General features: G+C 59.5%; 81 protein-coding genes and 1 tRNA gene (2 of these 82 cut by a window edge). 36 read left to right on the top strand and 46 right to left on the bottom strand.

The window, feature by feature from the left end; translation table 11 throughout:
• The 4 genes from DES53_RS21080 to DES53_RS21065 form a co-directional block, all read left to right on the top strand.
• Positions 1 to 474, top strand: the 3' portion of a protein-coding gene (locus DES53_RS21080; RefSeq protein WP_170157275.1) for an HAD family hydrolase. The gene continues 117 nt to the left of window position 1, outside the view; only the last 474 of its 591 coding nucleotides appear in the window; its start codon lies beyond the left edge, outside the window; it ends in the stop codon at positions 472 to 474.
• 27 nt (positions 475 to 501) lie between these two features.
• Complete coding sequence (locus DES53_RS21075) at positions 502 to 810, top strand: hypothetical protein (protein ID WP_113960294.1); 309 nt, start codon at positions 502 to 504, stop codon at positions 808 to 810.
• Between the two features lie 83 nt (positions 811 to 893).
• A complete protein-coding gene (locus tag DES53_RS21070) occupies positions 894 to 2393 on the top strand; it encodes a CbiX/SirB N-terminal domain-containing protein (protein ID WP_113960293.1) in 1500 nt (499 codons plus the stop codon).
• A 290-nt stretch (positions 2394 to 2683) separates the two neighbouring features.
• Positions 2684 to 4009, top strand: a complete 1326-nt coding sequence (locus tag DES53_RS21065) for a DUF1552 domain-containing protein (RefSeq protein WP_113960292.1) — start codon at positions 2684 to 2686, stop codon at positions 4007 to 4009.
• A 936-nt stretch (positions 4010 to 4945) separates the two neighbouring features.
• On the opposite strand, the gene DES53_RS21055 is transcribed toward DES53_RS21065, so the two are convergent.
• Entirely contained in the window at positions 4946 to 5353 is a 408-nt protein-coding gene (locus tag DES53_RS21055) for a hypothetical protein (RefSeq protein WP_113960290.1), read from the bottom strand.
• Between the two features lie 218 nt (positions 5354 to 5571).
• Positions 5572 to 5931, bottom strand: a complete 360-nt coding sequence (locus DES53_RS32555) for a hypothetical protein (RefSeq protein WP_147263528.1) — start codon at positions 5929 to 5931, stop codon at positions 5572 to 5574.
• Between the two features lie 315 nt (positions 5932 to 6246).
• Between DES53_RS32555 and DES53_RS33125 the strand changes: the two genes are divergently transcribed.
• On the top strand, positions 6247 to 8592 hold the full coding sequence (locus tag DES53_RS33125) for an autotransporter outer membrane beta-barrel domain-containing protein (protein ID WP_170157274.1): 2346 nt from the start codon (positions 6247 to 6249) through the stop codon (positions 8590 to 8592).
• Between the two features lie 398 nt (positions 8593 to 8990).
• On the opposite strand, the gene DES53_RS21040 is transcribed toward DES53_RS33125, so the two are convergent.
• Positions 8991 to 9557, bottom strand: coding sequence for a cytochrome P460 family protein (locus DES53_RS21040; protein ID WP_113960288.1), 567 nt, complete (start codon positions 9555 to 9557; stop codon positions 8991 to 8993).
• Between the two features lie 514 nt (positions 9558 to 10071).
• Here DES53_RS21040 and smc point away from each other — a divergent pair.
• A complete protein-coding gene (smc, locus tag DES53_RS21035; protein WP_113960287.1) occupies positions 10072 to 14181 on the top strand; it encodes a chromosome segregation protein SMC in 4110 nt (1369 codons plus the stop codon).
• 159 nt (positions 14182 to 14340) lie between these two features.
• Here the strand turns inward: smc and DES53_RS21030 are convergent, their stop codons facing one another.
• A complete protein-coding gene (locus DES53_RS21030; protein ID WP_211325632.1) occupies positions 14341 to 14760 on the bottom strand; it encodes a CoA-binding protein in 420 nt (139 codons plus the stop codon).
• A 97-nt stretch (positions 14761 to 14857) separates the two neighbouring features.
• Here DES53_RS21030 and DES53_RS21025 point away from each other — a divergent pair, with 97 nt between their 5' ends.
• The gene (locus DES53_RS21025; protein ID WP_113960286.1) at positions 14858 to 15076 is read left to right on the top strand and encodes a hypothetical protein; all 219 of its coding nucleotides are present in this window, start codon (positions 14858 to 14860) and stop codon (positions 15074 to 15076) included.
• Positions 15077 to 15142: 66 nt separating this feature from the next.
• Positions 15143 to 16411: an alpha/beta hydrolase gene (locus tag DES53_RS21020; RefSeq protein WP_113960285.1), complete on the top strand. Its 1269-nt coding sequence runs from the start codon at positions 15143 to 15145 to the stop codon at positions 16409 to 16411.
• A gap of 250 nt (positions 16412 to 16661) precedes the next feature.
• Here the strand turns inward: DES53_RS21020 and DES53_RS21015 are convergent, their stop codons facing one another.
• A complete protein-coding gene (locus DES53_RS21015) occupies positions 16662 to 17672 on the bottom strand; it encodes a phytanoyl-CoA dioxygenase family protein (protein WP_170157273.1) in 1011 nt (336 codons plus the stop codon).
• Between the two features lie 156 nt (positions 17673 to 17828).
• Between DES53_RS21015 and DES53_RS21010 the strand changes: the two genes are divergently transcribed.
• Together DES53_RS21010 and DES53_RS21005 are read left to right on the top strand one after the other, a co-directional pair.
• Entirely contained in the window at positions 17829 to 18260 is a 432-nt protein-coding gene (locus DES53_RS21010) for a BlaI/MecI/CopY family transcriptional regulator (RefSeq protein ID WP_113960283.1), read from the top strand.
• Positions 18257 to 21709: a M56 family metallopeptidase gene (locus tag DES53_RS21005; RefSeq protein ID WP_113960282.1), complete on the top strand. Its 3453-nt coding sequence runs from the start codon at positions 18257 to 18259 to the stop codon at positions 21707 to 21709. The genes DES53_RS21010 and DES53_RS21005 overlap by 4 nt, the downstream gene beginning before the upstream one ends.
• Positions 21710 to 21730: 21 nt before the next feature.
• On the opposite strand, the gene dprA is transcribed toward DES53_RS21005, so the two are convergent.
• The 4 genes from dprA to DES53_RS33570 form a co-directional block, all read right to left on the bottom strand.
• Positions 21731 to 22831: a DNA-processing protein DprA gene (gene dprA, locus DES53_RS21000; RefSeq protein ID WP_113960281.1), complete on the bottom strand. Its 1101-nt coding sequence runs from the start codon at positions 22829 to 22831 to the stop codon at positions 21731 to 21733.
• Between the two features lie 20 nt (positions 22832 to 22851).
• On the bottom strand, positions 22852 to 23937 hold the full coding sequence (gene aroB, locus DES53_RS20995) for a 3-dehydroquinate synthase (RefSeq protein ID WP_113960280.1): 1086 nt from the start codon (positions 23935 to 23937) through the stop codon (positions 22852 to 22854).
• 160 nt (positions 23938 to 24097) lie between these two features.
• Positions 24098 to 25027 carry a tRNA (adenosine(37)-N6)-dimethylallyltransferase MiaA gene (miaA, locus tag DES53_RS20990; RefSeq protein ID WP_211325631.1) on the bottom strand — a complete coding sequence of 310 codons (930 nt, stop codon included), beginning with the start codon at positions 25025 to 25027 and terminating at the stop codon, positions 24098 to 24100.
• A 554-nt stretch (positions 25028 to 25581) separates the two neighbouring features.
• Positions 25582 to 26394: an RNA recognition motif domain-containing protein gene (locus DES53_RS33570; protein WP_113960278.1), complete on the bottom strand. Its 813-nt coding sequence runs from the start codon at positions 26392 to 26394 to the stop codon at positions 25582 to 25584.
• 628 nt (positions 26395 to 27022) lie between these two features.
• Between DES53_RS33570 and DES53_RS20980 the strand changes: the two genes are divergently transcribed.
• Both DES53_RS20980 and DES53_RS20975 read left to right on the top strand, forming a co-directional pair.
• Positions 27023 to 27709 (top strand): hypothetical protein, encoded by a 687-nt coding sequence (locus DES53_RS20980; RefSeq protein WP_147263527.1) that lies wholly within the window; start codon positions 27023 to 27025, stop codon positions 27707 to 27709.
• A 202-nt stretch (positions 27710 to 27911) separates the two neighbouring features.
• Positions 27912 to 28394, top strand: coding sequence for a hypothetical protein (locus DES53_RS20975; protein WP_147263526.1), 483 nt, complete (start codon positions 27912 to 27914; stop codon positions 28392 to 28394).
• Between the two features lie 94 nt (positions 28395 to 28488).
• On the opposite strand, the gene DES53_RS20970 is transcribed toward DES53_RS20975, so the two are convergent.
• Positions 28489 to 28905, bottom strand: a complete 417-nt coding sequence (locus tag DES53_RS20970; RefSeq protein ID WP_113960275.1) for a hypothetical protein — start codon at positions 28903 to 28905, stop codon at positions 28489 to 28491.
• Positions 28906 to 29033: 128 nt separating this feature from the next.
• Here DES53_RS20970 and DES53_RS20965 point away from each other — a divergent pair, with 128 nt between their 5' ends.
• Complete coding sequence (locus DES53_RS20965) at positions 29034 to 29429, top strand: hypothetical protein (protein ID WP_147263525.1); 396 nt, start codon at positions 29034 to 29036, stop codon at positions 29427 to 29429.
• Positions 29430 to 29542: 113 nt separating this feature from the next.
• On the opposite strand, the gene ftsH is transcribed toward DES53_RS20965, so the two are convergent.
• Positions 29543 to 31663 (bottom strand): ATP-dependent zinc metalloprotease FtsH, encoded by a 2121-nt coding sequence (ftsH, locus tag DES53_RS20960; RefSeq protein WP_113960273.1) that lies wholly within the window; start codon positions 31661 to 31663, stop codon positions 29543 to 29545.
• A 224-nt stretch (positions 31664 to 31887) separates the two neighbouring features.
• On the opposite strand from ftsH, the gene DES53_RS20955 reads away from it, so the two are divergent.
• Positions 31888 to 35619: an ABC transporter permease gene (locus DES53_RS20955; RefSeq protein ID WP_147263524.1), complete on the top strand. Its 3732-nt coding sequence runs from the start codon at positions 31888 to 31890 to the stop codon at positions 35617 to 35619.
• A gap of 286 nt (positions 35620 to 35905) precedes the next feature.
• Here DES53_RS20955 and tnpA read toward each other — a convergent pair whose 3' ends face one another.
• From tnpA to DES53_RS20940, 3 genes are all read right to left on the bottom strand, one after another.
• The gene (gene tnpA / locus DES53_RS20950) at positions 35906 to 36358 is read right to left on the bottom strand and encodes an IS200/IS605 family transposase (RefSeq protein WP_113960271.1); all 453 of its coding nucleotides are present in this window, start codon (positions 36356 to 36358) and stop codon (positions 35906 to 35908) included.
• 661 nt (positions 36359 to 37019) lie between these two features.
• Positions 37020 to 40001 carry a DUF1592 domain-containing protein gene (locus tag DES53_RS20945; protein ID WP_113960270.1) on the bottom strand — a complete coding sequence of 994 codons (2982 nt, stop codon included), beginning with the start codon at positions 39999 to 40001 and terminating at the stop codon, positions 37020 to 37022.
• Positions 40002 to 40070: 69 nt separating this feature from the next.
• The gene (locus tag DES53_RS20940; RefSeq protein WP_113960269.1) at positions 40071 to 40469 is read right to left on the bottom strand and encodes a YkvA family protein; all 399 of its coding nucleotides are present in this window, start codon (positions 40467 to 40469) and stop codon (positions 40071 to 40073) included.
• A gap of 110 nt (positions 40470 to 40579) precedes the next feature.
• On the opposite strand from DES53_RS20940, the gene DES53_RS20935 reads away from it, so the two are divergent.
• Positions 40580 to 42064, top strand: a complete 1485-nt coding sequence (locus DES53_RS20935) for an enolase-like domain-containing protein (RefSeq protein ID WP_113960268.1) — start codon at positions 40580 to 40582, stop codon at positions 42062 to 42064.
• 10 nt (positions 42065 to 42074) lie between these two features.
• Here DES53_RS20935 and DES53_RS20930 read toward each other — a convergent pair whose 3' ends face one another.
• On the bottom strand, positions 42075 to 42278 hold the full coding sequence (locus DES53_RS20930; RefSeq protein WP_170157270.1) for a DUF2283 domain-containing protein: 204 nt from the start codon (positions 42276 to 42278) through the stop codon (positions 42075 to 42077).
• Between the two features lie 106 nt (positions 42279 to 42384).
• On the opposite strand from DES53_RS20930, the gene DES53_RS20925 reads away from it, so the two are divergent.
• Positions 42385 to 44667, top strand: a complete 2283-nt coding sequence (locus DES53_RS20925; RefSeq protein WP_170157269.1) for a trypsin-like peptidase domain-containing protein — start codon at positions 42385 to 42387, stop codon at positions 44665 to 44667.
• On the opposite strand, the gene DES53_RS20920 is transcribed toward DES53_RS20925, so the two are convergent.
• Both DES53_RS20920 and recR read right to left on the bottom strand, forming a co-directional pair.
• Positions 44664 to 45299: a TIGR00645 family protein gene (locus DES53_RS20920; RefSeq protein WP_113960265.1), complete on the bottom strand. Its 636-nt coding sequence runs from the start codon at positions 45297 to 45299 to the stop codon at positions 44664 to 44666. The genes DES53_RS20925 and DES53_RS20920 overlap by 4 nt on opposite strands.
• A 258-nt stretch (positions 45300 to 45557) precedes the next feature.
• Positions 45558 to 46163, bottom strand: coding sequence for a recombination mediator RecR (recR, locus tag DES53_RS20915; RefSeq protein WP_113960264.1), 606 nt, complete (start codon positions 46161 to 46163; stop codon positions 45558 to 45560).
• Between the two features lie 158 nt (positions 46164 to 46321).
• On the opposite strand from recR, the gene DES53_RS20910 reads away from it, so the two are divergent.
• On the top strand, positions 46322 to 47431 hold the full coding sequence (locus tag DES53_RS20910) for a tetratricopeptide repeat protein (protein WP_113960263.1): 1110 nt from the start codon (positions 46322 to 46324) through the stop codon (positions 47429 to 47431).
• Positions 47432 to 47648: 217 nt separating this feature from the next.
• Here the strand turns inward: DES53_RS20910 and DES53_RS20905 are convergent, their stop codons facing one another.
• Complete coding sequence (locus DES53_RS20905; RefSeq protein ID WP_113960262.1) at positions 47649 to 48986, bottom strand: adenylate/guanylate cyclase domain-containing protein; 1338 nt, start codon at positions 48984 to 48986, stop codon at positions 47649 to 47651.
• Positions 48987 to 48989: 3 nt separating this feature from the next.
• Positions 48990 to 50621 (bottom strand): AAA family ATPase, encoded by a 1632-nt coding sequence (locus DES53_RS20900; protein WP_113960261.1) that lies wholly within the window; start codon positions 50619 to 50621, stop codon positions 48990 to 48992.
• A gap of 144 nt (positions 50622 to 50765) precedes the next feature.
• Between DES53_RS20900 and DES53_RS20895 the strand changes: the two genes are divergently transcribed.
• On the top strand, positions 50766 to 51146 hold the full coding sequence (locus DES53_RS20895; protein ID WP_113960260.1) for a hypothetical protein: 381 nt from the start codon (positions 50766 to 50768) through the stop codon (positions 51144 to 51146).
• Between the two features lie 276 nt (positions 51147 to 51422).
• Here DES53_RS20895 and DES53_RS20890 read toward each other — a convergent pair whose 3' ends face one another.
• Together DES53_RS20890 and DES53_RS20885 are read right to left on the bottom strand one after the other, a co-directional pair.
• The gene (locus DES53_RS20890) at positions 51423 to 52028 is read right to left on the bottom strand and encodes an SH3 domain-containing protein (protein WP_170157268.1); all 606 of its coding nucleotides are present in this window, start codon (positions 52026 to 52028) and stop codon (positions 51423 to 51425) included.
• A 166-nt stretch (positions 52029 to 52194) separates the two neighbouring features.
• Entirely contained in the window at positions 52195 to 52659 is a 465-nt protein-coding gene (locus DES53_RS20885; RefSeq protein WP_113960258.1) for a DUF3592 domain-containing protein, read from the bottom strand.
• Positions 52660 to 52827: 168 nt separating this feature from the next.
• Between DES53_RS20885 and DES53_RS20880 the strand changes: the two genes are divergently transcribed.
• Positions 52828 to 53622 carry a thymidylate synthase gene (locus tag DES53_RS20880; protein ID WP_113960257.1) on the top strand — a complete coding sequence of 265 codons (795 nt, stop codon included), beginning with the start codon at positions 52828 to 52830 and terminating at the stop codon, positions 53620 to 53622.
• Positions 53623 to 53674: 52 nt separating this feature from the next.
• Here DES53_RS20880 and DES53_RS20875 read toward each other — a convergent pair whose 3' ends face one another.
• Positions 53675 to 54211 (bottom strand): hypothetical protein, encoded by a 537-nt coding sequence (locus DES53_RS20875; protein ID WP_113960256.1) that lies wholly within the window; start codon positions 54209 to 54211, stop codon positions 53675 to 53677.
• A 343-nt stretch (positions 54212 to 54554) separates the two neighbouring features.
• Between DES53_RS20875 and DES53_RS20870 the strand changes: the two genes are divergently transcribed.
• The 4 genes from DES53_RS20870 to DES53_RS20855 all read left to right on the top strand — a co-directional run bounded on the left by DES53_RS20870 (position 54555) and on the right by DES53_RS20855 (position 61088).
• On the top strand, positions 54555 to 57827 hold the full coding sequence (locus DES53_RS20870; RefSeq protein ID WP_170157267.1) for an inverse autotransporter beta domain-containing protein: 3273 nt from the start codon (positions 54555 to 54557) through the stop codon (positions 57825 to 57827).
• 836 nt (positions 57828 to 58663) lie between these two features.
• Positions 58664 to 59356: a hypothetical protein gene (locus DES53_RS20865; RefSeq protein ID WP_113960254.1), complete on the top strand. Its 693-nt coding sequence runs from the start codon at positions 58664 to 58666 to the stop codon at positions 59354 to 59356.
• A gap of 227 nt (positions 59357 to 59583) precedes the next feature.
• Positions 59584 to 60651, top strand: a complete 1068-nt coding sequence (locus DES53_RS20860) for a class I SAM-dependent methyltransferase (protein WP_113960253.1) — start codon at positions 59584 to 59586, stop codon at positions 60649 to 60651.
• Between the two features lie 50 nt (positions 60652 to 60701).
• A complete protein-coding gene (locus tag DES53_RS20855; protein WP_113960252.1) occupies positions 60702 to 61088 on the top strand; it encodes a hypothetical protein in 387 nt (128 codons plus the stop codon).
• A gap of 19 nt (positions 61089 to 61107) precedes the next feature.
• On the opposite strand, the gene DES53_RS20850 is transcribed toward DES53_RS20855, so the two are convergent.
• A complete protein-coding gene (locus DES53_RS20850; protein ID WP_147263522.1) occupies positions 61108 to 61698 on the bottom strand; it encodes a hypothetical protein in 591 nt (196 codons plus the stop codon).
• 293 nt (positions 61699 to 61991) lie between these two features.
• Between DES53_RS20850 and DES53_RS20845 the strand changes: the two genes are divergently transcribed.
• Positions 61992 to 62291 carry a hypothetical protein gene (locus DES53_RS20845; protein ID WP_113960250.1) on the top strand — a complete coding sequence of 100 codons (300 nt, stop codon included), beginning with the start codon at positions 61992 to 61994 and terminating at the stop codon, positions 62289 to 62291.
• A gap of 109 nt (positions 62292 to 62400) precedes the next feature.
• On the opposite strand, the gene DES53_RS20840 is transcribed toward DES53_RS20845, so the two are convergent.
• From DES53_RS20840 to DES53_RS20825, 4 genes are all read right to left on the bottom strand, one after another.
• The gene (locus DES53_RS20840; RefSeq protein ID WP_113960249.1) at positions 62401 to 62808 is read right to left on the bottom strand and encodes a helix-turn-helix transcriptional regulator; all 408 of its coding nucleotides are present in this window, start codon (positions 62806 to 62808) and stop codon (positions 62401 to 62403) included.
• Between the two features lie 124 nt (positions 62809 to 62932).
• The gene (locus DES53_RS20835; RefSeq protein WP_113960248.1) at positions 62933 to 63355 is read right to left on the bottom strand and encodes a response regulator transcription factor; all 423 of its coding nucleotides are present in this window, start codon (positions 63353 to 63355) and stop codon (positions 62933 to 62935) included.
• 119 nt (positions 63356 to 63474) lie between these two features.
• Positions 63475 to 64095, bottom strand: a complete 621-nt coding sequence (locus tag DES53_RS20830; RefSeq protein ID WP_113960461.1) for a response regulator transcription factor — start codon at positions 64093 to 64095, stop codon at positions 63475 to 63477.
• A gap of 2 nt (positions 64096 to 64097) precedes the next feature.
• Positions 64098 to 66218: an ATP-binding protein gene (locus tag DES53_RS20825; protein WP_170157266.1), complete on the bottom strand. Its 2121-nt coding sequence runs from the start codon at positions 66216 to 66218 to the stop codon at positions 64098 to 64100.
• Positions 66219 to 66844: 626 nt separating this feature from the next.
• On the opposite strand from DES53_RS20825, the gene DES53_RS20820 reads away from it, so the two are divergent.
• Together DES53_RS20820 and DES53_RS20815 are read left to right on the top strand one after the other, a co-directional pair.
• Complete coding sequence (locus DES53_RS20820) at positions 66845 to 73312, top strand: tetratricopeptide repeat protein (protein ID WP_113960246.1); 6468 nt, start codon at positions 66845 to 66847, stop codon at positions 73310 to 73312.
• 93 nt (positions 73313 to 73405) lie between these two features.
• The gene (locus tag DES53_RS20815; RefSeq protein WP_113960245.1) at positions 73406 to 73981 is read left to right on the top strand and encodes a hypothetical protein; all 576 of its coding nucleotides are present in this window, start codon (positions 73406 to 73408) and stop codon (positions 73979 to 73981) included.
• Positions 73982 to 74076: 95 nt separating this feature from the next.
• Here DES53_RS20815 and DES53_RS20810 read toward each other — a convergent pair whose 3' ends face one another.
• The 3 genes from DES53_RS20810 to DES53_RS20800 all read right to left on the bottom strand — a co-directional run bounded on the left by DES53_RS20810 (position 74077) and on the right by DES53_RS20800 (position 81170).
• Positions 74077 to 74493, bottom strand: coding sequence for a hypothetical protein (locus tag DES53_RS20810; protein ID WP_113960244.1), 417 nt, complete (start codon positions 74491 to 74493; stop codon positions 74077 to 74079).
• Positions 74490 to 80312, bottom strand: a complete 5823-nt coding sequence (locus DES53_RS20805) for an RHS repeat domain-containing protein (RefSeq protein ID WP_170157265.1) — start codon at positions 80310 to 80312, stop codon at positions 74490 to 74492. Before DES53_RS20805 ends, DES53_RS20810 begins: the two co-directional genes overlap by 4 nt.
• Positions 80313 to 80438: 126 nt before the next feature.
• Positions 80439 to 81170 (bottom strand): hypothetical protein, encoded by a 732-nt coding sequence (locus DES53_RS20800; protein ID WP_147263519.1) that lies wholly within the window; start codon positions 81168 to 81170, stop codon positions 80439 to 80441.
• Between the two features lie 39 nt (positions 81171 to 81209).
• Between DES53_RS20800 and DES53_RS33115 the strand changes: the two genes are divergently transcribed.
• Positions 81210 to 81371, top strand: a complete 162-nt coding sequence (locus tag DES53_RS33115) for a hypothetical protein (protein WP_170157264.1) — start codon at positions 81210 to 81212, stop codon at positions 81369 to 81371.
• A gap of 119 nt (positions 81372 to 81490) precedes the next feature.
• Here DES53_RS33115 and DES53_RS20795 read toward each other — a convergent pair whose 3' ends face one another.
• The 7 genes from DES53_RS20795 to DES53_RS20765 all read right to left on the bottom strand — a co-directional run bounded on the left by DES53_RS20795 (position 81491) and on the right by DES53_RS20765 (position 99044).
• Positions 81491 to 95545 (bottom strand): RCC1 domain-containing protein, encoded by a 14055-nt coding sequence (locus tag DES53_RS20795; protein WP_170157263.1) that lies wholly within the window; start codon positions 95543 to 95545, stop codon positions 81491 to 81493.
• A gap of 596 nt (positions 95546 to 96141) precedes the next feature.
• The gene (locus DES53_RS20790) at positions 96142 to 96519 is read right to left on the bottom strand and encodes a gamma-glutamylcyclotransferase family protein (RefSeq protein WP_170157262.1); all 378 of its coding nucleotides are present in this window, start codon (positions 96517 to 96519) and stop codon (positions 96142 to 96144) included.
• A 40-nt stretch (positions 96520 to 96559) separates the two neighbouring features.
• The gene (locus tag DES53_RS20785; RefSeq protein WP_113960239.1) at positions 96560 to 97294 is read right to left on the bottom strand and encodes a lipoate--protein ligase family protein; all 735 of its coding nucleotides are present in this window, start codon (positions 97292 to 97294) and stop codon (positions 96560 to 96562) included.
• A 64-nt stretch (positions 97295 to 97358) separates the two neighbouring features.
• Positions 97359 to 97598, bottom strand: coding sequence for a hypothetical protein (locus tag DES53_RS20780; protein WP_113960238.1), 240 nt, complete (start codon positions 97596 to 97598; stop codon positions 97359 to 97361).
• Between the two features lie 13 nt (positions 97599 to 97611).
• Positions 97612 to 97890: a hypothetical protein gene (locus DES53_RS20775; protein ID WP_113960237.1), complete on the bottom strand. Its 279-nt coding sequence runs from the start codon at positions 97888 to 97890 to the stop codon at positions 97612 to 97614.
• Positions 97891 to 98014: 124 nt separating this feature from the next.
• Positions 98015 to 98287, bottom strand: a complete 273-nt coding sequence (locus DES53_RS20770; RefSeq protein WP_113960236.1) for a hypothetical protein — start codon at positions 98285 to 98287, stop codon at positions 98015 to 98017.
• Between the two features lie 37 nt (positions 98288 to 98324).
• Positions 98325 to 99044, bottom strand: coding sequence for a platelet-activating factor acetylhydrolase IB subunit (locus tag DES53_RS20765; RefSeq protein ID WP_245958222.1), 720 nt, complete (start codon positions 99042 to 99044; stop codon positions 98325 to 98327).
• 179 nt (positions 99045 to 99223) lie between these two features.
• Between DES53_RS20765 and DES53_RS20760 the strand changes: the two genes are divergently transcribed.
• A complete protein-coding gene (locus DES53_RS20760; protein WP_113960235.1) occupies positions 99224 to 100417 on the top strand; it encodes an acyltransferase family protein in 1194 nt (397 codons plus the stop codon).
• Between the two features lie 138 nt (positions 100418 to 100555).
• Positions 100556 to 100798, top strand: coding sequence for a hypothetical protein (locus DES53_RS20755; protein ID WP_113960234.1), 243 nt, complete (start codon positions 100556 to 100558; stop codon positions 100796 to 100798).
• A 369-nt stretch (positions 100799 to 101167) separates the two neighbouring features.
• Here the strand turns inward: DES53_RS20755 and DES53_RS20750 are convergent, their stop codons facing one another.
• Positions 101168 to 101836, bottom strand: coding sequence for an urease accessory UreF family protein (locus tag DES53_RS20750; RefSeq protein ID WP_170157261.1), 669 nt, complete (start codon positions 101834 to 101836; stop codon positions 101168 to 101170).
• Between the two features lie 62 nt (positions 101837 to 101898).
• Between DES53_RS20750 and DES53_RS20745 the strand changes: the two genes are divergently transcribed.
• Both DES53_RS20745 and DES53_RS20740 read left to right on the top strand, forming a co-directional pair.
• Complete coding sequence (locus tag DES53_RS20745; protein WP_113960232.1) at positions 101899 to 102255, top strand: YkgJ family cysteine cluster protein; 357 nt, start codon at positions 101899 to 101901, stop codon at positions 102253 to 102255.
• Positions 102252 to 102683, top strand: a complete 432-nt coding sequence (locus DES53_RS20740; RefSeq protein ID WP_113960231.1) for a hypothetical protein — start codon at positions 102252 to 102254, stop codon at positions 102681 to 102683. Before DES53_RS20745 ends, DES53_RS20740 begins: the two co-directional genes overlap by 4 nt.
• Positions 102684 to 102859: 176 nt before the next feature.
• On the opposite strand, the gene DES53_RS20735 is transcribed toward DES53_RS20740, so the two are convergent.
• The 4 genes from DES53_RS20735 to DES53_RS20720 form a co-directional block, all read right to left on the bottom strand.
• Complete coding sequence (locus DES53_RS20735; RefSeq protein ID WP_147263518.1) at positions 102860 to 103642, bottom strand: hypothetical protein; 783 nt, start codon at positions 103640 to 103642, stop codon at positions 102860 to 102862.
• Positions 103643 to 103698: 56 nt separating this feature from the next.
• The gene (locus DES53_RS20730; protein WP_113960229.1) at positions 103699 to 104145 is read right to left on the bottom strand and encodes a YidB family protein; all 447 of its coding nucleotides are present in this window, start codon (positions 104143 to 104145) and stop codon (positions 103699 to 103701) included.
• A 97-nt stretch (positions 104146 to 104242) separates the two neighbouring features.
• Positions 104243 to 106789: an ABC transporter permease gene (locus DES53_RS20725; protein ID WP_113960228.1), complete on the bottom strand. Its 2547-nt coding sequence runs from the start codon at positions 106787 to 106789 to the stop codon at positions 104243 to 104245.
• Positions 106779 to 107504, bottom strand: a complete 726-nt coding sequence (locus DES53_RS20720) for an ABC transporter ATP-binding protein (protein ID WP_113960459.1) — start codon at positions 107502 to 107504, stop codon at positions 106779 to 106781. Before DES53_RS20720 ends, DES53_RS20725 begins: the two co-directional genes overlap by 11 nt.
• A 14-nt stretch (positions 107505 to 107518) precedes the next feature.
• On the opposite strand from DES53_RS20720, the gene DES53_RS20715 reads away from it, so the two are divergent.
• From DES53_RS20715 to DES53_RS20700, 4 genes are all read left to right on the top strand, one after another.
• On the top strand, positions 107519 to 108142 hold the full coding sequence (locus DES53_RS20715) for an arylesterase (protein WP_245958221.1): 624 nt from the start codon (positions 107519 to 107521) through the stop codon (positions 108140 to 108142).
• Positions 108143 to 108336: 194 nt separating this feature from the next.
• Entirely contained in the window at positions 108337 to 108975 is a 639-nt protein-coding gene (locus tag DES53_RS20710; RefSeq protein ID WP_113960226.1) for a hypothetical protein, read from the top strand.
• 41 nt (positions 108976 to 109016) lie between these two features.
• Positions 109017 to 111560: a DUF1549 and DUF1553 domain-containing protein gene (locus DES53_RS20705; RefSeq protein ID WP_113960225.1), complete on the top strand. Its 2544-nt coding sequence runs from the start codon at positions 109017 to 109019 to the stop codon at positions 111558 to 111560.
• Between the two features lie 32 nt (positions 111561 to 111592).
• Positions 111593 to 112891, top strand: a complete 1299-nt coding sequence (locus DES53_RS20700; protein ID WP_113960224.1) for a DUF1501 domain-containing protein — start codon at positions 111593 to 111595, stop codon at positions 112889 to 112891.
• 31 nt (positions 112892 to 112922) lie between these two features.
• On the opposite strand, the gene DES53_RS20695 is transcribed toward DES53_RS20700, so the two are convergent.
• The 3 genes from DES53_RS20695 to DES53_RS20685 all read right to left on the bottom strand — a co-directional run bounded on the left by DES53_RS20695 (position 112923) and on the right by DES53_RS20685 (position 114265).
• Positions 112923 to 112998, bottom strand: a tRNA-Ala gene (locus DES53_RS20695).
• A 135-nt stretch (positions 112999 to 113133) separates the two neighbouring features.
• Complete coding sequence (locus DES53_RS20690; RefSeq protein ID WP_113960223.1) at positions 113134 to 113409, bottom strand: hypothetical protein; 276 nt, start codon at positions 113407 to 113409, stop codon at positions 113134 to 113136.
• A 346-nt stretch (positions 113410 to 113755) separates the two neighbouring features.
• Positions 113756 to 114265, bottom strand: coding sequence for a hypothetical protein (locus DES53_RS20685; protein ID WP_113960222.1), 510 nt, complete (start codon positions 114263 to 114265; stop codon positions 113756 to 113758).
• 306 nt (positions 114266 to 114571) lie between these two features.
• Between DES53_RS20685 and DES53_RS20680 the strand changes: the two genes are divergently transcribed.
• Positions 114572 to 114838 carry a hypothetical protein gene (locus tag DES53_RS20680; protein ID WP_113960221.1) on the top strand — a complete coding sequence of 89 codons (267 nt, stop codon included), beginning with the start codon at positions 114572 to 114574 and terminating at the stop codon, positions 114836 to 114838.
• 274 nt (positions 114839 to 115112) lie between these two features.
• Here the strand turns inward: DES53_RS20680 and DES53_RS20675 are convergent, their stop codons facing one another.
• Positions 115113 to 115343: the 3' end of a polysaccharide deacetylase family protein gene (locus DES53_RS20675; RefSeq protein ID WP_113960220.1), read on the bottom strand. Its footprint extends 1644 nt past the window's final position; 231 of the gene's 1875 nt are visible here — the last part of the coding sequence; its start codon lies beyond the right edge, outside the window; its stop codon occupies positions 115113 to 115115.

The following is a 115343-nucleotide window of genomic DNA, read 5'->3' as shown; positions in this document are numbered from 1 at the left end:
GCGACCTACGCCTTCACGGAGGATGAGTTCTACCACTTCGCCGGCGTGCCGGAATACGACACCGTCGTGGTGCTCAATGGCCTGCACAAAACGAACGTGGACCCACGCGCTGTGGTGGAGACGAAGGCGGAACTCTTCCGCAAACGCATCCGCGAAATCCAGCGTGTGAATCCCGTCGCGGACTTCGCCATTTCCGTGCACGGGAAGTTCCCCATCTCCGTGGCCTCTGGCAGCGAAGCGCCCATCGTGCGCGAGTGCCTGACTCACACCGGCCTCATCGATCTCTTCCCCATCATCATCACTCCTGAGAATGTGAAGCGTGGCAAGCCCGCCCCCGACATGTTCCTCCTCGCCGCCGAACAAATGGGCGTGAAGCCCGAAGACTGCCTCGTCTTCGAAGACGGCCGCAGCGGCATGGAAGCCGCGAAAGCCGCAGGCATGGAAGCGGTGTTCATCCCGAGGACGATGCGGTAGACTCACGGGATCTTGCCTTGCCTGCTCATGAGCATTCCCGAAGAGTATCGTCCCTTCGCATGCCGCGAGTATTTCGAGGATGGCTGGTCCGCGCAGGGCCATTTTGACGAAGACTCCCAGACGCTTGTCATCGTTCCCCTGGATAGGTCTTACGTCGCTAGCGAGATCTCGTTCTTTGCCATTGGCCGCTCAGGCTTGGGTGGAATCGACTTTGGGTTTCGAATCGGTCACCAAGGATTGTGGGCCTACCATCCGATCGATCAAGAATTCCAGTTCATGGCACCCACCGTGGCTGCGTTGGTGGAAGGCTGGTGCTCCGGAAAACTGTCTATCTAACAGCGTGCAACGTTTGAGCACTCACACGAAGGCGGCATATTACCCATCCTCCGTACGTATTGTTTTCTGTCACTCCCGCACTCATGTCCCAAACCGCCCTCATCCTCGTCGGTCACGGTTCCACGCTGAACCCTGACTCCAGCACGCCGACCCATCAGCATGCGGATGAGATTCGTCGTCGAGGCGTGTTCGATGAAGTGGTGTGCTGCTTCTGGAAGGAAGAGCCCTCCATGCGCGAGGTCTTCTACATGGTGAAGAGCAGGGAAATCTTCGTGGTGCCCAACTTCATCAGCGAAGGCTACTTCTGCCAGGAAGTGATTCCGCGGGAACTGCGCATCGATGGCCCCATCACGAAGCGCGGCGATACGAACGTCTACTACTGCGATCCCGTGGGCGTGCATCCCAGCATGACGAAGCTGCTGCTGAAGCGTGCCAATGAAGTGGCGCCCGGCGTGCCGCGTGATCAGACCGCGCTCATCATCGTGGGCCACGGCACCAGCCTGAACGAAAACTCCACCAAGGCCATCAAGGACCAGGTGACCCTCATCCGCGAAGGTGGATACGGATTCGCCGAAGTGCTCGACGCCTACATGGAAGAAGCACCCTTCGTCGCGAAGTGGCACGAGATGAGCACGGCACCAAACGTGGTCGTCGTTCCCTTCTTCATCGCGGACGGCCTCCATAGCTATCAGGACATCCCCGTGCTCCTCGGCATCACCACCGAACCCACCGCCGCCGCGAGTCAAAACGAAGTCTTCTGGCACAATCCCCACGATCTCCACGGTCGGAAGCTCTACTACAGCAGCGCCATCGGCACCGAAGCCCTCATGGCAGACGTCATTCTGGATCAAGTGCACGACTTCCAGACACGGCACTCCCTCGCCCCAAAGACGTCCGCCTCGTCCACTCAACCTACACCGTCCACAGACGCCCTCGAACATCTCCTCTCGCGAAAAGACGGCTTCCGCATCGGCCAAGTGCAAGTCCACCACACCAACGATTGCTCCTGGCATTGCCATCATGTGGACGACACCGAAAATCGCGGCGGCCTTCAAGCCTTCAAAGCCCCAGAAGACGCACGCTCCATCGCGACCTACGATGACGCCGGAAACTTCCGCGCGGTGAAGACCGCACCAAACCTGCGCCATGGCTGGGTGCTCGAACTTTCCAACACCTCCGAGTTGCTCCTCGCCCTGGACTTCCTCTATCCCGCGGCGGTGGGACTTTGGGAGCACTGGCTCGCAGGCACCTTGCAGCCCGTACCGCTGCGCGAAACGCTGAACCGCCAGACCGGCATGTACCGTTTCGCCAAGAACATCACCGACGAGCTAGCGCAGCAGATGGTCGCCGAAGTCTGCGATCCCGCTACGAACTGCCTGCGCGCCATCACGTGGTCACTCACTGCTGACCAACCCCTGACCTCACTACCACCGGAAAAGCTGCCACCTGCCAAGGACGCCTACAAGCAAACCGGCGTACTGCCCTTGCTTTGCGTGGAAGCTTGTACTCAGGCCGTGAGCGCCGCGCGTGAACTCGCTCGCGCCAATCACGCAGCGAAGACGGATGCCGCAACGGCGCCTTGATTGAAGAGAGCACACAGGCTGAAGAAAATCACAAATGGGTCCGCCGGGTGCTCTGGGCGTCCGCTCAGTTCAGTCTCAGTCTCCGAAGTTCCCTCTGCGTCTCTGTGTCTCTGTGTTGAATCCCACGCAGGTGACCACACCCATTCTTCACGGAACCAACCCCTGCAAAAAGTCACCGCTCGCCAGAGAGATTCTTCGCTCTCAGCCCGTAGCTATCTTGGCCCGCTTTCCGCTGCCAAGCGCCTCAGCCTCATCTTCTCTTCATTGTCCCTCCCCCAGACAATCCAGACATGACCCTCCCCCGTTCCCGCCGCCAATTCCTTCGTGACCTCGGCATCTCCGCCGCCTCGCTGCCCTTCCTTTCCGGATTGCCCAGCCTGACCGGCGCCCCGCTGCCGCAGAAACGTCAGCGGCTGGTGATCATGTTCTCGCCGAACGGCACCCTGCCTAAGGATTTCTGGCCCGATCAGGAGGGCAAGGACTTCGCCTTCAAGTCCATCCTCCAGCCCCTGGAGCCCTTCAAGAGCCGCACACTCATGCTCAATGGCATCGCCAACCTCGTGCGCGGCGATGGCGATAACCACATGCGCGGCATGAGCTGCCTCCTCACCGGCAGCGAGCTCCTTCCCGGAAACATCCGCGGCGGCGGCGGCTCCCCCGCAGGCTGGGCCGGCGGCATCTCCATCGACCAGGAGATCAAAAATTTCCTCCAGAGCAAGGCCGAGACCCGCACCCGTTTCGGCTCCATGGAGTTCGGCGTCGCCGTGCCGGATCGCGCCGACCCTTGGACGCGCATGAGCTATGCCGGCGCGAACCAGCCCATCGCTCCCATCGATGATCCGTACCAGATGTTTGGCAAGATGTACGGCAAGATGAAGGACAAGGAGAGCCTCGTGAGCATCCTCGATGACGTGCAGGCCGACTTCAAAAAAGTCTCCGCCAAACTTTCCGCGCGCGACAAAGCGATGCTGGACCAGCACCTCACGCTGGTGCGCAACCTCGAGAAGGATCTGCAGAAGCCCGAGGAAGACTCCAAGCTCGCACATCCCATGCCCGAACTCGATCCCGGCATTGAGCTCGTGAATGACAACACTCCCGAGCTGAGTCGCATGCAGATCGATCTGCTGGTGAATGCCATGGCCAATGACATGACCCGCGTGGCCACCCTGCAGTACATGCGCTCCGTGGGCCAGGCCCAGATGCGCTGGCTCGGCGTGGAGGAAGGCCATCACTCCCTCTCCCACGAGCCTGACGACAAGAAGGACGCCTACGAGAAGCTGCAAAAGATCAACACGTGGTTCGCCGGTGAATTCGCCTACCTTGCGAAGCGCCTCTCCGAAACCCCCGAGCCCACGGGCGAAGGCAGCATGCTGGACAACACCCTGCTCGTCTGGACCAACGAACTCGGCAAAGGCAACTCCCACACCCTGGACAACATCCCCATCGTCATGATCGGCGGCGGCTTCGGCTTCCAGATGGGACGCAGCCTGAAGTACGACAACAAGGTAGGCCACAACCGCCTTTGGATGACCATCGCCCACGCCATGGGCCACACCGGTCTGCAGTCCTTCGGCAAAGCCGAGCTGTGCGCAGGTGGGGTGCTGAATCTGGCGTAGCCATCCCGCTCCCTCGCGACGAACTCATCCCATGACGTCGCCATAGGCCCGAGGAGTGGGAACGCCTCGTTTCCATTCGCGCGTGGATAACACCACTCAGCGCAACACCTCCACGAAGGGAAAGTGCCCTTCGCAGGGAGCGGCACTAGCCTAGTGCCGGTGGTGTGAATCATGGGTGCGGAGCCCCTTCTTCCAGCCCCAACGCACCCATTCATCGCGGATTGGATTGGCGATAAACCCGGCTCGTCTCACGATCAAAGACAAGCTTGTACCCACCGCCATTCTCCCAGTACTTGGCCGCAAATAGACCATCGCGAACCGTTGCCACATGCTTTCGTTCTTCTTCCCAAGAATCTCTACCTGAACCCAGGTGCGTTCGCCACGCCTCCCTCCAACTGAAACGTTCTATGGATAGAGCGCCGCTAATCTCTCGCAACTCGTAGCGCGAAGCCCACTTCCGAAAGTCCTCCTCACTCATGGTGCATTCCCACGCAGTCCATGAATAGGTCTCATAGTAGGAAATATCAGAGGCCGATTGAGGCAGCCAGTCTACAGCACTCAGATTCGTCCCGGTCTCGGGGCGATTGTTGGACAACCATGCCGTTCCGATCCAAGCAACGAAAATCGTGAGAGGGTTGAAGACCACGACTGCTGCGACAATGATTTTTTTAAGCCATCGCTTCATAAATCAAGCTCGTTGGTCAGAAGAATGCCCAAGCTTAGCTATTCAGGCCGCGGAACGCAACGATTGCCACCACAGTGCGATGACCAAATTCACAACAGCACATGGTCAGGCCGCGTATTCATCCTCCAATCGTAGATTCGCAAACCCGCTGGCGGTGGACGGCTTGATAGTCGTCCACTCGCACGGAGACAGACCTTCGCCGGAAAGTAGCTAACCTCGGATCGAACCATCATGTCGTCGTAAGCGCAAAATTAGGCGCCTTGGACGAAAGACGCACAGTGCTTTCCGCAACAGCTCTGGAAGGCGTAATAACTCTCGACAGCTTTGGCAAATGCAGCAGCCAGCTCACTGTTTGTGGTGATCCGCCGCGCCAAAAGCATCTCATCATCCGTCGCTTCATCCTTCCGCCACTGCACAATCGAAACGTAACGGCTCGACGCCGAGTCCTTCCGCATGACGGCATCAATGATACTACCATCGGGCAAAGCAAACCACACGGACATGTCGAGCCCACCTGCGTGATCGCAGGAAAATAGTATCGCCTGCCCTGCCGCGACTCCTCGTGTATCCAAAAGCTGGCGAACATCCTCCCACTTTGGGTTCAATCGAAGTGTGGCCGTCTGATCGAGGAAATTCAGAGAGTAATCAGAGGTATTCAAGGGCGCGTAGGGTCGCTTAAAATACAGCCAGTCCGCAAGGGTGCAGGCAAAATCAACTCCGTTGTAGCCTGCACTTTCGCAAGGTTAGCACGCATTTCTCAGTCTCCGAAGTTCCTCTGCATATCTGTGTCTCTGCGTTGAACACCCTTCACCCTGACCCGCATCTTGCGAGATCCCCTGGTCAAAGATGCTCAATGGCCCCACTAAACACCATCGGACTATCCTGCTTTGGCAATCAACACGATGAGGACAAAAGACACGGCGAAGACTCCCACCAGCATCATCCACTCACGCGCATTGAAGTCACCAATGGGAAAGCTCCGGGGATTGAAGAGTGATTTGAAGACAGGTTTACCCACACGGCGGTAGTGAAGCGCGAACACTGCGTTGCCAGCAATGGTCGCGAATGCGAGAAACAGCACGATTAGCATCTCCTGCGTTCCAGGCATCGAACGAACGCCATCCAGAATTATCTGCCAAGTCCGAGAATCACCGTCCATGATTCTAACCATACAGTGAACCCGCGCGTGCGCTGAAAAAATCATCGCCGCTATCGCCTGCACATCTACAGGACTCATTCACCTACCTCAGTCTCCGAAGTTCCTCTGCATCTCAGCGTCTCTGTGTTGAACTCCCTGCACCCCAACCCGCACCCAACGGCACGGCACCCCGCCTGTCCCAGACGCGCCAACTCCGCAAACCTGCCTCCCACCATTGTGCCCCACCCTCCCACAATCATGCCCGCCCCACGCCTCACACCATAATACATCATTCAACTTTGCCCACCCACACGGTGTTGGCTTGTCTCCTCCCTCCCCTTTTGAGACCATCCCCCGCGTCAGTCGAGTGCATTGAACCCTCATTCAATATCAAACTCTCAGACTCAGACGCCCATGAAAAGCACCCTTCTCCGCTTCCTCGCGCTCGTGACTCTTGGCATCACCAGTGCTCCTCTCCTCCCCGGTGCCAGCATCCAGGTGAATACTACTTTCGCCTTGCCCGCCACGTCCTCCCAGCCGCTCATCTGGCCTGCATCCGTGGCATCGCTACAGGCACGTGCCACCGACCCGCTCTACTCCAGCTACAGCAACAGCGTGCGCAGCTACGTGAATGGCCAGCTCGGCTCCCTGGCTTCCGCCACGAACGAAGACACCCTCGCCAGCATCGCCAAAGGCGCCGCCATTCTTGAACGTCTCGGTGAAACACCACCGAACACCTATGCCAGCTACGCCCTCGTGGCCACCACCGCCATCTCACGCATGGGAAGCCGCGCCGCCTGGATCCTCTTCCAGCCTTCCAATCGCTTCCAGCACATCTATGACAGCGGACGACTGCAATCGATGGCCGAGGCCTTCGATCTCCTGCGCGGCTCGCCCAATCTCACCGCAGCCAACATCACCACCATGCGCTCGAAGATCACCCAGTGGGCTGATGCAGGACGCAACAACCTTGAGTTAAACACCTTCCACCCCGATGATAACTACGCGCTGAAGTTCGGCTCCGCCATCATCACCACCGCGTTGGCCTTGCGTGACTCCTCCACCGCCAACACCTGGCTGACCAAAGGCAAGACCCTGGTGAACGCCGCGCTCAACCGCATGGCTGATGAAACAGGCTGGTATCGTGAAAGCTCCTGGTATGCGAACTACTCGCTCAACAATCTCGTGAGCACCGCCCATCACGTGAAGAACGCCACCGGAGTGAACTGGTTCACCAATCTCCAACCGCTCTTCACCTTCGCCCTCCTCACGCGCCAGCCGGACGGTTCGAGCGCTCCCTTTGAAGAAGGTCTGCGCACCTATCTCACTCCTGACCTCGCATGGGGTGAATACACCAGCACCTCGCTTGGCTCTGAGCTGCGCTGGTCCCGCGCCAACCTCACGGCGGCTCCCATCTCCAGCAACTTCGAGAACAACCAGTACCACACCGCCACACGCTTCCTCGCAGTCGACAACAGCGTTGCCGCAGCCGTACCCACCGCTTCACCCACCAACTTCCTGAGCTCGGCCGATGTGGAAATCACGGTGCTGCGCAGCGCCCACGGCACCAGCGGTCGCCAGGCCACGCTCATCGCCGCCACGGATCATTCTTCAGACGAACTCATCAACACCCGCCACAACTCGCGCAACCCGCTCGACATGGTCATCTACGACGGTGGCGAGTCCCGCGTCGTCACCAGCGGTGGCGGACCCAATGTCACCAGCTCCACGAATCGCGCCTACTACATCAACACCGTCACCGGAAAGAACGTTCCCACTGTCAACGGCACCAGTTCCTACATCACCAACGGCGCCAACATCGGTGTCTCCACCTGGCTCGATAGCATCAATGAAGGCGGGCAGACCAATCGCTTCGCCGATCTCAGCAGCACCACGGTCACAGGCATCAATGGCAGCGGCAACACCGTCACCCGCACGCTGGCAATGATCGATGAGAGCTACTTCGTCGTGCTCGACTACTTCAACAACTCCGCCCAAGTCACCAACCAGGTGAACTGGCACCCCGTCGGCACGCGCACCCAGGTCTCCTCCACGACCGATCTGCTGCAATACCGCTGGGACAAGGGCACCAAATCCTGCGATGTCTTCATGGCTGGCAGCGGTGCGCTCACCGGCAACAATCTCTCCGGCTACTACGCTGAAACCTTTGGCGGCGCAGAGCAGACCATCTCGGGCGTGCAGGGAGCATTGACCAGCAATGATGGCTCCATCCTCACCATCCTCAGCACTCGCGATACCGCAGCGACAGCCATCGCCGCCACACGTCTCAGCACCACCGCCTCCACAGCGCATGCAGTGGAACTGCAGGTGCCGGGAGGATACACGGACATCCTCACCTTCAGCTCAACGCCTGGCACCGACTACGATGCCGGGGCCATCACCACCGACGCCGCCTTCGCAGCCGTGCGCGATCAAGGCGGAGCTGTCGTCTCTTTTACCCTGGTGAATGGCAGCGTCGTGCACCTCGGTGGCGCAGCCATCTTTGAATGCAGTGCCGCCGCACCGGCCATCTCCGCCACCTACAGCACCACCGGCATCCTCGCTCAGGTAGACGCAGACGCCGCTCCCACCAGCGACTACCACTTCGGCTACGGCAGCACCCTCAATCCCTCCGCCACCTACACGGGCTATCAGGACGGCGTGGCCCTGTCTCCCAGCCAATTCTACACCGACGCCACCGGTCTTCATTTCATCGGCATCAGCAGCGGCGGCACGTTGCGAGTGACCGTGCAGCCCTAAGATTTTTGAGAAGGCCAAGGGGACATGGTTGCGATACTGCCGCTACTTCATGATAGATTTTTCAGGAACGAAGCAGTCACTGCTCTCACGGGTGCGATCTGCGCTTTGCGTCTTGGAGTGCGGCGGCAAGCGCTAAGGCGCGACACCGCTTTGAACGGAGCCCACATCATGACGATACGTTAGACTCACCAACACCCCAAGCTCGGATGTGACCAGGACAGCAATGTTTGGAATGCGAAGAGGTGTTGTATGTCAGCACCTCCGTTCAAAGCGGTGTCGCGCTCGATCGCTTGCCACCGCACTCCAAGACGCAAAGCGCTCCGTCAGCCTCAGTTGTCATTTCATCACCAAGGCAGCCGCCATACGTAGAGCCACTGTCCAAGCTACATGGTACATCATCACCGCGCATAGTGCGTGAAGACATAATCACGCGCTTCAATCGCCTGATGGCATGGATAGCATGTCGCCAGCTTCGCCCTCTCCACCGTCTTGCCACTGTCATTGTCGAACTGGCCATACCCCCAACCGCCCGTCGCCGCATACTTCTTCGCATCCTTGATCATGAACTGCACTCCGTTCTTCGGAGCGCCCGCCACAAAGGACTGCTCCCTGCCAAAGGCCTTGTTGTTTTCCTCGGATGAAACAAGGCTCCACGCCAGCCGCACGATGATGGCGCCATCAGGGAACGGTTGTGTGGCACCTTCACGATATGCCTTGATGGCGATGTCATTCCCCAACACGGCGCGGATGTCATCAATGCTTCCCTCTTCACGCGCCACGGAGATCAGTTTCCAGTCGCGATAGCCCTCAGGGATCTCCGTGACAAATGGCGTGGAGTCTTCCGGCTGCTTGGCGGCTGCCGTTCCCTGAGAATCGGCATTCTGCGCCTGGCTGGCATTCCGGACAATGACGAGGGCCAGGGTCAAGGCGGAGACAATCGCGACAGCTCGAGGGAGGCTTTTCATGGAGTTGTACTTCCGGTTACGTCTCCATCCCTGAGACTGGCCTGCTCATATCGGCATTTGACGTCCAGAAGTGGAGGTCTGCCGCACTCGTCATGCGTCATGCGAAACAAATTCCCGACCGGTCACAAACCGGCTCGCATATTCAGATAGTTAAGATATGCTTATTATCATGATAAATTTGTGAATAGTGTAATCGCCTCTCAAGTAGGCGCCTGCACCGGTTGTTCACAACGTTATTCACATTGCCGCCGACAAGCGCCTCAGGTTATCGCACCCTATAGATTGTGGCTGTCAAACAACGGTTCCCACTATATATTGTGTTCCGTGACATTTCCGCCTTGAAGCGGACTCACGAAACGCTTTAATTTCCAGCAGCAACCAACGGCATCTCTCCAAAACGATAGTTCGTTCTGCGCATTTGGATCTTTTCCCTTCTCTCCAGCAAAGCCCGTTCCCTCCGGCCCAGCGCTGACTTCCGTTTCCCTTCCCTCACACGCCTGCTTCTTCCCTGACCATGTACCTCAAGGCTCTCGACATCTACGGATTCAAATCCTTCGCGGACAAGACCCACTTCGAGTTTCACACCGGCGTGACCGGCATCGTGGGCCCGAACGGCTGCGGCAAGTCCAACGTGGTGGACGCCATTCGCTGGGTGCTCGGCGAGACTTCCGCCAAGGCACTTCGCGGCTCGGAAATGGCGGACGTTATCTTCAACGGCACGGACAAGCGCAAGCCCGTGGGTATGGCTGAGGTGGTGCTCACCCTGGCGGACTGCGAAGTGGGACTCGGTGTGGACTACAATGAGGTCGCCCTCGCCCGCCGTGTGTTCCGCGACGGACGCAGCGAGTACCGCATCAACAACACCATCTGCCGTCTCAAGGACATCCAGGACCTCCTTGCCGGCACCGGCATCGGTCGTGCAGCCTACTCGGTGATGGAGCAGGGCAAGATTGACATGCTCATCAGCGCGAAGCCGGAAGACCGCCGCATGGTCTTCGAAGAAGCCGCCGGCATCACGAAGTTCAAGGGCCAGAAGAAGGAAGCCCTGCGCAAACTCGAGTACACCGAGGCGAATCTCATCCGCGTGGCGGACATCGTCGCGGAAGTGAAACGCCAGATGGGCACGCTGCAGCGCCAGGCCGCGAAGGCACGCCGCTATCAGGTCGTGCACAAGGATCTGCGCACGCTCGACACGCACCTGGGTCACAAGCACTGGACCGATCTCACCGGTGAAAAGAGCGAGACGGAGAACCAGCTTATCTCCCTCATGACGCAGCTCAATGAGTTGCACCAGCGCATCCACGCGAAGGAGGCCGAAGTCACTGAAACACGCGAAGCCTATCACCAGGTGGAGTCCACCATCAATGGTCTGCGTCAGCAGTCGCAGGAGCACCGCTCCCGCATCCAGGCGGCGGAGAGCAAGGTGGAATTCAATCGCGAGCGTGTGGAAGAGCTCGAAGGGCGTATCAAGCGCAACGAAGAAGACGCCGCCGGCAGCCGCGACATGGTGGACCGTCAGCGTCGTGAACTCGCCCAGGCAGATGAGCAGTTCGCCAACATCCGCGAGACGATTGAAACACGCCGGTACGCGCTGGAGGAGCACATCGTCTCTCACAATTCCATCATCCCCGAACGGCAGCGCCTGGAGCAGGAGCGCCGCACCCTGCGTGAGCAGTTCCGCACACTGGAGAGTGAAATCGCCACGTCAGAAGCGAAGGCAGCGAACCTCTCCGGTCAGATGACCGCGGATCGCCAGCGTCACGAAGCGCTGCAACACGATCGCCTCGGCGCCTCAGAGGAGCGTCAGGGACGTCAGGTCGAGTTTGACCACCTGCATCGCCAGATTGAAGAGCAGGAAGCCGAGCGTGGAGAGCTTGAGCAGAAGCTCAAGGACATCTCGAACAACATCGCGGAGATGCGCCGCCAGCGCGACGCCGCCGGCGAAGAGGCGAACAACCTCCAGCGCCAGCTCACGCAGAAGCGCTCCCGCCTGGAAGTGCTGAACCAGATCCTGGAGAAAGGCGAAGGCCTCGAGCAGGGCACGCAGAATGTCATCAAGGGTCTCGATGATCCGGAACGCATCAAAGGCGGCATCCGCGGCCTCGTGGCTTCCTCCATCGAGGTGGAGCCGCAGTACATCTCCGCGCTGGAATCCGCGCTGCGTGATCATCTTCAAGCGGTGCTGCTCTCCGATGCGGTGCTCAGCGAAGAGATCATCACCAAGCTCACCGAGCAGCGTCTTGGCAAGGCGGCCCTCATTCCGCAGACCTTCCTCAGCGGCCACACCGCGAGCGAGCGGCAGTTCATGCCCAGTGGCGGCATTGCCTGGGCACTCGACAAGGTGAAGACTCAGCCGGACGTGCAGCCGCTCATGGAGCGCCTCCTGCACAATGTGCTGATCGTGGAGGACCTCTCCACGGCGCTGCGTCTCAAGCCGCATCATTCCGACCTCACCTTCGTGACATTGAAGGGCGAGCTGCTCAGCGTGCACGGCGTCATCCACGGCGGTGCGACCAAGGAGGAAGCCACCTCCACCCTGCGCCGTGAGACCGAGCTGCGCGAACTGCGCGTCGACGTCGAGCGTCTCGACACGGAAGTCGTCGCGAAGGAGGAGTACATCGAAGAACTCCGCATGAAGCTGGAGGAGCAGCAGCGCGAGGAAGCAAACGCCCGCGATGCCTACCAGTACAACCGCGAATCCATCAGCCAGCTCCAGGGCAAGGTGAGCGTGGTGCAGCGTGCTCTGCAACAGGCCACCGCGAAGCTCGACAGCCTCGACTGGGAGCAGAGCCAGATCGCTGGCCGTCTCAGCGAAGGTGAAGCGAAGATCGTGCAGCACCAGGAAGTCGCAGAGCTGGCAAAACAGCAGCTTGAGTCCGTGCAGTCCCGCGAGCATGAGCTGGAGTCGCAGATTGAATCGGTCATCCGTCGTGAAGTGCAGAGCACCGAGCTCCTCAATGAACTGAAGACCGCCCTCGCACTCGAGCAGAATACCCTGCAAAACATCGAACAGCAGAAGGCGCCCCTGGCGGACCGCATGCAGGAGTTGGAAAGCTCCATCGGCCGCTTTGAGAATGAGTGCTTCATCTGGCGCCAGCGCATCGAGTCTGCCAATGCCGAGAACGCCCGTCTTACGGAAGAACTGGAGGGCACCCGTGTGGCCCTCTCCGCCATCGACTCGGAAGGCATGGCCTCTGTCGCGCGTCGCAACGAGGCCTTCGAACGCGTCACGCTGCTGGAGAATGAACTCAACCAGTACCGCAACCGCCAGAACGAACTCACCGAGCACCGCAGCCGCGCCGAGGTGCAGCAGACCCGTGTGGAACTGAAACTTGAGAACCTGACCAACCAGATTCAGGAGCGCTACCATCTCAATTTCGATACCTTCGAGCCTGACCCACACACGCTGCTGCTCGCCATCGCGGAGCAGAAGAAGAGCCGGGATCGCAATACCAAGCGGAAGAACACGATGTCCGGACGCGATGACTCCGGCCTGGATTCGGAGGGAGAATCTGCAGCGAATGAGGCTGCGGATGCCGATGAGGCGGCCAGCGAAGCCGCAGCGCGAATGATGGATGGCATGACCACCGAGTTCGACGACCTGCTCTCCACCACGGCAGGCGAGCCCGACTGGAGCCTCGTGCAGGAGATCGTGAACGAACTCCGCCAGCGCGTGGAAAGCATGGGCCCGGTGAATCTGGATGCCATCAATGAGTTCGAAGAACTCGAGCAGCGCCACAACTTCCTGGACACCCAGCATGGCGATCTGGTGAAGAGCAAGGAGGAACTCCTGCAGGTGATCGCAAAGATCAACGAAACCACCAAGACGATGTTCAGCGAGACGTTCGCCCTCGTGCGCACGAACTTCCGGGAGAACTTCAAGGAACTCTTCGGCCAGGGCTCGCAGGCAGACCTCATGCTGCAGGATGAAAACGATCCGCTCGAAACGGGCATCGACATCATCGCGAAGCCGCCCGGCAAGAAGCTGCAGACCATCAGCCTGCTCTCCGGTGGTGAGCGCTCCATGACCGCAGTGGCCCTGCTCTTCTCCATCTACATGGTGAAGCCGAGCCCCTTCTGCGTGCTGGACGAACTCGATGCACCGCTCGATGAAACGAACATCGGCCGCTTCCTCACCATGCTGGACAAGTTCACCACCAGCAGCCAGTTCATCGTGGTCACGCACAATAAGCGCACCATGTCCCGCGCAGATGTCATCTACGGGGTGACCATGCAGGAATTCGGTGTGAGCAAGCCCGTGGGTGTGCGCATGACCAACGAGAAGGTCTCGCTCGAAGACGGACAGCCCACCGTGGCGGATACCGTGAGCGGTCGTGTGAGACGCGGTGGCGAGGCGGAAATGGACGCCATCCTGGACGCTCCCACCAAGCCCAAGCGAGGCAAAGGCAAGGCCGCCAAGGCAGCCGCTGCCGTGGAAGCCGCACCCGTCGCCGAAGAGGCGGTGGCAGGCTCCGCCGAAACCTCCGTGGCCGTCGCCGAAGCCGCACCGGAGCAGGAAGTTCACCCGAACGACCCAAGCGTCCACGTCGAGCACGAGCCAATCTACGCGACCGAAAGCTCCGCCCCGGAAGACCAGCCGACTGGCGACGACAGCATCATCTGATTTCAATCAGCAACCAACCCGTACTCCCACAAACTCGAAAGCCGCAGGGGTGAGCTCCTGCGGCTTTTGTTTGGTCGATAGTCCAAGGTTGACAGTTGATAGCCTGATTGAGTTGGGGAGGTTCAGGCTATCAACTATCAACCAAAAACCATCAACCCTTCAATACTGCCCCGTCCGCAACAGCACCAGCGTGCACGCCTCCAGCGCTTCAATCCCCCTGGCTCTCGCTTCCTCCGCGAGACGCTCATTCTCCGCCCCCGGATTGAAGATGATCCGCTTTGGCTTGGCCGCGAGAATGTCCGCCATCAACGGCTCCGAGCGCGCCGCGCCCAGGTACAGCGTCACCGTATCCACCGGCCCCGGCACGTCCGTAATCGACTTGAAGCACTTGATGCCCAGAATCTCGTCAAAGCCGGGATTCACCGGGATGGGCTGGTGGCCATACTCCAGCAGCATCTTCATCGCCTTGTTGGCGTAGCGTTCCTCATTCGGGGAGGCCCCCAGGACGACGACGTTTTCCGGGGTGCGTGGATTGACTTGGGTTCCAGTGCTCATCATCCATGGTACGTCAGCCGCCATGGCGAAGCTTCCATCCGATGGCCCTGACCGGCGATTTTCACGAATTTGCACTGGCGGGCTCAGGCACCCCTGTGCTTCTCTTTTCCCTGCGAAAATCATGAAACGCCTCCGCCCCCTCCTCTGCGCCGCACTCGCCCTGTGCTGCCTGCCCATGCTTGCCTCATGCGCCTCGGACGAAGATGAAAGCCCCGCCTCGTACAGCCACAGGCTCAGGGAGAAAAACGACAAGTACTACGAGAAGCAGGAGAAGCGGAAAATGAAACTGCGCGCCCGGCAGAAGCGCGTGGACATGTGGTACGAGAGCCTGATGAACTAGCACGCTTCAGCCATCGGGCTGTGGCAGTGCTTGTGCTTGTGCTGGTGATTCCCCGACACACTCCCTATGAAACGCCTCCCGTGTCTCGCCGCCGCGCTCCCCGTCTCCCTGGCATGCCTCCTCTCCTCCTGCTCCCTGCTCGGACTGCGCAAGCAGGTGGAGAGTCTTGAAGCCCAGGGAGGCATCGCCATCCAGGTCACTCCAGCGCCCAAAGGCCCCGCCCCCACCTACGCCCTCGCGTGGCGCATGGACGGGGACAAGCGCAAGGACTCGGCAGGATTCCAGGAGGTGCGTGAAGACGGGCTGGCCGCCTTTCACCTGCGGCTGGGAGAGGTCTATCGCGTCGGCGCCTTCACGGATGAAAATGACAATCACAAGTACGATGCCGGTGAGCCGCTGGGAGTGCTTCGCGACATCTCACCACGCCCGCTCTCCGATGGCGTGACCGTGAGCCAGATCCTCCCCGTCGCCCTGACACGCGACCACGGTCTGCCCAAGGGTACCGCCATTGAGCGACCAAAGGAGAATCTGGAGCTGGGTGGAAAGGTGAATGTGGCACTGGGAGACGTTGCCTCGTTGAATGAGGCACGCTTTGCCCCGGACACCGGCGGCAGCGGTCTCTGGCGTCCCCTTGATTTCCTCACCACGAACACCCTCGGCATCTACTTCACCGAGCCCTACGACCCCAGGCGCATCCCGGTCGTTTTTGTCTATGGCATCGGCGGCAGCCCGCAGGACTGGCACTACTTCATCAACAACTTTGACCGCACGAAGTACCAGCTCTGGTTCTACCACTATCCCAGCGGCATGAGGCTGGGCCGTGTTTCCAATGTGCTGGCTCAGGGCCTCCGCGGGCTGAAGAAGCGCCATGGATTCTCCAGGTGCCATGTGGTGGCTCACAGCATGGGAGGCCTCGTCTCGCGACCCGCCATCACCGAGGCCGTGGCGGAGGAGGGCGTCAACTTCATCCCGGAGTTCATCAGCATCTCCACACCCTGGGGCGGGCACAAGGCCGCGGAGGCAGGCATCCGCCACCTGAAAAAGCCAGTGCCCTCATGGATCGATGTCGCCCCCAACAGCGACTACCTTGTGAAGATGTACAACACCCCCTTGCCCAAGGGCACCACCCATCACCTGATCTATGGGTCCATCAAGGGTGGTCCATTTTATCTCAGGGGTGAAAATGACGGTGTGGTCACCGTCCAGAGTGAAACCGACCTGCGCGTGAAACAGGCAGCGAAGTCCTGGAGACATTTCATCCACGGCCATGTGGAGATCCTGAACGCGGATGAAACCCTGAAGACCGTGGAAGCGCTGCTGGATGGGAAGGGCTAGGATGGTGCACGTTGTCATCCCGCCGTCGGGTACCATGCCCTTGCCATGTTGCGGGAGGAAGCGGCAAACTTGGACTGCTGGAGCTTGCTCCAGCTTTCTGCAGGCAGCTTGCTGCCGTGAAGCCAGAACTGAGGTGGCTACCCTCCAGCATATTCTGCATCATGAGTAACTTCACGCAGAGCAAGCTCTGCTCCCGAAAGCTGGAGCTAGCTCCAGCACTCCAAATCTCCGACCCGTATTCCGCCCCCCTTCACTTCAGCACCATCTTCCTCAGCCGTGAGTCTGTCTTCTTCACCGGATAGGGAAAGGCAGGCATGAAGGTCTGGGAGAAGTCACAGCGCGTCACGGAGGTGTAGGCATACATCATCTGCAGGCGCGGCTTGTAGGAAAGGCGGCTGCCGTAGTGGAAACAACGGCTGGAGTCGATGAAGAGCACCGTCCCCTTCGGGTAGGCAAAGATCTGCGCCTCCTTCGGATCGATCACGGAGTACATCTCCTCATCCGTCACGCGGTAGCGCACGCCGCGCTTCTGGTAGCCGAGCGCCTTGATGGCGCGATCCGAGACGGACGCCGGAAGGAAATGCCACGGACCACACTCCATCGTGCAATCATCAATGAGCACCAGCACATACACCAGAGGCTGGTCATGCAGATCCATGTGGTAGAGCTGGCTTTCGGAGAAGGGCCCCGGAGGATTCGGGTCCAGGTTCTGATTGGACTCCATGAAGCGAATCCCCGGAGGACGCGTCTTGGAAAGCACCGGGATGGTCTTGAGGTAGTGAATGGCCGTCGCGAGCACATCCGGAGAAGTGACAAAGTCCAGCCACGAGGGATACTTCATCACATCCTCATACACCATGAGATTGCGGAAGTAGGGCTGCTGCACGTCGGTGTGTGACTTTCCTGCACGCTCACGGGCGACCTGCCCTGCCTCATCCAGCAGGCGGTCCAGCCCCGGCAGGGACATGGAGGTATCAATCGCCCAACCATCCTGCATCACCATCTTCGGCGGATAGTGCCCCGGCCCACCATGCTCTTCCATCAGCTCAGTCAGTTTCTTGTCGTACGCCTTCTGGTGCTTCTTCTCCCGTTCCCCATAGCGCCAGCGATTGTAGCGCTTCGCCGCACGCATGAGATTGTTGATGCCCCACTTCTGCATCCCAGGGTCCGTGAGCGCCTGTTTTGCGTGCTTGCTCAGGAGTCGATCCGTGACTTTGGCAATCTTGTCCTTGAAGGTGGGCGGAGGCGGAGGTTTGGCCATGAGGAAGGAGGTCGCTTTGTCCGACAAGACCGGGGTCATATCAAGGATCACGACCGGGAAAATGCGACGGACCAGCACATCTACGATTATTATCGTTGACCATTCCACCAACTCTGCGCATCATTACGATTAATATCGTACACCACTCTTTCCATCATGCCGCGCCCTCCCAAAGTCCGAAACCCCTCCCGTCCGGAACCGACCGAGGCAGAGCTCCCTCTCCTGCGTGTCCTCTGGAACCTCGGCTCCGCCTCCGTGCGTCAGGTGTGGGAGGATCTGGGCGCGAAAGGAAGCTACACCACCGTGCTGAAGCAGTTCCAGGTGATGCATGAGAAGGGCCTCGTCACCCGCGACGAATCCGAACGCACCCACCTCTACCAGGCCGCCATGCCGGAAGAGCGCGTACAACGCAGCCTGCTGGGACGACTCCTGCAGCAGGCCTTCGAAGGCTCCGCCGCCCAGCTCGTCCTCGGCGCCCTCTCCACGAAGAAAGTGTCCGCGGAGGAACGCGCGGAAATACGCAAGCTGCTCGACAACCTCGACGCGGAAGAAGACGCGAAACCAGCCAGCAAGACGAAGAAGTCATGAGCACCTTCCTCCAATCCCCCTGGCTCAAAGACCTCGGCTGGGTGCTGGTGCATTCGCTGTGGCAGGGCGCCACCCTCTGGGCGCTGCTGGCACTTGTGTTTGCCGTGGGACGTCATCATCTCTCCGCCGCTGCGAAGCACCGGCTGGCGTGGCTCACGCTGACGGCCCTCGCACTCGTCCCGGTGATCACGATGATCTGGATGCAGGTCGGCAAACCGGAAAAGCCGCAACCCGCACAACACGTCTACGCCAGCATCGCACCAGCCGCATCCAAATCACCTGCACCCCCACCTCCCGCGGCCTCCCCTGAGAAATCAGACGTCACCGTGGTGCCACTGTCCACCGCACCACCCACGCGCCCCACCGACGCCTTTGTTGTTGCCGAAGCCTCGAAGACGTCATGGGTGGCACAGCTTCCCATCTGGTTTGCCACCGCGTGGCTCGCTGGCCTCACGCTTCTCACCATCCGTCTTCTCTTTGGTTGGAGATGGATTGCAGGACTGAAACATACAGGCACCGATCCAGAGCCTGCTTGGCTTGCCCAGTTCGTCGAATGGGCCAATCGTGCCGGTCTTCGCCATGTGCGCGTGCTGGTGTGCCCCGCGCTCGGCGTCCCACTCGTCGTGGGCTGGTTGCGCCCCGTGATTTGTTTTCCTGCGTCGCTACTCTCACGGCTCAGCCTCGCGGAAGTGGAGTCCCTCATGCTGCATGAGCTCGCGCATCTGAAGCGTCGTGATCCCCTCCTCCAGTTCTGGGTTACCGTGGTGGAGACACTTCTCTTCCACAACCCCGCCGCGCACGCCCTCGCCAGCACCGTGCGTCAAACTGGCGAACTCGCCTGCGACGACCTCGTGCTGCAATGGAAAGGCGATGGCAAAACCTATGCGCGCGCCCTCGCCGCCGCGGAGGAGTGGCGCGGCGCCCAGTTCGCCCTCGCCGCCACCGGCATGGGATCGTTGAAACATCGCATCCAGCGCATCCTCGGCCTCGGCGAGCACGGCCGCCTCACATCTCTCCCCGAGCGCTTCGGCATCACCAGTGTGGCGGGCATTGCGCTTTACTTCGTCGTCTGCGGTCTGGCCGTTCCTCGCATCGCCCGCGCCCTCACACCAGAGGAGCGTATCACCGTCATCAATCAAGAACGCGAGGCCTTGAAGATTACCGAGGACAATGCCGCTCCCCAAGAAATCAAGGCTACCGGCACTGTGCGCACCGCCGACGGATCCAAGCCCAAGGAGGACATCGGCCTCACCGCCTGGTCCAAGGGCTACACGTCCTTCTACTCTGGCAACAGAGTTGGTCAGCAAGAAACCGTCAGGGGCAAGGGCAGCCGCATGCATGTGGGCTCATGGACTCCTGGGTATGCCCCCGCCATAACTCAGGCCACGTTTGATGGTCCAGACAAGAACCACGGTGCTTTCGAGCTCGTCATCGAACGAGGATTCCCCGCCGTTCTCAAGCTGGTGGACAAGGATGGACAACCCATTCCCGACGCCGAGCTCAGTTGCACCGTTTACCTCGCTCCTGAATGCGACTTCTATCGGCAAGGACCATTACGCACTGACGCAGCAGGCACCTGCATTCCCGGGAACACTCTGGAGGGACTTAGCTTCCGATTCGACATCCGCGCTTATGGCTACCAGTGGAATCGCTTTCAGGACGTTCGCTTCGAGAAGGACAAGCCCGTCACGCTGACACTCGTCAAGAGCACCCCCATCGTCGGCACGGTGGCAGATGCGCGGACCCAGCAGCCCATTGCTGGAGTGAATGTGCTGTGCGAGATGCGGAGACGGGATAACGGAGCCTTCAACCACGGTTATGGCTACGGCATCATGCCCCGGATGAACGCCGAGCCCTCCGATGCCCAGGGAAAGCTGGCACTCAATATCTGCCATCCCAATGACACCTACGACCTTCTCCTTGAAGCCCCCGGCTATGGCAGAAAATTTGTGCAGATGGGCGGAGAGAGTGGTGTGTTCAAGTTCGAACTCGAACCCGAACTTGTGTTCTCCGGCACGATTGAAGACCCGGAGAAAAAGGTGATGCGGAAGGACTCCAACATCTATCTCCGGCTCGACCAGGATTTCGGCCCAAGCGGAGGCGCGGTCGATTTACCCCTAAGCGTGAAGGCAGACGCATCGAACACTGCCTCCTTCGAGTTCCGCCAGCTATCCCCGGGAAAGCTCAAACTGAGAGTCTATGAGAAAGAGTGGGAAACCGACTTCACCTCGAGCATGAAGGATCTCCGATTCCGCATCGAAGACGGGACCTTGAAATGTCTCTCGATACCCGAGAAAGCGACTCCCTCGGCTGAGGCCACACGCGAAGTGGAACTCGTATTCACCACGCCGAAAGGCAGCCCTCCCTTCAATGGTGAAGTACCCCTGGTCATCAAGAACTCGACCGTCACCTCCCACAAGGTCACCGACGGCATTTGCAGAGTCCGCGCCCCATTGAACACCCAGTTGAACATCTACTCCGGCGGCATCACCGGATACCGGTTTGATCGGAAGTGGGAGAAAATCGAGGCTGGTGACGGACCTCTGCACATCGACATCCCCATGGAGCCAGCGGGAGCCATCAGTGGCGACATCCGCATGTATCCTGGATTTCAAGTGGGACGCAGCGACCCCTATCTCATCCTGCTAAAATACGAGGACCGGGCCGGAGAGTGGCAGACCGTGCACAACGACTCCGGCCAGCTGCTCAAGGTCCTGGATCACGGCTCCCGGTTCTTCATCTCTCCCGTCTCGCTGAATGCCAGGTACCGCATCCTCATCCGCCACGATACATCCATCACCGCGACACCGGAGTTTGTCGTCGATGAAGCGACTCCCCTGATGCGGAAAGACATCTCCTTTCCCGATGGGGACACTCTTCGCGGCACTGTGCTCCAGCCTGACGGCACCCCCATGGAAGGCGGCAACATCTACCTGATCTACAAGGAACCGGCGCACCGCATCACCAGCTCCAATCTGCCGATCAAATCCGATGGCACCTTTGAGCTTCCCCACATGAACTTCGATGTCGATGGCCTATACTACCTCTCGGTGCCGGCCACTCGTGGCATCGCACCGCTGATTGCCAGGCTGAATGGTCCAGCCTCCCCACTACGGTTGCAGCGGGAGTCCGCAAACGCCGTGGAGGGCGTGGTTGTTGGACTGGATGGCGCTCCACTTCAGGGGGTGAAGTTGCACTTTGCTCCTGTGGAGGTTCCCACTCAGACCAGCTTTGTGGACATCGCGGACAGCCTCGCCGCAGATTCCCCCACGGACGCGGAAGGAAAGTTCCGCGTGTCCACGCTTCCTGCCGGCAAGTTCAGGGTCTTCTTCGGCTGGGAATACATCTGGGCAACCGGCGACCAGCATTCCATGGATGATCCTGCGCACATGGTCGAGGCCCCGATGCCCGCCGGCAAAGCCTACAAATTCGTTCTCAAAAAGCGGTAACCCACTGTCTCATACTTCCCATCACACCATCCGTACGTAGAACTTGCCCGGCAGTGGACGGACCACGCGCTTCATCTCCAGCTTCATCAGCGTGGCGGAGACCACCGGCATGGCGAGGCCGGTGCTGGCGGCAATGTCATTGATGTGGGTTTCCGTCGTACCCAGCACGGCATAGACCTTTTCTTCATCTCCCGCTAGCATGGCGGAGGGCTTCGACTCGGAGGTCACTGGGGCCTTCGGCTGCGTGGGGAAGAGCGTCATCAAATCATCCAGCACCTCAGAGCCATCCATGATGAGCTTCGCGCCTTCCTGAATGAGCTTGTTGCAGCCATGCGAGCTGGGTCGGTCAATGTTTCCCGGCACCGCGTATACCGTGCGCCCTTGCTCGGCAGCCTGTTGCGCGGTGATGAGCGAGCCACTGCGTGTGGGTGCCTCCACCACGATGATGCCTGTGCTCCAGCCGCTCACGATGCGATTGCGCAGGGGAAAGGTCTGCTTGTCTGGAGGGCGGTCCACAGGGAACTCGCTGACCACCGCGCCTTGCGAAGCAATGCGCTCTGCCAGCGCCTTGTTCTCTGGTGGATACAGCTCACCATGACCGGAGCCAATGACCGCGATGGTTCGCCCCTTGCTCGCCAGCGCGCCTTCGTGCGCGGCGGTATCGATGCCACGAGCCAGGCCGCTGATCACCGTGTAGCCCGCATACGCGAGCTGGAAGGAAAATTTCTTCGCCGTGGCCAATCCATACTGCGTGGCATGACGTGAGCCCACGATGCCAAGCGCATTCGCATCGCGTTCCGTGATCTTCCCCTTCACATAGAGAAGGACGGGCGGATCATGTATCTGCCGCAGCAGGCGCGGGTAGAGAGGATCCTCCCGTGTGAGCAGTGTCAGTTCTTCTTCATTCACCCGACGCAGTTCACGCGTGAGATCGATGCGATTCTCCCAGTCCGCGACCGCACCGGCGAGCTCCTCACCGAAGCCCTCCACACGCACAATCTCCTTCGCACTCGCACCGAGCACCTGCTCCGGCGAACCAAAGAAGTCGAGCAAACGCTGCACACGCACCGGCCCGATCTTGGGCAGGAGATTCAGCGCGAGGTAAGCTTCCGTGCGTGTCATGACTGCTGCCCAATGCGTCGCTAGTAGCGCAGTCCCTTGATGGCATTCACAATGTTCTCCTCCGTGACGTCCTTGCTCACGAAAGCATCCCCGAGCGAGCGCAGCAGCACGAAGCGGATCTTGCCATCGCTGAATTTCTTATCGTGCTTCATATAGGCGAGGATGGTGTCCGCAGTCATGCCATCGGGAAGACGGCTGGGCATGTTGAAGCGCTTGATGAGGTTCGCAATCTTGCCGCGTGCCACCGGCGGCAGGCCGGAGAGCTGGCAGGACAGACTCGCAGCGGCAATCATGCCCAGGGAGATCGCCTCGCCATGGAGCAACTCACCATACCCGGCGCTCGCCTCGATGGCGTGGCCGATGGTGTGGCCGAAGTTCAGCAGTGCACGTGTACCGGTGGTCTCGTGCTCATCCTCTTCCACGATGCGCGCCTTGATCGCCACATTGCGCCGGATGAGATCCGCGAGGTCCCCTTCCCCATCTGCCACTTGCTGGATGGCCTCAAACATGAGCGGATCACGGATGGCGGCATGCTTGATGATTTCCGCGAAGCCCTCGGCATACTCCCGTTGTGGCAGGCTGTTGAGCGTGCTCACATCCGCGAGCACCAGGCCAGGCTGGCAGAAAGTGCCCAACAGGTTCTTCCCTTCCGGAGTGTTCACGCCCGTCTTCCCACCGACGCTGGAGTCCACCTGAGAAAGCACCGTGGTGGGGATCTGGATGAACGGAATGCCGCGCAGGAAGATCGACGCCGCAAATCCCGCAAGGTCACCGATGACTCCGCCACCCAGCGCCACGAGGAAGGACTTCCGGTCCAGCCCTGCGCGCAGCATCTGGCGGCACACATCCTCCACCACGGACATGCATTTCGAATTCTCACCCGCATTCACGGTCACCACGGTGGTTGCGATGCCTGCTTCCCAGAGACTCTGGCGCACCGTCTCCGCATACAACGGCCCGACATTCGAGTCCGTGACGATGACACACTTCTTCCGGCCAAAGAGCTCCTTTGCGTAGCTTCCGGTATCGGCAATCAATCCGTAGCCGATGAGGACATCATAGCTGCGGTCACCAAGGTCAACGCGGACGGAAAGGGGCTCGGACATGAAGGTGGAAGTCTTGGAAAAAAGACGGCAAAATGCCGCCCTGTTTAGTGAATGGGGTGAGGTCGGGAGTCAAGGCTACCTACAAAGTCGCTTCGACTTTTCGTCGGAAACTCGCGCGTCACCCGCCCCTGAGTCCGGCTGCTGGTTCCAAAGCCATTTTCTAACCCACACTCGCCATCCGCACCTCTTCCGCCTTGGCCACCAATGCACTCACCGGCACATCTTCTTCGATTTCCACGGGAATGAAGCCCTTCTCACGGCGGAACCACTTTACCTGACGCTGCGCATACTGGCGCGTGGCCAGTTGGATCGCAGCAATCGCATCCTTCAGGGTCATCCTACCTTGCAGGTGATCGCGTATCTCCTGCACTCCGATCGCTTTCTCCGCCGTGGCAGACAGTTCCGCCGCTCTGCGGATCTCCTCCACCAATCCCGCTGCCACCATGGCGTTCACGCGACTGTTGATGCGCTCATGAAGGGCATCCCGCACCCAGGCAAGCTGGATGCCGCTGTACTCCGGCACGCGGTCCTTCCATGCCTTGCGCAGTTCGCTTTGCTTCTTCCCGGTCAGAAGGCAGATCTCCAGGGCGCGCGTCACATACCGGTCATTTTTCAGATTCACCGTCTCGGACGCGTGAGGGTCGCGGGCCAGCAGCCAGGCCACGCGCTCACCACTCGTGAGGTGCGAGAGCTTCCGGCGCAATCCCTCGTCTGAGGGCAGTGGACTCAGCCCATGAGTCAGCGCCTTGATATACAGACCACTTCCACCCACCACGATGGGCACCGCTCCACGGGCCGCAATATCGGCGATCAACGGCTTTGCGAGCTCCGCGTAGAAGGCCGCATCACACAGCTCCGTGGGAGACAGCACGCCATACAGGTGATGCGGCGCCATGGCGCACTCAGCCGCCGTAGGCTTGGCCGTGCAGATATCCAGCCCCTTGTAGAGTTGGAACGCGTCTGCATTCACAATCTCCCCACCCCACTTGTTCGCCAGCAAGATGGCAAGCGCGGACTTCCCCGAGCCGGTCGGGCCCACCACGTAGAATGGTTGCGGAGTCGTTTTCACGGCTGCCTCGGTAAATTGCACGATGGTCGGGCACCCATCGGCGCTGGCAAGAGAAAATCGCAGCAGCGTCTAAGGATGCTCCTACCGGTCTGCCGTTCGCTTGCAGATCGCATGACCCTCCTGAGGAATAGCCGCAAAAGAACGCAAAGGACGCAAAAATTGGGCGCTGGGCGCGGGGATGTGGGGCCTGGAGATTCCCTCCTTACTCACCTGGGTGCCACCTGCATAACGGCACTAAGCTAGTGCCGCTCCCCTGAGAGCAAAGCATGTCTCAGGCTCTGTGGCGATTACCTGTGCGCCTCTGCCTCCTCTTCGCCGAAAGGCAAATCCTGCTCAACCCTATCGCGTTACGCCGAATACCAACCTTAAAATTCTCTGCGTCCTTTGCCTCTCTTGCCCCTTTGCGGTTAACCGGAATCGTCTCCTCAGCCCTGCCACCTCCCATCACTCCTCACCTCATGCCTTTGCTGCTCCGCTGCTTTGCGTTTCACCTCCCTCCCCAAAAACAAAACCGCCTGCCAGCGCGAGGCGGGCAGGCGGTTTCAGGCGGGCTCACGGGGAGCCGTCAAAAGGAACTAGGCAGCCAGTTCAGGCTTGGATTCGTCGGTGGCAGGCTCGGAGGGCTGGGCGGCTTCCTCCTGGCTCTCTCCGCCTTCTTCGTCGTCACGGCTCGGGCGCTCATCGCGCTCGTCACGGGGAGCCAGCGGCTTGGCGCCACCGACCACCAGCGGGCGGCCCATGAAGTCCTTGGCATTGAGGTCCGCCACAGCCTTCTTCGCTTCGTCCACGCTCATCATGGTCACGAAGGCGAAGCCCTTGGAGCGCTGGGTGCGGTTGTTCACCACCACCTCGGCGTTCTTCACACGACCGGAGCCGCTGAAGAGTTCGAAGAGGTCGCTTTCGGAGGCGTCGTAGCTCAGGTTGCCCACGTAGAGACGCTCGTTAGTCACTTCCGTGGACACGGGGGCCTGGCGCGGGGGGCGCTCGCGGCGTTCGCCACGCTCAGCGCGTTCCGGGCGTTCGGCGCGCTCACCACGTTCCTGACGCTCGCCACGGTCACTGCGTTCGCCGCGCTCCTGGCGGTTGTTCTCGCGTTCCTGGCGGTCGCTGCGGGCAATCGGGCCTTCCTCACGCGGGGTGCGCTGAGGCTGGCCGGTGCCGTGATTGGAGGGACGGGGGGCGGGAGTCGGCTTGTAGAGTCCGAAGGTCACGATGGACAGGAACTTCTGGAAGCCGGTGAGGGGTTTGGTTTTGGGAGGCCGGTTGAAGCTTTTGTGGCTGCTCGGGCTGTCTGGCGCGTTTGAAGGGCCGCGATTTCTTCCGCCGCGGCGGCGGCGACGGCGGTCACCTTGGGGGCGCCCCTGGCCGTTGGGTTTGTAGTCGCTCATGTTTCGGGCGAGTTGTCTTAGTTTTGCTAGCTGTGGGTTGGGCGAGGCGGCTGGCGGCGCGTGATTCCGAAACGACGGAATCGTGGAGTCTTCCCGCAACGGGCGGGGCAGACACGGCGCACACGAGGCCTCGCAGGCAGTTGCCACCGGCGGTTTCGGCAAGCTGGGCAGGCAGAGCACGGTGGTGGCGCGTCAAGGTCACACAGGGGGGTTCCAGCTTCGTAAGTTGCTGGATGCTGAGGCGGATAGGCTCGATTCGCGATGGGTTAAAACGCATTGTCGGGCACCGGAGCGGGTGAACACTCGGCCTCAAAGCGGTGTGCTTTGACGGGGAACTGACAGCCGTAAAGCTAGGGGCAAACCCGAGGGGGAGCAAGGCGTTTTTCCCTTGCCGCATCCAAACAGCACAAGTTGTTCACCGTGAGAATGTTAATAACTCACCGAAATCGCGCACGTCCCCGCCAATTTCGCTCCCTGCTCCCCTTCCCGCCTTCACCCCGAATTGCAGAAACCCAAGAATGGGAGGACTCATGCAAAAACCTCATCCCCAACGCTGCCCCGTGCGTCGGCCGACTCTTTGAAACAGTTCCACTCTTGCCAGTTTCCCACATTTAGAAAAAACTGGCTCATGCGCTTCTCCCCCGTTTGTCTGCTCGCACTACTGATGTCGATATCGTTCACTCTGTGCCGCGCGGAGGAACAGCCCGCTGGCAAAAAAGCGGCAGAGCTGATCGCCAATTCCGCCTTCTGCATCGCTTATGTCTTCCGGGATGCGGATGAGCGTGACCGCCGGCCTGGTCCGGCGGGAGATCCCTTCCAGTCTGCGGGGGAAAGCATTCTCGAGGGGAGCATCCTGAGCGAGGGGGAAGGCATCATGGACGTCGCCGCCCTCGCCTCGCGAGTCACCTCGCAGGCTCGCGTGTCGAAGGCGCAAATCTCCCGGCTCACCGCAGCTGTGCAGAGGACGGACTCCCTGTTTCCCTTTGCGGATTGTTACTCGCCTCACCACGCTTTTGTCTTCTACTCCGCCCAAGGTGAACCACAGTGCTGCATCGAGATCTGCTTCACCTGCAAACGGTTCAAGACCTCTCCCCAATTGCGGGTGATGACTGTCGAGGAAGAACTCCGCGCCGTTGTGGGCATCGACCTGATTGAGATCGCGAACATCTTCGACGAACTCAAACTGCCCCTCACGCCCTACAAGTCCTTCGAGGAACTGGAGAAGAGACTGGCGAAACTGGCGGAGGAGACCAAAGCCAGGATCGCAGAGGAAGAAAAAGCCGAGGCTGCGGAGAAAGCGAAGCAGAAGAAATAGCCGTCTCATGCGCCTTCCCCCCGCTTTAGTCCTCGCAGCACTCCTGCCTCCACTGGTTTCCTGTTCTGTGGGTAGACCCGTCTCTGCGCCCGGGAAAAACCGTGACCTCATCTCCCAGGCCTCTTTCTGCGATGCTTACGTGTTCCGTGACGCAGACAAGCGCGACCACCGCCCCTCGCCGGAGGAGAACACATACCCGTTCATGAAGGAAGGCCACCCAGGAAACAGCATTCTTGGACAAGGCGGGGCGATTGTGGATGTCGCCGCTGTTGGATCACGTGTCCTGGCTCAAGCTCGCGTATCGAAGGAACAGATTTCCCGGCTGACCCACGCCCTGTACAAGACGGACTCATTCCACCCCATGTCCGCCTGTTACAATCCCCACCATGCCGTGGTCTTTTACACAGAGGATGGCGAGCCCCTGTGCTGCATCGAAATCTGCTTCAGTTGCAACGCCGTGGAAACCACTCCGAAATTGCGCACGTGGAGATGCGCGCCGGGGCAGGCAGGCATAGAAGGCGCAGACCTCGTCGCGATGGCTGAAATCTTCCGCGAGCTCAAGCTGCCCCTGACACCCTACAAGTCCCTGAACGACTTGAAGGAGGACAAGGCGGAACGAAGCAAGAAGTACAGGGCCTTCCTTCGGAAGGAGGAGTTGGCTGCACGGTCCAAACAGGAACCATGACACCTCGCTGATGCAGAGCGCCTCTCACCAACGAGCAACCTGTTCCCGTCCGGGACAAAAGCCCTGAGGACGGCACTTGGGTGACTTCTCACACTCACCACGGCATCTCATCCAGCTTCCCCATCCACTGGATTTCCGGATCCTCGCGGAACAGACTCTCCAGATCCGCCTCCAGACGGCGAAGGTCCGGACCAATGTTCACGCGCCGGAATTTCTTCCAGCTCCACTTTTTGTCTGAATCCGGACTCGGCGAGCAGATCAGGTCGCACTCCCCATTGTCTTCACCTTGCCGATAGCAACAGATGCCAAAGGAAGTGTCCGGCAATTGCATCTCGATCCACCAGCCCCAGTCTTCACAGCAGAGGAAGGGACTGTTCCACCCGCGCTGGAGCAATCCGTCGCGGATGAAGGTGGCGAAGGCTTTGCCATACGTGTCCGGGTTCACGATTTCCTCCTCCTCACCGGGCAGCACCGGGAACTTGGCGGAGCGGATGTGGAAGAACTTCGGCATGGGCGGAAGGGAGTTGCCGGAACTTACGGTCCACCAAGTGGAACTCTCAATGCAAAAGAAGTGGCGCCACCAAGCTTGTACCGGAGATGTGGTTCAAGCTAGAAAATGAAACGGAGGATGACCTGCCTATGAGCGAAACCATCACCTTTACCATCCCCCTGGAAGAGCCTGACGAATGCGAGGACTACGCCGAACAGTGCCGGAACATCGTGCAGGTTCAAGTCAGTGAGAAAACAAACGGGATGTGGCGCCGGGTACCCAATGCGTCCAACCACATGGTTAACCTGATACTCTCACGTGAAGGCACGATTGGTTTGGCCACGGCGCTATTGCGCACCGCTCATCAGCCAACGCCCAGTCCGATATTCCTCGAAATGTTGCCGAGTTCACCCGGGCACGCCGTCGAGCGTTTCGGAGTGTTCATGCACCCCGACAGTTGCCGCCTGAACATCGGCCTGCATGACTTCGGAGACATCCACACCACGCTCGATGCCCAGAATGATTCCACGGGCGCCGCTGGCTGATCAGGACGCCTGACCGCTCTCCAGCAGACTGCTCCTGATCTCCAAACGAAAAATCGGCGGGTGTTGCCACCCGCCGATTCAACAAATGTATCCTGTGCGTGAAACGCCGAGCCTTACGCCGGCACTCCCACCACACCACCGGGCAATCCGCCTTCCGATTCGTCCTCAGACTTGGCGGGGGTGCGTTCCGGGGTTGCCTTCGGCACGGGCGGAGGCGTGGGCGGCTTCGGAGACTGCGGCGGATGCAGGATGCGTCCGTGCTCCATGATTTCCTTGATGTGGGCGCCATCAAGGGTCTCGAACTCGAGCAGCGCCAGAGCGATGGCATCAAGCTTGTCCTTGTGGGTCACGATGATGCTCATGGCCTTGTTGTAGGCTTCGTCAATGAGACGCTTCACTTCCTCATCGATGATCTGGGCGGTAGCTTCGCTGTAGTTGCGATTGCGGGCCAGGTCACGGGCCAGGAAGACTTGCCCTTCCTGCTCACCGTACTCCACCATGCCGAGCTTCTCGCTCATGCCCCAGGCACAGACCATGCTGCGGGCGATGCCCGTGGCCTGGCGGATGTCGCCCATGGCACCGTTCGTCACGTTGTGGAACTGGATCTCCTCAGCCACGCGACCGCCCATGGCCACCACGAGGTTGTCGAGCAGCTCATTCTTGCGGTGGTTGAACTTGTCCTGCTCTGGAAGCCACATGGTGGAACCAAGGGAAGGACCACGCGGGATGATGGTCACCTTGTGCAGCGGGTCGGTATGCTCCAGCAACTCGATGAGGATGGCATGGCCCGCCTCATGGTAGGCCGTGTTCTCCTTCTCCTTGTCTGTAAGGGCAAGGCTGCGGCGCTCACGGCCCCAGCGCACCTTGTCGCGGGCCTCTTCCAGTTCCGCAGTGCCGATGGATTTCAGGTTGCGACGAGCCGCCAGCAGAGCTGCTTCGTTGATCACGTTCGCCAGTTCGGCACCGGAGAATCCGGGCGTGCCGCGGGACACCTTGCTGAGGTCCGCGTCTTCGCTGAGCTTCACCTTCTTGGCATGCACGCGCAGGATTTCCTCGCGCCCCTTCACGTCCGGCAGGCTCACCATGACCTGGCGGTCAAAGCGGCCGGGACGCAGCAACGCCGGGTCGAGCACGTCCGGACGGTTCGTCGCGGCGATGATGATGACGCCTTCCTGGGTGTCGAAGCCGTCCATTTCCACGAGCATGGCATTCAGCGTCTGCTCGCGTTCGTCGTGACCACCGCCGAGTCCATGACCGCGATGGCGGCCCACGGCGTCGATTTCGTCGATGAAGATCAGGCACGGGGCGTTCTTCTTGCCCTGCTCGAACATGTCGCGCACGCGGCTCGCGCCCACACCCACGAACATTTCCACGAAGTCCGAACCGCTGATGCTGAAGAACGGCACATCCGCCTCGCCGGCGATGGCCTTGGCGAGAAGGGTCTTGCCGGTACCGGGAGGGCCCACCAGCAGCACTCCCTTGGGGATCTTGCCACCCAAGCGCTGGAATTTCTTCGGGTCCTTCAGGAACTCCACGAGCTCCCACACTTCTTCCTTGGCCTCATCGCAGCCGGCCACGTCCTTGAAGGTAATCCGGTTGCGGTCCTGGTTGAGCAGCTTGGCGCGGCTCTTCCCAAAGCTCAGGGCTCCCCGGCCGGCCATCTTCATCTGCTGGCGGATGAGGAGGAACAGGCCCACCAGCACGATCAGCGGCAGCAGGGTGAACAGGAAGGTCCCCATGTGGCTGGTGTTGGTCTTGGGAGTGATCACCAGATCATACAGGGTAGGCTCCGGCTGACCGGCGTCCTTGGCCGTTTTGCGCTTCTCCGCGTTCTGTGCATTGACGTCGGCGATCAGCTTGTTGAGCTGATCTTTCTGGAATTCGACGTTCACCGTCGTTTCAAACACAGCCTCGGTGGACGCCTTGTCTCCCGTGGTGGACTCCTTCGTGTAGTACCCCTCGAGGTACTCATTGCCCGTGCCAGGATCGCTGACCAAGCGCAGGGGTTTGTCCTTGGTGCAGATGATTTTACCATCCAACGCCAGTTGCTGGAACTCGGGATAGTTCTTTTCTCTTCCGCTCTGCATCATCCCTCCCTTGTCGGAGTTCAGGATGAAGGCCCAGGCAATGATGAGGCCTGAGGCAACCAGCAGAATCAGACCCTTCCAGTTGAACTGGGGCTCGGGCGTCTTGCGGTTGTTGTTACGCTGCTGGTTGGGTTCGTCTTCGAACATGAGAGTCTAAGAAAAAACGATTCAACGGAGATGATACACCCCCAAACGGGCGTGGCAAAGGAAAGTGGCGGGGGTGAGAATTCCGTGGAGGGGCACGCCGCAGGAACTCTGGATTTCCTGCATGAGACGTTACGCACGGCAATGGCGGCGTGGACTCCTTGGAACACTGGAACTTGCAGCTTGTTACTTCACTCCGCGCGCCTACGGTGCCAAAGTACCGCTACATGCCCCCTCCCCCCGTCGAGCCCTCGCTCTCCACCCAGCAGCGCCCCCACAGACCGGCGCGCGCTGCGCGCACCCCGGCACTGGGCGCGCGCATGCCCTGGTGGCGCAGGACGCTGCGGAAGCTGCAGGGCCTGCCGGTGGACTCCACCTCCCACACCATGCTGCCGGTGCTCATGGAGGTCTTTGCCGGGTTCTCCAAGATCGACGGCTCGGTCATGGAGGAGGAAATCGACTCCAGCCTCGGTTTCATGCGGTACGACTACCCGGAGGCCATCTACTCCGAGCTTCGTCGCATCTACTTTGAGGCGCTGCAAAAACCGCAGGACCTCAGCGCCCGCGCCCGCGAACTGAGCCGGACGCTCTCCATGGAGCAGAAAATCCTGCTCGGAGTACAGCTCTACCTGCTCATCTCCCGCTCGGACAATTCCAGGCAGCAACTCGTCGAATTCTACCTTTTCATGACGAATCTGGGCATTGCCGCCCAGGCCATCGACATCGTCTATCAGCTCAACGCCGACGACAAACCCTCTGAGGAAGGTGACTTCTCCGGAAAAGCGGGCCAGCCGCTGGAGATGCTCCGGATTGCATCAGCCGAGCCCTGTGATGTGCTGCTGCGGTCGCTGAGTGCCGCGTGCTCCGTGGCCGCCTTCCGGTACCAGAACCTCATGCTGCTGAAGAACACCGGCGCAGTGCCAGTGCTGGTGCGCAGCCGCACGCTCAAGCCGGGAGATTTCTCCCGCCTCTATCAGGGCGAGCGCGTGGTGCTGGAGGACATCTCCCTCGATTACGCGGATCTCACCGGCTACTTCAACGCCAAGAAGAATCTCACCGGGACGCAGCTCTACCTGACGCTGACGGAAGAAGGCAGCGCGGAAATCTCCCAGACACGCAATCGCAACACGAACCTGCGCATCAGCTTCGGCCTCGGCGTGACCATCGAGGCACTGCGCGATACGGACGCCAAGGTCAACGGCCGCCGCCTCAAGGAAGGCACGAAGATCGAGGCGTCCATCGAGGACAAGCTCATCGCAAAGGGCGAGGTGGAAATCTCGCTTCAAGAGCTGCGCCGGCGCGCTCGAGAGTTCGGCGAGCAGTTCCGGCTCGAAGGCAGCCGCAACACCTACCTCGTCTCCAACAATCCCGACCTGCTGGAGGAAGGTGACATCCTTCTCTCCCAGGACGGCGAGGGTGAGATCCTGCTGAAGATTGTCTGCGACTACGAGGAGAAGACCGGCACACTGGAGATTCTCCGTTCCGACCGGCCCATCTACGTGGGGAGCATTGTCATCAAAGAACGTGCCCACCTCAATGATGGCGATACACTCACCCTCGGTGAAGGCCAGTATCTGCGCTGCCATTTCGCGGACCGCATCATCGAAGAGGAGCGCAACGTCATCCGCCACGTGGAACTGCGCGAAGTCGGCCACCGCTACGGCGGGCAGGGTTCCGCGCTCGATGGCATCAGCCTCATGGCGCGTCGCGGTGAGATGATCTGCGTCATGGGCCCCAGCGGCTGTGGCAAGAGCACGCTGCTGCGCGTGCTGGGCGGCCAGCTCAAGCCGAAGGTGGGCGACATCCTGATGAATGGCTTCCCCCTGTACGGAAGCCTGCCCAATCTCACGCCCTACATCGCCTACATCCCCCAGGAGGATGCCTTCGACGCCCTGCTGAAGGTGCAGGAGAACCTGGACTACTCCGTGGCCGTGCGCTGTCCCCACCTGCCCGCGGAAGAGCGCCGCAAACGCGTGGATTCAAAGCTGGTGGAGCTCGGCCTCAACGAGCTGCGCCATCGCCTCGCCGGCACGCCCGAGCAGAAGCACCTGAGCGGTGGCGAACGCAAGCGCCTCAACGCTGGTCTCGACATGATCGGCATTGCCGACGTGTACCTCTTTGACGAGCCCACGTCCGGGCTGTCCTCGAAGGACTCCGAGCACGTGTTGGAGCTCATCCGCTCACTGGCGCGCAACAAGATCGTGCTCTGCTCGATCCACCAGCCGAGCATGAAGCTGCTGCAGATGTTCGACAAGGCCCTGCTGCTCGACAAGGGCGGGAAGATGGCCTTCTTCGGCACGCCACAGGGCATGCTGGAATACTTCTGGGGCGCCTATTGTGAAGAAACGGGGCAGGCTGGAAATGGCAGCCGCATGGGTGGTGACCTCGCCCTGCCGGACATCGTGACTCCTGACCTCGTGTTCGACGTGCTCGAAACACCGCTGCGAGACATCAGCGGCGATGTCATCCACGAACAGACGGCGGATGGCCACCTCGTTCCGGCTCGTCGTTTCCCGCCAAACTTCTGGCGTGATCGCTTCCAGACACACGTGCTGCTGCGCAGTGTCTCCCAGCAGGAGACACGGCGGGATCAGGATCACAGCCGGCTCGAAGCCCTCTCGGGTCATCGCAAGCTGCCCAAGCCACCCCGCCACACGTTGCGGGAGGAAGGGCTGCTGCTGGCCACGATGATCAAGCGCGCCTTCCTGAGCAAGCTGCGCAACCGCGCCAACCTGCTCACCACGCTGCTGGAGGCGCCCATGCTGGCCATCCTCATCTCCATGGTGCTGCGGTACTCGGAGGATGACAGCTACACCTTCGCGAGTGCCTTCCACATTCCCAGCTACCTCTTCCTCACGCTGGTAGTGGCCATGTTCCTGGGCCTGACAAACAGCGCGGATGAAATCATCCGCGACCGGCACATGCTGAATCGCGAGCGCAATCACAACCTGCGCATCGGCTACTACGTCACGGGGAAGATTCTGTCCCTCTCGGCCTTCTCGCTCATCCAGTGCGTCATCTACCTCATCATTGGGAACGCGATTCTGGAGCTGCGTGAGATGTTCCTCATCCACTGTTTCTGGATGTTCCTCACGTCGCTGACAGGTGCGTGTTTGGGATTGCTCGTTTCCACGCTGGTACACGACATCCGCACCGCGCTGAACATCATTCCCCTGCTTCTGATTCCGCAGATCATCCTCGGTGGTGCCTTGATCAAGTACGAGGAGATGAACCGCAATCTGGACTTCGTCTATTCCATCCGTCACTGGGTGGAGAAAAAGGAAGGCCAGGAAGCCGAGCCCGCCAGCAAGCTCAAGGTCCCCTTCATCTGCCACTTCATGCCGCTTCGCTGGAGCTATGAGAGCGCCATCATCTCCCAGGCGAAGCTCAACCCTCTCTCCGTGGCCCAATCCCAGTTGGAGGATCGCATCCAGGCGCTCGCGGATCTACCGCGGCACATCCCTCTGACCGAACAGCAGCGCAAGGATCTGGACCTGGCGAAGCAGGCGCTCGCCGTGGTCTCCGGCCTCAGCGGTGAAGACGCCAATGTCGTCGCCGAACGACTCGCGCTCATCCGCAAAGGACTCCAGACCGGACGCCTCGATCCCTCCCTGCTGGACGCCCGCTCCAAGAAAGGTGTGAGCGCCGACGAAATCTACGTGAATCAAAAGGTGCTCGACCTCGTGAACAAGGCCGAGATGGAGCGCGAAGACTACCGTCGCAAGGAGAGCCCCAATGTCTTTTTCGGCACCGTGAAGACCTATCGCCTTTTCGGCGACGCCACCCCGGTCGAAGGCCACACCGAGCTCACCCGCGACACGCCGATTCCAAAGAGGCCCTGGTACGAAGAATTCAAGATCAGCACCCTGTGGATGAATTTCTTCATCATCGTCTTCGGCCTCGTTCTGGTAATCACCACCTTGATGATCGCATTGAGGAGGCAGCTTTCGAAGGTGTAGGAAGAAGACAGCAGGTTCGGCAAGAGCCTTCAGCAGACCCTCTCCATCGAGCGATCTTGATTTACACGCATGCAACCCTTGGAAGACCAAGCGGCCCACACTTACTGTGGTGAGATTCGACGCGAGCCCCAATCCACCCCTGATAATGTATTCGCTCTTGAGGACATTCCGCAGTCGCGAAGCGACGATCGAGTCTTAGCCCGGCCTTTCAAGGCCGGGTAGGTGGGCAACATCATTGTGTCGCGAAGCGACACCCGAACCGTCTGCCCACCCAAAACGTGCATCCTCAATCCCAAAGGTGGTCCTCGTCGAAATCGATTTCGTTTTTTATCAAAAACTCCACATACTCTTCCTGGAAAGTCTTCTTACGATGGTGTGCCCGCTGGTTCTTGATGTATTTGAACACCGCAGGAATTCCAGACTGTGCGACTGAGAACGCGCCAAACCCATCCTGCCATCGGAATGCCCGCAGGTGAGGAAACACCTCGTGAATCCATTTCGAGGATGAGCCTTTGATAAGCTGAATCGCTTTGCTTGTGTCGAGATTGGCAGGTAACCGGAGAAGCGCATGAACATGGTCGTCACAACCACCGATACAAATCGGGGTCATGCGCTTCTGACGGGCAACCCCAGCGATATACTCCCAAACACGTTGCTCAATATCCTGCGTAACCCAAGGAACTCGCTCTTTGGTACTCCAAATGACATGGACATTGAGATTGTGGAACGTAGAGGCCATGGTTGTGGCTGGCGGTTCGAGTGTCGCTTCGCGACACAATGGGCTCCTTCATCTACCCGGCCTTGAAAGGCCGGGCTAAGACACGGTCGTCGCTTCGCGACTGAATCCTTGCACCGTGAAGCGTGTGACTCAACCATGAATGGAAAAATATCAAACCCAGATGGCACAAAGTTGGAAAAATCCAGCCTCATCGGTCCCGGAGCAGGGCTGTGCCAGCACACAACTTCCACTCCACGAGTCAAAGCAATCCAACTACAATACCAATGCAGCGATACGCGTACGCTGCCATATCTGGTGACTCACCTATTACAGGGTGTGCAAGAGGCTGTGGAGAGACTATTCCAGCATAATCTGGCTGGGCGGGCGGGAAACGGTGTCGGCGTAAGATTTGAATGGATGCTCCAGTCGCGGAGCGACGACCGTGTCTTAGCCCGGCCTTTCAAGGCCGGGTTGGTGTAGAATCCCGTCGTGTCACGAAGTGACACTCGAACCCGCGGCACTTTCCAACATTTCGTCCTGCGACGCAAATACCCCAGCGAATGTACCCGAATCTCGAAAGGCCGGCTTATGACATGGATATTGATCGATAGCGCCACGCAAGACTCACCAAATGGCTTGTGGAAAAGCCATCTACATTGCAGGCAGTCTCCCCCACCATTCACTACTTCGCCACCGTCCCACCAGTTCCACCCTCCGCCACCTTCTTCCCTTCTCCACCAACACGCATGCGCTGGAAGGGCGGGCTTTGGATGACGCCGAGGACGATGTCCTGGAACTTGTAACCACTGGCGGCGGAGTTCTTCACCATCTCCTTCACGAAGGGCTTGTCCGGATAGTCCAGACCACGACCCAACGCATAGGTGAGCATGTTTTCCGTGAGGCACTTGGTGAACTCATTCTTGCGCGCTTCCACCAGCACCTTGCGCAGTTCCTTCGCGCCATTGAAGGCCTGGCCGGTAAGGAGCTTTCCAGTCGCATCAATCGGCTGGCGGTTGTCCGTATCGCGCCAGCGGCCGATGGCATCGTAGTTCTCCAAGGCGAAGCCCATGGGGTCCAGGAAGGCGTGGCAGCTCGCGCAGCTTGGGTTGGCACGGTGCGCTTCGAACCTCTGGCGCAGGGTGCCCTCCACTTTGCGTCCGCGATCTTCGCCAAAGGCCGGCACGTTCTGAGGCGCGGGTGGCGGCGGGGTGCCAAGGATGTTCTCCAGCACGAACTGACCGCGCTTCACGGGTGACGTGCGGTTCGGATGCGAGGTCAGCGTCAAAACACTGCCATGGGTGAGGATGCCGCCACGCGGTGTGCCTTCCAGCGACACCTTGCGGAACTCCTTCCCTTTCACACCCTGGATGCCATAGAAGCGCGCGAGCTTCTCATTCAGGAACGTGTAGTCGCTGTCGAGGAACTCCAGCACGCTGCGATTCTCGCGGAAGATGTGGTCGAAATACGTCAGCGACTCCCGCTTCATCTCCCCACCAATGCCCCCTTCGAACTCGGGGAAAAGACGGCGGTTCGGCGCCACGAGATCGATATTGCGAAGCTGCAGCCACTGACCGGCAAAGTTCTCCGCCATGGAATAAGCCTTCCAGTCACCAATCATGCGTGTCACTTGCGCGGGTAGGTTCTTGCGAAGCTCTCCGGCGGAGGCGAGCTTCAGCAGCTCTTCATCCGGGCAGCTCGACCACAGGAAATAAGACAGGCGCGAAGCGAGGGTGAACTCATCCACCGGTGCACTTCCATTCTCTGCGACGCCCATGGGTTCAGCACCTCCGCGGAAAAGGAACTTCGGTGAGCAAAGCAAGGCCTCAGTCACCAGCTTCAGCGCATCCATCGCGCTGCCACCATCGGCAAAGACCATGTCCGTCATCGTATTGAGCTTGTCAGCATCCACCTGCTCAAGAGGGCGGCGGAAAATGCGGAAGCCCAGCATATCGATCCACTTGCGCACAGTCTCGCGGTTCGCCAGCAGCTTCTTGTCCCCCGTGGTCTCGACGACCACCTCCTGGACCACGGCATTGCGATCCTGACCAGCGCCTCCGTAGAAGTCATTCAGGAATTCAATGCGCAGCTCATGCGTGCCCTTTTTCAAGACAGGCTCGAACACCCACTCCTCAGAGTCGTCGATGCTTTTCACGGCGATCTCACGCACGCCAAAGTCCATCTCACCCAGGTTCACCTTGAGCTTCGCCTTCTCTGGCCCTGCCTGATTCGCGCTCACCCGCAGCCGCACCTTGTACTTGCCGTCCTCGGGAATCTCCACCGCGCGATGCACATATCCATTGCCACTCAGATAGACCGTGCTGCTGTCCCCACCCACACCGGGGCCGCTGGCATCAAAGTCCGTCCCGCGCAGGCTCAGACTCCTGCCCTGCAAGCGTTGTCCCTCGCACAGCCAGTCGAGGAATTTTGACTGCTCACCGGACTGAAACCGGATGGGTCCGCGCAGATCGAGGCTGTCCAGGAAGACATTGCGATCCTTGCGCTTGGGGTCCTGTTCCTTTTCGTCGAAATAGTCGTTCAGGAAACGCACTGCCACCTTGCGCTGGCCCTTCTCCATCGGCAGGTCGAAGTGGAAGGTCTGCCACTTCTTGCTGTCGCTGGCATCATTCAGATCCGCGCTCACTTCGAGCTGGCGCAACTCCTTGCCATCCACCAGCACGGCCAGCTTGGCCTTCTCAGGACCTGCCTGGGTTGCAGACACCGTCAATGACGCGCGAAAAACTCCCGCCGTCGGCATTTCCACCCTGGCCTCGATGTCCCCATTGCTGAAGATGCTGCGTGTCTGGTCTTCCAAGCGGTCGCTGATCTCATTGGGGTCATCGAACTTGCCCGCACCGAGCTCACGCACCAGTCGGGTGGGTGGCTTGGTCCAGATGGAGTCTTCCGCCACCTTGCGAGCGGCCTTCATGTATTTCTCCATGAGCAGCGGCGAGAGGCTGAGTACATCACCGATGTTGTCATAGCCGTAGCCGGTGTCGTCTGGCGGGAAGGCAGTCGCGGGACGTGAGTCTACGCGGAAGATGTCGCGGATCGTGTTGTTGTACTCCACGCGATTCAAGCGGCGGAGCGTGATGTGGCCCGGATCCGGACGCTTCGGGTCCACCCAGAAGACATCGTCTTCGATCCACTTCGTGATGGCGTCGCGTTCCTCGTTGGTGGGCTGGTCTTTGTTCTCGGGAGGCATCACGTGCGTGTCCACGTGCTCGCGCACATTGTCCCAGAACTTCTTGTCCGCCATCATCGCCTTGTAGTCGGCGTGCTTGTCCAGGGCGAAGTTGCCCTTGTCCATCCCATCACCGTGGCAGTCCCAGCAGTACTGCTGCAGCACCGGCATCACCTTCTTGTCAAAGGTCTCCTTCCCACGCTCTGACTGCGCCTGTGCCACCTGGGCTTGTGGTTGCGCTTGCGCCATCAAGGGCGCGCACCAGGCCGGGGAGAGGCTGGCGGTCACGAGGAGCAGGGAAATGGAGCGGAACTTGGGCATGAGGCAATCGCAGAGGCTGGGGGGCAGGCACGGGATGAGGGCACTTCCACCATGCAGCAGCCTCCGCACCGGGAACACGCTCAGCACGAAGCATTCCTCGGAGACGAAAGAGGCGCGGCCAAAAACCGCGCCCGCTGCCGCACGGCAGACATGACGGGTCACGCAGAGCGCAACACCGTCATCATGAGTACGGTCCAGGATCGCCCGAGTTTTCGGAAAAGCCAGCCCCGCTCAGGCTTTTTGCACCTCGACTTCCGCCTCGCGGGTGGACTTCCACTCCTTGTACCGGTTGAGCTCCGACTCCACGAGCTTCAGGCAGAAAGCCAGAACCGCGGCGTCATCCACAAAACCGAGCCCGGGGATGATGTCAGGGATGGCGTCGATGGGGCTGAGCACGTACACCAGAGCGAGCGCTCCCGCACCGATGGCCCAGTACGGCACCTCGCGGTACGCGCCGGTGAAGTAGTCCTTGATCATGGAAAGCAGGAGGCGTCCGTGCTCCAGCAGAGCCTTGAAGGCTTTCTGGCCAGCCATCTTCTTGTCGATGTCGGCCTCCTTGCCCACTACTTTGGCAATGTTGTCTTCGTGCTGGCGGGAGTCGTCAGAATGAGATTTGGCGGAATTCGGCATGGGAGTGAAAGGATACGAATGAACGATGTGACCGTGGGATTGGGAATTTTACCACAACGCGTCACGGAGGATTGGATTTCCGGGAAGACAAAGTGTTGGATAATCGCCCCATGTCTGAAAAAGCCGCCTGTCGACTGCGAGTGCTTGAAGTGGATCTCCGCGTGCATCCCATGCGCACGCGCTTCCCCTTCCGCTACGGCATCGCTTCCATGACGGCGGTGCCGCACCTCTTCGTGAAAATCGACATCGAGGTGGATGGTAAATCGACGACCGGCATCGCGAGCGATGGACTGCCGCCGAAGTGGTTCACGAAAAATCCGCAGAGCAGCATGGAGCAGGATTGGGCGGAGATGATCGCCGTGATCCAGCACGCGGCAAAGGTGGCGCTGCGGTACAATGCATCGCCACTCACCTACCTGGACCTGTGGCAGCAGCTGAAGGAAGACCAGGCCCACTGGGCAGCGCAGCATGGGCATCCGCCGCTGCTGTGGAATTTTGGCATCAGTCTTGTGGAGCGCGCGATATTGGACGCGCTCTGCAAAGCCACCGGCATGCCGCTCCATCGTCTGGTGAAATCGGAAGAGCTCGGTGTGGATCTCGGAGAGGTGCATCCGGCCCTGGAGGGCATCCGGCCTGCTGATTACCTGCCGGAGTCCCCCCTGCCCTCCATCCGTGTGCGCCACACCGTGGGACTCGCGGATCCCATCCGCGTGGAGGACATCCCTGCGGGCGAGCGTTTGCAGGATGGACTGCCCCAGGCTCTGGAGGAATGCATTCCCGCATACGGGCTGCGCTGCTTCAAGATCAAGTTCGGCAACGACCTCTCCTCAGATCGCGCACGACTTCGCGCCATCTCGGAAACGCTCACCTCGCTCTGCGCGGATGACTGGCAGATCACCTTGGACGGGAATGAGTTTTTCCACGACATGTCCGCGTTCCGCTCCTACTTCGAGGAGTTGCAGCGCGACGCCGCGCTGCGTCCACTCCTCGATCGCATGCTCTGGGTGGAGCAGCCGATGCATCGCGACCAGGCACTGAGTGATGCCGTGGGCGTGACACTCCGCGATTGGAAGGATGCACCAACGCTCATCATTGATGAAAGCGACGGTTCACTCGGTGATGCCCAACGCGCGCTGCACCTCGGGTATGCCGGCACCAGCCACAAGAACTGCAAGGGGGTGCTGAAGGGGCTCGCAAACGCCGGCTTCATCCACCGGCACCGCCTGGAGCATCCCGGTGAGAAGTTTGTCATCTCCGGCGAGGATCTCGTAAATGTGGGACCCATTGCCCTGCTGCAGGATCTGGCCATGCAGGCGCTGCTGGGCGTACCCCATGTGGAGCGCAATGGGCACCACTACTTCCGCGGCCTGAACATGTATCCGCCGGAGATTTCCCAGCAGACGGCGGAGGCGCATCCAGACCTGTATGCCACTCTCCCTGATGGACTCACCGCCCTGAATATCACGAAGGGAGAACTCTCTCTGCGCACGGTGAATGAGGCCCCATTTGGCAGCAAGGTGGTGCCAGACCTCTCCAGCTTCCCCACGCTCAAGGAATGGATCTACCAGGGCGGCCTGCAGGCGCTAGAGGGATAGCGGGCCTCCGTCAAAGCAACACCTCAATGCCGAGAAGCTGGCCCGTCTCATCAAAGTCCATGATCACATCTGGACCTTGGTACCCGGGCATCAACTCGCACAACCTGATGTTCTTTGAGACCTTTCTACCCCTCTCCTGGTCCTGGGATACAGCAACATAAGCAGCCAAACCACTCTTGCTGACTTCAGCCGTAATCTTCCTGGCATTCTTCATGGGTTGGGCCGCAGTGGGCGAGATTTCAATCATTACCACGGCTGAGCAGGAAAGGGGCAAGAAAAACCCGCCTCCAGAGCGCGTTTCCTGCTACATTCCCTTTCTCATGCGGCTTCTCATTCTACCCGCCCTGTGGCTGGCCGTCTGCCCACTGCTCTCCGGCAAGGACAAGCCGGAGGCACCCAAGACCCCGCTCTCCAGTGTCTCCGCCCTCACGCAGGCTTCGAGACCCTCGATTGTCACTGTGACCCAGTTCGGACGCGGCGGTGGCCAGGATGCGCTTGGCACGGGATTCGTCATCGACAAGGACGGCCTCATCGTCACCAACCTCCACGTCATCGGCAATGCCCGCCGTCTGGAGGTGGAGCTCAGCGACGGCTCCAAGCATGAAGTCACCGAAGTGCACGCCACCGACGCGGACCTGGATCTCGCCGTGCTGCGCATCGCGAAGAAGGACCTGCAGCCACTGACCATCGGGGATTCGGACAAGGTCGAGCAGGGACAGGATGTCGTCGCGATTGGTCATCCGCAGGGATTGCAGTTCAGCGTGGTGGAAGGCGTGGTCTCCGCCATGCGCGAAGTGGAGGGCCACCCGATGATTCAAGTCGCCATTCCCATCGAGGAAGGCAACAGCGGCGGCCCCCTGATGGATCGCCAGGGCCGTGTGCAGGGTGTGCTCACGCTGAAGAGCGCCGTGACGAACAATCTCGGCTTCGCGCGTCCCATCAATGCACTGCGCCCGCTTTTGGAGAAACCCAATCCCGTGCCCATGAAACGCTGGCTGACCATCGGTCGTCTCGATCCGCGCGCGTGGGAGCCGCTCTTCAACGGACGCTGGACACAGCACGCCGGCGTGATTCATGCCAATGAGCAGGGCCAGGGACTTGGCATGCGCACCTTGTGCCTGAACAAGGAGGAGACTCCGGGGCTGCCGTTCGAAGTGAGCGTGATGGTGAAGCTGGATGATGAGTCCGGCGCTGCAGGTCTCGCCTTCTGCTCCGATGGCAAGGATCAGCACTACGGCTTCTACCCAAGCGCAGGGAAGATGCGCCTCACGAGGTTCAATGGACCGGACGTCTTCTCCTGGACGGTGCTCGCCGAAGTCTCCACGCCCGCCTACCAGCAGGGCACCTGGAACCGCCTGCGGGTGCGCGTGGATGAGGCGAGGATCCAATGCTACGTGAATGACACGCTCGTCACGGAATTGGAAGACAACGTGCTGCGTGGCGGCTCCGTAGGACTGTGCAAATTCCGCGTGCCGGGAGCGCAGTTCAAACGCTTCCACCTCGGTGAGACAGCCCCACAGAAGGCGGTGCCGGCGCAGCTCGCGAAAGAACTCGAAGCTGAGCTCGACAAGTATCTGGGCGACTCCGTACAGCGTGACAGCACGATGAAGAAGCTGCTCACGGAACCCGTGGCGGCAAAGCACCTCCTGGAATCCCGTGCCAAGGAATTGGAAGAACAAGCCGCCAGCCTGCGCGAACTGCAGAAGGTGATGCACCGCCAGTCCGTCGGCCAGGAGATCACCGCCCTGCTCCGCCGCCCGGGAGACCAAACGGAATTGCTGAAGGCCGCGCTCCTTGTGGCGCGTCATGACAATCCTGATGTGGAGATTGAGCCCTACCTGCGTGGCGTGGATCGCATGGTGGATGAGTTGAAGAACGATGCAGCCATCAAGTCCAAGTCCACCTCAAAGGCCGCGAATCGTCTGGTGGACTATCTTTTTAAGGAGAACGGCTTCCACGGCAGCCGGAACGACGCCATCGACGATCCTTCCAACAGCTATCTGAACGAAGTGCTGGATGATCGTGAAGGCATCCCGCTCACGCTCTCTATCGTGTATCTGGAACTCGCACGCCGTCTGGGCCTGCAGGACATCCATGGCGTCTCTCTGCCCGGCCGCTTCATGGTGGCGTATGAGGAGAGCGTGCCTGCTGAAGCGGAAAGCAAGGAAACCCCGGGCAAAGAAGCAGCGAAGAAGAGCGAAGCTGCGACTCCGCCCGCCAGGGAAACGAAGCGACAGGTGTATCTGGATCTCTTCGATGGTGGCAAGACCCTGACCTCCGTGGAGGCTGAGCAACTCATCGTCCAATCGACAGGCAGCGAGGTGGAAGAGCGCCACCGCGAGCCCGCCACGCCGCGTGCCATGATCCTGCGGCTGCTGCACAACCTCACCAGCTTCTCCAAAAAGCCCGAACAGGCCATGCCCTACCTGGATCTCATCCTCACGGTCGAGCCCGAGTCACACGGCGACCGCCTGCAGCGGTCCCTGATTCGCGCCCGCACGGGTGACCGCGAAGGCGCACGCACCGACCTGAAGCATCTGCTGGATGCCGAGCCCGAAGGCTACGACCTCGGCAAGATCAGTGCGCTGTATGAGTCGCTCTAATGAGCGGCCGAAGGCGCGCCCGCACCCTTCTTTTCCCCGTGGTTCCCGGAAGGCTGGTAGGTAAGGCGGTCGATCCAGGCAAGGGCAATGGCTGAGAACAGGAAGATGCCGTGGATCATGACCTGCCAGAGCAGGGAGTGCTCCGAGATATTCATGGTCAGTTGCGCCTGCTCCGGCGTCATGTTCTGAGCCTTGATGGCGGTACTCAGGGCCGTGGACTCCGTCCCCACGGCGATGAAGCTCTTGAGCAGATGGATGGATGAAATGCCGATGAGCGCCATGGCCAGCTTCACCTTCAGGATGCCAGCATTCACATGGGAAAGCCACTCGGGCTGGTCCGGGTGCCCTTTCAAATCGAGGCGGGACACGAAGGTCTCATAACCACCGATGATGACCATGATGAGCAGGTTCGCGATCATCACCACGTCAATGAGGCCCAGCACGCTGAGCATGATTTTCTCCTCCGTGATGCCCGGGACCTCATGCAGCAGGTGGAACAGCTCCACCATGAAGTGCCAAACGTACGCGGACTGGGCAACGATAAGACCAAAGTAGAGCGGCGCCTGCAGCCAGCGGCTGAGGAAAATCATGCTGCTCAGGGTACGACGAAATTTCGGTTGGGAATCCTGCATGGGAATAGGAAAGCGGCGCTTTCATGAACGAAGGCATGCCATTCGTCAAATGGCGGAAACGAAAACACATCACGCTAGACTGCAACGCGGGATCATTTTTCCACAGAGAATGTCCCTACCGTACTTCGATGCGTCTCATGGCGCGGCTCACAGAGCGCATGAGAGTAAGGGTGCGGACCTAGACGCGGCACCGAAGGCCCTGGACTGCGCACGGCATCTGAACCTCACGTGTATGTCATCCTGCTCGAAGGGGGGCCCTCACATCTTCCGCCGCCCGCTCAGCGCGTGGTGCAGCGTCATCTCGTCCACGTGATCCAGTCCGCCCCCCGCAGGCATGCCTTGGGCCAGTCGAGTCACGGGCACGCCGGTGTCGCGCAACATTTCAGCCACGTAGCCGGAAGTGGCTTCACCTTCCACATCCGCTCCGAGGGCGAGAATCACCTCCTCCGGGTGCTGCCCCTTCACACGGCGCACGAGTTCTCCGATGCGCAGGTCTGACGGACCGATGTTATCCAGCGGCGACAGTTTTCCTCCGAGCACGTGATACAGGCCTGAGTACGCCCCGCTCCGCTCCAGCCGCAGCACATCCGCCGCCTGCTCCACCACGCACAGCAACTTTGGCTGGCGCCGCGTGCCATGGCACAGAGGGCAGGAGCCATCCTTTTCCATGTAGAAGCCGCACTCGGGACACATGGCCACACGTTCGCGCAATCCCTCCAGTGCCGCTTCCAACTCCGCCACCCTCGCATTCCCCCGCCCCAGCAGCCACAAGGTCATGCGCTCCGCACTCCGCGCTCCAATGCCCGGCAACGACTTCATCTGGAGGATGAGTTCGCGAATCGGTGCAGGGTAATCGAGGGACATGGAAGGTGATCAAGGGTCAACGGCACCAAGTCAATGGTCAAGGCGGGATGAATCACACACCACACGTATGCCGCGGACCGACGGCTTGGAAAAACATCAAGAATGGTTCAGAAGACGGTGGTCGTTTCCCTGTGCTATGAGATTTCTCTGAACGTCCCATGCCCGACACGTTGTTCCTCATCCTTTGCAGTCTTGCGTGGCTGTACCTAAGCGTTCTGGTGCATGCCACAGTCGAGGTATTCGTGGGGAAATTGGTGGGGCTTGAATTCCTGAAGATCCGCGTCGGATCGGGTGGCTTCAAATGGGGTGTCAAAATCCAGGGAGTACCGTGGCACTTCCACCCCGTTCCCTTCGGAGTCTACGCGTATCTGCAGTCGGCCACTCCTGAGCGTCTGCCCCGGAAAATTTCGGTCACGTGCCTTGCCACGCTAGCAGCAAACATCGCGATGGTCTGGGCCCTCACCCACATCTGGCCTTTGCTCGAAGATCCTGCCGCTCACGCTTACGAAGGACCGACATCGCCAATCTTGGTCTACACGCTCGCTCTCAGAGTCATTGATATTCTCTTCCAGCTCCTGCCCACGAATGTGGTCGTGGATGGCCTGTACGCACCCACGCTTGGAAAGCTGCTCGTGGAATGTCTCACGGGAGCATATCCACGGTCTTGGGGCGCGATCTTCTATGTCTGGGGACTGTATCCCCAAATGGTGTCCCGCTACGAGCCCGGCGCTCAATTTGAAACTTCCTGGCTCGCCAACGCCAGCCCCGAAGAGTGGAACTTGATCCAGTCTGCTGAGGCCGATTGCCGGGAAGGTCAATATGCATCCTTCATGGAAAAGATGGAAAAGCTTCTGGCGAATCCCAACCTCAAGGGTGGCGAGAGGGCACGCATCCTGGACGGAATGGCCACCATGATGCTGCACGAAAGGGTCAAGATCGATCTGCAAAAGGCCCTCGCATGGACACGTGAGGCCCAGGCAGCCGCACCCCAAGCCATCACGATCCGCGGCACCCATGGCGCGCTGCTGGTCGAGACAGGCGCCTATGCGGAAGCCATCGAGATGCTGACTCCACTGACCACACCTGACAGTGATGAGACGGACCGCATCATCTCGTCCATTTTCCTCGCGAAGGCGTGTGATCGGCAGGGAGATGCGCATCAGGCAGCTCTGTGGCTGTTCCGCGCCGGCAACCCCGAACACTTCAAGGAGCTCCGCAATCGCATCCTTTCCGAGCTCTCACCGGAAGCGCAGGCGCAGGTGGTGTAGCAACGCGCATGGGTGAGGCAAGCGCGGAGGGAATGGCCGCAAAAGAACGCAAAAGAGAATACGAAATGAGCGGCAGAAGTTCGCTACTGCCAGGGCCTCATCCCGACTCAATGCACCAAGGTCACCGTTGGCTCCAGATAACCCAGCACCCTCAGACCTTTTGTGTTCTTTGCGTTCTTTTGCGGCTATCGGATCACCGCACCATTCACGCTCAGGCCTAGTTCGCCGTCAACATCCGCACGTGGCGGGTGCTGGAGCGGGTCGTGGGAGAATCGGAGCCGACGGAAGAACCACCGGCTGCGGCTGCCTTGTCATCCTTCAGACCGGCTTCGGCGCGCTCGAGGAAGTAGTTCAGCGGGGCGTCTTCGCGGCCTTCGATCTTGGCCTTCTTGAGCTGGGCCACGGCCTCGGGGTAGGAGCCCTTGCGCAGGCTCACCACGCCCTGCCAGAAGGCATCGCGGGACTTCAGTTCCTCATCACTGAGGGAACCCTTCGCGGCGAGCAGCTCATAGACTTCGGAGATCTGGTGCATGCGCGGGGCATAGACCATCTCCATGGGGCGTGCTTCCATGTGCTCCTTCGTCAGGCTGTAGGTGCGGGAGTTGATGAGCACGTGGCTGCCGTAGATGAGATTGATGGCGCACAGACGACGGCTGAAGTCGAGCGACTCACCCACGCCGCTGTAGAACTGGAATTCGCTGAAGCCAAAGAGTCCCGTGGTCATCGGCCCGGTGGCAAGGGACACGCCGAAGAACGGCTTGCGATGCCAGCGGTTCTGAATCTCCTGCTCCAGGTTGATGAGGCGCTGGCGCAGTTCCAGGGCGGCCTTGCAGCCATTCACCGCATGGCTGTCATCGGCGCCGCCTTCGAGCATGCCGAAATACACGCGCACGCCCTCCGCATTGCACGAGTCAAGGTAGGCGCCTTTGCTCACGAGGAACTCGGCCGCGGCACGCAGGAAAAGGGAGCCCATCTGCTCAAGATCCTGAGGCTCCATCTGGCTGGAGAGTTCCGGGTAGTTCAGGATGCGGCAGCTCAGGACGGTGAGGTCTTTCTTCCCACTGAGCTCCACCGGCTTCTTCGAATTCACGATCTCATTGAACTTCTCCGTCGAGATGCGCCCGGCAAAGTAGCGCAGCAGGGCATGCTGACGCTTGCCCTTCTCCGTGCTGCCCAAGAAGAGGCCTGCGAGGCCGGAGAAGAGAATGGCAAACGTACCTGAGATGGGCTCAAATAGAACGCCGCAGAACGCCATCACCGGGGACAGCAGCAGGGTGAGGAACACGGCACCGGCAAGGTAAGCCACCTTGCTGAAGACGCGCGGCAGGTCGATGCAGACCAGGGCCGTGACGAAGGACATGACCGCGAGGAACACGTACTGCAGGGGGACGGAAATATCCAGCCTCCCCTCCGTGGAGAGAATGAAGACCGTATAATAGAACTCCCTCAACTTGCCAGCCCAGTGCCAGAACAGGTCCGTCTGCTGGTACACAGCAAGGAGCAGCATGCTCACAATGGAGCTGACAATAAGACTGACGGACCAGCTTTTTCCCATGAGTTATACGGATGGTTGCGAGGGCGGGGCATCCCCGTGGCTGCGCCGGTAGGACGCGACCACGAGATCACTCAAATACTTGTCCGGTTCCTGCACCGCGCGCAAGGGAAGAGCGAAGGACTTTTCGCCCGTGTTCCCCGCAATGAGCTGGAGACCGAAGGGATAGTCCTTGAACAGCCGGCGGCAAAGTTCCATGACTGGAACACCTTCGCGCGTGCTGCGCTCCTTGAGCGCCAGGATGGCCTCATTCAGGAAAGAAATGTGCATGCCGTAGTCATGCGTGAAGTGGTGGGCGAAGTCCTCCACCTCCCGGGCGACCACACTGGCCTGCACGGACTGGGCGCGCTCCTTGCACGCGGCGAGGCTCCCGATGGGGTCCTTCACCACGGCCTCGTCGATGACCAGCTCCTGCAGGCCGAGGGAGGGCAGCTCAAATTTGAACTCACGGAGCGTCTTTTCCCAGACGGTCATGAGGCCGCGGGCACCGGTGTTTTCCTGGGCCGCTTCGTCCGCCTTCATCCGCAGGGCAGAATCGTCGAAGGAGACATTGATGCCATACGCCAGGAACTCGCGCTCGAACTGCCGGATGAGGCTGCCCGCACTGCGCTTCATGATGTCAAAGAGGTCGTTCGCGTCCAGCGATTCGCACACGACCCGGACGGGAAGACGCCCCACAAACTCCGCCTCGAAGCCGAAGTCGATGAAGTCCTGCGTACGGGCACGATGCAGGGCGGAACCCTTCACGTCTTCACGCGGTTGCGCGTTGAAGCCGATGTTGCCCTTGCTCGCACGGCGCTCGATGATCTTGTCCAGCCCACTGAAGGCGCCGCTCACCACGAAGAGGATGTTGCGCGTATTGATGACCTGCTTGCGGGGTTCCCCACCCTTGCGCATCTCGAACATCATCTGGATCTGCGAGCGCATGTCATTCGGAGAGTACATGGGCACTTCCGTCTCTTCCATGAGCTTCAGCAGCGTTGTCTGCACACCTCGACCGCTCACATCGCGACCAAGGCGCTCACCACTGCTGGCCAGCTTGTCCACTTCATCCAGGTAAATGATGCCGTGCTCGGCGAGCTCGATGTTGCCATTCGCCTTCGCCACCAGGTCGCGCACGAGGTCATCCACGTCCGCACCCACATAGCCTGTCTCGCTGAACTTCGTGGCATCCGCCTTCACAAAGGGCACACCAATGAGATCCGCGATGTGCTTCACGAGGTAGGTCTTTCCCACCCCGGTGGGTCCCACGATGAGGATGTTCTGCTTGGCGAACTCCACCTCTTCCGCGGCCTTCGGGTCCTTCTTGCGCAGCTCGCGCAGGATCTTCGCGTGGTTGTAGTGATCGCATACAGCCGTGGCGAGCACCTTCTTCGCCTCATCCTGACGGATCACATACCTGTCCAGGTGCGCCTTGATGTCGGCGGGCTTGTAGCGGAAGTCCAGCCAGGCATCCTCGTCCACCATGTCATCCACCGGCGGCGACTCGGGCGGTTGCACCTGGGGTGTTTCATCAGAACCAGGTGCACGAAAGCTGCTGAAAAGCACATTGCCGCCAAACTGGCTGCGGAAAAACTCCTCCAGTTTCTTGCCGATTTCCTCAGGCGAGGCGGGCTGCTCGGGTTTGTTGTCGCTCATGAAGTAAAGAAACGTCCGGTAATCTCCCAGAGACGGGGAAAACGGCAAGTGTTGTTCTCAGGGATACCGGGCGTTTTGCAGCTATCGAAGAATATTAGTGCACCCCTTTCTCAAGTTTGAGTCTATTCTGTTTCTCCACCCCCCATGGAAAGCGCGCCTCTGGAACCTTCGCGAGACGAGATGATGTTGGACATCATCCGGAGGCATATAAAGAAGAGAGGCAAGGACGAAAAGGCCATGGAAGGCGGCGTGATGGACTACCTGGAATCCGTGATTCATGGGAACGCCGGCGCGCCATGGCTGAAGGGCCTGATGAAAGAGATGGTCCAGTTCTGGCTGACCAAGCATGAGGGGCACTCCAAAGAACTGCTGGCCGCGTACCTCGCCCGGTTGATTCGTTACAAGACTGAAGACAAACGCGAACGCGTGCTGGCGCTGCTGCCTCCGGCGGCGAAGCCTGCGTTGGAGATTGTTGCGAAGTGGGAGGAGAACTCGCGGTGGAGGGCGAGTCAGGAGGGGTATTGATCATCACTTCTATGACACACAGCGAGCGTATGACCTCCCCTGAGCTACCCATGCAGCCAGGACATGGCACAGGCCCAAGGAGTGGGAACGCCTCGCTCCCATGGTGGCGGGGTCTACGTCCTTGGAATTTCCGGAAACATTCTTTCAGAACCGAGCGTGGTGTGGCACGCAACATCACAACGAGTGGTAAACGCTGGCGGGAACGAGGCGTTCCCACTCCTTGGGCCTATCGCAAAGTGATGAGTGAGTTCATCGCGTCAGATCGTCTTGCCGAGCTTATTCCGCACCCGCCATCAACAATTTCGCCGTCTTCGGAAAGTGCCTGCCCAGGTACTCCTTCGGCTCGAAGGGCCAGAAGGTGAGTTCTGGTTCGAGATTCTCCCAGAGGTGCTGGCGATATTTCGCGGTTCTCGTCTTCAGGAAGGCGGAGAGCTTGTCGTCGCCAAGGAGATGAATGACAGAACGCAGCGCGGAGAAATGCGTCTCTGCCGCGGCGCCGTCGGTATCGTCGATGCCGAAGTACTGCACCATGGCGTTCTGTTCCCCACGAGCGGCGGCACGGGCGAGCGGGTAGTAATCGATGCCCTTCCCTTTGCCGTAGAGGTTGATCTCATCGGTTGGTGAGCCGTCCTTGAGATCTTCCATGCTGGCATGAATCACGATGCGGCTGGCATGCATCCAGCCGCTCTTGCCGGAGGCGAGGGTCACCTGCAACCACTTGGGGTACTGAGGGACACCTTCCGTCCGATAGCTGAAGACCTCGCCTTTGTTTACCTTGGCGATGACGAGCGCGTTGGTGTCCGGCTTCGAGCGCACATTGGTATAGCCGTCCGGGTCATTGATGACGCCATGCTCCTGTGCCGAGATACCTGTGGGGGACATGAACGTGAATCCCAAGGCGAGAGCCAATGGCCATGTATGTCGATTCATCATAGAGAGAAGGAAGGTATGCGGGGTCTTTCTGATGATTGTGCATCCACGAGCATTCGTGATACCCAGGGTCTCTATTCGCGGAAAAATCCCGCTCACCGGTTGCCACGCACGGGCATCACCTTGCGGCAGCCACTCGCATCAGCCCGCGAAGCATGAGGTAGAGGCCCATGATCACGAAGATTGTCCCCACTACAAACACCACCCAGATGCTGGAGCCGACACCCCGGATGAGCACAGCGTTCTCCGGCCTGGCAGGATCATAGTAGGCCTTCACGCTGCTGCCTGCGGCGTATTGCTTCAGCAGCTTCTGCGCGTGACTTTGACTGCCGGAGCCCTGCCCTGCCAACCCCACCTGCCGACCGGTGTACGGCACGCCCTGCACCTCATAGGTGTAGGTGATGTGGGCATGGTAGCGGTAGCCGCTGCTCTTCTTCCGTGTCTTGCCCATCTCCGCGCTCTGCACCTTTGCCGGGACCTCGGTCCAGCCGTTGCTGGCCTTTCCCTCCTTGAAACGCACCACCCCGAGGACGATGAGCCCCAGCCCGGCCAGAATGAAAATCAGCGTGAAGAGCTTTGCCATCTTGCAGAGGGATTGGTTCGGCGGTGGCGATGCATACAACTGAAACCCTCCGGCGCAAGGCGGGAGCGAAGGCCCCGCCCCAAATCAGGAGTGCCCTTCATCAGCGCCGCGCCGTAACGTTTTGGATTCGAATTGCAGTCGCCCCCGGCTGTGCTTCATCCTGCTGCCATGGAAGAATACCACCGCCTCCTCCGCAAAGTGCTCGACCACGGAAGCTTCCGTGCGGACCGCACCGGCGTGGGCGCGTACTCAGTCTTTGGTGAGCAGTCACGCTATGACCTGAGCGTGGGCTTCCCCTGCCTGACGACGAAGAAGCTGCACCTGCGCAGCATCATCCATGAGCTGCTCTGGTTCCTGAAGGGGGACACGAACATCAAGTACCTCCACGAGAACAAGGTCACCATCTGGGATGAGTGGGCGGACGAGGAAGGCAACCTCGGCCCCGTGTATGGAGCCCAGTGGCGCCGCTGGAAGGGACAGGACGGCCGCGAGCACGACCAGATTGCGGACGTCATCCAGCGCATCAAGACCTCGCCGTACTCGCGACGCCACATCGTGAGCGCGTGGAATGTGGCCCACATCGAGGACATGGCCCTGCCGCCGTGCCATTTGATGTTCCAGTTCTTCGTGGATAATGGAAAACTGAGCTGCCAGCTCTACCAGCGCAGCGCGGACCTCTTCCTTGGCGTGCCTTTCAACATCGCCAGCTACGCCCTGCTCACCATGATGGTGGCGCAGGTGTGCGACCTGCAGCCGGGCGACTTCGTGCACACCTTCGGTGACCTGCACCTGTACAAGAACCATCTCGAGCAGGCGCGCCTTCAACTCACGCGCGACCCGCGTCCCCTGCCCACCATGCGCATCAATCCGGACGTGAAGGATATCGATGCCTTCAAGTTCGAAGATTTCACCCTGGAAGGCTATGACCCGCATCCGGCCATCAAGGCGGAGATTGCGGTGTGAGAAAGAATCCGGAGGGCGGAATCCGAAATGCGGTGTGAGGGACTTTGCCCGATCACTCGTCCTCCTGTCGCCCTTCGAACCGCCAGCCTTGGAAAATGCCATAGTGGCTGACATTCCATCCATGCTCTCCGAATCGGGAAGATGGGCCCGCGGCCAGCAGCTCCTTTTGCCATTCACTCAGTGGTTTCACTGGAGAGGCCTCTCCAAGAAAGACGAGCATGTCCGCTAGGTCGACCCGCGCGATGTGTTCGCGAACTGGGTCGTTGCCGCACCAGTGATGCACCCTCACCAGCGCGAAGACGCGGCCATCTTGTGAGACCTCCACACCGCGTTTGGTGGCTTCAGAAAGGGCCATGCTTTCTTTCGGGAGTGCGGTCACGCCTGCCAGCCGAAGAAGGCGACCATCAGTCAGTTGGAGGCCCTCCGTCGTCCAGCCATGCACCGCGACGGGATGACTCAAGGTTTCGACCTGCCGCTTGGGAAACCATTGTCCGGTGACCATGCGGAAGAGCGACACGTAGGCGATGGGCAACACAATTGCCGCACAGATCAGTACATTTGCCAAGTAGCTCAGGATGCGCCGTCCCATGGCGCAGGAGTGTAGCTGCTCTCACACATTGCTGACAATCACCCGATGCTGTCAGAGAGGCGGTTTCTCCGGGCCTCAGGGCTTTACAGGACAAAGAGACACATCAGGCAAACCCTTACATTCGCGAATAAAGCCCCAGCAGGTCAGCAATCGGGCACTCTGCATGCAATCAACTGAGCGTGAGCACGCAATCATGAATTGAATGAATGCTTATATTGCATGGAAATTTAGAAATTTTCTAGCTTTTATGAGCATCTCTTTACATTAGCAATTCCCTGCATCAACCGGCAACCGGACTCCCCCTACCATTACTGGGTGCCACCCCCTACAGATGAACTTCAACATGAAACCCAGAATCCCACGACTCACTGGCTCTCTACTCGCCCTGTCCTCATTACTCCTGACAGGCCTTTCAAGTTCCGCAGGGACCCCCTCGGAGAAGAACCCCGCGGCCAAGGAAGCTCTGCAGACTGCTCCCGTACATCCCATGTACCTCGGGATGGTGAGCACGGGCATCAAGACCAATGACTCGTACACAGACGGGAACTTCAGCATCGTGGCCCCCATCTGGAGTTCGCTGGGAGCGGACTCCACGCTGAGCGGCGGGCTGCTCTTCATCGAGCCCTACGTTTCCTACGGCGAGGGCGGTGAGGTGGCCACTTCGCTCGGCTTGGGCTACCGGCACCTGTTTGGCTCGCAGTCGGTGAGCGCTCTCACGAATCACGACGGACACCAGGCGGGCTTCTTCGAGGAAGGCGTCTTCGTCGGCGCGAACATGTTCGTCGACATGCTCGACACCGAGGCGAACAACCAATTCTGGCAGCTTGGCGTGGGTCTGGAGGCAGGCACGCGCTACGTGGAAGTTCGCGGGAACTACTACATCCCCCTCTCCGACAAGCAGCTCGCGGATGAGTTCCGCACGCGGGAGTCGTTCCAGAGCACCAGCAGCCAGGCACATCAGAGCGTGACTCCGCTGGACAATCCCACCGCCGCTGGAAACGCCATCACGCAGAACGCGCTCTACAGCACGAGCGTGACCACCACCACGCGCACCACGACCATCGAGCGCCTCTTCCGTCGCTATGAGGAAGGCATGGAAGGCTGGGACGCTGAAATCGCCGTGCTCATCCCCTGGCTGGATCGCTACATGGATGTGACGCTCATCGGTGGTTACTACAGCTTTGACAACCAGCCCTTCGGTCCGCAATCAGGCGGCACCGGCAACGTGGAAGGTTGGAAGGCAGGCGTGCAGGTGCGTCCTGTGCCTGCGGTGCTGCTTTCCGGCACGTGGTATGAAGACGAGCGCCTCACCGGCAGCGACTGGACCGTGGGCATGCAGCTTCAGGTTCCCTTTGAAGCCGGAGACCTCGGCGATGGAAAGAACTTCTGGAGCCGCATCGGTGACTCCTTCAAGCCGCGCCGCCGTCACCTGATTGAGCGTCTTGCGGAGCCGGTGCACCGTCAGAATGCGGCGGTGAAGCTGGCCAGCAGCGTGGAGGAAGAGGAGACTTCCACCAGCACCAAGGTGCAGCGTGTGACGAAGGTGGTATCCCAACGTCAGGGACAGGTCGTGCTGGCAGATGACGTCGTCTTCGTGAACAACGGCGAAGCGGTGGGCAATGGCATCCAGGCAGGCACAAGCGAGCAACTCGGCGCGAATGGCACGGCGGAGAAACCTTTTGATACCATCAGCGAAGGCGCAAACCTCGCGGGCAGCAATGCCAATCTCCATGGCAAGGCCTGGACGGTGTACACCCAGGGTGGCACCGGATTCGACTATGAAGATGCCGTCGAACTGTCTGGCAGCACGAAGTTCGTGAGCTCCTTCAACACACTCACCGGCGTGGGTGGCCGCACCTTCGGTGGCAATACCGAGCGCCCTGTGCTCTACGGCGGCTTCTACGCTCAGGACATCCCCTTCGTGCAGGTCACCGGGTATGACATCCGCGAGGGCCTCGATGGTGCGGGCATCATTGCTCGCAATGTGCAGGACCTCGTGGTCACGCAGAACCACTTCTCCGCGTATGGCGCCGGCGTTTACATTGAAACGGAGTGCGACATCGATGCGACTGCATCCATCCGTGAGAACAGCTTCTTCACCGGCGAGCACGGCGTGAAGGTGGAGACCTACGGCCGCAGCAACCTGACCCTGCTGGTGGATAACAATGACTTCGCCTTCGAGTCTCCGCTGCTGCGCAAAGCCTCGGGCGCCATGCAGGTCATCATGCTGGACACGTATGACCGCAGCACGCTGACTAGCGTCATCTCCGGCAACAACTTCTCTGGCTTCATCCACACCGCCGTGGAGGCGAACAGCTACGACCGCTCCACGCAAGACCTTACCATCGTGGACAACGTGCTGGACGGATACTTCTTCAATGGCTTCCGCGTGACCAGCTACTGCCGCTCCACGCTGGACACGAATATCGAAGGCAACACCCTGCTCGGCTACTACGAGCAGGACGGCATCGAACTCGATGGACGCGACCGCTCACGCTTCACCGGTCTCGTGAAGGCCAACAACTTCGCGGGTGAATTCGAAGACGGCCTGGACATCGACAAGACGGAGCGCGCCTTCCTGGACGTCGACGTCGAGGAGAACATCTTCTCCGGCTTCTTCTCGGACTCCATGATTGAGCTCACGGGCAACGGCGACCGCGCCTGTGATCCCACGGAGGAAAAGGCCAGGATGGTGGTGGATGTGGTGAACAACATGTTCAGCGGAGACACGCAAGGCCGCGGCATCGACATCGACAACTACGATCGCAACCGCATGGAACTCACCGTCGTGGGCAACACCTTCAGCGGCGAATTCGACCAGGCACTGGATGCGGGCCAGAATGACTCCAGCCAGCTCGTCATCGATGTCACGAACAACATCCTCTCGGGTGACTTCGACTCCAACGGCATCCGCTTCACCAGCAATGGCATCAAGTCGCATGGCGTGCTCCTTGATGGCACCATCGAAAACAACGTGCTGAGTGGCGCCTTCGGCAGTGTGGAGGCTGGCGCGGGCATCGAGCTGCAGTCCAACGACACCTCGCTGATGAACGTGACCATCGACAACAACCAGCTCAGTGGCGTGTTCTACAACGGCATCAACGTGCTGCGGGACGAGTACTCCAGCCTCAACGTGGACGTCACGAACAACCTCCTCTCCGGCGCCTTCGAATACGCCGGCATCAACCTCGACGCGGATGGCACGGGCAGCAACAAGCTCAATGCCACCGTCACCGGCAACGTGCTGACCGGCAGCTTTGCCCGTGGCATCACCATGGACAGCTACAACGGCGCGAAACTCGACGTCGAGCTGAGCAACAATCAGCTCATCGGCGACTCCACCTATGCGACGTATGGCATCTACATCCGCAGCAGCAACAGTTCCGTGCTGACCGTGACGCAGTTCGATGGCAACACCATCAGCGGCGCATCCCAGACGGGCATCCGCATCCGCCGGAACAATACCAGCACGCTGTCCGTGAATGGCACGCTGGATGAAGCATCCAGCAATCACGTCAGCAACGAGAACACCGAGAAGGTGGAGAACACGGGCAGCACGTCCGGTCAATTCTACCTGAACGGCCAGCTCGTGACTCTGCCGACCACGGTGCCCTGATGCGAGCCTAGCCGCTAGCGCACAGCACGTGCTTCAAGAGCCGCATCCGAAAGGGTGCGGCTTTTTTTGTTCGGCCTCCGATTCTCAAAATCCGGCGGGCGACACCGGTAGGCGCATCACCGCTCTTCATCGGCGCCAACCGAGTGGGTCATTTCGCGAGACGCGCCGGGAATTTGTGGGTACACCTCAGAACGCAGCAGTGCCCATCGGGATACGGACCGCAAGACGATGGACCGGAAGAGGCTTCAAGCGGAAGCGCCGGTCGTAGAGCGACCAGCACGCCAGGCCCGAGTCGCCGCCGTCTCGGAGACAACGATCACCGCATCTCGCCAAGGAAAAGCCTATCAGGCATTACCCTAGAAATGAGCACTAAATCATTTTTCTCCATATGATTGCATTTTGCATGAAATGACCTGTTTTTCAGTGACTTGTGGCTCCATAAAGAAACTGCTTACTTGGAAGAAAATTTATGATTTCTCTGGATTTTCTGAGCAGTGATTTATATTAGCATTCGTCTGCATCAAAACATTCGGCGCACAAATCGTAGCAGCACCCCGCGCATCCCCTTATCACGTTCCTTCAAAATGCCCTTTCGACTTTCACGGCCAGCCAATTTCCTCACAGAGGCCGATTACTAAGAAAATTTCAGTACTTGAGAGGTAGAGCACACTGCCACGAGTACAGAGCCGCACCCGGGTGGGTGCGGCTTGTTTTTTTAGCATACCAGTCACAACGAGCGATGACTTCCCCCACCCACCCATCCATCCATCGCAATTTCCGGATCATTTCCGTAGAACGATGTGCACGCGGGCGTTAAGGCAGGCCACTCGACTCCCATGAAAACACTGCTTCCCTGCCTCCTGCTTTCTCTCACCGCCGTCATCAGCGCAGCCGAGCCCATCGGCAGCTATTCGCGCGAAATCTTTTCGGACGACTTCGCCAAGGACGGCTTCGGCAAGCGCTGGGGACACTACAAGAGCGGCAGCCTGGTGAAGGACGGCGTGCTGACCGGCATCACCCCGGAAGGGTCTGACCATTCCGCCGTGGACAATGTGGTCATCGAGCCCGAGCGCGACCTGCAGATCTCTGTGAAATTCCGCTACGTGAGCGACAAGGCGAAGAGCTTCAACCTCTGGTTCGACGACAAGGGCTACAAGGAGTCCCACGCCGGCCACATCTGCAACGTGAACGTGAGCCCGAAGGCGGTGAACATCGGCGATGCCAAGACAGGCAACTTCCGCAATGACATCTACGCGAAGAAAAAGACCCCGGAAGGTCTGAGCGTGGAAGACAAGGAGATGCTGAAGAGCAAGAACAAGAGCTTCCCCGTCACCCTGTCCCTGGAAGACTGGCACACCCTGGTGGTCGTCACGCGCGGTGATGAAATCTTTGTGAGCATCGATGGCAAGGCCGTCGGCAGCTTCAAGTCCGAGGGCATCAACCATGACTCGAAGACCCTCATCAGCCTGACCACGAATGCCGTGGACGTGCAGTACGACGACTTCTCCATCAAGGCGCCGAAGAAGTAAGGGGGGCAGTGGTGTTCTAGAATGTGATGGCGGGCTGACCAAGCTGGCCCGCCTCACGACAACGTCATGGCAAGTCTCGTGACATGACTCACTCACCTGAAGGAGGAAGCCACATAAGCAGGCGCAAGGTGGTCTGCCAAAGGGACATATGATGCGGACAAGGCCTGTTCCTGTCACGAGACGCTTCGTGATATTGACAACCCCATCCGTACGATGGATCGGACACCATGCCCTGGCAGAAGCGTGATCCTCATTCCAATCAACCTCCCCGTCGTCCACGGCGTGATCATGAGGCGGGCGCTGGAGCTGGGTCTGGGACCGGCTCGGGCGCGGGTCCCTGGAAGAAATCAGGCACCGGCCACTCCGGCTACAAGGGGAAGAGGGATGAGCCTCGCGCTCATGAACGGGACAGGACTGGTGACAGAGACCGCGAACGCGAGCGTGAGCGTCCCTTTTCAGACGAGCGACGCCCCAGCCACAAGGGTACGCCGCACAAGTCCGCATCCCGTCCACATGCCGGCAAGCCACGGGATGCCTCCGCGCACGGCACCTCCTGGGAGAAGTCGGCAGATTGGTATGATAAGATCATCGGCGCGCAGGGTTCGGAGCTATACCAGCGCATCGTGATTCCCTGTGCGCTGGACATGCTCCGTCCGAAGCGCGACGAGTCCATCCTCGACCTCGGTTGCGGGCAGGGTGTCTTCACCCGGGCGCTGTCCGAGCATGGCGCGAAGGTCACGGGACTGGATGCCTCTGCGTCCCTGGTGCGGCGCGCGGAAGAGTATCCGTCACCGAAACCCATCCGCTATGTCACGCGTGATGCTGCGGACTTGAAGGAGCTTGGGACCTTCGATGCGGTCTCCAGCATCCTCGCGCTGCAGAATATGGAGCACCTGGACAAGGTGTGCGTCTCTGCGGCGAAGGTGCTGCGGGATGGCGGTCGCATGCTGTGGGTGCTGAATCACCCCTGCTTCCGCATCCCGCGACAGACGGCGTGGGGATTCGATGACGAACGCAAGATTCAGTATCGCCGTGTGGATGGGTACAGCTCGCCGATGAGCATCCCGATTGTGATGCACCCCGGGCAGGCACAGAGTGAGAGCACGACCTCGTTTCACAAGAACCTTTCGGACCTGATGCACTGCGCGCTCAGCGCAGGCTTCCTGCTCGCGGGTTTCGAGGAGTGGCACTCGGACAAGCAGAGCCAGCCAGGGCCACGGGCGCGCGCGGAGAACCGGGCACGGGATGAGTTCCCGCTGTTTGTGGGCATGCTGTGGGTGAAGCGCGCTGCTTGATCTGAATGTTTTGGCGGCCAAAGTCGTCCGAACCATTCCATCAACGCATCATGAAAACAGCATCCATCATCTGCGCGCTATTGGTTACCCTGCATGTCTGCCATGCAGCTGAAAAGGAGGAGTCCCTCGCGGACATCCACAGGGAACGGGAGGCCGTGCTCAAGGCCATTGTCGAGGAGTTCGAGCACGAGGCCAGTCTCGGCAGAGGCAAGGCAACCGACCTTGCCGAGGCTCAAATCGACTTGCTCCATTTCCGGATGGAGAAAGCAAAGGATGCTGCCGAGAAGAAGGAGCACCAGCGCAAGATCGTTGCCATCGTGCAGCAGTTGTATTCCACCGTCGAAATGCTCAGTCGTGAAAACCGGGTCGAAGGGATGAAAGTCTTGAAAGCCAAAGAGCGCCTCCTGGCAGAGAAGCAGCGTCTGATGGAGATGTAGGTGACTGTCTGGAGGGGACTCACCTCTCGCGTTTCCACCTGTCGAACGCGAAACGCCATTCATTGGGCAGTTCTCCCATCTCCACGGCTTCTGGGTTTCCCTGGGCGTCTTTGCGTATCACGAAATCCTGGTTCATGGTTCTCTTGATCCGGGGCATGGGATCAACGCCGGCAGGATGCACCCGGAAGTAGAACCTTCTGAGACCGTCGAACACGGGCGCAAGCCAGGTGGCCGATGCTGGGGTCCAATCCGCCGTGAGGATGCCTTCGCGGGAAAGCATCGGCAACTCCGGGTCCTGGAGGTGCACTTGATAGTGGTGTTGCGCCCCTGCCTTCAAGAGGAACGACTCCTTCAGCTGTGGTGGGATAATGGCGAAGCTATAGTCATCCGCTGCATACAGCGTGGAGACATCCACGACCCTGAGGGGAAATCTTGAGCGGTTGTGGAATTCGAAGTTGATAAAGACACGCCCGTCCGGCTCCTGCTCGATGCCTGCATGCCGCACCACCAGCGAGTCTTCCGCCCACCACTCCAGCACGTGGTAGCTGACGAGTCCCAGCACTCCCAGGAGGAGAGCTGTGCACAGCAGGATTTTGAGCCAACGTGGCATGAGAGGGTTGTTGAGAATGCCTGGAGGATACCGGCACCGGAGTGTCTTGTACCAATATTTTGCAGGTTTGCCAGCCGCGGTGAAATCCCTCATCCTGCGACATGCACCGGGCGCACTTGCGAAATGGGTACTCTATAGCATGATGTATCACCTCTGGTGTCACCATGCCTCACGAGCATTTCGTGCAATTTGCCACACCCCTCTACCTAACAAGATTGTCATAATCACTCCCTGAGTGTGCCCGAAATTGACAGACACGTTGCGCCGTATTTCAATTGCTGCGCCAACCTTAGATGGAACACACGCCGGAGAATATCACCGCCTTCCGCGCCGCGCGGTGGCGGGTACGTACCGCCAAAATCGCCGCCGCCATGTGCGGAGGCTGGCCGCTCAGCGACGGCCTCCACACGAGGGAGTACGCGCAATGCATGGAGACCCTCCGGAAGGCTGAAGAGCATCTCGCCAGCTTCCCCCAGGAGTGGCTGCAGCTCTATGATGAGCTGAGGGCTGAGGAGGAGTCCCCTCATTCCCGCTCTCCAAATATGCTGGGCGGCACCCTTCCTCCGGACCTACGGCAACCACGCGGGGAATAACCCCAGGTTCAGCTTGATCTTCCCCGCCTCTCGAATCGCCTAGTGCATCACACCTTATCATATCACATCAATCATCCGCATCGCCAGGAAGCGGCGGAGTGTGCGATGACTACTGGGGTGGCTTTCTGAATTTGCGAGGCGGGCGCGGAAAAGGAAAGGCCTCCGGGAAATTCTGGGGCCGGTGTGCATCCTGGTAGGCAGAGGGTACCTGCCCCATCTCCTGCTCGAATGCCCGGCAGAAGGCGCTCATGCTGGCATACCCCACCTCCACAGCGATCTCACCCACGCGGCGCTGCGGAGAGGTCCTGAGAAGTTCCGCTGCTTTCTGCATCCGGGCATGCCTCAGCAGTTCCGGACCCGACTTTCCGGTCACCACGGGAAAGAGCCGGCTGAGTTCATACTTCGTGAGCCCCACCTTCTCCGCAATGCTCGCGATGGTGGGCGGATGGGCAATGTCCGCGAGAAGAAGCTCCGCGGCTTTGAGAGCACGCCTTTTTGCTTCTTCCGGGTCCAGCATCCCCCTTTATATGCCCGGTTCGGCACGTAAGCAACTCGTTCATTTCAAGTGCAATACAGAGCAAGCTCGGGATTGCAACAGTCATCACAAAGACAGTGCTGCCATGGAAGCAGCGCATCTGTCTTCAGGACTCCCGTGCCGGATGTTCGCTCGCCTGCGAGTCTTGTGTCTGCCCAGGCGGAGCGAGTGCGGCTTCAATGGCGCGTAGCAGAGGCTCCTCATCCACGGGTTTGGTCAGGTACACCAAGGCACCAAGACGCTGCACGCGCTCAGCGCTCCCTGGCTGGTCATGGCCGGTGATGACGATGACCGGCACCATCTCCGCCTGCCGGGAAACACACTCCAAAACATCGAAGCCATTGATTTCCGGCATGTGCAAATCCAGCACCACACAGCCGTACTTCCGCGTTTCCAGGGTCTGGAGAAAAAGGGCCGGGTCCTCGAATGGCACTGCGGCATAGCCACGCACCCTCAGCAGCCGGCATAAGGCCGAGCGCATCCGCGGCTCATCATCCACAATGGCGATGACGGGTGGCTCGGCGGACATGCCCGCAGCATCGGCTTCTTTGGCGCATCTGGGTATAGAACTTTGGTGCTACGAACCCGGTTCAAATGAATGCGTACGTTCGCAATTCTGTGGAGAATACTCACAGGAGAACGAGCCCTTCACACCGCAGGCACCACGCCCAATCGCGTGGCGGCGCTCACGAGTCCGGCCACCGAGGGGATTTCCAGCTTCCTTGTGATCTGCATGCGATGGATTTTCACGGTCTGGATGGTAACTCCCAGAATGTCCGCGATGAGCTTGTTCGGCTTGCCGGAGATCACGTGTTCCAGCACCTCCCGCTCACGCGTGGTGAGTTTTTCCAGGCGACCGCGCAGAGCATCCATCTCCTCCCGCTGGCCTCGATTGCTTCTGTCCTGCTCCAGCGCGAGGGCAATGGCCTCCAGCAGCACCTCCTCATCCACAGGTTTCACCAGGAAGGTGACGGCACCGGCTTTCATGGCCCGCACGCTGATGGGGATGTTTCCTTCACCGGAGAGGAAGATGATGGGAATCGACCGGTTGGTCTTGTTCAGATAGGCCTGTAGCTGCAGACCATCGCAGCCCGGCATGGAGACATCCAGCACCACGCAGCGCATGTCTGCCTGGGCATATTCCACGAGGAATCTGTCCGGTGAATCAAAGGTGCGCACCGCATAACCATGCGTACGCAGCAGACGGCTCAGGGCCCGCAGCATGCCGGCATCATCATCCACAAGTCCGATGGTGGGATTCTGCTCCATGCTCATGTTACGCCCTTGGTTGCCGCGAGGGTGATGTGAAATGTGGCACCCCTGTCATGATTCCGTGTGGCCCACAGCCTGCCGCCGTGTGCGGTGACCAGGGCGCGTGAGATGGAGAGACCCAGCCCCATGCCATGCTCCTTCGTTGTGTGGAAGGCCTTGAAGAGAGACTCCGGCTCCCCCTCAATGCCCGTGCCCGCATCCTTCACATCGATGCGCACCTCATCACCGTCCTGGCAGGTCGTGAGGGTGATGCTCCTCTCACCGGGAGGATTCGCCACCATCGCATCCGCCGCGTTCGTGATGAGATTCAGCAGCACCTGCTGGAACTGCACGCGGTCAGACATGACAGGCGGCACGTCCTCCGCGAGCTGGAAGTCCACCTTCACCCCACGGCCGATGAGGTCGCTGCGTGTGAGCTGCACCACCTCCTGAAGTTGCTGGTGCACATCCAGCGGCTGCAGGCTCACCTCGCCACGGCGCAGCAGCGTGCGCATGCGGGCGATCACGTCTCCCGCGCGCCGGTCCTCACTGATGATGTCTGCGATCATCTCACGCAGCTCGCACATCTCCTCCGGCTCCGGCTGGTCACACGCGAGCACATGCCGCGCGGCCTGGGCATTGCTCAGGATGATGCCCAGCGGCTGATTCAGCTCATGTGCGAGCGAGCCGGAGAGAGCGCCCAGCGTGGCGACACGCGAGAGATGCGCCAGCTCCTCACGCCGCTGCTCAGCCTCCTGCGTAGCACGCCGCCTCTCCGTGACATCCCGTGAGGCTCCCCGTATCTCCAGCTTCTGCCGGTCGCCGAAGGCGTGCACGTGACCGTGGGAGGAGACCCAACGCACACTGCCATCCGGATGCACCACCCGATGCTCCAGGGAAAACGCCCCACCGTCCCGCGCCGCGAGCTCGATGGCGGACCGCAGCATGGACTTGTCCTCCGGATGCACGCGCGCGAGCACGTCTTCAAAGGTCACGCTGCCACTATCGGGCAGACCAAAGATGGTGCGCCACTTCGCGGAGCCCTCCAACTCATCCACACCCGGCTTCCGGCTCCACAGGCCGATGTTTCCTGAGTCTGCCGCAAGGGTGAAGTCCGCATGCATCTCCCGCGCACGCTTCCGTGCAGCCAGCAGCATGGCAATCATCCCGGTCTGCAGGGCTATCACCCCCACGAAGATGAGGAAGGAACTGCGATGCGTCTCCCACAGGCCCGGCTTGCGGAAGAGGACCGTGCTGCCTGCGGGTAGGGCCGACTCAGAGATGCCCCACCGCTTCAGCTCGCGTGCGTCATAGACAGGTGCCCCCAGGGGGAAATGCTGCCACGGCAGGCTGGATGGGGGCACTCCGGCCAGCAGCTTCATCGCCACCTTCGCCCCTTCTACGGCCACCCGCTTCTGGGGCACCAGCCTGCCTCCGAGCGTGCCGCGCCCCAATTGCAGATCATTGAAGGAAAACACCGGTGCATTGGCAGACTCATGCATGGCATCCAGCCCTGTCTCCTCCACGAGCGGCACACCGGCGGCATCGCGCATCATCATGCCCACCAGCACCACCGAGTCCGGAGGCAGTGCGCTCACCGTGCTGCGCATCTGCTTCAGCGACTGATCATTCATCCAGTGGAAAGTCGCCCTGTTGGAGTAGGCAGCATCCCACTCCCGCTTCATCACCGTCGTCCAGAAGCGGCCAATCGGTGAGGCATCCTGCGCCACGTAGATGTGCCGCGTCTTGGGCAGCACCTCGAAGATATTGCCAGCCAGGTAATTGATGTTCACATCCGGCCCCACGGAGACCACATCCGGGTCATCCTTCATCATCTCCACACGGCGCTTTTCCGCATCCAGCAGGAGCATGGGTGAATGCGGAAAGAGCGTGCTGCGATGCCTCCGGCAGAACATGACTGCCGGGCTGCCAATGGGCACGACGAGGTCCGGCATCTGCTCCTCAAACACGGCACGCAGGAAATCGAGCAGCGGCTTTTCATTCTCCTCCCCATCGAACCTGGCCATCTCCAGCGAGGCATCGACGAACTCGATGGCATTTGGATTGTCCCGTGCCAGCTCCGTCCGGAAGATGCTGGCCACCTCCCCATTGGGCGAGTAGTCCCGCCCGAAGGAATGCATGATGAGCACATGCTGCGGCCCCTCCGCCATGAGGACAGAAGTCAGCAACGGGAGCAGAAATAGCAAAACCCGACGCACCATGCGGAACCATATGTGCTCGACTTGGCATGCACAGGCAAGGATTTGTCGATAAAGAAACGACTTTATTTCAATTCACAAAGTCCTCAGCAGGGACCTTTTGCGAGGCGTTTGCCCGTCCGGATGGAGGCGGCCCCTGTCTCATGAGAGGATGTTCAGGGAAAGCTTGGCGCAAGCGTCCGCCTATAGCGACTCTCCCATGTACGCCCCCTCCCCGGTTACCCATGCCCAAGCCACGGCAGGATGTGCGCGCCAGCCACCGCGCGCTGGAAGTTTGTCGATCTGGCGCGGGCAATGCAGGGATGAAGTACGGGGCGAGGATAGACTTCTCTCATTGTCGCTTTTCCCCCCCCCCCTCCCCCCCCCCCCCCCCCACGGAAATCTGGACAGAATGGCATGCATCCGGCACCTTCTTACGTACCTTTCTCTGAATGTCTGACGCCCCCCGGACTCGTCGATGCGCGTGCCCCAGCCGCGCAGGGTTGCTTGGCTCTCCGTGGCGTGCACGACACGACAGGCGGAGGAGCAAGGATGAGAGCGTAAGCAAGATGCGGAGCGTCATCGGCATGGGCAGCATCGCGCTGGGGGTACTCGGGCTGGCCCTGGCGCAGCCGGCGGTCGGGCAGTCTGCACCCCCGGCCCCACCTGACTCCCCTGCCCCCTCCTACATTCTTCCGACCGAGCCTGCGGATTCCCCCTCCCAGCCTTCCGTTACCCCTACCTCCACCCAGCCATCCAACTCCACCCCCAAACCCTGGGCGGAGAAGGACACACGGCTGGCGACGGAGTACCTGAATCTCCTCGTGGAGAAGCCGGAGTACGGGCGCGTGCTGGAGCTGCTCTGGGACCTGTACGAGAAGCACCAGTCCACGGCCTTCCTGCTGGAGAGCATCGCCACGCAGGCGAAGGTGCAGTCGCACCCGAATGTGCTGCTGGTGCACGCGCATCTGCTGCGCAAGGCGGGCAAGTTCTCCGAAGCCACGACGCGCTATGACGAAGTGCTGAAGCAGGAACCTGCCAATGCCATCGCCCTGCGGGCCCGCGTGGATCTCGCCCAGGGAGCGGGCGAGCATCTCGCGGCACTGGAGTTCATCCGAAAGCTGGCTGCGACGTATCCGGAAAAGGACCCCGCGCGCGCCGTGCTGATGCTGGAGGAGGGCCGCATCGCACTCGCAGCGGACCGGCGCGAGCAGGCCGCTGCGGCGTGGGAGAAGGTGGCGGCCCTGCAGCCGGACCAGGCGGGCATCACCCGTGAGGCTGCGCAACTCATGCTCGGTGCAGGTTTCCTGGAGAAGGCAGTGACGCTCTACCGCAAGCTCGCGGAGTCCAGCGACCCGGCAAAGCGTCTGGATGCACTCTATGATCTCTCGCGCCTGGAGGAGCAGGCAGACCAGTTCGACGATGCTGCGGCCTCGCTGCACCAGGGCCTGGCTCTCCTGCATTTCAAGGACTGGCGCTACGGACAGTTTTTCCAACGCCTCGTAAGGCTCCATGAGCGCTTCAACCAGCTTGACTCGCTGAAGACGGACCTCATCAAGGCCGCGCAAGAGGAGCCGGTGCGTGAGCAGGCGCTGAGTGATGTGGCGCGCTTCTCCAGCCTCGTCGTGGATCTGGGCGAGCGTGTGAAGTGGCTGCGCGCTCTGGTGCAGGCCTTCCCAAACTCCACAGAGTATCGCTGGGATCTCGTGCGCGCTCTTTTCGAAAGCGAGGAGCACATGGAGGCTGCAAAGCTGCTGGATGAATCCCTGAAAGGTGACCACACCGACCCTGCTGCGCTGGTGCTGATGCGTTGTGAAGCACACCTCCAAGCGAAGGAGCAGGCAAAGGCCGAACAGCGTCTGAAGGACCTGCTGGAGAAACAAGGCGGTTCTCCAGAGGTCGAGAAGCTGGTGCTGCAATTCGCCCAGCAGCGCTCGCTGGATAGCGTGGTCGAGCTGGTGCTGCGCGCTCGCGTGCGTCGTGATCCGGAGAAGACAGAGCCGGTCTTTGAGCTCGCCTCATTTCTTGTGAAACGTCAGCGGGACAAGGAGGCGGTGGAGGTGTTTGAAACGTGGCGGAGCCTGCCTGGTGCTTCGGCAGAGGAGCAGCATCGCCGACTCCGAGCCATCGCCTCTTTCTTCAGTGCATCGGGGAAAATGGAGCAGGCGGAATCCTTTGCCGTGCGGGCCACCCAAGGGGACGCAGGTCCGGCGGACTTCCTCGCGCTGGCAGACATCCTCTCCCAGCGCAGTGCCACGGAGGAGGCGCTTACTCTACTGGAGAAAGCATGGACGCTCAGCACCTCGCACGAGCAGCGGCTGGAGGTGGATGAGCGCATCCTTGCCATGCTCTCCGGAGACCAGGCGCTGCGGCCGCTCGCGCAGGCGCAGCCCACGCCGGAGTTCCGCCTGCCGGCCATCTTCACGGGTGAGGGATTCGGCTCGGACGCTCCTCCACCTCAGCCCAAGGCGAGTGTGCCGCAGGCGGTGCTGGACTTTGCCCTGGGTCAGGCGACGGGCGTGTATGCCGCCGAGCTGCAAGACGTGCCACGGGCCAGCCACCATGCGTGGAGCCTCGCGTGGCTGGAGTCGACACTCCACCCGCTCATGCCTCCACGCGCGCCGATGACGGCGGAGCGAGTCTTCCGCGCGGCCTGGTGGGCCTTCCGTGCAGACCAGATCCAGCTCGCATACGACCTCATCAGCCTGATTCATTTCAACAAGGGGCACCAGTGGGTGACGGTACCGGTGGAAGTGGAGAAGCTGCTGCTCGATCTCGCCACCACGGACAAGAACACCGCGCTCTCCATCCGCCAGCTCAAGCTGCTCTCCACGCTGGATCCTGAGAACCGCACGAACTACCTGCTGCGTCTCGCCGAGCAGGAGGGGAATCGCCCTTCCTTCACCGACTTCCGCCCCATGGCGCCGCCGCGTGATCCGGATGTGAGTTTCGCGAACCTCGGCCGATTCATCGAGACGCGCACACACGCGCAGGTGCTGCGCTCGAATCGCTCCACGCTGGAAGGCGGCAATCCGCGAGGACCCGCGGAGGCCATCCGCATCCTTGAAGGACTCATCCGCGAGGAGCCGCGCAATGAAGCGGTGCTCTCCTCTCTCTCGCAGTACTACCTGGAGACAGGCCGGCGTGATGAAGCCATGGGCCTGTGGCAGAAGGCGGCGAAGGATTCGCGAGGCGGCGCGACGCCGCTGCTGGAGCGTTATGCGGAGATCCTCATCGCCCAGCGCCAGCACAAGGAATATGTGGAGACGCAGATGCAGCTCCTGGAGAGGGAGGCGGATGTGAAGCGCCGCCGTGATCTCTTCTCCCGCGCGCTGGAGCGTCTGCTCTGGGCGGATGTGGTGCAGGGCAGCCTGCCAGATGGCGAAGTGACGAAGCGCCTGGATCTGCTGCTCACCGCGCTGCAGGAGCGCTCGCGTCATGCGCCCTTCGAAGGCTTCTGGCATGAGGCACTCGCCGCTGTGCATGAGAAGCAGGGCGATGCCACCAAGGCCTTTGCCGAGATGAAGCAGGCGTACTATGCAGCGCCGGACACCCCCTTCTCCCTGGAGCAGCTCCGCACCGCCGCACTGAATGCAGGCGACCTGCGCAACGCGATCTACTTCCAGAAACAAATCGCCGCCACCGCACCCCAGGCGCGGGAGACCGCCGAGTGGCGCGAACTCGTTTCCCTGCTGGAGCAGGACTTCCGCATGACGGAGGCAGATCAGGCACGCCGCCGCCTGGAACTGCACTCACTCCAGGATCCCGCGTCGTTGGAAGAACTGGCGCAGCACTATGAAGAGAGCGGCCAGGCAGAGGCGGCACGGCGTGTGCATGAGCAGCTCGCCCGCGTGCGCCCGTGGGATGTGAAGAATCTCCTGCGTCTCGCCCTGCAACAGATGGACATGGGGGATGACACTTCCGCCCAGCAGACACTGCTGCAACTCCTGCATCACTCCAAGGCACCCGCCGCCATGGCAGGCATGCAGGTGGAGCGCCTCCCATGGCCGCTGCTGGATGAACGCAAGGCGCAATCCATCGTGCCCATCACGCTGCTGAACTCGCTGGACAATGCCCCGGGGCTGGACCAGCCCGAGCGTGATCGCTTGCGCACCTTCCTGGGCCTGCCGCGTGGGGAGTTTGCCTTGATCCCTGAAGAGCCTGCCCAGGTGCGCCTGCGTGCGCTGGAGGAGCTGATGCACCTGCGCCGCAAGGCCGACCCGAAGGCCACGACGGAGGAACTGCTGCGCGATACCGGTGAGAAGTCCGACATCGAGCTCGCGTGGACCTATCGCTATGCAGAGGCGGGTGAATCTTTCCGTGCCCTGGTGAAGGCACGCTTGGGAAATGCGAATACGCTGGAAGCTCAATTCCTCCAGGTGTGGCTGGGCATGCGCTCGCAAGGCATGGCAGAGGTGCTCGCGTGGGCTTCCTTCCCCAAGGGCAGCGAGGTGGAGCGGAAGCAACGCCGCGGCGTGCTGCAGGCCGTGTGCCACATGCTGGCGGAGGACAATACCTTTGTACTTCCTGTGGATTCGGCACGCCAGATTGGCGAGTCACGACTGTACAGCAATGCTGAGCTCATCGACATCGCGCGGAAGCTGGAGTCACGCCAGCGCTATGAGCCCGCGTACGCTCTGCGCAATCTCGCCATGCAGAATGAGAGCCGTGGCAATCTGGGCGCCAGCCACTGGAACCTCTCCCAGGTGGCTGAGCTCATGGGGCGTGCGGACTTGCAGTACCATCATCTGCTGCAGGCATGGCAGGCCCCCATCATGGCGGGAGAACCGCAGGCACTGGACCTCTTCATCAACAGCGCCGCTCATCTGGTGCGGCTCGCGCCCTCCGCCGCCGAGCGGGAGCGCGTGCTGAAGGAGAGCTGGCAGCGTCTGCACGAGCTGCCTCCCTCCGGACTTGGCGCGCTGCGTGAGGTGCGTCTGCTGGGGCTCGCCGGAGCCGAGGGTGCCGCAGGGCAGAAGCTGGAGGAATTTCTCTCACATGACTTCCTCTGTCTGCGCCCCTTTGCCGAGCCGCTCATGCGGGCGCCATCCGGCTCGGTGATGCCGGGACCGCGCATCGATGAAGTGAACCACATGCGCAGCTACTGGGACAACGCCCGCGAACTGGGTGATCTGCTGCGGCAGGAAGGTCTCTCCCAGGCCGTGCTGGATTCCGAGCACATGGTCAGCGAACGCCTCGGCGGCATCGCCAACGGCCCGAAGTCAAATTTTGAATACAGTGCATGGAAAAACCAATCCCTGCTACGCCAGCTCCGCCCCGCGAGTCATCGTGAGCGTGTGCGGCTGGTGCGTGAGTATCTGGAGGGGGATGACTCTGTGGATGCGCTCACAGAGCTGGGAACCTTCCTCGACCTGAATGGCCTGCCACGCGTGTGCATCGAGGTGTATCGACGCCTGCCTGACCGCTCGCCGCAGAATCTGGAATACTGCGAGCAGCTCCTGCGTGCGTGTGAGAACTCCTGGGAGTGCGCGGCGGGCATCCCGTACATCGAAAAACTTTTCGCCGCCGACTTGCAAAGCCGTCCGCTGAATCTGCCGGAGAATTTCCTGGAGGCGAAGCACGCGAAATTCCTCGCACGCCTGCAGGACACCCTGCAGCTGAAGCTGCGTGCCTTCCGCGGAGTGACCACGCCGCGCCCCACCGGCCCGCGTGAGCCAGTGCAGGTGCCTTACCTCAAGGAGCTGGCCACGCTGCTGGAGCGTCGGGACGATATCCCCGGTGCGCTCGCGGCATGGGAAGAGCTGGCAGACCTCTGGCCGCAGGAGGTGGAAGCGCATCTGCACCGCGCCCGCCTGCTGCTCGCCCAGGGGAACATGCCCCGCGCACTCGATGCCGTACGCAAGGTGGACCTCTCCAACCTCTACAGCGATGCCACACGCGATACGCTGAAGCTGCGCGCGGAGATGGTGGCCGAAGCCGGTCTGTGGGATGAGATGCGCGAGCTCATGAATCTGGTCACACGTGGGTCCAACTCCGGCGGCCCCTCAGACGTGGGCATGGTGGCTCGCATGCGCCTGCAACCCACCCAGGCGCTCCACACCGGCAGCGTGCTGGAGCTGAGCCGCGTACTCGCAGCGCACAAGCGTACCGTGGAAGCACAGAGCCTCCTGCTGCGTGCAGAGCGCGCGATCAAGGAACCCGCTGAGCGCTTCCGCCTGCGGCTGGAGCAGCTCAAGCTGGAGGCCGCTTCGCCGGACTGGGACCCGGTGCGCCAACCCACACGCGTGACTGCCGTGCTGCGCATGGACTCGCCGGATGTGCTGGTGCTGCGCGATTGGGTCCGCTTCATGACGAAGGAAGCCCAGGGCCCGCGAGCCGCCTCCTGGGTGAAAGCCATCACGGCACTGCCCCCGGGCACCATCGGCTCACTGGGACTCGCCACGCTCGCACAGCGGCTGGAGGAGAAGGACGTCCCACGCATCGCAGAACCCTGGCGGGGGAAGGCGGACATCGTGGCCGCTGTTTCCCAGAAGCTCGCCGTGGAGACGCTGCTGAAGCAGAATCGCCCCACCTGGGCGCTCGCCGTGGCCACCATGGGCGACTCGCTGCGCGATGCCCCGGTATTCAGCGCGGTGTATCAGGCCATGGGAGACAAGCATGCGCTGCAGGAGTTCTTCTCCAAGCTGGTGTGCATGACTTACCCCGGTGGCACGGACACCATCGGCCACATGGAGGCCCTGGATGCCTGCGGCCGCACCGATCTGGCGCTCGCCCTTGCCGCCACCGCCATGGATCGCAGCTGCAGCCGGGGCGAATTCCACCCGGAGCTGGCGCTGGCCTACGCCGGTCTGCTGACCCGACTGGGCCAGTACGAACAGGCGGAAACCCTCCTGCTGAAGGAGCACGAAGGCATGGACGAGGAACTCGCCGACGCCCTCGCCACCCTGTACCGAGCGTGGAACAAGCTTGACCGTCTGCCCGCTGAGCTGGCAAAATTCCAGCTCCCGGATGGATTGCTGCAGGAGACCTTGTTCTTGGGCAGGAATCCGCCAGGGAAAACATCCCCCGCTCCCTGAGCCTCCCCCCACCCTGCCCTGCTCCTGCGAATGACCCATCGTGCCCCCCGCCTGACTTCCCTGCTCTGTGCCCGCGTCTGCCATCTGGGAGGCATGCCCTTCGCGCTCTTGATTACCCTTTGCGTCGCCCTCGGCCCCGGTCTCTCCTCCTGCAGCAGCAACTCCAAGCCGAAGAAGAACTCGCCCGCTGCCGCGAACTACGCGGACATGAAACTGGAGCAGCGCATCACCTACCAGATTCGCAACCGCGACAAGGTGCAGACCGGTCTCGCTAAGAAGGCTTATAACGCCGGCAAGGAAGTGGAGAGCGGCAACTTCAAGACGAAGGAATTCGCTGGCAGCAAGATGTTCCACAACAAGAAGTTCAAGACGGACACCTACGCCCAGGCGGACAAGAAGAGCGGCTTCCTCAACAAGATGTTCCAGGGCCATGACAAGGAAAACGCCATGGCCGATGACCAGTTCAAATCCCCCCTCAACCGCTACGGCGACAAGAAACCCTGGGACTACGACAAACGCTCCAAGGCCGAAGGCGATGTCTTCACCACCCGCTCCGAGCCTGAAGCTCTCAAGAAGCAGGAAAAAAACATCCGCCCCCTCATCCTCGAAGACAGTCAGAACTCCGGGTACACGGAGTTCGATATCCAGAAGCTGCTGAAGAAGGATTGAGTAACCGCACAAGAATAAGAACAGCTAGCCGACCGAAGAATCGGTCAACTGTTCGCAATAATCATCCAAAAAAATTGAGCGTTTGCCTCAATGGATCACTCCTGCATGGCGACCCCATGTTCCTTCAAAAACTCCAATACCTTGGGCCGATCATACGGGGATAAAACCAACTCGCGGTTGTTCACTCGCGAAACAATTTTAAACTTACACGGATCGCCCATGCGGCGGTTGGGCACAATTGCGAGAATGGTGAAAGGAAAAAAAAGTTCCCCTCCCAGGCTCCATGAAGTTGCGCCAATCCCGTCTGGGTAGAACCGGAGGTCGGTGTACCCATTGCCCACGAACCCAATGCCAAATTGGCCAAGCTCCATCTTTTGAAGGCAGGTTGGTGGAATCTCACGAAAGACTCCACCAGCCCGGCGAGCAACGCCCTTAATCGGATTATCCAGAAGAAACAGAATGAGGATGATAGATCCGATTAGGAATACAGCAAATATCGCAAAATAGGTCACAAGTCCTTAGTATAGCACAACGGGCCAACGCACGCCTTGAACGTACCAGCGCTTTGCCACTCCATTGAGTAACCACTGCTCACCGGCTTGAAGTCTTGCATCCAGCACCTCTGTTCATTGCACTTTATCATGTATGACAGAGTCGTGGATGTCCACGTTCCTTCCAAGCTGAGCTCGCCCAAGGTATATTCCCACTCACCGATCCAACTCTTTTTCTTGGCGGTTGCTTCTGCCCCTCCCCAGGCCGAAAACTGCAACGTGAGAGGTATGGGCGCACCCCATTCCTTTTCGTTGGTGCACGGATTAGGGCCGACCTCAATTCCACCCGAACCAGAGACAATTCCCGTCCCCTTGAGACCGAGGAACCCTCCGATCTTCCAACCACCTCCTACAGGTATCTCTGGGATATGATACCCCCCTTTGACTTCAATTTTTCCGGTGAAATTGATGCTCCAAGTACCTGTCCTTACGTCCTTTTTCTTTTTACCACTGCAACAGTAGTTACAGATTTCCCCTTTGAAACTCGCTTTGAATCCCGCTTCAAGGGTAAGCGTTATGCCCCACCCTATGCCCTTGCTGAGAAATGGGGGCGACGAAATTTTGAATTGAGGCAAGCTGACCTCAAACGTTTGACAATCGCACTTTTTCGGATCGTACCAAGCCAATCCCAGCACGTCTACTTCGTTCACCGGATCGTTCCCAACCATGCCGTAGAGGTTGAAGCCGCCCTGTTCTTCAATCGGGTCTCTGTTGAGCCACCTTCCGAGTTCAGAAGAGTAATACCGATAACCAAAGTAGCTTAGCCCGGTCTCCCTATCACGGACCTTGCATGAGAATTGGCATTGGAAATCATTGACCATCGGTCCGCTGGACTCATTCACCCTTCCGAAAGCATCGTACTTGTACTGTGCAACAATAGCTCCCGCGCCATCCAGATACTCACTGACATTTCCATTGCCATCCATCACTGGGTAGTAGTCCTGGCTTGAGGAAACCTCATTCACCATCAACAAACCTCCCACTCCACCCGCCGCTTTGGAATTCAGCGAAAGATCCTTGCCCCAAACATAGGACGAGAGAAGGGTAACGCCACCCGTGGCACTGAACTCACCAAGAAGGTTCCACCCGTCATAGACGAACCACACATCGGTCACGCCTTGAATGGCGGCCGCCGTGGTCTTCTTGTGAATGCGCCGCCCCACATAATCGTACTCATAACTCGCAACCAGCACGTTGTCAGCGCTCCGGCGGACCTCGGTCAGACGGTTTTCGCCATCCCACACATAACGGAACACACCATTCGGCGAGATCTGTCCTGCGTCCGTCAGAAGGTTTCCGTCGTCATCATAGGTCGGCAGAGTACTTGAAGGCGTGATTTCTATGTATTGATTTACAGCGTTTGTCTCATACTCCGCCGGACCTGTAGAGGACCCTCCGGTGATCCTGTTACCTGCGGAGTCGTAGGTATAGGAGCGGTTGAGAGTGGTCGAAACCGAGTGCGTTTCCGATGCAACCTGTGCCAGCTTGTCGTAAGTCCAACTCAAAGAATCTCCATTGGAAAAGGCATCGCCGGAGCGAGCCACACTGGAGCGCAATCCCCTTGCGTTCACTGTGTAGTCAAATCGTGAGATCAGCGAGCTGTCATGACGCGCATTCTCCTTGATATCCAGAACGTCTCTAAGGGGCTCCCAGGCATTCGTAACGACGTGCGCCGGTCCCTCTACGGAGTTCGTCAGGCGAGGACTGGCGGGCTCATAGTTGTAAGTGAACGTGCGCGCTGTCAGGCCAGGAGTCGTTCGTGAGACCGTTTCAAGCCGGGCTGCGGCGGCATCGTATGTATAGGAGACTTGGTGCTCAATTGTTCCACTGGCTGTTTTCAAACGGGTATGGCTGGCTCTTCCCAATGAATCCGAGAGATGTTCTACCCAGCGCTCTGAATCGTAGACGGGATATTTTTCCCCTTGGAGTTCAAGTGTCGCCGCGTTGTATTCGAGATCATACTCACGCAATGACGCTCCCGCACCTTGTCTGACCAGCTCCACGCGCCCAAGCCGATCATACTCGTAATCGAGTGCTGGCGTGAATCCGTCTGAATAAGACACCGTGTCAAGCTGTTCAAATGCAGTGTAAAGATAGGTCGTCACGACGTTCCTGGCCGAAGTGCGTTTCCAGAGGCGGCCATTTTTATGATAAGTGTACAGAGTGCTTTTCCCGTCAGCGGACTCCTTTTCCGTGGGCAACCCGGTCGCGTCGTCATAAACCCAAGTGGTTGTGTCCGGGGTTAGGTTCGTCATCGGCCAAGAAGCCAGCCCCAGCCACCCACCATCCTCCACGGCCCTGCGGTAGGTTTTCATTGACGTACGTTGTCCATAGGCATCGTACTCGAAAGTGATCGGCAAGGTCGATTCCCCCCATGTAGTAGCCACCTGCCCTCGAGCTGTGTATGTCCGCCGTTTGACGCCGGCAGACGTTGTCACGGCCGCAATATTGGGTGCTCCAAAGGTTCCTTGAGCCACAAAGGTAAGCGAGGTGGTGTTCCCCGCTGGATCTGTTGCTGACTGCACCAGAGAGGAATTGGGTGCATATTGGATAACGGACTCTGCTCCAGCATGGCGTGGCTCCTTCGTCCCCACCATTCGTCCTAGCGCATCCCACCTGGTAAATGTGGAACCGTTGGCTCCCGGTTGTCTCACCTCTACAGTCCGGTCCCAGTGACGCACCTCCTTGAGGAGATCGCTGCTTCCCGGACTGGAAGCCTCCAGAATGGCGATGCCGGTATTCGGGTCATAGGTGGCTACCTGATCGAGCTGGTTGCCTCGAATGTCGATATATCGTGTTCTCGACACTTCCAATCCGGTGAAGCCGGCGATCAACTGTCTGGACGTTGCGGTCCGGACCCACGTCGCGGCGTGCAGGCCACTATTGGGATACACGAACTGGTCCGACACGTGCCACAAGAACATCTGGCCTTCCACTTCTTCCAGTACCATTGAACCAAGGAGTTGGCCCACTCGATCACTGGATGAGATAACATCGATGGAATTGGCATTCGGCCGGATCGTGATTGCCTGGTAGTCAAGCACGCCGAGGGAATCATATTGACTAAGCTCAACAGGTCCGGATGTCCCCTCTCCTGTAGAGCTGGAAGCGCGCAGAACACGATCCGTTCCACCATCGTACACATAGGTGTACACCACCGTTCCACCTCCAAACGCAGGTTTTGCGACCCGAACAACTCTGCCCAACATGTCCGTGTCCGTTTGAACCCATCGCGGCCCTTCGTTCACGGCAGTGTATTCCGTCTTGGTAATCCCCCCTGCAAGGCGTACCTGATATTTGCAAAACATTGCGACAGTGGCATTCCCTGACACTTCTTTCATCTTTCCATCACGGTACTTGACAGTCTTCACGATGGCGCCTGAAGGCAGCGTAGTAGTGGTTTCAGTCCCAGCAGCGTTGTAGGCATAGGTGGTGGTGTAGCCAGCCTCGTCCGTTTCTGACTGGACACGCTGACGCATGTCACGCGTAGTCGTCTTCACGAGAGAGAGTCCTCCTGAGGATACAGTTCTGGTGGTATTCTTGTGCCAGGGCATGGAATGCGAAGAGGAGCAAGTGGCGCTTCCGGACATTCCCAAGGTCGAAGTAACCGTCTCCGGCTGCGCAGGATAAGTAACTCCGGCGGTCAGCGGGCTCGTTTGGGCAGCATGCGCCAAACGTGTGACGGTAGTTTGGCTGCCAAATGCGTCATAGCCGTAGGTCACGGTAACGCCAGTCTCATCCGTATGCGATGCCTTGCGAGGTCCCGCCCAATAGCTCGTGCTAAGCACACGACCGCGGTTGCTCAGGAGGTCTGTTTCCACTGACTGGAACAACTGGCCTTCCGCATGGTATGCATGCGAGATCCGGCGATAGTCCACGAACGCAGTATCCAACCAAACGCCAAGAGTTTCAGAACGATCTCTACCCAGTCCATCCACCGCCGTTTTGGTCCGCTGGGTTTTCCCAGGGACCGGTTGTCCGTCCCCGGTCAAGGGTCCCATCACCGTGGTCGTGAAGATGGGGTCGTGAGGTTGGGTTGTATCCAGCTCATATTCGTACCGCGTCATGGTCCCATCGGCATTGCGCACTTCGAGCACACGTCCCACGTCCAGCGCAGGGTCCTGAGGCCCGTAGTAGGTCGTCACCTTCCGACGATTGCCCACCGCTCCATAGAGGGCACCGGCATGAGCTGCTTGTTCTTCGATCTGTGTATAGCGATCTCCGTTTGCACCATCTGTATAATCTGCCAGGAAACTGCGAGACAGAATCAACCCTCCTACCGACCTTGTCATCGTACGGGGTCGTTCATCTCCAGGACGCACCACATCCTCTGGAATGAGAGGCTCGTAACCGTAGATGTCGACCTGTACCTGCCCAGTGACATTGTCCAACCATGGCAATTCACGCCGGCTCATTCTTCCATGGTCGTCATATTCATAACGGAAGATATTCCCCTCGGCAGTCTTCTGGAGGATCAGCCTTTTGTAGCTGGGTTGCCTCGGATCGGTGCCGTACTGCTCAAGACGGCCGATGGTTTCTATCTGGGCAGTGGCGCTCGACTTCTCCTGTATGTCGCCATTCACCCAGGCTCCCCAGCTAGTTTGGGTTTGTGTCATCGTACTCCGGTAGAGTTCATTGTTGCTGCCATCCTTATAGATGCGCGTGATCTTGCGCGCCTTGCCGCCCGAATGGTCGGGAAGGTCTTCGAAGACGCGTGTCTGCGTCACAATCGGAGTGCCTGCGCCATCCTTGGTCGTGAGCGTCCAGTCCTCCGTAGTGGTGGCGTAGTCGTATTGATTGATGGTGGTCAATGTCGTGCTGGCATTGGAGGCATTCCGCGAGAACTCTTCCGTCTTGGCACTCAGAGAGTTGGCGCTTAGTGCGGTGATCGTCACCTTTCGGCTGGGCTTCTTTCCAACGACAGAATAAAGGGCCGGAGTTCCCGTTTTCGCTCCATACTGACCAGGCATGTAGGTGCTGACGGAGTAGTTGATGAGGCTGGGTGGACTGGTCGGCACCACATCCAAGAGACCGGCCTCGGTGCGAACCTGCCGGATGACGCCGTTGACTTGAATAATCTCTACCCTGCCGGTATCAGGAAGAGCCAAGACACGGCCTGTACGTGTGGTGTGCTGAACCGGCTGACCACCGGGAAGCGCGTAGACAATGATACCTCCCGCAGCACGGTACTGCCGTATCTGCACTGCTGCTCCCGGATCGCCAGTGACCTGCCCCATGGCGTCCAACAGCTCGATACGCGCCTCAGAGTCGCCCTGCTGGCCGCTCGGAACACCGATCGTCTTGCCCTGAGGAATCTCAAACGTGATGGTCAAGCCAGACGCCTGCTCAATATCACAACGCAGCGCGATACCCTCCGCGGGTGATGCCTGGAAGCTCGTGACCTGCATCGTGGCGAGACTGTGGTAGCGCAGGCGGCTGATGGCCGCCATGCTAACCGGGGAAGCCCCGCTATCAGGCTTGGTAACATAAAGCCAAAGCTTACCCCCTTCCATCCCAGGTTCGAAGGGAAAGGCGCTCAGAGGGAATTCCATATCGATGCTTCCAAGCTTCTCATTCTTTTTGCAGCAGTCCTCGTTGGAGTTTGCACTGCTGCCCTGAGGTGCAGCTGGAGAGTCGGAACCTGGGTTCTGGTCGAGCTTCGAATTCCCCGGCGGATGGGCAGGCGGCGAATTGACGGCAGGATTCGAGGAGCCGCTGGCCTCTTGTCCAAACAAGGAAGCAGATGATGCCAGCCACCCGCAGAGCCAGATGCCGAACATGGTCATCTGAGCGGGGGAACCGAGACGCGACAATGCAGACCGGAATCGGGTGCGTGAGCGAGTTCTGGAGGGGAGGTTTCTCATTGGTGCAAAGTCGAATTGTAAATTTTGGGGGGCGGGCCAGCTTCAGCGCTGGCCGTTCTCTGCCTTGATGCGCAGGCCAAGCATCTTCAGCGCCTCATCTGTGGCGGGCTTCAGAAGCGGGTTCTCGCTGAGCTTTGACAAGACCTTCGTCGTCAGGTCCGGATTGCCCACGAAGCCCGCTGCCGAAATTGCGGCCATGCGCAACTGGAGTTCCCTCTGAGGATCAGCTGCTATTTTGAGTGCTTCTTCCGGCAGCTGAGGAGCACCGAGCATGACCCCCGCACGCATTGCTGAAACGCGAACCGCAGGGTGGCTTTTCTTGTTCCGGAGAATTTTCAGAATCTCGCTGGAAACCTCTTGGCTCGTGACAGTGGCCACCTGTCGTCCGGCCGCGTCGGGTGACTCTGGAACGTCCAGGGAAGTGAGTGGTTTGCCATCCAGTCCACTCGATGCTCTCGGTGGCAGAAACAACCTGGCCAAGGCCAGGAGAGCGCTACCAGCCATTTCGCGTTCGGGCTGCTTGATGGCCTGCCACAAGGCCTTCTCGATGGCTTCTCTTTGTGGAAGGCGGGGTTCGCGCCACCACACATAGACCATTTGCTGCAGCGCATAGTCTCTGATGAGCGGCGCCGCTGTCGTGGAGGACGCCACACGTACCAGGGTCTCACCCAATGGCTCCGGCAGGGGTCGCTGTCTAAACAGGAGATTGACCAGTTCATTGAAAATGGCTGCTGCGTCTCCTTCCTGATAGGAGGCTGGCAGGGGCTTTCCCAAGATGCCGAGAATCTCTGCAATTTCATTCTGGGTCGGGGCATGGCGTTCGTCCAGATTGAGGAGCAGAATGGGAACATCCGATGGGACCTGACCCTGCTGAATCAACCTGAGTACCGGAGCAACCTCCGTGATGGGACCACCTTTCGGGACCTCCTGCGAGCGAAGGGGTTCTTGGCCAGCTACTACAGCGACCACTCCTGATGCCAGAAGACAGGCGGTCGCTGACGGACACATACGGAATAACCGTCGCAAATCAGCGATAGCCATCCTGGTTCTAAGGTGCAAATGCATCAGCTGGTTCATGAGGGAACTCCCTTGTATCAATCCAGATAGAGGTAGTGCCTCTGGCAAATCGGGCCAATGGCATGGATAAGCGCGGTGGCTATGCCATTGGCGTCAAAAGCGCCCGGACCAAATTCGCGGATGGAGCTGCCGGTATCGAAGCTTGCCCCTGAGTACCAAATCTCGATCCGAACACGTAGATTTGGCGGGATCGGTCCTTCAATCACATAACTCGCCCGAATGATCTTGGTCATGCTGTCCAAGTTTCCAATCACCACACCCCCTCCCGTGGCCTGGGCATTGGTAAAGCGGAAGATACCAATGGTTGTCTTCGCAATGACCGGCCCATTGACGGAGAGACGCGCCAGGATGGTACGATTTCCGGGAACGAAGCTCTTGACTCCATACTTCACGCCCGACGACACGGCTTTTGGAGCCAGCTCCACAAGCGAATCAGACTGCAAGTACACCTGTTCCGCGACGGATGGCAGAATCCAATCGCGCGGCACCCCCGAGGACACATAGAAGGGCGTGGTGAAATCGGAACCCACGCCGAGCACCTGCACTGTCATCGCGACTGGTGCACCGCCTCCGACCTCAGCGGTCACCTGGAAACTGCCGGCCGTATCAAACTGGTGGACCAAGGCCGATCCTGCGGTCGTAGTTCCGACTTGCACCGAGTCCACTTTGATCACGACTGGCGTGGTGGGGTTAGTCCCGGAGTCGAAGCCGGTCAGCCGCAGCTTGTCCCCACGGCGGATCTTTATCATATTACCGGCGAGGATATTGGTGACACTCCAGGAGATGGAGCGCGCCTCTTGGAGGGCACCTCCTTCAAAGGAGAAGTTCGTAGTGGTGGGAGTGCCGTCTGGTGCGAGCGGAACATTGATGTACCAGCCGGCACCCAAGCCTTTTTCTGCGGTCAGAGCACCCGTGCCCGCCGCGGATGCCGTGAACGAATCATGGTACAACGTCCTACCTTCGACGAACGCCGGACTCACATGCGACTGGGTTGGAGCGATGATTGTGTTGCGCGCCTGCAACGCAGCAATCTCTGAGGTCCCACCTTGATTGCCCTCGACATCCCAGAGTAATTTCACCGTCCCAATGACCGCCGCTGTATCATGGCGCGTGCCATTGACCACCACCCGCGCAACGTGTGTTCCCGCGCGGAGAAATGGCAACCGATGGTTCACGGTCGCACCCGAGTAATCCGTAGTCTCAAGGTGCCCATCAAACCAGAACTCCAGCGGAATTGGTGACCATCCCGTTGTTTGGGTGTGGGCCTCCAACCGGTAGAACCCCGCACGGTTCACGGTGAAGTGGTACTCCATCCAGCCCCGACGCTCTCCAAGCGAGACGCCCCCGTCCTGAACGACAAGTCCCGAGCTGGAACTGTCAGGCGTTTCAGCAATGATTTCATCGGAAGAAGATCCGTCCCCGTGTGAACCGGAATCTGCAACCAATGGGTTTGTTCCATAGAGGTACTCCAATCCTGTGACGTTGCCATCTCCATCAGGATTCGATTCAGGATCGCCAGCGGTGGTGGAACCGAAGTACTTTTGCTCCCACCAATCGGGAAGGAGATCCGAGTCGCTATCCTTCCATTCGTCACCGCCAACATCACCGAAGGAATTCTGTGGTCGGCCTTCCCCATGAATATCTGAAACGGGCAGGACGACGGTGCCAGCCAAACGATTGACGGCGGGCGACAGATGTGTCGCATAGCCATCAGGCGTCAAGTACGGCATGGAACTGATATTCCCGCTACCAGTGCCAGTCCACTTAGAGATGATGCTGTTCTCCACTACCAGCGAAGCTGGCGACTGCATGGAAATGGCAGGCTCTGAACCGGCCGACCAGATGATGGATCCGGCGACGTCCAACGCGTCATAAGCAGCCACCGGAACGCTGGTGTACTCGTCCGAAGGCACATAGATAGTACTACTTTGTATGGTTGTCGGACCGAAAGCACTCAAGACATTCGCCTGGCCATCCGTGACGAAAATACAATTTCTCACCACGGTGGAACCGTTTACGGAAATACCGCCTGCCGTGGTCCGCACATGCAGGCCCGACAGCTCGATACGCCTTCCAGAATTTGGCACGTCAATTCGCATACGTTCAGCATGGATGACAAATCCATCGACGAAGATGGAGTTGTCCGAGTCGATGGTGAAATTGGACGCACGAATCGTGGAGCCAAGCGCAGCCGGGGAAATGAGCAGCAGGTGCCCTTGGTCTGCACTGGGTCGGAGAACGAAGTTTGCAATGTCGGCTGTGCCAGCCGGCACCTGGAGAATGACATGGCGCGCTGACACCGTGTCCAACCGATCCTGGGCAGTTGCCAGATCGGCAATTACTGCATCCGGGCCGGGCATGCTTGAAGCATTTCTGGGATTGGTGCTTTTGGCCGCCTCAAAGATGTTGGGATAACGATCATTATCGGCGTCTTCAAGTCCATCCCCGGCATCGAGGGGATCCAGATCATATTGCACTTCAAAGCTGTCGCCCATCTCGTCTCCATCGGTGTCTGCGTTCATGGGGTCTGAACCCACAAAGACAACTTCTTGGCCGTCCGGCAGACCGTCGTTGTCGGTGTCTGCATCCGTGGGATCCGAACTGTACACGTATTCTTGGAGGGCCGAAGCCCCGTCACTGTCGAGGTCACTGTTCCTCACCCCAGCAGTGGTGCTTCCGAAGTACTGCAGCTCCCACCAATCAGGTAAATCGTCGCCATCCGTATCCTTCCACTCGTCGGCACCGATATCAGCTCCTGAACCTTCAGGCCTGTTCTCGGAATCCAAGTCAAGGGGGGGAATATGCAATCCGGCCAATGCTGGCGTGATCGCATTTATCAACGCAGCGTTACCCCCGGAGCTGTATGCAAGACGACCGTCCTTGCGAAGGATCGGTGACACACTCAGATTCCCCGTGCCCGGGAATCCACCACGGACGGCGGAATATTGAATGACAATGCCCTCCCCTGGTCCCGGAGGAAAGTCCGAGCCATACACCACCTCAGGGATCTCTTCCGGCTGGCCATCAACCAATCGGGTCAGCACAGGTCCCGAAAGGATGCTTTGACTCACCTCAACGAAGCTGGTGGGATTGGCTACAATGGTTGTCGCAGCCGAGGCGAACAATGCAGCAGGTTCCAGAGTATTCTGACTCACCGTGCAATGAATCAGCCGGACCTCGTTTGTTCCCGCGACGTAGATTCCCCCAGTGGGCTGGCTGCCCGCATGATTCCCAACCACAATGGTGTTTTCGATCAACACCTTGGCATTCCCCCAAATGTAGATCCCTGAGTTCTGATGTCCCTTGACCTGGCAATTCCTCAAGATGATTTCATTTGGCGCGTGCATCGACACTCCAGTTTGAGGCGAACCAGCAGAAACCAATCCATCGATGACAGCATCGCCATAGAGTATCACCTGACCGGAGCCACCGTTTGCCGGATTGTGTTTGAGCACAGCTCCGCCGATTTGCGGTGAAATGACCAGAACAGCTTTCCATGTGTCGCTGTAAGTTCCGGCAGGTAAATACAATGCTCCCTTGTCATACGTCCCTGGATTGAGCCGCAGGATCGGATAGGCGTGATTGAGATTGCTGGTCACACTGCTGAAGCTGTCTGCCGGAGTCACCACCACCACTTCACTGCCATCAGGATAACTGGCAGCATTGGAGGCACTGGTGCCATGGGCCGCCTCAAACACGTTGGGATAGCGGTCGCCATCCTTGTCTGCCAGGCGGTCCGCCGCTGAGTCCTGATCCAGCCCGTGCGCCACCTCATACCCATCCTTCATCCCATCATTGTCATGGTCAGGATTCAGCGCGTTGGCCACCGACTCCGCATCATCCAGCAGTCCATCTCCATCGGTATCCCCCAAGCTGGGGTCCGAGCCACGCTCAAACTCCTGCAGGGAGGTCAACCCATCGCCATCATCGTTGGCTCCAGGTGAGGTTCCCGTTCCGCCAAAATACTTCTGCTCCCACCAGTCCGGCAATCCGTCCGCATCGGTGTCCTTCCACTCGTCCGCTCCCATGTCGGCATTGGCTCCTTGGGGACGCGCTTCACCATCCATGTCGTAGCCCGGCATGTAGACTCCCGACGTGGGAACCGCGTTGATCAGAGCGGCGTTACTGCCCCCACCCGTGTTCAGATGCCCGTCAAACCTCAACGATGCAACCGTGTTCACGTTGCCGGTGCCCGTGTATCCATCGCGCACAGCAGAACGCTGAATGACGATGCCTTCCCCGGGCTCTGGCGGGCTATAGCTGTCGAACACCACTTCAGGCACGGTCTGGGACACACCCTCCACCGTCCTCGTAATCACCGGCCCGGCCAGAATGCTCTGGCTCACTTCAACCAGAGCACCATATCCACAGACAATCCCCGTGGCGTAGTTGGACCATTCGTAGTCGGGCTGCACCGTATTGGCGCTGATGGTGCAGTGTACTACGCGCACGTGGCTGCCACCCAAAACATTGATGCCACCGGTCAGCTCACCCGTGCCGCGATTGCCCATGACTATCATGTTCTCCAGCCAAACGTCTCCCACGCCAACTACTACGACTCCAGTACGCTCGTGGCCAGTCACCCGGCAGTCCTTCAAGCGTACTTCCGTGGGCGAGTCAATGCGGACACCAGTGTCGGGAGAATCAGCACAAACCAATCCATCGATGACACCACCTCCATACATCTCCACCCGACCCGAGCCATCGTTTGCGGGATTATGTTTGAGTACAGCTCCGCCAATCTGTGGCGAGATGACCAGGACCGCCTTCCAGTCAGTGCCATAACCCGAATTGAGCAGATACAGCGAATCTTTATCATACGTTCCTGGGTCAAGTCGCAGGATCGGATAGGCATGATTGAGATTGCTGGTCACGTCGTCGAAACTGTCCGCCGGAGTCACCACCACCACTTCACTGCCATCAGGATAACTGGCAGCATTGGAGGCACTGGTGCCATGGGCCGCCTCAAACACGTTGGGATAGCGGTCGCCATCCTTGTCTGCCAGGCGGTCCGCCGCTGAGTCCTGATCCAGCCCGTGCGCCACCTCATACCCATCCTTCATCCCATCATTGTCATGGTCAGGATTCAGCGCGTTGGCCACCGACTCCGCATCATCCAGCAGTCCATCTCCATCAGTATCCCCCAAGCTGGGGTCCGAGCCACGCTCAAACTCCTGCAGGGACGTCAACCCATCGCCATCACCGTTGGCTCCAGGTGAGGTTCCCGTTCCGCCAAAATACTTCTGCTCCCACCAATCCGGCAATCCGTCTGCATCAGTGTCCTTCCACTCGTCCGCTCCCATGTCGGCATTGGCTCCTTGGGGACGCGCTTCACCATCCATATCGTAGCCCGGCATGTAGACTCCCGACGTGGGAACCGCATTGATCAGAGCGGCGTTGCTGCCCCCACCTGTGTTCAGATGCCCATCAAACCTCAACGATGCAACCGTGTTCACGTTGCCGGTGCCCGTGTATCCACCGCGCACAGCAGAACGCTGAATGACGAAGCCTTCCCCGGGCTCTGGCGGGCTATAGCTGTCAAACACCACTTCAGGCACCGTCTGGGACACACCCCCCACCGTCCTGGTGATCACTGGCCCCGCCAAAATGCTCTGGCTCACTTCGACCAGGGAATCATATCCACAGACAATCCCCGTGGCGTAGTTGGACCATTCGTAGTCAGGTTGCACCACATTGCCGCCGATGGTGCAGTGCACTACGCGCACGTGGCTGCCACCGAAAACTTCAACACCTCCGGTAGGGGCTTGCGTTCCTCGGTTACCCATGACCACCGTGTTCTCCAGCCAGGCATCGCCAAAGCCATTCACCACGACCCCAGTGCCTTCATGGCCCGTCACGTAGCAATTTTTGAAACGCGCTTCCGTGGCCACGGTGATTTCGACGCCATTGAAGGGAGAATCAGCACAGACCAATCCGTCAATGACGCTATCGCTGTACACGATCACCTGGCCTGACCCGACGCCGTTCACAGGATTGTGTTTGAGCACTGCACCGCCAATCTCCGGCGAGATTACAAGAACAGCCTTCCACCGCTCAACAAAACTCCCAGAGTATAGGTACAATGGATCTTTGTCATATGTTCCGGGTTCGAGAACAAGGATCGGATAGGGTTCATTGAGAGCCTCAATCACGTCGTCGAAGCTGTCTGCCGGAGTCATTGTCACCACTTCACTGCCATCAGGATAACTGGCAGCATTGGAGGCACTGGTGCCATGGGCCGCCTCAAACACGTTGGGATAGCGGTCGCCATCCTTGTCTGCCAGGCGGTCCGCCGCTGAGTCCTGATCCAGCCCGTGCGCCACCTCATACCCATCCTTCATCCCATCATTGTCATGGTCAGGATTCAGCGCGTTGGCCACCGACTCCGCATCATCCAGCAGTCCATCTCCATCAGTATCCCCCAAGCTGGGGTCCGAGCCACGCTCAAACTCCTGCAGGGACGTCAATCCATCGCCATCATCGTTGGCTCCAGGTGAGGTTCCCGTTCCGCCAAAATACTTCTGCTCCCACCAGTCCGGCAATCCGTCCGCATCAGTGTCCTTCCACTCGTCCGCTCCCATGTCGGCATTGGCTCCTTGGGGACGCGCTTCACCATCCATGTCCAACCGGGGGAACTCAGTGCCTTCCAATATCTGAGGCACTGCATTGATCAGAGTTTCATTGCCAGCCACCCGAAGGAAATGGCCATCCTTCCTCAGCACGGGCGCCACATTCACATTTCCCACCATCCCCCCCAGAGAGGTTCCTCCCCGGACGTCCGACCAGTTGATCACCAGTGTCGGCGCCTCTTCAGGCGCGTAGAAATCAGTAGCTACTTCAGGTATGGGATCACCATTGTAATCATTTGCCGGGATGCCATAGAAAATGGACCCATAGGCCTCAACATAGCTCAGGTCGCGGGCCAAAAGCCCAGTAGCCTTTGTGTATGTCCCACCGGAATTCTCCACCACGGTGCAATGGTTGATCCAGACGGCCACCTTGTTGTACACCCCAATCCCGCCTGCATCAGCCCAACCGGGAGCGTTGTTCCCGCGGATGACACAATTGGTCAAATCCACGACTCCCCTGGGTGCATCCTCTTCATACTGGGTGTGGCCAGAGATTCTGACCCCCATTCCGGTATGATTCGAGAAGGTACAGCCAGAAAGCAGAACAGGCAGGGCCTGCACGGTCCGATTTATCTCAATGCCATTTTCATCCGAATTCTCGAACCGAAGCCCCTGCAGGATCACCGCGCGATCCGTGTAGACCGAGGCGGATTTACTGAGCGTCACATCGTCACCAGGAGCCGCCACAATCATCATGCCACGTGCCCAGGTCGTGACATTGCCACTCAGATACAGCTCCTCATCGTAGTTCCCTTCAGCCAGCTGGACGATGGGCAGATCCACATCTGAAGAAGCGGCCTGCTTCAGCAGCCCTTCCAGCGTATCGGAAGAAGTGCCAACCACCGTTGCTACAGGCTTTGATGACGCATCATCAGCCCGGGTGTTGTGGTGGAATTCGACCAAGTTCGAGAAGCCATCGTGGTCAGAATCCCGTCCGGCGTCGACACGCGAAGCAGTGTTCAGCCCCATCATTTCTTCATAGAAATCGGACATTCCGTCCCCGTCCTGATCAACGGATTCATCAACCGCGAAGCGCAAAGCATCTGTCGAGAAGACCTGTCCTGTAGAGTCCGTGATGAGAGCCCAAACCCCGTGCTTGCCGTGCCAGAAAGGATTTGAGGTCACAAACTGAGCGCTTATCTCTGAGGACTGTCCCACCTCAACTTCGTCGAGGAAATAACTCACTTCATAAGTTCTCCCCGGCACCGGATTGTTGATAGCGCAGCCCAGCGACAACCTGCCTCCGGGAGGCACAATTTGACCATTGCCAATTCCCAGAACGGAAACAGTCGGACGCGGCCTTACTTTGATGCGGATAGGATATTTCTGAAGACCCGAAGTGTCTGGTGTCGACACATGGACTGCGGCGTCATAGAAACCACCATCCAATTGACGTGCATCCACGTGCAGTTGCGCCTGGCTTGTGCCCTGCCCTTCCACGCTTCCCGACATCGGGCTCATGGTCACGAGAGTGCGATCCCTGTCGAAACGCACCGCAGTACCGGAAGCAACAGTGGACGAATCTGAAACCTCGGCACCCTCATCACAGGTGGCATTCTGGATGCCAGGAGCGGCAGAATTTGGAGGAATCGACTTATACACACATCTGATTTCGCCAGTGTCGAACAGGATGATCTGGAACGTATGCTCCGGCCCCGAAGAAGATGTTCTCATCCGATCATACTGGATGATGACTTGTGTTCCGGTCTTTTTGACAAACACACCGCCGCCATACTCAAGGTTGTAGCTATCGAAGTGTCCTTTGATCAGGTTTGCCGGAGCCGATGTGCTTGGCAAACTGTAGCCAGCGTATCCAGTAGAAGGTTCTGAGAGCGTGATGTATCCATTCTTCCAGATATGGATGCTGCCATGCTCCTGGTCGAAGAAGGGGAATTGGAAGTCGAGTTCAACGACTTCCATTTTCCCGTTGAGATCCTTGGGTGCAGCCATTCTCTGACCGCTGTAACGAATATCTTGCCAGGCATAAATTGGCCCGCTGGTCTCACCACTTACCTTCGGAGCATAGCTCCCATCCTGGGCGCCCAGGTGAATGACACTGCCCTCGAGTGAGGCAGTATAGTTCATTGGAGCCTCCTCGGGATTGACAATATCGAGAGCGGCGTTCACGGATTCACCGGCCAGAACTTCAATCTCGCGCAGGGGAGCCACAAAGCTGGTTGCTTGGAGCGGATCCGTTCCATGCATATGCTCGGCACCATCGGTCATCCCGTCTCCATCAGTGTCGTCGTCCAAGGCGTTGGTGCCATCTTCGTACTCCTCCCCATTGGAGCGACCGTCAGAATCTGGGTCATCCAATGCGCCAGAGCCCAAGTTTGAGAAATGGAACAGCTCCCACCAGTCGGGAAGACCGTCGGAATCACTGTCATAGGGCACGTGAATAGTGAGAGGCGAGGAGCGTGCGGTTTGGTGCCCCAAGGGATCGGTGCCGATCGCTCTCAGTTCAAATTCGCCCCAAGTCCAGGGAGTGAAGTTGAATGTATACGGGGGTGTCGTATCAGTGCCCACCAAGACACCATGATGGTAGAGAGACACCGATTGGATCGGAGTGTCTCCAGGGGAGCCATCAACGGTCACCGGCTGGGTCTGGCCAAGCGCTACGATTTCCGGGTTGGACCAGGGGCTCGTGATACTGAGCTGGGCGGGCGTATAGAACATATTCAGCCCACGAATTTCGCCCGGCGTATAAGCCTCTCCACGCCACGGCAAACCTTCACCAAGATGTCCAAAAATGTTGGTCCCGAACGCAACGATGTTACCATCTTCCTTCAGACCCAAGGTGAAATAGTCACCTCCTACGATTTGCTCAATTCTCTGGGAGATGTTGTCGCTGCCCTGATGACCAAAAGAAACGTCTCCGCCTTGGATCCAGGTATCACCATTGGCCAGCAACGCCATCGACTGCGTTGCGGATGCCGCAATTCCGACAGCGTTGAAAATCCCGGCAACCTGGGTCGGAAAATATACTTGCGTGGGGGTTGGGAAGCCCAACCGCCCATTGGAGTTTGAGCCCCAAACCCAAAGGGTCCCATCGGCCTTCACAGCCAAACTGTGCGTGGGACCGCACGCGATTGCGACCACGTCCGAAAGGGTGGTGATCTGCCTGGGAACGCGGACCGTGGAAATAGGTGTGTGCCCCAACTGTCCATTGGAATTGTACCCCCAAGACCAAACCGTGCCGTCGCTCTTTAACGCCATGGAATGAGCAAGACCGGCGGACACCGCCACGACCCCGCTCAATCCCGGCACCAATTGGGGAGTCATGCGTGACGTGCTCGTGCCGTCACCCACTTCACCGAAGATGTTTCTCCCCCATGCATACACGGTGCCGTCTGTTCTCAATGCGAGGCCATGTTGTCCTCCCGAAGCCACCTGAATGATACCGCCGAGCCCGGTAATCTGCACTGGTGCCGTGTCTCCGATAGGCGCACTGTTACCTAGCTGTCCCTGCCTGTTGCTTCCCCATCCCCATACAGTACCATCGGCCTTCACGGCGTATGATGTGTTCAGGGATGCCGCTATGGAGACCGTGTCGCTCCCCAAAGCCGTAATCTGGATCGGATCCGGTCTGCTCAGTACCGTGCCATTTCCCAACTGCAGGAGATCGTTACTTCCCCAACTCCATACGGTACCGTCTGATTTCAGCGCCAGCCCGAAATTACGACCGGCAGCAATCTGAGTCACTGAAATAACGCCGCTGAACTGAACAGGCGTGGTGGAAAAAAGGGAGCTATCGTCCCCAAGCTCGCCATAGGCATTTCCTCCCCAAGTGTGAATTTTTCCATCAGAAGTCACTGCGGCCGAGTGGGCGTATCCAGCAGCGATACACACCACATTGCTGAGCCCGTTCACCGGCACCGGCAATGTTGCGGCGGTAGCTGTTCCGTTCCCAAGGCGTCCATTGTAGTTTTGTCCCCAACTCCAAACGGTTCCGTCCCCCTTCAATATCATAGTCCCATACTGCGTAGCATCGACCGCGATGGCACCTGTCAATCCCGGCACCTGTAGAATCTGGCCATTCTGCGGAATATTATTGCCGATTCCCAGTTGCCCCAGATAATTGTCTCCCCAAACCCAAACAGTGCCATCCGATTTAATCGCAACGGCATGCGAGGAATTGCTTGCGTCGCCGCATGCAATGGCTGTGACATTTGTCAGCACGGGCATCTGGACAGGAACCTGCGACGAGATACGGACTCCATTGGAGTCAATGGCATTCGTTCCCCATGCCCACACCGTGCCATCAGCGTGCAAAGCCATGGAGTCAAACCGTCCTGCAGCAATCGACACGAACCCCGCCAGATTGGGAATCTCGACCGGTACATTGCTAGCGTTGGCGCTTCCGTTCCCCAGTTGACCGTAGGTATTCTCGCCCCAGCACCATATCGATCCATCGGATTTAATGGCTATGGAGTGATATGCACCTGCCACCACCTCCACCACGTCGGCCAGCCCGCTCACTTGCACCGGATAATCCGAATCCGTATTGGTGCCGTCGCCAAGTTGGCCGTTGGCATTCTTTCCCCACGCCCAAACTGTACCGTCAGATCTAAGTGCAATGTTGTGATGGTGGCCAGCAGCCACAGCAGTCACGTCCCACAGCGAGGAGACCTGCACTGGTGCGCTGTCAAAGGAAGGCCTTACAGCTTCTCCCGTCCAATAGCTATTTGCAGTATACGCGAAGTAACTGGCCACCCCTTTCAGGCTACCCCACGTCCACACCGTTCCATCTGGCCTGACGACCACCGTCTGGTGCAACCCTGAAGCAATTCGCCGTTTTGCTTGTGCAATAGTGAGGGTTGGTTTGTCCAAGTTGTCGAGTGGGTCCGTGCTTTTCGCGAACTCAATGCTATCAGAGAAACCATCTCCGTCGGTGTCCCAAGCACTAGGAGAGGTCTTGAGAGACAGTTCCTGTGCATTTGTCAGCCCATCACCATCTGAGTCGCCACCCGACGATTGAGCGAGCGCGGCGAAATGCTTTTGCTCCCACCAGTCTGGAAGGTTGTCCGAGTCGCTGTCATAGGGAGTGACGAGAGTGATTTTGGCAGCGAAGTCTGAAGACACACCGGCGCTATCCACTCCTACAGCAGTGAGTTCGAAACTACCCCAAGTCCATGGGGTGAAAGTGAACGTGTACGGAGCTGAATTGTCCGAGCCAACAAGCATGCCATGGTAGAAAAATGACACTCCAGCCGGTGTTGCGCCTGCCGAGGTGATGTCCGCCGTTACAGTTTGCGTCGTACCGAGGGGCACCGAGGTGTTGTTCGCGGGACTTGCGATTGTGATGGTTGTGGCTGCAACGCTGGCATAGATCCCTGGAACTGCCGAGGGAGCGAGGGCAGCAGGATTCGTAGGCCCGCTCACTCCGAAAACCCCAAACTCGTTTGAGCCCCACGCGATGAGAGTCCCTGACTCCTTGATGGCGAGATTGGCAACACCGTCGGCTGCTACCTGCACCAGGTGATTCATGCTGCCGTCGCCCAACTGCTGGTGAGCGGTGTGCCCCTTGATCCACAAGCTACCGTCCTCCTTCAGCGCAAATGAGTGCACTCCCCCGGCACCTATGTTCACGACACCGCTCAATCCTGGAACCGCAAGTGGAGTCGAACGTGGAGTGGTGGTGCCGTCGTCGAGTTGTCCATGGCTATTGTCTCCCCAAATGTAGACCGTGCCATCCTCTTTGAGAGCCATGCTGTGCCACGTTCCCGTGGCTATGGCGACAATATCAGTCAACCCGCTCACCTGAACCGGCGCATTTCTTTGGGTGGTCGTCCCATCCCCCAGTTGGCCGCTCGCATTGTACCCCCATGCCCACACGGTGCCGTCGGACTTCAGGGCAAGAGAGTGATTGCCGCTATCTGCAGCGATGGCCACCACGTTAGTGAGTCCAGTCACCTGGACAGGAGCGAGTCTCTGCGTCGTCGAGCTATCTCCCACCTGGCCATACCCATTGTAACCCCACCCCCACACCGTTCCGTCCGACCTGAGGGCCAAGGCATGGTCTGCACCAGCTTCAATCGCAATGAGGTTCGTCAATCCACTGACTTGCGTCGGAACCAGCTTGTTCACTCCGGTCCCATCACCAAGTTGTCCGTTGATATTGTAGCCCCAACCCCAAGCGGTGCCATCGTTCTTTACAGCCAGTGAGAACCAGTAGCCACCAGCCAGGGCCTTGACATTGCTGAAGCTAGGAAGCACTGCGGGAATCGATCGGGAGATAGTCGAGTTGATCCCAAGTTGCCCATATTCGTTGGATCCCCACGTCCATACAGTCCCGTCCGACTTAAGTGCCATGGCATGGAACGTTCCCAATTCCGCCTGCGTCACGTCTTGGATGCCAGGCACCTCCACCGGCTTCACGCTATGGAGAGCATTGCTGTCACCCAATTGGAAATTGTTGCGATGCCCCCATATAAACACCACACCCTGATCATCGATTCCAGCAGCATGATCCCACCCCAGAGCCATGGCTGTCGTCCCACTTATATTCTCCACCGTCACAGGAGTTCCCCTGTTGATTTTCGTCCCGTCGCCGACTTGCCCATATTGATTCTGCCCCCAAGCCAACAACGTTCCGTTTACAAGAAGCACCTGCGAGCACGACCGGTCGGCTTCCACCTCGGCCGCCTCTTCGGTGATGCTAGTGATCTGCACCGGTGTGTGCCGCTCCGTATTCGAGCCATCGCCCAACTGGCCAGCCCAGTTGGCTCCCCAAGCCCACACCGTGCCATCATCTTTGACAGCCAATGAATGCTGGCTCCAACCATCACCCCCACCGGCGGCAATGGAGATCACATCATTCAGTCCGCTCACCTGCACAGGCGTGGTACTATCGGTCGTAGAACCGTCTCCCAAAGCTCCCCTCATGTTTGAGCCCCACGCCCACACGGAGCCATCGGATTTCAATGCCATGGTGTGCATGGCCCCTGCTGTAACCTGAACCACGCCGGTCAGGCTGCTCACCTGCACAGGGCTGCTGCTGCTGGTAGTGGTGCCGTTTCCAAGTTGTCCATATCCATTGGCACCCCACGTCCACGCTGTGCCATTTTGCGCGACCGCGACCGCGTGCTGCGTACTGGCGTAAATCCCCGAAATCAGCGGAAGGCCAGTCACCTGGGCGGGTGTCGCAGAGGGCCCGTTCCAACTCCATACTGTACCGTCGGATTTCAGCGCGAGTGTGAAATAGTCGCCGGCAGCCACGCTGATAACATTGCTCAACCCTACTATCTGGACCGGAGCAGGAGCGGGGTAGCCCCATTGCCAGACAGTGCCGTCATCCCGTACCAGTACCGTGTACAGGTATCCGGAGGAGATTCTTTTGTTTATCGTGGTCTGCGCGTGGGCAGGAGCGGCCAGACATTGCAAGCTGAGTCCCACAATCAGGAACACGACAAGCCGCGACAGGGGTAAAATGCGCAAGTTCATTACGAAATTGAGGGACGTGACGGAGATCTGGCGGCCTGCTGGCCTGCGTTTGGCCATTTTTCAGTTTTCGCCAAATCCGGTTTTTGGGGGGGAGCGCGCTGTGTTTATCAAGGCACGCCACGCATGGCAAGAATCAAAATGCGAATTTTCCGTACACTTGCATAAAATGTTGTTTACCATAAATAAGGGACCTATGGATAACGCGCCGCCATAAACGATCGCTCATCCAACAGATGCTCCTACAGCAAACAAGAATAACCCACGATCACGTGTTGCAGGATTCGAGGGATTCTTCCGCAAAAGTCCAAAAAACTGCAATGGGAAGCAATTCAATACGGGTATAGAAATTCCGACCTACTCACAAGGTTACAGTTATTTATATGATGGGGAAGAATGATCGATGAGGGTTTATTTTGCTCCTCATTGCAATCTCAAGCCTCATCCAGAGCGAGGACACACCATCTCCGTTGCTATTTCCAGCCTCCCTCTCCCTTGAGCTCCACAGTAACCAAGGTGAAAGGGCTTCTGCAGTCCCTCTTGATGAGGCCCGACGATCTTTCCAAACCGCGTCAATCGCAATCCGGTTTGCGTCCGATTCACTTTCTCCAATTCATACCCGCGTCCGGCATGTGCTGCACGGGACGTTTGTAGATGTAGGTGAAGATGGGAATGGGATGTATCACACCATCGGTGACGCCATCTCCTACCGCAAGGCGGACCGGCTCCAGCGCGTACTCGCCGCCTTCCACATCCTCGAGGATATCCAGCTTCTTCCTTCCAGGTTCGTCCACTTCCCAGATTTCACCGAGGATGCTCACGCCACCCTGTGCCACAGCGATCATGCCAGGAAAGCCGCCGCAATCATACATGCGATACACGGGTTCCGTGCATGCCTCTGCGATGAATTGCTGCCCGGCAATCCAGGCGTGGTTGCTCAGGCCGCGCTTGAGGGTGCCGTAGACGAAGATGCGCATGAGGTGGTGTGGTGGCAGATGCCCTGGCTCACAGCTCACTTCATGCCACTGCGGCGGGTGCAGATGGCGAAGACTGTCCGGGAATGGGCTCACCAAGGTCACGGCGATGTTCCATCCATGAGGCGGCACCGTATCGTGTCTTGGCAAGTTGCGTAGCCTCCGAGAGCACCATGGACTCGACCTCAGCTTGTGGCGCATCAGTCACGCTTTCCGCGAGGGCATGAGCTAAGCGGGTACCGAAGTCCGGCGGCAGCTTCACATTCTGCACGCTGGCCTGGTGCAGGAAGCCCATGCGACTGCGGCGCTGGGCGGCGCCGGCAATCTTGTCCGGACCACGCACCACGTCATACATGGCGGGCTCCACAAAGCAGACGCCGCGGCCTTCGCTCGTGCTCACAGGCTGAAGTTCGCACCCTTCCTCACCGATGCCCTGCAATGCCTCGATGAGCGCTACGTGGATGAGGCGATATGTCTCGACCGGGCGCAGCTCGCAGAAGGGATGATCACGCGGGACGATGAGGGTGTAGGTCCAGTCGCCATCGTGAATCACGACTCCCCCACCCGTCCAACGACGCACCACAGGGAACGGAGGCAGCGTTGCGGCGAGTGCCACGGGGTCCTGCGAGAACCCGATGCTCACGCTTGGCTCGCTCCAGGAGTAGCAGCGCAACCAGGGCTCCTTCGCCTGACGCAGCAGTACCTCATCGATGGCCATGTTCAGCGGCCCCGCGTGAGGGACGGTATCATGCCAGAGATGGAGATGAGTGAGCTTCATGGATGCAGAGGTGATACGCCTCTGTCACTGCTGGAGTACGACGTCCACCTGAAAATCGCCAACCTCAAAAGGTCCGCACGAGCCACCAGGTGAGAAGGGCGTATGCCAGCAGCCCCGCGGCACCTGCAAGGTGCTCATGTCTGTAGAGCGGCCAGACCTGTCCAAAGGTGCATACCCATACCATCACCGCGCCGGTGTACTGGCAGATGGCCCACAGCAACCGCAGGAATCCCTCGCCAAGCACTTCGAGCAGAAAGCGAAAAATGACCTCGACGCAGCCTCCTGCTATCTCATCCAGCGGCATAATTGTCTCTTTCCTACGAGGCCTTGGGGACCGGGACAGCCTCCACCTTGGCAGCCGGCGGCCTTTCGTGCTGCACATCGCTCCCGCCGAAGCTGTACGTCAGCCCGGCAATCAACGCCACATGGAACATCAAACCGATGAAGCCAGACCAATGCTCGTGGCTGTCCATCAACCATACCTGCCCAAAGGTCACCAGCCACACGAGGAATGAACCAGTGAGCTGGAACCATGTCCACACGTCACCCGAGGTAAAGATATCTCCAAGGTCTCCAAAGTCGAAATCCAGTGGCATGATGTTTTTTCTATCTGCAAACGGAACCTGCACAGTGGACAGACGGAGAAATACGACGTTCAAAAAATTCGTGCACGAGCAACGTTGAACATCCGGGCCTGCAATGCGTCATGATGCCAGGATATCACTGAGCACCCTTCTGCGCAGGAGCGGCGGCCTTCCCATCTCCTCCCGCATTCACCTTTTGCTCAGGACCGGATCCCCAGAAGAATACCGCCACCACCACCAGAACGGCAACGTGCAGCATGATACCGAACAGACCCGCCCAGTGCGGATGATCATCCGCCAGCCAAACCTTTCCAAAGGTCACCACCCACACCAGACACGAGCCGCTCAGCGAGAACCAGCCCCAGCATTCGGCAAGTCCTCCCACAAGCTCCAGGATCTCCAGCGCCATCGTACGGTGTGAGATGGTGTCCTTGAGGAAGCGAAGGTTACTTCAGCAGCTCCTTCACCTTGGGCTCAATGGCCTCAGCCCAGATTTCGTATCCCTTCGGTGAGAGGTGCAGGAGGTCGGGCATTATTTCCTTGGTGAGAGTGCCGTCAGTCGCGAGGAACTTGGATCCGATGTCCATGTAGAACACGGTCTTGTCATCGGCGAAGGTCTTGATGATGGCGTTGGTTTCCTCGTTCTGCTTGCGCCACTTGTCTTCGGGCGTTGCACCACGGGGGAAGATGGCGAGCACCAGAATCTTGGCCTGCGGAGCCTTGGCCTTGAGCTTTTCTAGGATGAGCTTCACGCCTTCCGCGGTGTTCTTCGCAGGACTCTGGTAGCCGTCGGGCTTCTGGTGGCCGGTGTTGTTGGTGCCAATCATGAGTACGATGGCCTTGGGCTTGAGCCCGTCGAAGTTGCCATTCTCCAGGCGCCACAGCACGTTCTCCGTGCGATCGCCGCCGATGCCGAAATTCGCCGCATTGAGCGGAGCCCAGGTCTTTTCCCACGCAGCTTTGCCAGCACCTTCCCAGCCTTGCGTGATGGAGTCACCGAGGAACACAAGCTCCGCCTTTCCTTCCTTGGAGACGGCGTTGAACTTTTCATGCCGGGCCTGGGGTCCAGGCTCAGGACGCTGGAGAGGCGTGGTGGCGAGATTGGGAGTCTCGGCATGGGCCGAGGCGGACAACAACAATGCGAGAAGAGCGGCGGTGCGTTTCATCGAGCCGGATAGTGGGCAGGTGATCCGGAAATGCAATGGCATTTCATTCGCCATGCGTCAGATGTTGTCAGCGCATGCTCAGAGGAGCAGACACATCAAAAGATGGGAGTCTGCGACAGACGAGGCAGGCTCCCGCCGTCTTGGATCCCGACATCCCATCGCACACCAGGTTCCCGCGCATGACCGCACCTTCCGCCTCTTCCCCGGCTCCAAGTGCCGCCCCCTCCTCCGGACGCCTCGCCTCGCTGGATGGCTATCGCGGCTTCATCATGGTGCTCATGGCTTCCGGGTCTCTCGGGATTCCTGAAGTGGCGAAGAACCTCCCCGACAGTGGCTGGGCCACGGTGGCTCCTTGGTTTGACCATGTGGCCTGGGCTGGTGGTGTGCTGTGGGACATGATCCAGCCAGCCTTCATGTTCATGGTGGGAGTGGCAGCGGCATTCTCCACAGCGAAGCGGCTGGAACGCGGAGATTCATGGGGTGCCATCCTGCGCCATGCCGCAGTACGAGCACTCGTCCTGGTGTTGCTTGGCGTGCTGCTCGCTTCGAACTGGAGCAAGCTCACAAACTGGAGCTTCACGAACGTGCTGGCCCAGATTGGCCTTGGGTATTTTTTCCTGATTCTTCTCACGCGTGTTTCTACAAGGTGGCAAATCTGCATCGGGGCAGGTCTGTTGATCATCTATTGGGCCCTGTTCGCTTGCTGGCCAGCATCTCCCCCTCCTGCGGCCAGCACCATCAAGTGGATGCAGCCCCATGATGTGCTCTCCGGATTCTTCGCAAAATGGAATCCTCACGTGAACGCAGCCGCTACCTTTGACCGCTGGTTTCTCAATCTCTTTCCGCGAACCGAACCTTATGTGTATGGAGGCGGCGGATACCAGACGCTGAACTTCGTGCCGTCCCTGGTGACGATGCTTCTGGGATTGATCTGCGGCGAGCGGCTGCGTCGCAAGGACAGCTCCAGGACAAAGCTGCGCGTGCTGGTGGTCGCCGGCGTAGCATTGATGGCAGCCGGATTGGTGGCAGGCATCTTCGTATGTCCCATCGTGAAGCGCATCTGGACGCCATCATGGACTCTGTGGAGCGGCGGCATTGTGATCCTGATGCTGGCAGCCTTCTATGCGGTCATGGACATCAAGGGTTGGAAGCGCTGGGCCATGCCTCTCACGGTGGTGGGCATGAATTCCATCACGGTGTACCTGCTGTTCCAACTCAGCGGAGGGTGGATCCGCGAAACCCTGGCGCGGCATCTCGGTGCGGACTGGTTCACCGGGCCGTACGGCCCCATGATGAGCCGGCTTGGCGTATTGGCGGTGATCTGGTTGCTCTGCTGGTGGCTATGGCGGCAGAAGGTTTTCCTGCGCATTTGAATTGATGTGCCTGAGAGAGAGGCCGCAAGAGAACGCAAGGAACGCAAAAGGTTGGTGCTGGAGGGCGGTGAACGATGAGGGCAACGGCAGACATGTGGGCAGGCTTGCGCCCAGAAGCGTTCAGGCTTACCGATACGCATGGCTGCTTCGTTCCTTACCCGCATGCGCGTGCTGCGACTGGCGATGATCACACTCGTTGCAGCATGCCTTTCCCAGTGCGCCACGCAGAAGGTCAGCGATGAAGGCAGCTACACCCTGGGTGAAAAGAAGGCAGGCGAAGATCCCCTGTCCTTGCATGGAGAAATGGAAGTGTCCGTGGGCTATGCGACGGGAGACTTTCCCGATGCGCGACGCGCGATGGGTGGACCCGCGAGGTGGTAGCCGGTGCGACAGTGAGCGGTGCGCCGGTAGGACAGTGGGATTGCGAGAGCGTCTGGCGTGCATTTAGTGGAATCGCAAAGCAGCGAAAGTAGCAGAGCAACCACGGTCATGTGAATCACAGGCCCTGCAGGTCTTGAAATGTTGGTCCGGCAGATTGGAGTTGCTGCTGTCGGGTCAGAAGACCCAACGCCCACTGTCAGGCCGGAAGGCCTAACCTCCTTGAGTTGCTTTGCTGCTTTGCGATTTTTGATACCGCAGCGTCACATCAACACCGTTCGTAGCCACGCCCCCGTCCCATTCTTCTCTGCGTCCTCTCTGTTCTTTTGTGGTCATTCCTTCCGAGGTGGAATCCCTCCACCGTCGCACCACTTACTGTCCTTCCGTCGTGCCGGACATCCCCATCATGCCCCCTTCACGCAGGGCGCGGTGCGCCATGGCAGAGAAGCACAAGGGGCCTTGTGGCTCGTGAAGCTGGGGGTGCTCGCGCAGGGCGGTGAGCCACTCCTCACGCAGGTACTCCGCCAGCACATCCAGCGGCGGCACATGGAAAAGGTTTGCCACGGAGGCCCAGACCATGGCGAGATGCGGATCGATGGGCTCCTGGGTGAGAGCCTGGCGCATGCGGCCGAGAACACCGGGATACTTCGCGCCATGCGTGGCCTTCAGCAAAAGCTCTCCGGCTGCGGCGCTCGACTCACGAACGTCTTCCGGCAACGTGGCGCCGAGTTCCTTTCCCGCGTCCAGTAATCCTTCGAGGTCCTCCGCGTGGGCCGCCTTCCAGGCTCGCAATAATCCGGGTGCGAGCGCGGGGTACCAGACTTGAACAGCAAAGTCCTGCCAGTCCGCCAGTACCCCTTCGCGGTTCGTGGCCACGGTCCGGAAGACGATGGACTCCCGGCGGGCGCGGATGCTCTGGAAGATCCAGCGGATCCATGCGAGACTCTCCTCGTGCTCAATGCGCGATTCCTCCGAGTGCAGCGTGAGTTCGAGGCCCAGAGGATTGGGCTTCGGATCAGGCCGGGGAAATCTTGCAATCACAGACACCGGGGTACTCTACTGGACTCCCCGCCACGTAAAACCGAAAAGTCCCCCACCCCTGCATGTCGCTTGACAATCCCAACGTCACCTACCTGTGCCAGCGCTGTGGCAACTGCTGCCGATGGCCTGGAGATGTGATCGTGACAGACACAGAGGTGGATGCCATTGCCTCCTTCATGAGCATGGAAGTTTCTGATTTCATCCAGCAGTACACGCGTCTCAGTGCGAACCGCAGGCACCTTTCGCTGATCGACAAGGAGGATGGCTCCTGCTTCTTCCTCGAAGGCAAGAACAGCTGCCGCCTGCAGGATGTGAAGCCGGTCCAGTGCAAGGGCTTTCCAAACCAATGGAGGTTCGAAGGATGGCGTGAAGTATGTGAAGCGATTGAGATGCCATCGCCAAGCCAGTCCCCCTCATGACTTATACCTTCCCTACCTGGGTGCCGTTGCTGGCCATCGCTGTTGCCGTCATTGCCGCTGTTGTGGGATTCATCTTCTACCGTCTGCGCCTGCCTACCAGGCTGGTGTTGATCGCCTCCGCAATCGCGTTGATCGCCGGAGGCATTTTCGCCCCCATGCTGGCCATGGACAAAGTGATTCTGGATGACGAAAAACTCGAACAGACTACCGGCTTCTGGTTCTCCCCCACGGTGAAGGGGTTCCGCCTCGCGGAAGTGGAACAGGTGACCATCGGTACAAAGCGTGATAGGAAAAACCGCGTGGTAGAAGTCTGGTTCGTGCAGAAAAAGGATGGCTCCGCCGCGGAAATCGACCCCGGAGATTTGAGGGAGAACAACGGCCCGGATATCGTCAAACGGCTGCGGGAAAAGGGAATCCGTATCCGCTGAGATCAGCGCCAGATCCGGAGCCCACCCAGCGGGAACTCAGACCAGCGACACTCGCTGCGCATGTCGTTGTCCACAGGCGACCTTTGCGCGTTTCCGATGTCCCTAAAAACAAAAACTGGCGGATCCGAAGATCCGCCAGTGGTGTGATATCAAAGATCTGCGTCTATCAGCCTCGCTTACTTGCTTGCAGCGACCAGCTCTTCCACGCGCTTCTTGGAAGCGTCGGAAAGCTTGGAAACATCCAGGGGAAGCGAGCGGCCATCAGCCAGCTTGAAAGTGGCTTCCGTTCCGTTCACCGACACCAGAGTCATCTGCACGGCTCTGCCCTCAGCATTGGTCCAGCTTTCAGCCTTCGGGTCCTTGATGGCCACGGGACCAGCAGGGGCGGCACCGGGAGCAGTAGCTGCCGGAGTCGCTGGTGCAGCAGGCTTGGCACCGGTGGGGGTAAGCGTGATCTTGGAGCCAGAGGGGTTCTTGTTCGCGTCTTCCATCTTCTTGCCGAACTCCTTGAAGGCCTTTTCATCAGCCGCCATGATCTGCTCCGCGCTCATCACCCCGAGGGGGACGGTGGCATCTGAATTCATGACCACCAGCCGGGGCAAAGCCTTGCCCGCTTCCGCACTGCTGAGCGCTTCGAGAGACTCAGGGGTGAAGCGGCTCTTGGCCTCGACCATGAGGCGGGAGGTCACCATCACCATCGTGGCATCCTTTTCAATGCCCCAGTAGGCCTTGAGGATCGCATTCTTTTCCGCGGCCTCTTCAGTGCGATCGTTCTGGACGATCATCGCGATGGGTTTCTTCCGCTTGGTGGCTTCTGCCTTGGCATCAGCGAAGGTGTAGACGCCATAGCGGCCCTTTCCGTCGCCCGGGATCGCTGGGAGCTTTTCATCATCCTTCGCGGCCTGGACTCCGCAGGTGGCAGCCAGGAGAAGCAGGGTGGTGGCGTATGCGTATTTCATGATCATCAGAATCGTGCGTGGTGGTGAATTGGGTTGAGGGAATGATGGTACGCCGCCTAGCTGAAAAGCTTGCCAAGATCCCCCAGCTTGCCGCCCAGCAGGGCCTGGATGCCCTGCTGAAGGACATCGCCACCCACAGGCTGACCATCTGGAGTGAGTTTGTCAACGAGTCCTGGCAGCACCTGGGCAATTCCATGCGCCGCCGTTGCAGCGTCCGTGCCCGCCTGGGCTGCCACGTCCTGCACGTTCCCCTTGCCAAGGATCTGCGCGATCTGGTCGGGGGAAATGGGCAGATTTGTCCCTTTGCCCACCCAGGAGGCGATGAGGTCTCCGAAGCCCTTTTGTTGAAACTTCGCCATCAAGCCGTCCAGCCCGCCAAACTTCTCCAGCAGCGCGATGCCGAGTTGGACCCAGTTCACCTCCGTAGCGCTAGCGCCCGCCCCGGTCGTGCCCCCGAGCGCCCTGTTCATCACTTCTTTTCCAAGGTCATCAAGCAGTCCCATGGTCGGATGTGGTTGTTGAGACTCGATCCTGACAAAAATGCTCAGGCACCGCAATCCTATTCTTGGGAGCTGCCATTGGGCCCGTTCCTATCCGGCATCACGTGTGGCGCAGGACCTCAAGCGGCGGATGATTCGATACACCGCGGCTGAGAGCGAGGCCGCCGAGGATGGAGACCATGGTCGTGATGAAGAAGGCCGTGATGAGAAGACTCACATCGGGGTAGGGCGGCGTTTTGAAGACGTACGTGGCGAGGGCGGCGCTGGCCCCTGCAGCCAGCAGCGTGCCAGTGAGCGCGGAGAGAAGACCGAGCGTGGCGTATTCGATGGTGAGGATGATGCGCACCTGCCTCGCAGACGCGCCAAGTGTGCGCAGCAGGACGCTTTCGCGCAGGCGGACATCCCGACCATTGAGCAGGGTGCCAATAAGAATGGGCAGCGCCGCAATGAGGGTGAAGCTGCCTAGTAGAGTGACGACGAGCGAGATCTGCGAGAGCATGCTGCGGACAGTCTCCAGGATCTGAGCGAGGTCGATGCACGAGACATTGCCGAACTCCGCCGCCAGCGCCTTCTGCAAATTCCCTGAGGCGGCAGCGTCCGGTGCATGCGTGGTGACCACATGGAAACCTGGTGCGCCCTCCAGAGCACCGGGCGGGAAAATCATGAAGAAGTTCAGGTTGAACCGGCCCCAATCAACCTTGCGCAAGCTGGTGACACGCGCCTCCAAAGAGACCCCCTGCACATCCAGCGTCATGGTGTCGCCAACATTCACGAGCATGTCCTTTGCGATTTTCTCCTCAAGAGAAAGTGGGATGGGCCCACCAGGATCGGGGATGGTCTTGTGCCACTCGCCCGCCGTGATGGATTCACTGGAGTTGAGATAATCCCGATAAGTGGAGCGGAATTCGCGATTGGCGATCCACCGGGGCAGGCCCTTCACCTTGCCAACGGGCACACCGCGGATGGCCTGGACGCGCATGGTGACCATGGGCGCGCCTTCCAGCACGGGAAGGTTGTGCCTTTTCACCAAGGAGGTGACGCCATCGACCTGATCAGCCTGGATGTCGACCAGGTAGAGGTTGGGATTCTCACTGGAGTGCGTGAGATCGAGACGCTGCTGGAGAGAATTCCCCGCGAGGAGAATGGTGAGCAGAAGGAAGGTGCCGAGACCAAGCGAGAGCAGGAAGAGCAGCGTCTGATTGCCCGGACGATGGAGATTCGAAATGCCCTGCCGCAGCAGGTAGGCCCAGCGCGGCCGGACGATGCGGCGCGCACTCTCCATGAGCACTACGGCGACACCCACAGTGAGAGCGAAGGCACAGGCGAGTCCCAAAACGAGCGCCATGGCGCGCGGCCAGTCCGGGTCATTGGTGAGGGCAAGCACCACCAGCAAGGCGGTAACAAACAGATACACCGGGACCACGCGGAGGCTGTTTCCGGGAAGCGTGGCTCCGCTGCGCAACGTAGCAGCGGGTGAGACACGGCGGATTTTCAGCAAAGGAATGAGTGCGAACCCACAGCACACCGCAAAGCCAGCTAGGGTGGTGCGAAGGACAATCCCCCACTCGGGCACCGGGTCGATGCTAACGGGAAGGCTGTCACCGAACCAACGCAGCACTCCAATTTGCAGGACAATGCCAATGCCCGCGCCAAGGATGGCACCCAGAAATCCCAGGGCCATGGTCTGGGCGATGTAGACAGCGGCAGCCAGCTGGCGCGGAGCCCCGAGACAGCGAAGGATGGCGATGGTGGGGACGCGGCGGCTGATGTGCGATTGCACAGCACCTGCCACACCGAGTGCGCCGAGCGCCAGTGACGCCAGCGCGAGCAGCCCGAGGTATCGCTGAAAAAGGTCGAGTGCGTCACCAAGGGTTTCGCGACGATCTTCAGGCGTCTCGAGCCGCCAGGCCCTGTCCGGGAAATCTCGCTGAATGGTCTCCTTCAGTTCCTTCGAGGGCGGTGCCTTGGGAATTTCCAGGTGGAGGAGCTGGGTGACCATGCTGTTACCCCCGGTGAGACCGCTCTGGCGAACGTCGGAAAGACGGACATACGCCTCAGGAGCGAAGGCGCTGAAGCGGCTGGTACGCGGCGGTGCCTTGTGAATGACTCCAAGTATTTTCAGACGGAGGCTGCCGAGTTCGACTTCGTCGCCCACCGCTGCCTTGAACTGCTCAAGCAAAGAGGGATCCAGCAGAACGCCGGGCTCATGAGGCAGTCGCTGCCACGCTTCCTCGGGCAGCGTTTCGATTTTTCCATAGAATGGAAACTCTCCGTCCAGGGCGCGAATGTAAATGAGCCGCGCTGCGCCCCCCGGGAAGGTCATCATTGAAGGAAAGGCGACCTCTCTCGTGGTGCGGGTGGCGCGCTTCGAGAGCCTGGCCGCGTCTTCGTCTGTGATGGGACGCCGCGAGGACACCTGGAGGTCGGAGCCGAGGAGTTCCTTCGCCTGCGACTCGATGCCAGTTTCCACGCTGGCCTTCAGCGAGTGAATCGCCACGAGAGCTGCGATGCCGGATACGATGGCCAGCGAGAAGATGAGCAGGCGAAGCCGCTGCGTCCGGCTGTCGCGCCAGGCCATGCGCCAGGTCCACGGATGAATCAGAGCCCCCAGGAGGCTGGATGGAAGCGGACGGGGATCAGACGGCATTTTGTGCCTCCGCGATGACGGTTCCGCCGCTCATCTTGATCACGCGCCGGGCCTTCGCGGCCAGACCGGGATCATGAGTGACCAGGACGAGTGCGGTGCCCGACTCGCGATTCAGACGGAGCAACATCTCCACGATGGGCTCGCTGGTCGCGGCATCAAGATTGCCAGTCGGCTCATCGGCGAAGAGGATCTTGGGACGGTGAATGAACGCGCGAGCCAGGGCCACGCGCTGTTGCTCACCCCCGGAAAGCTGGGTGGGGTAATGGTCCAGCCGGTCGCCCAGCCCCACTTCCCTCAGCAGGGCTTCAGCATCTTTTTGACGCCCCACTTCCCCGCGCAGCTCGAGCGGGACCAGGACATTCTCCACTGCGGTGAGCGTGGGGATGAGCTGGAAGCTCTGGAAGACGAAGCCAACCAGTTTGTTGCGCAGGGCAGCACGGGCATCTTGGGAGAGATGTTCGAGGGCATGACCGTCGAGTTTCATGGAGCCCGCGGTCGCATCATCCAGCCCGGCGCAGAGCCCCAGCAGGGTGGTCTTGCCACTGCCGGAGGGACCGGTGACGGCGAGGGTGTCCCCTGCATCCAGCGTGAGATGGATGTCGCGCAGGACGGTCAGCTCATGGCGGGCAGTACGGTGGACTTTGGTCAGCCCACGGATCTCCAGGATGGGTGGTTTGACAGCCGTGGGTGGTGCTTCTACGCTTTGGGATGACATGGATGAGATGGCTGATGCTTGGACTGCTGATGTCAGGACTCGGCGCGAGCGCTTCGCTTTCACCCGCGCATGCCTCGGACGGAGATAAGAAGAGAATCGTTGTCCTTGGGGACAGCATTACTGCTGGCTTCGGACTGGAGCGTCATGAGGCATATCCGGCATTGTTGCAAAAGAAGGTGGATGAGTCAGGGCTTGCCTTTGAAGTGACGAATGCCGGGGTGAGTGGTGACACGACTGCGGGTGGATTGAGAAGAATTGATTGGGCGCTCGGTCAGAAGGGTGCGGACGTACTGGTGATCGCGTTGGGCGGCAATGATGGCCTACGCGGGATATCCCCGGAGCAGACGGAAAAGAATCTCACTGGCATCATCGAGAAGGCGCGGCTGAAAAATCCCGCTCTGAAAATCCTCATCGCAGGCATGCAGATGCCGGACAATATGGGGCCGAAGTATGTCGAGGCCTTCAAGGCAGTATTCCCGAAGGTCGCGGATGCGCAGAAGATTGAGCTCCTGCCCTTCCTGCTGGAAGGCGTGGGTGGAGATGAAAAACTGAACCAGGCCGACCAGATTCACCCAACCGCGGAAGGGCAGCAGAAGATCGCGGATTTGGTCTGGGTGAAGCTCAAGGGAATGCTCTAAGGTCCCATTCCACCGTCTGGGGGAAGAGGCATCCAACGACAAAGCTCTTCGGGGGGCTGACTGGCAGCCTTGCACCCAAATATTTCTATTTTGCAATTTTAGGCAAAGCGGGGCGTTGTAGATGCGATACCCTAGCGAGGTCCGGCCGTACCCGGGCCTGCTGCCTAACCACCCACCCCGCAGTCTGCCTGGTTATGAAAACGCGTTCCTTCCTCACTCTGCTCCTGGTCGGATGCACCACGCTCGCTGCACTGGGCGCGGAGTCGAAACTGAAGCGTGCTGACTTGAGCGGGTTCCCCTTCTGGTCTTCTCCCAAGCGAGGCTTTGTCCCTCCTTTCATTCCCGGGCTGAACGCCACCTTGCAGCTCACGGATGCCCAAGCGGAACAAATCGCGAAGGCGCAAAGCGATATGGGCAACGATGAATCGGTGAAGGCGGCACGCAGCCTCTCCAAATCCGACACCAGTGTGACTGCGGAACAGCGCGAGAAGGCGCGCGCTACCATGGATGCAGCGACGGCACGCATGCGCGAGCAGATTGCCACGATCCTCACGCCGGAGCAGAAAACGCTCATCGAAAAGATCAATGCCGTTTACGCAGCCGCATCAGAGGAGACAGGTATCGTGTACGCGGACAAGTTCGCTTCCATCAAAGCAGATCCCGAAGCGCGGAAGCGCATCCAGGAGGAGAAGAATCAGGACATGGAGGAGCAGTTCTTGAGCAAGCTGGATGGCATTCTCAACGAGAGCCAGAAGGCTGCACTGGCACAGGCCGCGGAGGCGGAGATTCAGCGCAATGCGAAAGCTGCCGCCACCAAGAAAACCGCGAAATAGACGCCTGCGAATCACTCGCGGGGCCTGAAGAAAGGCAACCCATGAGAACATCGCCCCTCACCCGCTATTCCCTCTGCCTCGCGGGCATGGCGTTGGGAATGACGACTGCGGTTGCACAGGAGACAGTGGAAATCGGGGCGACTCCCGTGAAGGAGCCAAGCTTTCGCAGACACATCATTCCCCTGCTGAGTCGAGCTGGGTGCAGTTCGCGCGAGTGTCATGGCTCCTTCGCCGGGCAAGGTGGATTCCAGCTTTCGCTCTTTGGCTATGACTTCGAGGCAGACCTCAGGCAACTCACTCAAGATACCGACGGCGGCGAGGGTGAGGTGCGTGTGAATCTACAGGAGCCTGCAAAGAGTCTCCTGGTGATGAAACCCACCGTGCAGATGAAGCACAAAGGGAAGGAACGCTTCAAGAAGGACTCCTGGGAACACCAGATGCTGGTGCAGTGGATTGCCAGCGGAGCGGAGGATGATCCTGCGGAGACTGGCGAGTTTGAGCGGCTGGCAGTCTCTCCGCGCGAAATCGTCTTTGCCAAAGCAGGCGAGAAGACCCAGCTCAAGGTGATTGCGTACTGGAAGAATGGCAGGATTGAGGATGTCACGCGGCTCACACGGTTTCGCTCGAACGACGATGCCGTGGCCAGCATCTCTGAGACAGGACTCGTGGAGAGCAAAACCCGCGGTGACACGCATGTGGTCGCGTTCTACGACAACGGTGTCACCCCCATTCCAGTGATGCTTCCGGTGAGCGAGCTTGTGGATACGAAGTATCCGGTGGTGCCTGCACCCACGAAGGTGGATGAACTCGTGGTCACCAAGCTTCGCAAGCTCGGCATCGTGCCCTCGGAGCTTTGTACGGACGCGGAGTTCCTCCGTCGGGTGAGCCTGGATGTGGCGGGTACATTGCCGACTCCTGCAGAGGTGACCGCTTTTCTCGCGGACAAGTCACCGGATAAACGTACGCAGAAGATTGACGCCCTGCTCAACTCGCCCGGTCACGCAGCGTGGTGGGCCACCCAGTTGTGTGATTTCACCGGCAACAGTGCACGGCAGATTTTTTCCGAGAACGTGACCGACCTGAATGGCGAGTTCGCCCGCCAATGGTGGGAATGGATCTACCGCCGGGTGAAACAGAATGAGCCGTACGACAAGATCGTCGCAGGCATCGTCCTTGCCACCAGCCGCAGCTCTCCCACGCAATCCTACAAGGACTATGCGCTGGAGATGGCCTCCTACCTGCGTAGCGAGAACCGCGCTGACTTCGCGCTACGCGAGACCATGCCCTACTTCTGGGCACGCAAGAATGTGCAGAAGCCCGAGGACCGCGCCTTGGCCTTTGCCCACGCGTTCCTCGGGGTGCGCATCGAGTGCGCGCAGTGCCACAAGCATCCCTTCGACCAGTGGACGAAGGCGGACTACGTGCAGTTCCAGGCGTTCTTTGAGCCGGTGCGGTATGACAGCGACATCCGGCGCGACAATGAGGTGAACTTCGTGACAGCCACCAAGGAACTCCGCGCCGCTGCGGGTGGTGGCAATATGATGCAGGCACGTGACGCCCAGAGCACGGAGATTCGCCGGCGCATTGATGCCGGTGAAGTCTTCCCCATTCACGAGGTGTACATCACGACGCGGTCTCCGCGCAGCACCATCGCAAGGCCGAATGCGCAGGCGTATTCCGGACGCGTGCTGACACCGAAGCTTCTCGGTGGAGACCAGGTGCTCATCAAAGAGTACTCGGATCCTCGCGAGCCCCTGGTGCAGTGGTTGCGGGCAAAGGACAATCCCTTCTTTGCACGTGCCTTCGTGAATCGGGTGTGGGCGGCTTATTTCCATCGCGGGCTGGTGGATCCGGCGGACGATATCAATCTCGCCAATCCCCCGGTGAATGCCGAGTTGATGGAGCACCTGGCAGAGGGATTCGTAGCGTCTGGTTACGACATGAAGAAACTCCATCGTGCCATCCTCACGAGCGACACCTATCAGCGGAGCTGGAAGCCAAATGCCACCAATGAGCTCGACGAGAAAAACTTCAGCCGCTTTGTGGTACGCCGTCTTCCCGCGGAAGTGCTGCTGGATGCCATGACCATGGCGACGACCGCGAATTCACGCCAACAGGCGTTGCTGATTGAGGTCGCCGAGCGCCAAATCGGCCCCAATATCGCGGCGTTCGGCCTCGGCGATGTCATTGGGAACCGCAATCTCGCGGACTATGCGCTCACCACCTTTGGCAAGCCCATGCGTGAGACGAACTGCGACTGTGAACGCACGACGACACCGACCCTGCTTCAGTCCCTCTACACACGGAATGACCCCGATCTGCTCGCACGCATTGAGGGACAACAGGGAAGCACGCCCTCATGGATTGCGGAACTGCGGTCAGCGAATCCATCCGTGAGCCCGGCGGCAGACAAGCTGGACGGCATCATCAGCGAAGTGTTTCTACGCACCGTCAGCCGTCCCCCAACCGCAGCGGAGATGCACCAAGCACGGACCGATATCGCGGCGGCTTCGGATCCCCTCGATGGCGTGCGTGACCTCCTGTGGGTGATGCTGAATACCCGCGAGTTCACGGTGAATCACTGATCTCCAAACCCCACTCCAAACCATCACCAGCGATGAACTTCCTGAACTCATCTGGAATCCAGCGGCGTGATTTTCTACAAGTCGGCGCACTTGCCGGCATCGGGCTGGGCCTGCCTCAGTACCTCGCCATGGGTGGTGACAATGCCGTGCAGGCCACGGCCAGGGCGAAGGCCGCCATCTTCGTACGCCTCGGCGGTGGACCGAGCCACATGGACACTTTTGACCTGAAGCCGGATGCCCCGGACACGCATCGGGGTGAGTTCAAGGAAATCGCCACCGCAGTGCCCGGCATCCGCATTTGCGAGCACCTGCCGAAGCTGGCCCAGTGCGCGGACAAGTATGTGATCTTGCGCGGGGTGAGCCACAATCTCGCGGCGCATGAGCTCGGTGTGCAGTTCCTCGGCACCGGCAACCGTCCCATACCAGCGCTGCGCTACCCCGGCTATGGCGCGGTCGTCTCGAAGGAACTCACGGCACCCGCAGACCTGCCACCCTTTGTCGCCATTCCCACGGACAGCGGGTACACCACGGGCTACCTGGGTGTGGAGCACGGCCCCTTTGAGACCGGCCCCGTCCCCCAAGCTGGGAAGCCCCTCCGTGTGCGCGGCCTCACCCTGGGCAATGGCGTGACGCTCGCCGATGTGGATCGCCGACAGGACATGCTCAAGCGCTATGACGCTGCCTTCGGCGACTTTGCCCAGAAGGACAAGCTGCTCTCGGGCATGGACCAATTCAGCCAGCGGGCCTATGCCATGATGCGCTCAGACAAGACGCGCGATGCCTTTGATTTGAGCAAGGAGTCCGCCTCGATCACCAGCCTCTTTGGCACCGATGCCTTTTCGCAAAGCTGCCTGCTGGCAACGCGGCTCATCGGTGCCGGGGTGCGCTTCGTCACGGTCAATCTCGATGGCTGGGACACACACAGTGACAACTTCCGGGTGCTCAAGTCCCAGAAGCTTCCCTCGCTGGACGCGGGGCTCAGCGGGCTCTTCCTCACGCTGCATGCCAGGGGCCTTCTGGAGTCCACGGTGGTGTTTGTCACCGGTGAGTTCGGTCGCACCCCCACCATCAATCCGCGCGCTGGCCGCGATCACTGGCCGCGTGCCATGTGCTGCCTTTTCGCGGGCGGCGGCCTCCAGGGGGGGCGGGTCCTCGGCGGGTCGGATTCCAAGGGAGAAGGTCCCAAGGACACGCCAATCTCGCCAGAGGATGTGGCGGCGACCTTCTACCAATCGCTCGGCATCGACCCGAAGAAGGAATACCAGACCCCGACTGGTCGTCCCGTGATGCTGGTACGCAATGGGACACCCATCAAGGACCTGCTCGGCTGAAGGCATTCTCCACCACTTTTCTTTTCTAAAGTGGTGGAGCATAGCGGATTCGAACCGCTGACCTTCTCAATGCCATTGAGACGCTCTACCAACTGAGCTAATGCCCCGCTCAAAAACGAGACGGAGAGACTACGCAGGGCGACCAAAGTGACAAGTGTTTTCTTTCCTTTAATCACCACAAATCGGGTTCGGTCTCCGGAGCAGCCCATCACCGGGTTCCTTGATTGACGGCCACGCCGCACTCAGCTCTGGAGAGGAGGCGCACTGGCGGATGAGCGTGGCAGGTCCTGCAACTTCGCCCGTGATGAAAGTCCCGCAGCATCCGCCGCCCACCGGCTCAACGTGGCAACGCCCTCCAGCAACGCGGAAACGAGGACGCCCACCCCCATGGCAAGAAGGATGAAGGGGAAGAGAAAGACGGTGCTGAACAAAAGTGCCGCACAGCGATATCGCATGGGCAACAGGGAAGTGAAACGACGCAGGATGACGAAGGGCTTGCGGGAGGTCTTCGATTTCATCTGGGGGAAGCGAGGGGTATTTTCTCTCTTCCAGGGAGAATGGATGCACAAGAGCGCGCAGTGCCAGGGTCTGCCATGGACGCACGGAATTCGCGCCAGGCGGTGACTCCGGTTGGGTAGGGATGCAGGACTTTCTGCGAGGGTGACAGCAGGGCTCGCTCTGAGGCACCTCCGTCGGGCACAGTGGGCTGGAAAACCCACCGGCCAATGTCCGGTCAGGAGGCCTGACTTCCTGTAGTTTTTGCGCCCATCCCCTCAAGCCAAAAGAAAGCTGGAGCGTCTGACCTTTCTCAGGCCACGACGCTCCAGCTTTGAAGAAGACTCGATGAAGCTTGGACTTGGGATATCAACGCTCGATCCAGGCGACCATGGCGCTTTCTTCATCCGGACCCGTGGCGATGACAGCGGTGAGGTATTCGCTGTCCACGGCGACGGGATAGATGAGCGTGCCGTGATCAATCTTGCGGCGGGCATCCTTGCGATAGGGGGACTGGATGGCCCAGATGCTGCCGTCATCCATCTTGTAGCGCCAGCCATCATGAATCACATCGACCACACGATAGGAGCGACCCATCTGCGGCGGGCGCACGCCCCAGGGTGGAGGATTGCCAAAGTCAGGCAGGAAAGGCTTCCTCTTGCCCAGACGCACGTCCCACACGCTGTAGCCGTCTTCCGTGGAGCGGTAGACATTGAAGGCTGTCGAAGTCTTCGAGTAGGTGGAGATGGGCACCGTACGGGTGGGCACGATGTTGGTATTCAGGTCCGGGCTCTGGCAGGAGCAGACGGCCATGGTGACCACGGCCGCTGGCAGCACATGACGGACATGGGAGACGAGGGATGCGAGCAAGGCCTTCATATGGTGTGATATAATATACGTTAAGGGTTGGGTCTTTGCGTGTCGAGGGTTCCGGAGGAAGAAAGGAAAAAAATAAATGTCCTCATAAACGGAGCCCGGTGGTGACTATCGGGCAGGCATAAAGGTCAATACCTGTGGAAAGTCTGGCGGGGGGTTCATGGGAAAAACCATGCGCACCTTGAGAATCGTCACCCTCTCCCTTCGATACAGGGAAAAGCCGCCTCTCATCATGCGATGTCAGACGTACTTCTATTCGCGGCGGCGAATCGTTCGTTGCACCCTGAATCACCAACCTGCCCCAGTCCTATGAAGCTTACCCTGACTTTTCTCTCCACTCTGCTCCTCACTGTCGGCCTGACGCACGCAGAGGACAAGAAACCCACCGGCGTGCCTGCGACCTACCCTCTCACCAAGTGTGTGGTCTCTGATGAACCGCTCGGCGAAATGGGCAAGCCTGTGAAGGTGAGCCACGGCGGCACCGATGTGTATCTCTGCTGCAAGAGCTGCATCGAAGACTTCGAGAAGGAACCCGCGAAGTTCGTGGAGAAGGTGAAGAAGGCGGAGAAGAAATAGGCGAGTTTGACGTGAGAACGTCTACATCCTGGCGCCCTTTCTCACGCAGTTCCTGAAAACGTGCCTGCCATGTCGCATGTTGGGCAAAACACTTGGAATGCTGGAGCAAGCTCCAGCACTCCAAGCACCCCGTATGCTCATGCACTGTTGCTCCGATGGGAGAGGCGGGGTGGGAAACCCACCGATCAGTCCGGTCAGGAAACCCGACTTCCTGAGGTTTCTTTGCGTTCTTTTGCGGCCATTCCCTCAGGAGGGAAAAAAGCACGCAGCATAGTCACTCCTCCTGCAGGGTCACTGAAACCGCCCCTTGCAGTTCGGGAAAGAACAACCGCCCCTCCTGCAAGGTGGCGCCATGGGGCAATGGACGGGCGTCAGATGCTTTCCATGAGGCCGGCACCTGCAAGGTGACACCCTTGATGGCTACCGGAGCATTGATGGAAAGGTGAATCTGTTTCTCCGCTCGCTGGGCGACATCGATCTTCATCTGGCTGCGCGCACTCCACCA

Source organism: Roseimicrobium gellanilyticum, from assembly GCF_003315205.1.
Lineage (GTDB): Bacteria > Verrucomicrobiota > Verrucomicrobiia > Verrucomicrobiales > Verrucomicrobiaceae > Roseimicrobium > Roseimicrobium gellanilyticum.
The sequence above is the reverse complement of the archived record's forward strand: the minus strand, read 5'-3'. Positions and strand labels throughout refer to the sequence as shown.

Excerpts from the sequence above, each read along its gene's own strand:
- DES53_RS21075 (WP_113960294.1), top strand. The coding sequence starts at position 502 with ATGAGCATTCCCGAAGAGTATCGTCCCTTCGCATGCCGCGAGTATTTC.
- DES53_RS21070 (WP_113960293.1), top strand. The coding sequence starts at position 894 with ATGTCCCAAACCGCCCTCATCCTCGTCGGTCACGGTTCCACGCTGAAC.
- DES53_RS21065 (WP_113960292.1), top strand. The coding sequence starts at position 2,684 with ATGACCCTCCCCCGTTCCCGCCGCCAATTCCTTCGTGACCTCGGCATC.
- DES53_RS32555 (WP_147263528.1), bottom strand. The coding sequence starts at position 5,931 with ATGAGTCCTGTAGATGTGCAGGCGATAGCGGCGATGATTTTTTCAGCG.
- DES53_RS33125 (WP_170157274.1), top strand. The coding sequence starts at position 6,247 with ATGAAAAGCACCCTTCTCCGCTTCCTCGCGCTCGTGACTCTTGGCATC.
- DES53_RS21040 (WP_113960288.1), bottom strand. The coding sequence starts at position 9,557 with ATGAAAAGCCTCCCTCGAGCTGTCGCGATTGTCTCCGCCTTGACCCTG.
- smc (WP_113960287.1), top strand. The coding sequence starts at position 10,072 with ATGTACCTCAAGGCTCTCGACATCTACGGATTCAAATCCTTCGCGGAC.
- DES53_RS21030 (WP_211325632.1), bottom strand. The coding sequence starts at position 14,760 with ATGGCGGCTGACGTACCATGGATGATGAGCACTGGAACCCAAGTCAAT.
- DES53_RS21025 (WP_113960286.1), top strand. The coding sequence starts at position 14,858 with ATGAAACGCCTCCGCCCCCTCCTCTGCGCCGCACTCGCCCTGTGCTGC.
- DES53_RS21020 (WP_113960285.1), top strand. The coding sequence starts at position 15,143 with ATGAAACGCCTCCCGTGTCTCGCCGCCGCGCTCCCCGTCTCCCTGGCA.
- DES53_RS21015 (WP_170157273.1), bottom strand. The coding sequence starts at position 17,672 with ATGGCCAAACCTCCGCCTCCGCCCACCTTCAAGGACAAGATTGCCAAA.
- DES53_RS21010 (WP_113960283.1), top strand. The coding sequence starts at position 17,829 with ATGCCGCGCCCTCCCAAAGTCCGAAACCCCTCCCGTCCGGAACCGACC.
- DES53_RS21005 (WP_113960282.1), top strand. The coding sequence starts at position 18,257 with ATGAGCACCTTCCTCCAATCCCCCTGGCTCAAAGACCTCGGCTGGGTG.
- dprA (WP_113960281.1), bottom strand. The coding sequence starts at position 22,831 with ATGACACGCACGGAAGCTTACCTCGCGCTGAATCTCCTGCCCAAGATC.
- aroB (WP_113960280.1), bottom strand. The coding sequence starts at position 23,937 with ATGTCCGAGCCCCTTTCCGTCCGCGTTGACCTTGGTGACCGCAGCTAT.
- DES53_RS33570 (WP_113960278.1), bottom strand. The coding sequence starts at position 26,394 with ATGAGCGACTACAAACCCAACGGCCAGGGGCGCCCCCAAGGTGACCGC.
- DES53_RS20980 (WP_147263527.1), top strand. The coding sequence starts at position 27,023 with ATGCGCTTCTCCCCCGTTTGTCTGCTCGCACTACTGATGTCGATATCG.
- DES53_RS20975 (WP_147263526.1), top strand. The coding sequence starts at position 27,912 with ATGAAGGAAGGCCACCCAGGAAACAGCATTCTTGGACAAGGCGGGGCG.
- DES53_RS20970 (WP_113960275.1), bottom strand. The coding sequence starts at position 28,905 with ATGCCGAAGTTCTTCCACATCCGCTCCGCCAAGTTCCCGGTGCTGCCC.
- DES53_RS20965 (WP_147263525.1), top strand. The coding sequence starts at position 29,034 with ATGAGCGAAACCATCACCTTTACCATCCCCCTGGAAGAGCCTGACGAA.
- ftsH (WP_113960273.1), bottom strand. The coding sequence starts at position 31,663 with ATGTTCGAAGACGAACCCAACCAGCAGCGTAACAACAACCGCAAGACG.
- DES53_RS20955 (WP_147263524.1), top strand. The coding sequence starts at position 31,888 with ATGCCCCCTCCCCCCGTCGAGCCCTCGCTCTCCACCCAGCAGCGCCCC.
- tnpA (WP_113960271.1), bottom strand. The coding sequence starts at position 36,358 with ATGGCCTCTACGTTCCACAATCTCAATGTCCATGTCATTTGGAGTACC.
- DES53_RS20940 (WP_113960269.1), bottom strand. The coding sequence starts at position 40,469 with ATGCCGAATTCCGCCAAATCTCATTCTGACGACTCCCGCCAGCACGAA.
- DES53_RS20935 (WP_113960268.1), top strand. The coding sequence starts at position 40,580 with ATGTCTGAAAAAGCCGCCTGTCGACTGCGAGTGCTTGAAGTGGATCTC.
- DES53_RS20930 (WP_170157270.1), bottom strand. The coding sequence starts at position 42,278 with ATGAAGAATGCCAGGAAGATTACGGCTGAAGTCAGCAAGAGTGGTTTG.
- DES53_RS20925 (WP_170157269.1), top strand. The coding sequence starts at position 42,385 with ATGCGGCTTCTCATTCTACCCGCCCTGTGGCTGGCCGTCTGCCCACTG.
- DES53_RS20920 (WP_113960265.1), bottom strand. The coding sequence starts at position 45,299 with ATGCAGGATTCCCAACCGAAATTTCGTCGTACCCTGAGCAGCATGATT.
- recR (WP_113960264.1), bottom strand. The coding sequence starts at position 46,163 with ATGTCCCTCGATTACCCTGCACCGATTCGCGAACTCATCCTCCAGATG.
- DES53_RS20910 (WP_113960263.1), top strand. The coding sequence starts at position 46,322 with ATGCCCGACACGTTGTTCCTCATCCTTTGCAGTCTTGCGTGGCTGTAC.
- DES53_RS20905 (WP_113960262.1), bottom strand. The coding sequence starts at position 48,986 with ATGGGAAAAAGCTGGTCCGTCAGTCTTATTGTCAGCTCCATTGTGAGC.
- DES53_RS20900 (WP_113960261.1), bottom strand. The coding sequence starts at position 50,621 with ATGAGCGACAACAAACCCGAGCAGCCCGCCTCGCCTGAGGAAATCGGC.
- DES53_RS20895 (WP_113960260.1), top strand. The coding sequence starts at position 50,766 with ATGGAAAGCGCGCCTCTGGAACCTTCGCGAGACGAGATGATGTTGGAC.
- DES53_RS20890 (WP_170157268.1), bottom strand. The coding sequence starts at position 52,028 with ATGTCCCCCACAGGTATCTCGGCACAGGAGCATGGCGTCATCAATGAC.
- DES53_RS20885 (WP_113960258.1), bottom strand. The coding sequence starts at position 52,659 with ATGGCAAAGCTCTTCACGCTGATTTTCATTCTGGCCGGGCTGGGGCTC.
- DES53_RS20880 (WP_113960257.1), top strand. The coding sequence starts at position 52,828 with ATGGAAGAATACCACCGCCTCCTCCGCAAAGTGCTCGACCACGGAAGC.
- DES53_RS20875 (WP_113960256.1), bottom strand. The coding sequence starts at position 54,211 with ATGGGACGGCGCATCCTGAGCTACTTGGCAAATGTACTGATCTGTGCG.
- DES53_RS20870 (WP_170157267.1), top strand. The coding sequence starts at position 54,555 with ATGAAACCCAGAATCCCACGACTCACTGGCTCTCTACTCGCCCTGTCC.
- DES53_RS20865 (WP_113960254.1), top strand. The coding sequence starts at position 58,664 with ATGAAAACACTGCTTCCCTGCCTCCTGCTTTCTCTCACCGCCGTCATC.
- DES53_RS20860 (WP_113960253.1), top strand. The coding sequence starts at position 59,584 with ATGCCCTGGCAGAAGCGTGATCCTCATTCCAATCAACCTCCCCGTCGT.
- DES53_RS20855 (WP_113960252.1), top strand. The coding sequence starts at position 60,702 with ATGAAAACAGCATCCATCATCTGCGCGCTATTGGTTACCCTGCATGTC.
- DES53_RS20850 (WP_147263522.1), bottom strand. The coding sequence starts at position 61,698 with ATGCCACGTTGGCTCAAAATCCTGCTGTGCACAGCTCTCCTCCTGGGA.
- DES53_RS20845 (WP_113960250.1), top strand. The coding sequence starts at position 61,992 with ATGGAACACACGCCGGAGAATATCACCGCCTTCCGCGCCGCGCGGTGG.
- DES53_RS20840 (WP_113960249.1), bottom strand. The coding sequence starts at position 62,808 with ATGCTGGACCCGGAAGAAGCAAAAAGGCGTGCTCTCAAAGCCGCGGAG.
- DES53_RS20835 (WP_113960248.1), bottom strand. The coding sequence starts at position 63,355 with ATGTCCGCCGAGCCACCCGTCATCGCCATTGTGGATGATGAGCCGCGG.
- DES53_RS20830 (WP_113960461.1), bottom strand. The coding sequence starts at position 64,095 with ATGGAGCAGAATCCCACCATCGGACTTGTGGATGATGATGCCGGCATG.
- DES53_RS20825 (WP_170157266.1), bottom strand. The coding sequence starts at position 66,218 with ATGCATTCCTTCGGGCGGGACTACTCGCCCAATGGGGAGGTGGCCAGC.
- DES53_RS20820 (WP_113960246.1), top strand. The coding sequence starts at position 66,845 with ATGCGGAGCGTCATCGGCATGGGCAGCATCGCGCTGGGGGTACTCGGG.
- DES53_RS20815 (WP_113960245.1), top strand. The coding sequence starts at position 73,406 with ATGCCCTTCGCGCTCTTGATTACCCTTTGCGTCGCCCTCGGCCCCGGT.
- DES53_RS20805 (WP_170157265.1), bottom strand. The coding sequence starts at position 80,312 with ATGTTCGGCATCTGGCTCTGCGGGTGGCTGGCATCATCTGCTTCCTTG.
- DES53_RS33115 (WP_170157264.1), top strand. The coding sequence starts at position 81,210 with ATGGCGTTCGTCCAGATTGAGGAGCAGAATGGGAACATCCGATGGGAC.
- DES53_RS20795 (WP_170157263.1), bottom strand. The coding sequence starts at position 95,545 with ATGAACTTGCGCATTTTACCCCTGTCGCGGCTTGTCGTGTTCCTGATT.
- DES53_RS20790 (WP_170157262.1), bottom strand. The coding sequence starts at position 96,519 with ATGCGCATCTTCGTCTACGGCACCCTCAAGCGCGGCCTGAGCAACCAC.
- DES53_RS20785 (WP_113960239.1), bottom strand. The coding sequence starts at position 97,294 with ATGAAGCTCACTCATCTCCATCTCTGGCATGATACCGTCCCTCACGCG.
- DES53_RS20780 (WP_113960238.1), bottom strand. The coding sequence starts at position 97,598 with ATGCCGCTGGATGAGATAGCAGGAGGCTGCGTCGAGGTCATTTTTCGC.
- DES53_RS20775 (WP_113960237.1), bottom strand. The coding sequence starts at position 97,890 with ATGCCACTGGATTTCGACTTTGGAGACCTTGGAGATATCTTTACCTCG.
- DES53_RS20770 (WP_113960236.1), bottom strand. The coding sequence starts at position 98,287 with ATGGCGCTGGAGATCCTGGAGCTTGTGGGAGGACTTGCCGAATGCTGG.
- DES53_RS20765 (WP_245958222.1), bottom strand. The coding sequence starts at position 99,044 with ATGAAACGCACCGCCGCTCTTCTCGCATTGTTGTTGTCCGCCTCGGCC.
- DES53_RS20760 (WP_113960235.1), top strand. The coding sequence starts at position 99,224 with ATGACCGCACCTTCCGCCTCTTCCCCGGCTCCAAGTGCCGCCCCCTCC.
- DES53_RS20755 (WP_113960234.1), top strand. The coding sequence starts at position 100,556 with ATGGCTGCTTCGTTCCTTACCCGCATGCGCGTGCTGCGACTGGCGATG.
- DES53_RS20745 (WP_113960232.1), top strand. The coding sequence starts at position 101,899 with ATGTCGCTTGACAATCCCAACGTCACCTACCTGTGCCAGCGCTGTGGC.
- DES53_RS20740 (WP_113960231.1), top strand. The coding sequence starts at position 102,252 with ATGACTTATACCTTCCCTACCTGGGTGCCGTTGCTGGCCATCGCTGTT.
- DES53_RS20735 (WP_147263518.1), bottom strand. The coding sequence starts at position 103,642 with ATGAAATACGCATACGCCACCACCCTGCTTCTCCTGGCTGCCACCTGC.
- DES53_RS20730 (WP_113960229.1), bottom strand. The coding sequence starts at position 104,145 with ATGGGACTGCTTGATGACCTTGGAAAAGAAGTGATGAACAGGGCGCTC.
- DES53_RS20725 (WP_113960228.1), bottom strand. The coding sequence starts at position 106,789 with ATGCCGTCTGATCCCCGTCCGCTTCCATCCAGCCTCCTGGGGGCTCTG.
- DES53_RS20720 (WP_113960459.1), bottom strand. The coding sequence starts at position 107,504 with ATGTCATCCCAAAGCGTAGAAGCACCACCCACGGCTGTCAAACCACCC.
- DES53_RS20715 (WP_245958221.1), top strand. The coding sequence starts at position 107,519 with ATGCTTGGACTGCTGATGTCAGGACTCGGCGCGAGCGCTTCGCTTTCA.
- DES53_RS20710 (WP_113960226.1), top strand. The coding sequence starts at position 108,337 with ATGAAAACGCGTTCCTTCCTCACTCTGCTCCTGGTCGGATGCACCACG.
- DES53_RS20705 (WP_113960225.1), top strand. The coding sequence starts at position 109,017 with ATGAGAACATCGCCCCTCACCCGCTATTCCCTCTGCCTCGCGGGCATG.
- DES53_RS20700 (WP_113960224.1), top strand. The coding sequence starts at position 111,593 with ATGAACTTCCTGAACTCATCTGGAATCCAGCGGCGTGATTTTCTACAA.
- DES53_RS20690 (WP_113960223.1), bottom strand. The coding sequence starts at position 113,409 with ATGAAATCGAAGACCTCCCGCAAGCCCTTCGTCATCCTGCGTCGTTTC.
- DES53_RS20685 (WP_113960222.1), bottom strand. The coding sequence starts at position 114,265 with ATGAAGGCCTTGCTCGCATCCCTCGTCTCCCATGTCCGTCATGTGCTG.
- DES53_RS20680 (WP_113960221.1), top strand. The coding sequence starts at position 114,572 with ATGAAGCTTACCCTGACTTTTCTCTCCACTCTGCTCCTCACTGTCGGC.